The following is a 113,319-nucleotide window of genomic DNA, read 5'->3' as shown; positions in this document are numbered from 1 at the left end:
TGCCGCAGATCGCGGTCTTCTTGACCTTGATTAGCACATCGTTGGGGCCGATCTCCGGCACCGGCACCTCTTCCATCCAGATGCCCGGCTCGGCCTTGGCTTTCACCAGCGCCTTCATCATGTTCGACATCAGACGCTCCTCAAAAGTCTTACCTGTCTTGATGGGATCGGTTTCATCAGTGCGCCGCCTCCAGAATGTTCTTCAGCCGGAGCAAGTCTCGATCGGTCGAACGCCGAACGGCCAGGGCGATAAACGGTGCCACGAGACGGGGAAAGCCTGTCGGGGTGCCGCGGTTCCGGAGCGCCATATGGGTAGCGCCTTCTTGGGTATCGCGCCATGCATAAGTCGTTTCCATGGGAAACGGTCCTTCGGCGGTTCGCATCACCAGCCGCTCGCCCTGCACGAGATCGACAATTTCGTAGGTGTAAACAAGCCGCCGTCCGAGGAACTGCGCTACGAATGCAATTCTCGATCCTACCTGGGCCGGTCGGCGCGTCTTCCATTCGACCGATTTGATATTGACGTACCAGCGGGGCACGTTGTCCGGATCGGCGGAAAAGGCGGCGACGACCCCGCGTGGCCTGGCGATCTCGATCCTGCTCGTGACATCGATCGTCATGGCCGACTTCTGTTTTCCTCGGCGTGGGTCAAGCGATTACACCCAGTTCCTTTCCCACGTCGCCGAAGACCGAGACCGCCCTGTCGACATCGGCGCTGGAATGGGCGGCCGACATCTGCGTGCGGATGCGGGCCTGGCCCTTCGGCACCACCGGAAAGGAGAAGCCGATGACATAAATGCCGCGCTTCAGCATGCGCGCGGCCATCTCCTGCGCCAGCGCCGCGTCGCCCAGCATCACCGGGATGATCGGATGATCGGCGCCAGCCAGCGTGAAGCCGAGCTTGCCCATCTTGGAGCGGAACCGGTCCGCATTGGCATATAGGCGCTCGCGCAGCGCGTCGCCATGACGGATCAGGTCGAATACCTTGATCGAGGCGCCGGCGATCGCCGGCATCAGAGTGTTGGAGAAGAGATAGGGCCGCGAGCGCTGGCGCAGCCAGTCGACCACCTGGCTTTTGCCCGACGTATAGCCGCCCGAGGCACCGCCCAGCGCCTTGCCAAGCGTGCCGGTGATGATGTCCACCCTGCCCTCGACGCCGCAATGCTCGGCCGAGCCGCGGCCGTTCTTGCCGACGAAGCCGACCGCATGGCTGTCGTCGACCATGACCATGGCATCGTATTTCTCGGCGAGATCGCAGACGCCCTTGAGATTGGCGATGATGCCGTCCATCGAGAACACGCCGTCGGTGGCAATCAGCCGGAAGCGGCAGTCCTTCGCCTCCTTCAGACGGGCTTCGAGATCGGCCATGTCGTTGTTGACGTAGCGGAAGCGCTTGGCCTTGGAAAGCCTGACACCGTCGATGATCGAAGCGTGGTTAAGCGCATCGGAGATGATGGCGTCCTCCTCGCCGAGCAGCGTCTCGAACAGGCCGCCATTGGCGTCGAAGCATGAAGAATAGAGGATAGTATCCTCCATGCCGAGGAAGGAGGAGATCGTCGCCTCGAGCTCCTTATGCTCCTCCTGCGTGCCGCAAATGAAGCGCACCGAGGCCATGCCGTAGCCGTAGCGGTCGAGCGCGTGCTTTGCCGCGTCGCGCAGATCCGGGCTGTCGGCAAGACCGAGATAGTTGTTGGCGCAGAAATTCAGCACCCTCTCGCCGCCGACCTCGATCTCGGCGGACTGCATGGAGGAAATGACCCGCTCGGACTTGTAGAGCCCGGCCGATTTCAGGCCCTGGAGCTCGCTGTCGATGTGGGAAAGGAATGCTTTGCTCATGGTCCGGCCCTGTTCGGTTCGAGGCCGGACTGTCGCGCTATGGCTGCAAAAAATCCATCGCAAAAGCGACCGCTTCGGTGGCGTCGCGAAAGCTCGATCGCAATCCTTTGCGATGGTGCGACGGCAATGCGATCAAAAATGGGGTGTGCGGGAAAGGACGTGATAACCATCTTGCGAGCTTTGCCGCGTTGCCGCGATCGCCCTTGCCGGCCTGTTAACCCTTTCAACGTAATCGTTTTCCCGTCACGAAATCCCTGGCAGGATCCGTCGACCGGAGGGTCAGTAAGTTATGTCGCAGCCCGTGCAGAGCGTTTCGCGCAAGCTGATCCTGCTCATCAAGACCGGCTACTGGCTGGCGCTGACGATCATTGCCGCCATGGTGATCGCCTCCTTCATCCTTCTGCAGCAGTTGATGGCGCAGCAACAGCACAATGACGCGCTGCTCGACATCGTCCAGACGCAGAAGGCACTGTCGCAGCGCATCGTCTTCCTGGCCAGCGCCACGGGTGCTGCCGCGCGCGACAAGCAGCCGGCGCTGGTCACTGCGCTCAAGCAGGCGACGGGCGAGTTCGAGACCAATTACGACCGGCTGCTCAAGGAGACCGGCGCCGATCCGCTCTCGCCAGCGCGCAACGACCCGAAGTCGATCGAATATGTGCTGTTCAGCAAGCCTTTTCACCTCGACTACTTCTCGGTCGGCCTCGTCGCCAATGGCGACAGGCTGGTCTCGTCTTTTGCGTCGCAGCTCGGCATGCAAACCGACGGCTATAAGGGCGGCGGGGACCGCGTCGGCCTCGACGCTTCCGTCGCCAACGCGACCATGTCCGGCTATGCCGCGCTCGGCCAGCGCATCAGCGCCTTCGCCGACGAAAAATCCAGCAACATCCTCGACCTGCACCGCACGCTGTTCTTCGCCACGCTCGGCGTCATCGTGCTGGTGGCGCTGTTCATCTTCCGGCCGATGTCCAACGCCATCCTGCGCAAGACGCGCGAGCTGGTCGACGCGCGCAACTCGATGGCTTTCATCGCTGTGCATGACGGCCTGACGGGGCTGCACAACCGCACCTTCCTCACCGACCATTTCGACACGCTGATCAAGGGAGCGCACCGCCGCCGCGAGCGCCTGGCGGTGATCCAGCTCGATCTTGACCGCTTCAAGCAGATCAACGATACGCTTGGCCATGCCGCCGGCGACTATGTGCTGGTGGTGACCGCCCAGCGCATGCGCGATTCCTGCCGGGCCTCGGATCTCTGCGCGCGGCTCGGCGGCGACGAGTTCGTCATGATCCTCAATGGCGCCGGCACGACCGAGGACATCCATGCGCTCGCCAAGCGCATCCTCGACGAGATCAACGACCCGATCACCTTCCAGGGCACGACCATCATGCCCGGCGCCAGCGCCGGCATCGCGGTCTATCCGGTCGACGCCGACAACGCGCAGGACCTGCTCGTCCATGCCGACCTGGCGCTCTATTCGGCCAAGAAGCTCGGCGGCGGCAATTTCTCCTTCTTCTCCGAGGAACTGCGGCGCGAGCTCGACTATCGCAAGCAGCTCGAACAGGACATCCGCACGGCGATCTCCGACAGGAGCTTCGAGGTCTATTTCCAGCCGCAAGTGTCGCTGACCAGCGGTAAGATCAGCGGCATCGAGGCGTTGGTACGCTGGAAGCACGCCACACGCGGCATGATTTCGCCCGGCGAGTTCATTCCCGTCGCCGAGAAATGCGGCTTCATGCCGGATATCGGCCGCATCGTCATCGGCAAGGCGATCAACGAGGCCGCCGAATGGGACCGCGCCGGCATCGATTTCGGCCGCATCGCCGTCAACGTTTCGGGCACGGAGCTGCGCGAGCCCGATTTCGACAGCTTCCTGTTCGGCACGCTGGAGCGCGCGGGGCTGCCGCCGCAGAAGCTCGCGCTGGAGATCGTCGAATCCGTCATCCTCGACGATGAGAAGACCGGGATCGCCGCGAAGCTCCGCCATATCCGCGCCGCGGGCGTGCATCTCGAACTCGACGATTTCGGCACCGGCTATGCATCGCTCAGCCACGTCAACCCGAACGAGATCGACCGGCTGAAGATCGACCGCCGCTTCGTCCAGAACATCAACGAGAACGGCGACAACAGCAAGATCGTGCGCGCCATCACCGAGCTTGCCCGCGGGCTCGGCATCTCGATCGTCGCCGAGGGCGCCGAAACCGAGGCCGAACTCGACTCGCTGATGGCGATCGGCTGCGACCAGGTGCAGGGCTATTCCATCGCCTTCCCGATGCCGCAGGACAAGGCACGCGAATGGCTTTTGGCGCGCAGCCCGAAGAAGGCGAAGCTGAAAGTACTGCAGGGCAACTTGGCTTGAGATGCGCCGATATTCAGGTGAGGCCGGCCTGCAAATGGCGAACAGGCTGATCCTGCTCATGCATGACGAGATGTTCCAGGACGCCTTCGACGGCAAGGCGAAACTGACGGCATCGATCGCGGCGCTCAGGGTGCGCCACTACGCCTTCGGCGCAATCCCGGGTTACGACTGAGGCGGCCCGGCGTTCCGCCTAAGTGCCGCAAGCACCTCGGCGAATTCGGCCAGCCTGTCGTCGGGAATGCCAGCGCGCAGCCGCTTGTCGAAGGCGACGGCCGCGAGACGGAGCTTTTCGAACAGCGCTTCGCCGGCCTCGGTCAGCGCCACCTGATGGACCCTGCGGTTTTCCGGATCGCGACGGCGCGTCAGCAAGCCTTGCGCTTCCATGGCGTTGAGGTGATGGGTCAGCGTCGCGCCCTGGATGCCGATCATGCCGGCAAGCTCGCGCTGGTTCGCGAGTTCCTTCGACTTGACTGACAGCAAGGTCAGCCAGACCGGCAGCGTGCCGCCGGCCTCGGCCATGGCGGCATCGAAAGCCTGCGCCACCACTTTCGAGGTGCGGGCGAGATTCATGCCGACGGGCGGGCGATCAAACGGTGTCATGACCTGACAGTAGAGCAAAGCGATTGGAACATGAAACTTGGCTTCATGATTGACATCTAACCGTTAGATATCTAACTTTGTCTTATTGATGGCGTCGCCATGCTGCGACGCGCGGCGGGCGGCAGAGAGGAATGCGGTCATGCAATTTGTCTATATCGTCACCATCGGCCTGCACGTCATGGCCGGCGTGTTCTGGGCCGGCACGACCATTGCGGTTGCCCGCGATCCGGAGATCAGGGCGGAGCGGTTCATCCGACCGCAGCTTGGCGCCTCCGGCCTGGCGTTCCTGACCGGCATACTGCTCTGGTATTTCTTCCACGAGGGTGCTTTCGGGTCGATGGAGAAGGTGTTGGCGCTGGGCATTTTGACGGCGCTGATCGCCGCCGGCGTGCAGGGCGCGCTTGTCGCCTCCGCCAGCAGGCAGCTGGCCGGCGCCGATCAAGCGGCGCAGACCCAATTGCGGGCGAAGATGACCAGAGGCGAACGCATCGCGGGCGGGCTGCTGGTCATCACCGTATTTTGCATGGCGACAGCCAAGCTGTTTTGACATCGCACGGCCGGCGAAGCCGACCGGGCGCGACGCGCAACGGACCGAAGCGGCAGGTGGCTCTCCTTGCAAAGGCCCGTTGCGCGTCACCGACCCTCAGATCCTGATCCCGAACCGGATGCCGTCATAGATGGCGGCGTGGATGTTGCGCGACGCGACCGCGTCGCCGATGCGAAACAGCACGAAGCCACCTTCGGGATGGCGTGCGGGGAAGATGTCGCCGCCACTCACCAGCCGCTCATAGTCGACCGCGCCGCCATTCTTCGACAAAGGCTTAAGCGCAAGGTAGAGATCGTCGAGCGGCGCGGTGCCGTGCTCGACCACCACCTGGTCGACGCGCCGCTCGCCGCGCCAGCCTTCGGCGAAATCCGATGCCAGCTCGGCGACGAGTTCGTTGCCCTCGCGCCGCACCGAACGCAGCCTTGTGTTGATGGTGACGGTGACGCCCTTTTCGTGGAAGGCGCGCATATAGGGCACGTGGTTCATGCCGCCCATTTCCGGCGCGAAGAAACGCTCCGGCGAGACCAACTCCAGCCTGGAGCCGCTGTTGGCGATGAGTTCGGCGGCGCCCATGCCCTGATGGCCGCCATTGTCGTCGTAGAGCATCACGTTCTCGGCCGGCTTGACGCTGCCGGCCATGATATCCCAGCTCGAGGTGACGAGATTGTCGCCGGCGGTCAGCGGCGGGTTCTGCGGCATGCCGCCGGTGGCCACGATCACCACATCCGGCGCCAGCGCCAGCACGTCGTCCTTCTCGGCCCAGGTGTCGTAACGGATCTCGACGCCGAGCCGGTCGAGCTCGGCCAACCGCCAGTCGATGATGCCGATCAGTTCCTTGCGGCGCGGATTCTGGGTCGCCAAGCGCACCTGTCCTCCGGCCTGGCTGGAGGCTTCGAGCACCGTCACCTGATGGCCACGCTCGGCCGCGACGCGGGCGGCCTCCAGGCCGCCGGCGCCCGCGCCCACCACCACGACTTTCTTCTTCGGTCCCTCGCTCTTGGCGATGACGTGCGGAATGGTCGCCTCGCGGCCGGTCGCGGCGTTGTGGACGCACAGCGCCTCACCGCCTTCATAGATGCGGTCAAGGCAATAGGTGGCGCCGACGCAGGGGCGGATCTCGTGCTCGCGGCCCTCCATCACTTTGCGGATGATATGCGGATCGGCGATATGGGCGCGGGTCATGCCGACCATGTCGAGCTTGCCGGTGGCGATGGCGTGGCGGGCAGTGGCGACATCGGAAATGCGCGCCGCATGGAAGGTCGGGAATTTCGTCGCCGCCCTCACCTCGCCGGCGAAATCGAGATGCGGCGAGGAGCGCATGCCGGTCACCGGGATGACCTTGGTCAGCGACGCATCGGTCTCAATCGTGCCGCGGATGATGTTCAGGAAATCGACCTTGCCGGAATTGGCGAGCCGCCTAGCGATCTCGACGCCCACTTCCTTCGAGATGCCGTTTTCGACATCCTCGTCGGCGACCATGCGGATGCCGACGATGAATTTCTCGCCGACGGCGGCGCGCACCGCATCCAGCACCATGTCGGTGAAGCGCAGCCGGTTGTCGAGCGAGCCGCCATACTCGTCGTCGCGGTGGTTGGTCAAAGGCGACCAGAAGCCATCCATCAGATGGCCGTAGGATTCGAACTCGATGCCGTCGAGGCCGGCTGCCTGGCAGCGCTGCGCGGCCGACGCATAGTCGGCGACGATGCGCTCGATGTCCCATTCCTCGATCGCCTTCGGGAAGGCGCGATGCGCCGGCTCGCGCACCGGCGAGGCCGAAAGCACCGGTAGCCAGTCGGCCTTGTTCCAGCCCGTGCGGCGGCCGAGATGGGTGATCTGGATCATAACCTTGCAGTCATGCTCATGACAGGCGTCCGCCAGTTCGGCGAGCCAAGGCACGATGCGGTCGTCATAGACATGCAGATTGCCGAAGGCGGCCGGGCTGTCGCGCGATACGATTGCCGAGCCCGCCGTCATGGTCAGCGCCATGCCCCCCTTGGCCTTCTCGGCATGGTAGAGCCGGTAGCGCTCCTTCGGCATGCCGTCCTCGGAATAGGCCGGCTCATGGCTGGTCGACATCACCCGGTTCTTCAGCGTCAGGTGCTTGAGCTGATAGGGTTGGAGAAGCGGGTCGTTGCTGGTCATTGTCTTCCTGCCGTTTCAAATTGTGCGGGAGCGGAGCGCTCTCGCTTCCATTTCACGCATCGGATTCATCCGAAAACCGCTGCGCACTTTTCGGTCCGATGCTAATGAGCGGTCAAACGCGCTGCGCCCGTGAGGACTGCAACGCTTCTTTCAACCTTCGTTTCGCGCCCGCCGCATTGAACTGCGCTTCCAACGGCCGGGAGCAAGGAGCCCGCCCATGACCGACGCCAAAAACCTCACCCAGCTCGGCAAGCACGTCGAGACGCCACAGAGCCCCGAACAGGCGGTCTTGGAAACCGTGCCTTTCAATCGCGGCGAGGGCCCGCCGGCGATCGTGCGCTTCACCTGCCCCGAATTCACCTCGCTGTGTCCGGTCACCGGCCAGCCGGATTTCGCCCACATCGTCATCGACTACGCGCCCGACAAGACGCTGGTGGAATCGAAGTCGCTGAAGCTGTTCATGACCTCGTTCCGCAACCACGGCGCCTTCCATGAGGAGTGCACGGTGATGATCGGCCGCCGCATCGTGGAGTCCACGAAACCGCTCTGGCTGCGCGTCGGCGGCTACTGGTTCCCGCGCGGCGGCATCCCGATCGACGTCTTCTGGCAGACCGGCGCGCCGCCCAAGGATGTATGGCTGCCGGATACCGGCGTTGCGCCTTATCGCGGTAGGGGTTGAGATTTGTTGCGAAAGGCCGGCGGGACAGCGCCCCGCTCTGTCCTGCCGGACATCTCCCCCGCAAGGGGGGAGATTGGCAGCTTCGGCGCCCCGCTTATCCTGCGACGTCGGAGATTGGCGAAAGCCGGCGCGGCATCTGATCTCCCCCAAAGCGGGGGAGATGGCCGGCAAGCCAGAGGGGGGCGCGAAGGATCGCCAGCCCTGATCTTCAATCACCACCATCACTCGCACTGGTACTGGCTGAGCGCCCACTCGCCGGTGACCGACAGAAGATCGGAGACCTTCCAAGCGCCACCGACCTTCCTCAGCTTCCATTCGAGGCGGTGCTGGTGGCCCTCGACGACGAAGGCGACGACTACCTTGGCCTCGTCGCCATTGACCGCCTCGATGGTGCGCAGACTCTTGTCGATGGCGAGCTTGTCGTAATCTGCATTGTCGAGCGCCATGTTGGGGTCGAGGCATTCCCCCTGCCCCGAAGCGCGCAACGCGTCGCTCTTGTCGAGCACAGTTTTTGCCGGATCGATGAAGTTCTTCCGCTGGGCGGGATCGAGCTCGAGACCAACATGCTCGTAAAACGGCCTGACCACCGCCGTCGGCGATCCGGGTAGGACGGGCGCGGCAGGCGCCGGTTCGGCCGGCGTGGTTTGCGGCGCCGGGGTTGTGGCAGGCGGCGCCGCACCATCCGCCGGCGCTTTGTCGTCGGGTGAGGCTTTTGGCGGCGGCGAGCCGAAGAGCCCCTGCGCTGAGGCTCCGCCGCTCAGCCCCGCGGCCAGCATCGACAAGCTCGACAGCGCGAGGACGAGAAGGCGAAGCACGGCATCACTCCGTCGAGGCGCCGCATTCCAGCGCACTGAGCTTCCAGTCGCTGGTCTTGGAGCTGATGTCGGTGATCTTCCACTTGCCGTCCACTTTCTTCAGCGACCACACCATTTCGCGTTTGGAGTCATCGCCTTCCGGGAAAAGATTGAAGCTTGCCGTCACCTCGGCGGTATCGCCATTGACGGCCTCGGTGAGCTTCAGCGTCTTCGACAGGGTCTTTTGATCGAAATCCTGGGCGTCGAGCCCGGGATCGAAGTCGATGCAGGACACCTCGTCGGGCTTCTCCTTCTGCGCCTTGTCGTTGGCTTCGAACAGACTGGTGACCGGCTCGGTGAAGCGGTCGCGGTATTTGGCGTCCGCCTCGAACTTCACCTCCGGCACGTAGAAGAACTTCACGGTGTTGGAAGCCGGCCCGGCAAGCGCGGCGCCGGGCAAGGCTATCGAAAGGACAGCGGCAAGCACTATCGGCTTCATGCAGGATCTCCGAGGTTCGGTGCGTGGCGGCAAGCTCGCTGCCACGCATCCTGCATACCGGCTTTTTTGCGGCTCATGAAGTCCAGGCGCGCTCAGGCATTCAGCCAGACGTTCTGGAAGTCCATTTCGTAGGTCTGGTGCATCGAATAGTTCTTCACCTTCTTGTTCATGTGGCAGTAGAGCTTCTGCCAGAAGGGCTGGATGATGACGCCGGAATCCTGCAGGATCGCCTCGACATCCTTCATCACCTCCTTACGCTTGGCGACATCGATCTGCGACAGCGCCTCCTTGAGCTTGGCGTCGAACTCCGGGTTGGAATAGGCCGTCTCGTTCCAGGCCTCGCCGGTGCGGTAGCCGAGCGCCAGCACCTGCACACCGAGCGGGCGCATGTACCAGATGGTCATGGAATAGGGATATTTCGTCCAGTCATTCCAGAAGGTCGAGCCCGGCAGCACCGTGCGCTTCACCTTGATACCGGCGTCGCGCAACTGGCCGGCAATCGCATCGCCGGTGTTCTTCTGCCATTCGTCCTCGACCGTGATCAGCTCATGCTCGAAGTCGGCTTGGCCTGCCTCCGCCATCAGCTTCTTGGCGCCGGCGGCATCGCGCTCCTTCTTGGGCAGCGGGTAGTATTCGGGATGGATCGGGGCGACATGATGATTCTCGCCGACCGTGCCGCGGCCATTATAGCCGAGCTGCATCACCTGGTTGTTGTCGACCGCCATCTGCAGCGCGTTGCGCACCCGCTTGTCGTCATAGGGCTTATGCGTGATGTTGGTGCGTGCAACGAGCGTGGTCGCGGTCGCCACCTCGGATTTCACTAAGTCCATCTTGTCCAGCGGGTCGATGAAGTCGGCCGGCGTTTCGAAGTCGAGGTCGATCTCGCCGGAATCGAAGGCATTCAGCGTGGCGTTGAAGTCGGTGCCGTAGTCGATGAACTCCACCCCGTCGAGCGGCGCTTCGCCGCCCCACCACTTGCCGTTCTCGCGTCGCTTGACGACCGCCTTCTGACCAACCGAATAGGACACCAGCTCGAAAGCTCCGGTGCCGATCGGCTTCTTGATCGGATCGGCGCCATCCTTGTCGAAGTCGCGGTGCACGACCAGGGCCGGATAGTCGGTGAAGCCGGGGATGATGGCGATATCGGCTTGGTTGAGCTTCAGCTTGACCGTGTGGTCGTCGACCTTGGTAATCGCGCCCTCCTTGGCCTTGCCGGTCTTGGCGTCGATCAGCGCGCCGACACGGGCCGCCATGGAGTTGCCGGAAGCCCCCTTCTCGCACCAGCGGTTCAGATTGGCGACCACATCATCGGCGTTGAAGGCATCGCCATTGTTCCAGGTGACGCCCTTGCGCAGATGCAGCGTGTATTCGGTGGCGTCGTCATTGACGTCCCAGCTTTCGAGCAGCACCGGCTCGAAAGTGAACTGGTGCGTGTAGCGCACGAGCGGCTCCAGCCACGTGCGGGTGACGTTCGCCATCTCCGTCCAGTCGTAGGTGCGCGGGTCCTTCTGCGCCTTGACCGACATCGCGACATGCAGCGTTCCGCCCTTCTTGGGCTCCTCGGCGAGCGCCTTGGTCGGCGCGGCAAGGCCGAGCATGCCATAGGCGAAAGCCGTCGATGCGCCGAAGGCGCTTGCCAGGGCCAGGAATTCGCGCCGGTCGACACGCCCCGCGCGCGCCTCCTCGGCCATCGCTTCGATAGCGGCCGGGACCCGGTCACCATTGCTTCTGAACAGTGTCATTCTCGTTCTCCCATTGGTTTGAGCGGGTCTTTTGCCCTTTTGCTTGAACTATCGTCGATCAACTAACGCTGTCCGGCAGCTTTTCCTCACGCCGGGCGATCAAATCCCTGAGACCTTCGGCAATGCCCTCGTCGAGCTTCGGCTCCTGGTAGTCGGCGAGCATAGCGCGCGCCTTTTCGAGGCCGCGCGTATCGTGGTCCTTGGCGCCTTCGGCGCTCCACTGCTCGAAGGAATTGAAGTCCATGATGTTGGGCATGAAGAAGGCGCTCTCGAAATGCTCGAGCGTATGCTGCGTGCCGAGGAAATGCCCTTGCGGGCCGACCTCGCGGATCGCCGCCATCGCTTCCTTGAAATCGTCGAAGGGAACGCCGCCGGCATATTTGTACCAGCCGACCAGTTGCTCGCTGTCGGTGGCGAATTTCGAATAGCCGCAGGTGAGGCCCGCCTCCAGCCAGCCGGCCGAATGCCAGATGTAATTGGCGCCGGAAAGGATCGCGGCATGCATCAGCATGTTCGCCTCATAGCCGGCCTGGGCGTCGTTGAGCTTGGAGCCGACATGGAAGCCGGAGGTGCGCCACGGCAGCTTGTATTTCCTGGCCAGCGCGCCCATCAGATACATCATCTGTGCCGCTTCGGGCGTGCCGCCCATCGGCGCGCCGGTCTTCATGTCGACGGTCACCATGAACTGGCCGTAGAGCTGCGGCGAGCCTGGCCGGATGAGCTGGGTCAAAGCCACGCCGGCGAGCGCCTCGGCGTTGACCTGCGCCACCGCGCCGACGGCGGAGGCCGAGGTCGAGGCGCCGCACAGCGCGAAAGGCGCCAGGATCAGCGGCTGGTTATGGCTCGCATAGACGCGCATGGCGTCGATCATGGTGGCGTCCCACACCAGCGGCGAATTGCAGTTGGTGATCGCCACCAGCACAGGGTTGTCGCGCACGAACTCCTCGCCGAAGACGATGCCGGCCATCGCCATCGTATCCTCGGCACGCTCCTTGGATGTCACGATGCCCATGAACGGCTTGTCGGAATGTTTCAGCGCCGAGTGGATGATATGCAGGTGCCGCTTCGGCACCGCGATCTCCATCGGCTCGCAGATGACCGAGCTCGACGAATGCAGCGCCGGCGCCATGTAGGCCATCTTGTGGAAATTGTTGAGGTCGGCGAGCGTACCGTAGCGCCGCTTGTTGTCGAGGTCGCGGACATAGGGCGCGCCATACATCGGCACGAAGATCGAGTTCTTGCCGCCGACGCGCACGGTGCGCTCCGGATTGCGCGCGTTGAGCGTGAACTCCGCAGGAACTTTCGAGACCAGCTCCATCAACAGCGCGCGGTCGATGCGGACACGCGTTTGCCTGACGTCGGCGCCGGCCGCTTTCCAGAGCTCGATCGCCCCGTCGTCACGGAATTCGCAGCCCACCTCCTCGAGGATCTTGAGCGATTCCTCGTGGATCAACTCCACCGCCTCGTCCGGCACGATCTCGTAAGCGGGGATCTTGCGCACAAGGGTAGGGAAAGACGCGATCGGCGCGCTTCTCAGCGCCTTGCGGCCAAGACGGCCACCGCCGCGGCGGTGGGTCTGTTCGGTCAATTCAACGGCCGGTGCGTTCATGGAGGCTCCTTCTTCCCGCCACTCACGTTAGCGAGGCAAAATATGGCTGTGACGCTGGAAAATCCTGATCTTCTGTATAAGTTCACCTTATGCGAAGCCTGCGCCACCTCCTGCCCTCGGCCGGCAGCCTCATCGTCTTCGAAGCCGCCGGCCGGCTGTCGAGCTTCACCGCCGCCGGGCGCGAGCTCGGCATGACGCAGGCCGCCGTTTCCTATGCCGTGCGCGGCCTGGAGGAGCAGCTCGGCGCCAAGCTCTTCCAGCGGCGCCATCGCCAGGTGCTTCTGACGGAAGCCGGCGAGCGCTTCCATGCCGACGTCTCGCTCGGCCTGTCGCACATCCGCAAATCGGCGGAGGACCTGCGCCTGCAGGCGACCGGCGGGCACGTGACGTTAGCCGCCTCGACGGCTTTCGGCTCGTTCTGGATGATGCCGCGCCTGCAGCAGTTCCGCGACGAACTGCCGGGCGTCGACCTGCGCATCCAGACCGCCGACCGCGACCTCGACATCATCGCCGAGGGGATTCCGCTCGGCGTGCGCGGCGGCGTGCCGCGCGACTGGCCGGACTATCACTCGCTGTCACTCTCCGATGAAGAGATCTTCCCGGTCGCCGGCCCGAGCTATCTCGCCAAATTCGGCAAGCCGAAGACGGTCGAGGAACTAGCCACGCACCGGCTGATCCATCTCGAGGAGCCCTATCGCGAGGCGCCGAACTGGGACGAATGGTTCGCTTCGGCCGGAACCAGCCTGCGCAATGCCGAACGCGGCCTGCGCATCAACGATTACGCCCTGGTCATCCAGGCGGTGATGGAGGGACAAGGCATCTCGCTTGGATGGCGGCACCTGGTCGAGCGTCTGGTGGCATCAGGACTGCTGGTGCCGGTGACCGATCATGTCATGCGGACCGGCATCGGCTTCCACGTCATCTGGCCGAAAAACCGCGACCTCAGCGAGAATGCCCGCAGGGTGAGGGACTGGCTTGTGGCGCAGGCATGAACTGACCCCTCCCCCACAAGGCTCGAATCCGCCTATAATCGCCTGATGCCCATCCGCCAGCTTTCCGAAACGATGATCAACCAGATCGCTGCGGGCGAGGTCATCGAGCGTCCGGCGAGCGTGGTGAAGGAGTTGGTCGAGAACGCGCTTGATGCCGGCGCATCGCGCATCGAGGTCGTTACGGCGGGCGGCGGGCTCAATCTCATCCGCGTCACCGATGACGGCTCGGGCATTCCCGAGCAGGAACTCGCGCTGGCGGTCGCGCGGCACTGCACCTCCAAGCTTTCCGACAGCATCCACGACATCCGCTCGCTGGGTTTCCGCGGCGAGGCGCTTCCCTCGATCGGTTCCGTCGCGCGGCTGTCGATCCGCTCGCGCACGGCAGGCGGCGACAGCGCGGCCGAGATCGGCATCGACGGCGGGCGCGTCTCGGCGGTCAAGCCGGCGGCGGCAAACCGCGGCACCACGGTCGAGGTCCGCGACCTCTTCTTCGCCACGCCGGCCAGGCTGAAATTCATGAAGGGCGAGCGCGCCGAAAGCTCGGCCACCAGCGACGTGGTGAAGCGCATCGCCATCGCCTTTCCCGCTGTCCGCTTCACGCTGGCCGGCTCGGACCGCTCGACTTTGGAACTGCCGGCGACGGACGACACGCCGGAGGGCCGGCTTGCCCGCGTCGCGCAGGTGATGGGCAAGGATTTCCCGGACAACGCCATCGCCATCAATGCCCTGCGCGACGGCGTGCATCTTGCCGGTCACGTCTCGATTCCGTCCTACACGCGCGCCAACGCGCTGCAGCAATACGCCTATGTCAATGGACGGCCGGTGCGCGACAAGCTGATCGCCGGCGCGATCCGCGGCGCCTTCGCCGACGTGCTGCCGCGAGACCGGCATGCGGTGGCGGTGCTCTTCCTGTCGCTCGATCCCTCGACGGTCGACGTCAACGTCCATCCCGCCAAGGCCGATGTGCGATTCCGGGACCCAGGCCTGGTGCGCGGGCTGATCGTCGGCGCCATCCGCGAGGCGCTGGCCGGCGCCGGCATCCGTGCGGCGACGACGGGCGCCGCCGGCATGATGGCGGCATTCCGGCCGGGCGCGGCGCCCCACTCGCATGCCGGCCCGGCCAACGGCCATCGCAGCTACGAGGCCGCTTATCACGTTTCCGTGTCCGGAGGCTTCGACCCGTTGCGCTCGGCGCAGCGGCCGCTCGACATGGGCTATGGCGAAGCGAAGCATCAACGCAACGGCTTTGCGGAGAACGACCAGGCGGCCTTCGACACCGGGCCAATGGCCAGCGCTGATGTCCGCGCCGGCATGGCCGAGCCGACTGAGGCGCTGCTCGGCATGGTGCTGGGCGCGGCGCGCGCGCAGGTGCATGAGAACTATATCGTCGCCCAGACGCGGGATTCGCTCGTCATCGTCGACCAGCATGCCGCGCATGAGCGGCTGGTCTACGAGGCGCTGAAGAATGCGCTGCATTCGCGCGCGGTGCCGTCGCAGATGCTGCTTTTGCCCGAGATCGTCGACCTGCCGGAAGAGGATGCAGAGCGGCTGGCGATGCATTCCGAGACGCTCGCCAAATTCGGCCTCGGCCTCGAACGTTTCGGCCCGGGCGCGGTGGCGGTGCGCGAGACGCCGTCTATGCTGGGCGAGACCAATGTGCCGCAGCTGGTGCGCGACCTTGCCGACGAGATTGCCGACAACGATACGGTCGAGACGTTGAAGGAGCGGCTGGACAAGATCGCCGCGACCATGGCCTGCCACGGTTCGGTGCGGTCAGGGCGGCTGCTCAAGGCCGAGGAGATGAACGCGCTGCTGCGCCAGATGGAGGCGACGCCCGGCTCCGGCACCTGCAATCACGGCCGCCCGACCTATATCGAGCTCAAGCTCGCCGATATCGAAAGGCTGTTCGGGCGGCGGTGAGCGTCCCCTGGCTCGTTGCAACAGCAAGGGTCGGCGCCATACGCTAAATATCATTTCTTGAGGTGGTATTTTCCTGTCTTCGGATTGAGAACATAGTCGTTCGCGCCTGCGAATTTGCCGCCTCCAAATTCCACCGAAATGATGTCCTTGCCTGCCTCCACCCATTTTTGCACGTTCATATAAATGGGCGTCGTCGAAATACCGGCGTTGCAGTCCTCATCGTCGAAGCCGATCTCCTGAACGGCCGTCTTTTTCTTCTTGTTGATCACCAACATTTTCGTCATGCAGATGCCGGCGTCGGACTTCGTGTAAATCCCCGCAAATCTGTCGCGGGTCGTCTCAGCCCAAAAGGGAATTTCGACGGTCCCGTCGATCTTCAGGTCGCCTGTATCGTCAAGACTCGCGACCTTCCTGAGCGTAACGGGAAATTTGTCCACGCCTTTGCTCCAGCTTCCCGCCGCGCCGCTTTCACTGATCTGGATAGAGAAAGGACATCCGGTGGTGTCGACGGGTGTTTTCGACCCCATGACGAGGACGCGTTGAAATTCCTGGTCATCGGCGATCTCGCACAGCGTGAGCTTTGAACCCTCCGCCTTGCCGTAGATCGCGATTGGGCTTTGCTTGGCGTCGTAGAAATAGCTTCCCTTGACACTGATGCCGCTGCCGAAGCTGGCATAGCGCTGCAGGGAGACGTGAACCGGGTTCGGTCCGATGGAGCCTTCGTAGTTTTCCACCTGGTACCAGCCCGCGAAGGCTTTCCCGCTTAGCATCAGCAGGCAGAAAGCCGTGGCAATGAAGCCTCTTCCCATCCCGATCCCCTCCATCAAAGGCGGATCAGGATAGCTTGCCTCACGTCCGCATCACAGGGGGCGCCCGGTTACCGAGTCCAACTTGTTAATTTGAGTCTGGAAACGATCGCAACCCGTTGATTTAGCGCTTCAAATTCACAACGATCACGCCGCCCAGCGCCAGCGCGCCGCCGAGGATGCCGAGCAGCGACGGCACTTCGCCCAGCCAGAAGAAGCCGATCAGAGCGGAGGTCGGTGAGACGAGATAGAGAAAGTTCGAGGCGCGCGCGGCAGGCAGGCGGGACAGTGCGGTCGCCCAGGCGGCATAGGCGATCAACGAGGGCACGATGCCGAGATAGATGACGGCGCCGAGACCGGCGCTGTCGGCGACCGCTGCCTGCGAAAAAGCCTCCGGCAGGAAGGGCGACAGGCAGAGCGCGCCGAGCACCATGTTGGAAGCGGATATCGTCAGCGGATGATGACGGGCAAAGAGCGGCTTTTGCACGATGGTGTTGACGGCGGAACAAAGTGCTGAGCCCAGCACCAGCAGCGCGCCGGCGTTGAAATGCAGGCCGTGCCCGTCGGCAACCGCGATGATGCCGATGCCGGCGAAGGAAATGACCGTGCCCAGCCAGGCAAGCACCGAGAAGCGCTCGCCAAGCAGGGCCATGGCCATGATGGCGGTGAAGATCGGGCTGACATTGATGATGAAGCCAGCCGCACCCGCCGAAACGGTAAGCTCGCCGAAATTGAGCATGGCGGTGTAGAGCGCGACGAAGATGGCGCCACCGAAGGCGAAGCGCCACAGCTCGCCGATCCTGGGCAGCGCCGGGCGCTTCACCGCGAGGAAAATGGCGGCCGGGACCGCCGCGATGGCAAAGCGTAGCGCACCTAACTCCAGCGGCTGGAAGGCGGCAAGACCGGCGCGGATCGCCGGGAAAGCCGAGGCCCAGCCGATGACCGTCAGCGTCACCGCGACCGCAGCGGTCGTGTCCATGCGCTGTGTCTCATTCAACGTGCCGGTGTAAGCGCTCATTGCCGTAGCCTCGTCTTTCTGCGTCATGGATGCAGAAAACGCCATTCCCGGCCAATTGACAAACGACCAATTCGAGGGTCAACTGTGAGCATGGATCACAGCTCTGACCAGATACTGCCGCTCGAAACCCTGCGCGCCTTCGATGCGGCGGCGCGCACGGGGAGCTTTTCCGCGGCGGCCGAAAAACTCAACCTCACCCATGGCGCGGTGAGCCGCCAGATCGCCAAGCTGGAGGACTGGCTTGGCTTGAAAGTGTTCGAGCGCAACGCGCGCGGCGTGACGCTGACGATCGAGGGCAACCGCCTGCATTTGAGGACCGCCGAGGCCTTCGCGCTGATCTCGTTCAACTCCGACCGCTGGGTCGAGCCGCGCGGCACCGCCGTAGTGCGGCTGGCTTCGATCCCGTCGGTGAGCGGGCTATGGCTGATGCCGCGCATGACCGTGCTGGAGAACCATCCGACCAAGCTGCGCATCGTGCTCGACGTCGACAACCGCCAGGCCGATCTCGCCGACGAAGGTATCGACCTTTCGGTGCGCTGCGGGCGCGGCCGCATTCCGGGCCGGGTGTCGGTACAGCTTTTCGAGGAGCATATTTTCCCGATCGCCTCGCCGGAGCTGGCGAAGGAGATCGGACGAGGCAATCCAGCACGGCTGCTGAAGTTCCCGCTGATCAACGATTCCGACGCGTCCGCATGGCGCGCGTGGTTCGCAGCGCAGGACATGGACTACCGTCCCCGGCCGCAGGACAGGCGTTTCGAAGACTATAATCTGGTGCTGGACGCAGCGGCGCACGGGCTGGGCATCGCGCTGGTGCGGCCGCCGCTGACGGCAGACCAGCTCCAATCCGGCCGTATCGTTGGCGTCGATGAGCGGACTGCGCTCAATCCGGTGTCTTACTGGATGGACCGCCCGGTCGGCCGGCTGCGCGCGGCGGCGGCTGACCTTGCCAGGCGCATCGCCGAACAGGCTGGGCTTGCTCCGGAAAAGCTTGAGGCTTTCCTTCAGGACGACGGCTGAGCGGGCTTATCGAAGCAACAGCACCATGATCGTCGCGGTCACGGCCGAGACGATCGCCGTGACGACCGAAATCGTCCAGAGCGACACCGCGACGGAATCGGAGCGCGGCGCGTGACCAGCCGGACGGACCGCGGCACCGCGAGGCTGCGGCGCATTGGCGTTGGCCGCGACCAGCATCGCGGCGGAAGCGACGGCTGGCGAAAATGTGGATAATGCCGGCGCAACCGCGGGCCTGGGCGTATTGTCGGCGACCGCTGCTTGCGGCGAGGCGAAGCCGCGCTGAGCCTGATCGGTATCCATCGCCGCCCTGCCCGTCGAGGGTCTTGCCGGCGCATCGTCGGTGGCGGCATCGGGCTCCATGACGGCGCGGTAGGCATCCTCGACCTCGGAGGACAGGCGTTGCGATGCCTGCGCGGCAGGGCGCTGCGCGCTTTGCAGCGACTGGGCCGCGATTTGCGCCGCCTGCCCGGTCGAGGGCGCCGGCGGCTGGACCTGCGTCCTGATCAAAGCCGCCGTCGCCGGATCGGCCTTGGGCAACGGCACCGCCTGCGGCGTGAGCGCCTGATTGATTAGAGTATTCAAGCGGGTCGTGGTGATGTCCGTGCCGGTTTCCGGAAACCATTTTACCGCTCAGCCATACTGCATGAGCATTGCGTCAAGCTTGACGTTGCTTGCGATTTGTGGCGATTGAAACCCGATGAACGCAAGCGCCCTTTCATGATGAACCGTTTCGAAGGCCCGGGCGGCAGGGAAGCCCGGATCCGCTATCTCGACGGCGACTTCCAGGTCACCAGTCCCGGCTCTTTCGTGCGCTGCGCGGTGACGGGCGAGAACATTCCCCTCGACGAGCTCAAATATTGGAGCGTCGCCCGGCAGGAGCCCTATGTGAACGCGGCGGTCTCGCTTGCCCGCGAGATCGAGATGCATCCGGAATTGCGCAAGCGGGGATAGGCCTGGCGAGCCCATGGCGCCGTGGCGGCCAAGCTCGACCGCTTAGGGTACTGCATTGAAAAACTTCAAGAAATCTCTCAAGACCCTTGTTCGCATGCCGCTTATCATACGCGCAAGATGGCGCGATCGGGCGGTGTCGAGGGCGCCCCGATTCAAGCTGACGGCCTGCGCCATCTTCCGCGAGGAAGCGCCGTTCCTGGCAGAATGGATCAGGTTCCACCAGAATGTGGGATTTGAGCATTTCTATCTCTACAACAACTTCTCGACCGACGACTTCAAAGCGGTGTTGGAGCCGTTCATCCAGGAGGGGCTGGTTACGCTGGTGGACTGGCCGCGGCCGGTGGGGCAGCTGTCGGCTTATAGGGACTGCATCCGCAGGCGCTGGCGTGAAGCGTTGTGGATCGGATTCTTCGACATCGACGAGTTTCTTTTCGCGCCCGACGGACGTGACGTACATTCGGTTCTGAGTGAGTATCGCGATCTGCCAGGCGTTTGCGTCTGGCAAGCCTTCTATGGCTCGTCCGGCCATGTCCAGCGACCGGAACGGCCGGTGGTCGAGGCCTATATGATGCGAGCCGGGCCGGACATCACGACGGTCAAGACAGTCCTCAATCCGCGCATGGTCTACAGGGTGGGCGTCCATCAGTCGAAATTCCTGTCCGGTGAAGGGATGGATACCCGTCGACGGACCATCAGCCCCGGCATGCCTCCGCAGTTCGACATCCTGAGGATCAACCACTATTGGTCGCGATCGCTCGCCGACCTCGACCAGAAAATCCGGCGCGGCGACGCCTCGACTTCCGCGCTGCGCGACAGGGATCGGCATTTCGACTTCGAAAGCAAGCTCAATGTCGAGCGCGACGAGACGATCCTGAAGGCTATGCAACGCGCAGGGTAGCCGCGGCCACCCCTTCGCTTCCCCTCATCATGCTCAGCCCCGCATCTTGCGCTGGCGCCAGGCGTCGAGCGTCTCGTCAACGATGCGTTCGGGCACATGACCGAGCTCGAAGACGGCCTCGATATCGAGCACATCCAGTCGATCGAGGAAACCGGCGGGCGTGTCGCCGTGGCGCAGCCGTGCTGCGTCCTTGGCCGTGGTGACAAGCCGCAGCCCCTGCTGCCGGGCAAGCGTCAGGAGATCGGCTAGCTCGTCCTGGGCGTAGAAATGATGGTCCGGAAAGGCGCGCGACTGAGCCACTTCGCCGCCCGCCCCGCGCACGGTGTCGAAGAATTTCTCCGGATGGCCGATGCCGGCGAAGGCAAGGAAGCGGCCACCCGCGAAGCGCGACGGGTTCGCCGGCTCGACATGCGCCAGGAAGATCGGCCGCCCGGCACGCGCCGCCTGGCGCACGACGCCGTCGGCGGCTGTCCCCTCGCCCATCTTCAGCAAGCCGCTGGTGAACACCAATTGGTCGACGACCTTGGCGCGCAGCGGCCCGCCCGGGATGACGCGGCCGTTGCCGATGCCGAAGCGGGCGTCGACCACCACCAGCGCGTAGTCGATATGGACGCGCGCCGACTGGAAGCCGTCATCCATGATCAGAAAGTCGCAGCCATGTTTTTCGATGAGCAGCTTCGCGCCGGCAGCGCGGTTCGCCGTCACCGCGACCGGGGCATGTTCGGCCAGAAGCAGCGGCTCGTCGCCGACATGCTTGGCGGCATCGTGATGCGCGTCGACGACATGCGGCTTCGCAAACGAGCCGCCATGGCCGCGCGACAGGAAGCCTGGCGTGAGCTGCATGCGCTTGGCCTGCTTGGCCAAAGCGATGGCGACCGGCGTCTTGCCGCTGCCGCCGACGGTAAGGTTGCCGACGCAAAGCACCGGTGCTGCGACCTTCTCGCGCGGAGCATGGCGCATGCGGCGGCCGGCGACCAGCCCATAGATCGCCGATGCGGGCGACAGCGCAAGCACCCGCCAGTCCGGCTTTTCCCACCAGAAGGGTGGCGCTTCGCTGGTCATCGCGCCTGCCCCATGCGTCGCGGCTTCGCGCATGGACTTTTCCAAAAACCGGTCCCGATTTTTGGCATCATGATCTAGCGCCCGTTTGCGCCTTTCAGGCGCGCCTTGACGACCAGCGGCTGGATGTATGGCTCCAGCGATTTCAGCGTGCGTGCGAGCGCGCCGCGCATCTCGTCGACGGTGGCGGCACCCGCCGCCATCATTTCGTGGCGCGCCGCTTCGTTGGTCAAAAGGAAATTGACGGCGCCGGTCAGCATGTCGCGGTCGCGCACCAGCTTTGCGCCGCCGCTGTCGAGCAGGCGCTGATAGGCCTCGCGGAAATTCTGCACGTTACGGCCGGCCAGCACAGCGGTTTCGAGCATCGCCGGCTCGAGCGGGTTCTGGCCGCCTTGCGAAGTCAACGAGCGGCCGACGAAAGCGATCTCGGTCAGCCTCAGGTAAAGACCCATTTCGCCGATCGTGTCGCCGAGAAGGATGTCGGTATCGTGGGAGATGCGGTCGCCCTTGCTGCGCCTTGCCACGGACAGGCCCATGCCGGAAATCTGCGCAGCCAGCGCATCGGCGCGATCGGGGTGACGCGGCACGACGATGGTCAAGAGCCCGTGATGACGCCTGTGCAGGCTAGCATGGACCTCCGCGGCCACGACCTCCTCGCCATCATGGGTCGAGATCGCAGCCCAAGTCGGACGGCCGCCGATCTGGCGCTGCAGGGTGGCTAAGGCCCGCTCGTCGACCGGCGGCGGGTTGGTGTCCACCTTGAGGTTGCCGGAAACAGTGACCGGCCGGGCGCCCAGCGCGCGGAACCGCTCGCCGTCGACATCCGACTGGGCGATGACATGGGCAAGGTTTTCGAACAGCGCCTCGGCAACGCCGGCGCGCTTCTTCCAGGACATGAAGGAGCGGTCCGACAGCCGGCCGTTGACCAGAACCTGGGGCACATTGCGGGCGCCAAGTTCCAGGATGGTCATCGGCCAGATTTCCGATTCGGCGATAATCGCCAGTTCCGGCCGCCAGTGATCAAGAAAACGGCTTACCGCGGGCTTGAGATCGAGCGGCACATATTGGTGGATGATGCGGCTGCCGAGGCGCTCTTCGGCGACCTTGGCCGAGGTCACGGTGCCGGTGGTCAGAACGATGTTGACGCCATAGTCGAGGATGCTCTCGACCAGCGGCACCACCGCGATCGTCTCGCCGACGCTTGCCGCATGGATCCAGATCACCGGCCCTTCAGGCCGCGGACGGCCGGCAACGCCGTAGCGCTCGCGCCGGCGGGCGCGATCCTCCTTGCCGCGCGAGGCGCGCCAAGCGACATAGGGACCGATCAGTGGATAGGCGACCGCCCCCGCATAGCGGTAGGCCGTGAGGGCAGCGCGCGCCCAACGCTCGCTCATTTGCCGCCATCCACGAGGCGATAAGCCTCGGCCGTCGCGGCATTGAGGGAGGCCGTGACCTCGTGTCGCTTGCGCTCCATCTCGGCGTCGTCGGCATCGGCCGGCACGAAGACAGGCGGGCCCACGACGACCGCCGAGCGGCCGAAAGGCAGGTTGATGGTGGTCTTGTCCCAGCTCTTCTCCAACACCTTGCGGCGGCTTGTGGCGATGGCCGAGGGCAGGATCGGCCGGCCGGAAAGCCTTGCCAGAAGGACGATGCCGAGCCCGGCATCGCGCGGCGTGCCGTTCGGAATGTCGGCGATCATGGCGACGTTCTTGCCGGCGACGAGCGACCTCTTGAGCGCGATCAGGGCCTTGGCGCCGCCTTTGTCGAGGTGCCTCGAGCTGTCTCGGCCGCCGGAACCGCGCACCGCCTCGATGCCGAATTTCTCGATCATCAGCGCCTGGAGCTCCGCATCGGCGCTGCGCGAGACCATGGCAACCAGCGGCCGGCCCTTGGGATAATAGGCAGGGGTGAGAAGATGCTGGCCGTGCCAGAGCGCGATGATGCCGGGCTCGAGATGCGCATGAGCCCCGCCCGCAACCTGAGTCGAGCCCTCGACCAGCGGGCTGGTGACGCGAATCAGACGAACGAACCAGGCGAACAGGCTGGCGATGAAGTTCTTGGCGAAACTCGACTGCGCCAACGGATCGCGGATGCGCCTCCACAGCGTGCGCGTTCCGCCGCGCCTGGCGGCGCGCCGCCTAGTCGCCCCTTTCACCGCTTCATGCTCCATCGACGTCAACCGCCGACCTTCGATTCTGGATCGAGCAAACGGTGCAGATGAACAACGAAATAACGCATGTGGGCATTGTCGACACTGGCTTGCGCCTTCGCCTTCCAAGCGGCGTGGGCCGATTGATAGTCGGGGTAGATGCCGACGATGTCGAGCGCGTCCAGGTCGCGAAACTCGGTTCCACCCAGCTTTTTCAGCTCGCCACCGAACACCAGGTGCAAAAGCTGCTTCTTTCCGTCTTCCACGGCCATGCCGATCCTTCGCAGATTCATGAGTTTTGTGAAACGTTTAGCCCAAAGCAGCCGATTTTGGAACTGCGGGGCCGACTCACCCTTGGTCAATCCCCTGCGATGACCCTGGCGAGCACGCCGAGCAGTTCGCCGCTGCCCGCGGCAAGCGCACCATGGTTGATCACCTCGCCGGCATAGCGCGGCGGCTTGCCGCTGCGGTCCAGCAATGCGCCGCCGGCCTCGGTGAGGATGAGATCGGCGGCGGCGATGTCCCAGTCATGCGCGTTAGGCTTGACGAAGGTCGCGTCGAGCTTGCCGGCGGCGATCATCGCCAGCCGATAGGCAAGCGAGGGAATGTAGGCTGTCCGCCGCAGCCTGTCGTGCCAGGCTTGGGGCATCAGATCGACCAGCGGCTTGGGTCCGCCGATATCGACGCTTTCGCCCAGCGGACGCACGTGGATCCGCTTGTCGTTGAGATAGGCGCCCTCGCCCGGCAGCGCCCAATAGGTCTCGCGTTTGGCCGGGCATTCGAGCACGCCGGCGAGCGAGCGTCCGTCCTCCACCACGGCGACGCTGACGCACCAGGAATGCAGGCCATCGAGAAAGCCGCGCGTGCCGTCGATCGGGTCGACGACGAAGGTGCGGCGAGCCGAAAGCCTGGCATGATCGTCGGCGGTCTCCTCCGACAGCCAGCCGTAATCCGGACGCGCCTTGAGCAGGGTCTCGCGCAGATAGGCGTCCGCCGCATGGTCGGCCTCGCTGACCGGCGAGGTGCCGCCCTTCATCCACACCTGCGGGTTGTTCCCGAAATAGCGCATGGCGATGGCGCCGGCCTCGCGGGCGGCCTCGCGCAACAGAGCGAGATCGTCGCGGGCGGCGCTCGATGTCAATTGGTCAAGCGCCGGCAAGGGTCATCCCTTCGATCAGGAGCGTCGGCGCCGCCGTGCCGAAATTACGGTCGAGATCGTTCGCCGGCACCATGTTGAGGAACATGGTTTTCAGGTTCGACGCGATCGTCACCTCGGCTACCGGATAGGCCAGCGCGCCGTTCTCGATCCAGTAGCCGGAGGCGCCCCGGCTGTATTCGCCGGTCACCATGTCGACGCCCTGGCCGAAGACCTCGGTGACATAGAAGCCGCGCTTCAACGAGGAGATCAAATCTTCCGGCGAACGCTCGCCGGGCTCGATGGCAAGGTTGGTCGAGGACGGTGAAACGGACGAGCCGCTGCGCGAGCCGCGCCCATTGGTGACAAGGCCGAGCTCGCGCGCGGCCGAGGTCGAGAGGAACCAGTGGTTCAAGATGCCCTTCTCGACCATCAGCAGTTTCTCGCCCTCCACGCCTTCGCCATCGAAGGGGCGCGAGGCCTGGCCGCGCCGCCGCAAAGGCTCGTCGGTGACGGTTATCTCGGCCGAGGCCACCTGCTTGCCCATCATGTCGCGCAGGAAGCTGGTCTTGCGGGCGACCGCGGCACCGTTGATGGCGCCGGCGAGATGGCCGGCTATGCCGCGCGCCACGCGCGGATCGAACACCACGTCGACCGGGCCGGTCGCCGCCTTGCGGGCGCCGAGGCGGCGCACCGCGCGTTCGCCCGCCTTGCGGCCGATCTCTTCCGGCGCGTCGAGGTCGGCGAAATGCTGGCGCGACGAAAACTCGTAGTCGCGCTCCATCGCGGTTCCCTCACCGGCAATGACGCTGGTCGAGCGCGAGAAGCGCGAGGCGACATACTGGCCGACAAAGCCATGCGAGGTGGCGAGAACCATGCCGCCCAAGCCGGCTCCGGCGTTGCTGCCCGAGGAATTGGTGACACCCTTGACGGCCAATGCGGCCGCTTCCGCGGCAAGCGCTGCTTCCTTCAACTGGTCGGCCGAGACCTCGGTCGGGTCGAAAAGATCGAGATCGCGCAAATTGCGGGCGAGCAGCGCGGGATCGGCAAGACCTTGGAATGGATCCTCGGGCGAGACCTTCGCCATCGCCACGGCGCGTTCGGCGAGCGCCTTCGGATCGGATGCGGCGGTGGCCGAGACGCTCGCCACACGCTGGCCGACGAAGACGCGCAGCGAGACATCCTCGCTCTCCGACGATTCGGTGCCCTCGACCTTGCCCAACCGAACCGAGACGCCGGTCGAGCGGCCGCGAACCGCCACCGCGTCGGCGGCATCAGCGCCGGCGCGCTTGGCCGCCTCGACGAGCGCCGCGACGCGATCTGTCAATTTCGCTGCGTCGAGCTTATCGGTCATAAGCTTGTTCCTGTTTGTTCAAGCAATCCGTCAGGTGGACCCTGCCGGCTAATGGATGCTGACGGACCCCGATAGACGCTGCGCCCCAACATGGACGCTTTCGCACCATCTATTGTTCCACCGACGCTTGTGCAATGGCGGATGCGGCAATCTCAAGGCAATCGCTGTGGTTCACGCGGGATGCTTTCCCGCAGCGTCGCGAAGAGCATCAGTTGGCCACCGGCGCCCAGATCACGTCATCGATCCTCGTTGCCCCCGTCGCCAGCATTACCAGCCGGTCGAAGCCCAGTGCCGAGCCGCTGGCTTGCGGCATGACGGCCAAAGCCGCGAGGAAATCCTCGTCCAGCGGATAGCGCTCGCCATAGACGCGTTCTTTCTCGTCCATCTCGGCGGCGAAGCGGCGGCGCTGCTCGGCCGCGTCGGTGAGCTCGCCAAAGGCGTTGGCAAGCTCGACGCCGCAGCAATAGAGCTCGAAGCGCTCGGCGACGCGCGGATCGTCAGCGCTCGGCCGGGCGAGCGCCGCCTCCGAGATCGGATAGCCGTAGAGGATGGTGGTCCGGCCCTGCCCCAGCGCCGGCTCGATCTTTTCCACCATCACCCGGCTGAACAGATCGGCCCAATTGTCGTCGGGCGCGGTGCGCAGGCCGGCTCCGGCCAGCGCCTCGTAAAGCGCGTCTCGGTCGGTGCTGCCGTCGACTGAGACGGTCGCGAGCAGATCGATGCCGGCATGGCGCGTGAAAGCCTCCGCCACGCTCAGCCGCTCGGGCTCGGCGAACGGATCGGCCTCGCGGCCGCGAAAACGGAAACTTTTGGCGCCGGCCTTTTCCGCGGCGAGCGCCAGGAATTCGGCGCAGTCGTCCATCAGGCGCTCATAGCTCTCGCCGACGCGATACCATTCGAGCATCGTGAATTCAGGATGATGCAGCGGCCCGCGCTCGCGGTTGCGCCAGACCGGGCCAAGGCTGAAGATGCGCTCCTCGCCGGCGGCAAGCAGCTTCTTGCAGGCGAATTCCGGCGAGGTGTGGAGATAGAGGGCTCGGCGCGACGCGTCGGGCCCGATGGCCTCGGTGGCGAAGGCGGCGAGATGCGCCTCGTTGCCGGGCGAAACCTGCAGCGCCGAGGTCGTCACCTCGATGAAATCGCGTTGCGCGAACCAGCCGCGAAGCGCGGCGGCGATGGCGTTGCGCGCCATCAGCCGGGGCCGGCGATCGGCATGGATATCAGGCGTCCACCAGGGCGAAGCGGCTGTCATGGGCAGGAAAATCGCGCCGAAGGCTGGCGGTTCGGCGCAAGATGCGCTAGGGCGCACGCGATGGCCGCCGTCGCCGCTTCGCGGAAATCGACGCCCGCAGGCCGAAAAACTCGAACGGGATCGAATATCGTGGTCAAGGTCATCGCCAGTTCCTTACGCAAAGGCAACGTCGTCGATAAGGACGGCAAGCTCTATGTCATCCTCTTTGCCGAAAACATCCACCCTGGCAAGGGCACGCCGGTGACCCAACTCGACATGCGCCGCATCGGCGACGGGGTGAAAATCTCGGAGCGCTACCGCACGACCGAAATGGTCGAGCGCGCCTATGTCGAGGAACGCGAGCACACCTTCCTCTATTCCGACGGCGAAGGTTTCCATTTCATGAACCCGGAAAGCTACGATCAGGTCGTGGCTTCCGAAGCCGTGGTCGGCGACATGGCGCCCTATCTGCAGGAAGGCATGGCCGTGCAGCTCGCGCAGTTCAACGGCGTGCCGATCTCGCTGACGCTGCCGCAGCGCGCCACCTTCGAGGTTGTGGAGACCGAGCCGGTCACCAAGGGCCAGACCGCATCGTCCTCCTACAAGCCCGCCGTGCTCTCCAACGGCGTGCGCACCGCTGTGCCGCCGCACATCTCCGCCGGCACGCGCGTGGTGGTGATGACTGCCGACGGCTCCTATGTAGAGCGCGCCAAGGACTAGACCAGAGTCCGGGTCTGCGCGGCCATCCAATTACCTGATCCGCCTGTGACCAGCGGCGGCCGTTGAGGTCAGCGCTGCTGCTTACCAAAAGCGGGCGTGCACGGCGGTCGCGTTGGTTCGAGTCCTGACCCGGAGCAGACGTTGCGTTTCCTGCCAGAGCCAGATCGAACTCGAACGCAGGAATCACCGCCTTCGGGCAATAATCTCGATCGGTGCAAGCTGGCCCGCTGAAATACTCTCGATCATATTTCGGACCATCTGGGGTCGCCGCGCTCCCATGAGTGTCTGGACCCCCAGTGCTGCCTGCCCTGTGGCCGCCTGGGCGCGCTGCCGCGCGAAATGGTCAAGCGCAACATCGCGCCGCTCGCGTTCCGACAATATCTCGAACCCTGCCGCGGAAAGCGCGTCGCGGTACTGCTCCGGCGCGGCGAGCGCGTTCGTATCTGCAGTACTCGCCCATGGCAGTGGATAAGACAGCTCGCCGGCTCCAGTGCGCATGACGTCGAAGACACCGAAACGCGCATCCGCGCGCAGGACCCGCGCAATCTCCGAAAATAGTGCGCTCTTGTCGGCAACGTTCATTCCAACGTGCAGCATGTAAGCGGCGGTGAACGATCCATCCGCGAAGGGCAGCGCCAAAGCATCGCCTTGCCGCAAAGAGACGCGCTCCTCGAGATGCAGCCAACTGGAGAGCACATTGCCGGCTTCGACGTAGTCGCGAGTGAGATCGATGCCGTTCACGTGGCAGCCGTAGCGCGCAGCGATCTGCCGCGCCGGTCCGCCGAGGCCGCAGCCGATGTCGAGCACTCGATCCTTGGCAGTGAGCGCAAGTTGCCCTGCCAACTCTCCCGTGGCGGCGCGGCCGCCAATGTGAAACTCGTCCACCGGCGAGAGGTCCTCGGCGGTGACCGTGCTTTCGGTCTTCCCCATGGCGGCAAGACCATCACGAATATCTGCGATCAGGGTGCCTCGCGCGTAGTGGTCAGCAACCTGTGAACGCGGCGCCGCTTCCATGATCATCGCCCCTTTGGTGCAAGCTCGCGGATCATCACCGTCCTACAATCGCTCGACAGCGCCACCGGACATTCCCCGGCTCAGTCGATGCGCCTGTCATAGCATTTGAACCGTGTTCGAGCCACCATGTGGCAGGCGTCCACGTCATAAACTTCATTCGCTTGTGGCAGCTTTTCCGCCGCTTGGCCTGAAAGGCAGCTTGTCAGAAGCCGGCCCACTCAAGGCATTCGCCATTGTAATCAAGCGTCACGATTGACTCTCAGTGGGCTTCGGATCGCGCGCATTCCGATCAATCAGCCGCAATATCGGCCACCGCTTCCACCGGCAAACCTGCGGCCTGCCACTCTGGCATGCCGTCCTCCAGCCGGCGCGCGGCATGCCCGAGCGAGCGCAGCGCCGCCACCGCCTCGAAGGACATCACGCACCACGGTCCACGGCAATAGGCGACGATTTCGCGGCCGACAGTGGCGTCGGCTGACCAGGCCTTGACCTCCCCCAGCGGGACGTTGATGGCGCCCGGCACATGGCCGAGCGCGAACTCGTCCGCCGGGCGAACGTCGATCAGCGTCACCAGCCCATCGCGCATCAGCGTCTGGAGCTCCTCGCGCGTGACCGGTCGCATGTCGTCGAGCGCGTCGAAATAGCCGCGCACGATGCGGTCGACCTCGGCAAGCTGCCGCTCGGCGACGCCGCGCACGGCGGCGAAGGCGGAAAGCACGCTTGCATCGGCGAGCGAATAGTGCACGAATTTTCCATCCCGGTCGGCCGAGACGATGCCGGCGCGGCGCAGCGCCTGCAGATGTTGGGAGATGTTGGCGACCGGCTGCTCAAGCTTCGCGGCGAGCGCCTCGACGCTGCGCGCACCTTGCGCGATGTGCTCGATCAACTCCAAGCGCAGCGGATGGCCGAGCGCCTTGGCGACGATCGCGAACTGTTCGTAGAGCGCCTGTTTCGGATTGCGGATTGACATTGGCCTTTCTGCCGTCATTCAATGGAATAATTGAATGACGGTTTCGACCATTGCTGTCAAGCGGAGCGACTTCCCCGCGGCGCAGCTGCTCGTTCGGAGGGGAAGCGATGATTCTCAGGCAGTTCCTGCACACCGACCCGGTGGCCGCCTCCTATCTATTTGGCTGCGGCGGCAAGGCGTCCGCGGCAGTCGTCGATCCGCTCGGCGACACCGCGCCCTATGTCGAGGCGGCGAATGCCGCGGGCATGCGCATCCTCTATGTTGTCGACACGCACATCCATGCCGACCATATCTCGGCGGGACGCGCGCTGGCCGAAGCGACCGGCGCCGAATACGTGCTGTTCGAAGGTGCTGCAGCCGACTTCCCGTTCCGGCGTGTCAAGGATGGCGAGGTGCTGGAGCTCGGCAATGTGACGGCGACGGTGATGCACACGCCCGGCCACACGCTGGAGCATCTGAGCCTTTTGGTCACCGACCGGACGCGGTCGGCCGAACCCTGGTTCGTGCTCACCGGGCACACGCTGATGGTCGGCGATCTCGGCCGCACCGAGCTTGCTTCAAGCGCCGAGGACGGAGCGCGCTCGCTCTATGCCAGCGTGCGCCGGCTAAAAGAATTGCCGGACCATATCGAGGTGCTGCCGGGCGCCTATTCAGGCTCGGTGTGCGGCCGTTCGCTGAGCGGCAAGCCGACATCGACAATCGGCTTCGAGCGGCGCTTCAACAAGGCGTTCCGCATCGGGGACGAGGGTGAGTTCGTAGCCGCCATGACCGCCGACATCCCTCCCCCGCCGCCGGAGGCCGCCCGGACCCGGGCCGTCAATGCCGGAGCGAAACCTTGAGCACAGCGGCGTCCGCCGTCGCGCTCGGCCTCAAGGCCAACTGGAAGCAGTTTTCGCTCCTGGTGCTGATCAACGCCTTTGTCGGCGGCATGGTCGGCATCGAACGGACCGTCGTGCCGCTGATCGGCGCGGAGGAATTCGGCGTCGCTTCCACCACGCTGGTCGTCTCCTTCATCGTCAGCTTCGGTGTGGTCAAGGCCTGCGCCAACCTCGTCTCCGGCCAGCTTGCCGACAAATGGGGCCGCAAGCGCGTGCTGATCCTCGGCTGGCTATTCGGCCTGCCGGTGCCGTTCATCATCATCTGGGCGCCGAGCTGGGGCTGGATCGTCGCCGCCAACGCGCTGCTCGGCATCAACCAGGGCTTCGCCTGGTCGATGACAGTGATCATGAAGGTCGATCTGGTCGGGCCCAAATCGCGTGGGCTCGCCGTCGGCCTCAACGAGTTCGCCGGCTACCTCGCCGTCGGCGTCACGGCCTTCCTCACCGGCTATCTGGCCAGCCGCTACGGGCTGCGTCCGGTGCCGATCTATCTCGGCGTCGGCTATGCGGTTCTGGGTGCGGCGCTGTCGATCCTGCTCGTGCGCGACACCCGCGAGCATGTGCGGCTGGAGCTGGCCAACCATCCAAAAGCAGCTTCACCACTCGGTTTCCGCGAGATCTTCATGCTGACCTCGTTCAGCGACCGCAATTTGTTCGCCGCCTCGCAGGCCGGCCTGGTCAACAACCTGAATGACGGCATGAGTTGGGGGCTCTTCCCGCTCTTCTTCGTCGCCAATGGGCTGGGCATCGAGCGCATCGGTATCCTCAAGGCGATCTATCCGGCGGTGTGGGGCATCCTTCAGGTTGCGACCGGACCGCTGAGCGACCGCTGGGGCCGCAAGGGGCTGATCGTCGCCGGCATGTGGGTGCAGGCGGCAGGGCTCCTCACCACCGCACTGACGCGCGATTTCGGCTGGTGGCTGCTTGCCAGCCTTCTGCTCGGCCTCGGCACAGCAATGGTCTATCCGAGCCTGATCGCGGCCGTGTCGGACGCATCGCATCCCTCCTGGCGGGCACGCTCGCTCAGCGTCTATCGCTTCTGGCGCGACCTCGGCTACGCGATCGGGGCGCTGTCCGCCGGCCTGATCGCCGATTTCTTCGGCTTCGTCGCAGCGATCGCGGCCATTGCCGCATTGACCTTCCTGTCGGGCGCGATCGTCGCGGTGACGATGCGTGAGCCGCGTTCCGCCACCGCGGTTCCGACATCGCGCGATAGTTGAGATCGCCTGCGAAACGAGGGCCGCGTTTACGTTAATGGAAGCTTGATGCTGCGCGGGACGTACCTGTCCGCTACAATCTGGACAGGTAAATTTCCTCGAGATCGTTCATGAGCAATCCGAACCGCATGCCGTGGGTGGACACGGCAAAGGGCCTGTCCATCATCCTGGTGGTGATGATGTATTCGGCCTACAACACCGGCGAATATACCGGCGGCGTCGGTTTCCTGCATTATGTCATCGGCTTCGCGACGCCGTTCCGAATGCCGGAATTCTTCCTGATCTCTGGCCTGTTCCTGTCGCAGGTGATCGACCGGCCATGGCGGCGCTATGTCGACCGCCGCGTCGTCCACTACCTCTATTTCTACGTGCTTTGGGCGGTCATCTCGATCGGGCTGAAGATCGGCATCTTCAGCGGCGATCCCGCCGGCATGCTGCACGACCTCGCAATGGCGGTCGTCCAGCCCTATGGCGTGTTGTGGTTCATCTACATGCTTGCGGTATTCGGGATCGCCATCCGCGTGCTGCGCGAGCTTCGCGTGCCGCACTGGATCGTCATCTCGCTCGCCGCCGCGCTGCAAATGTGGGCGCCGAAGCCGGACAGCTACGCGCTCGAGCAGTTCGCGGCGTATTTCGTGTTCTTCTATCTCGGCTTCGTGCTGGCGCCGCTGATCTTCCGGTTGGTGGAATGGACGCAGGCGCGGCCGGCGATCGCCGTTGCGGGCCTGCTCGCCTGGGCCCTCGTCAACGGCCTGCTCGTCTATTCGCCGGGCTATGCGATGCAGCCGGTCGGCATGCAGATGGGCCTGGCGGCATGGCCGCCGCTGCATCTGTCCCTTGCCGTCGCCGGCGCCGTGGCGCTCTGCGTTGCCGGCGGTTTCCTGTCGAAATTCGCTTCCATGGAATGGCTGCGCTGGCTCGGCGAGCATTCGCTGGTCGTCTATGTCGCCTTCACCATCCCGATGTCGATCTTCCGGGGCGTTATGCTGGCGAGCGGCCTCCTCACCGATACCGGCATGCTCAGCCTGGCGGTGCTGCTCGTCTCGGTCATAAGCCCGGTGGTGCTCTACTTCATCGTCCAGCGCGTCGGCTTCGGCACCTTCCTGTTCGAGCGGCCGGCCTGGGCGCATTTCGACAGGCCGACAGCCGCCAAGGCGTCCAGCGAGCCCATGACGCGGCAGGCGCGCGAAGCGGCCTGATCAGGCCGCCCGTTTCGGCTATCCGTTATTTGCCAGCGTCGTGTCCCGGCCGACGTACGGCCCTGATCTTGCCGCTGCTGCCGCCGCCGCAGAAGAAGCAGCCCTCACCATCGGATTCCAGTCCCGACACACCGGAGGGCATCGCTACCTCCTGCAGCACATCGCCCGTCTCGGGATCGATGCGCAGCAGATCGCCCTCCTCACCTTCCCAAGTGGCATGCCAGAGTTCGCCGTCGATCCAGGTGACGCCGGTGACAACGCGTTTCGACTCGATGCTGCGGATCACCTTGCCCGTTTCGGGATCGATCTGGTGGATCTTATGGGCCTGGTATTCGCCGACCCAAAGCGAACCTTCGGCCCAGGCCATGCCTGAATCGCCGCCATTGCCCGGCGCGGGAATGGTGGCGACGACCTCGCCGGTCTTCGGGTCGACCTTGTGAATGCGGTCCTCGGCGATCTGGTAGAGGTGCTCGCCGTCGAAAGCGGTTCCGGCATGCGAGGCGACGTCGATCGATTGCACGATGGTGCCGCTCTCCGGGTCGAGGGCCTTCAACTTGTCGCCGGTGGCAAACCAGACATTCTTGCCATCATAGGTGACGCCATTGACGCGCTCGGCGTCCGGAAAGGGTCCATATTCACGCAGGATCTCGGCAGCGGCTCGTTTCATCTTCCAATCCTCATCGGTCTCTTGTGTCAGCTTCGACTTTAGCCGCTCTGCTGCAAACCTGGGAGCAACAACGCAGTCGGGAATTTATGAACCGCCTCAGAGCTCGACGCAGATCTTGCCGAAATGCTTCTGGCTCTCATACGCCCGGAAAGCCGAGGCAATATCGCGCAGCGGAAAGCTACGGCCGATAACAGGCCTCAGGCCGTTGGCCGTTATCGCCCGGATCATATCTTCCTGATCAGCTCTGCTGCCGATGGAAACTCCATTGATGCGTATCTGATTGGAAAACAGCGCTGGGATCGACACTTCTGCGGCAAAGCCGGTCAACACCCCGATCAGCGCGATGTGGCCGCCCATCCTGCAGGCCGTTATCGACTGCGTCAGCGTGCCGGGGCCGCCGACCTCGACCACGTGATCGACACCGCGCCCATCGGTCAGGTCCCTGGCCTTCCGCCCCCAGTCGGGCACGGCCTTGTAGTTGATAAGATGATCGGCACCGAGTCGCCTGAGCTTTTCGAGCTTGTCATCGGAGGAAGACGTCGCGATGACACGGGCGCCCGCCATCTTGGCGAACTGCAGCGCGAACAACGACACGCTGCCCGCGCCGAGGACCAGCACCGTATCGCCGGGCCTCACCTGACCGCACACCACCAGGCCCCTCCAGGCGGTTACCCCGGCGCAACTGAGTGTAGCCGCCTCCATATGGGTGTAACCCGCCGGCGCTTTCGTGAAAGCATGCCACGGCATCGAGGCATATTCCCTTGCATAGCCATCGACATCATCGCCCAGTTCGCCCCGCTTGGTAGCGGGCGTAGCCTCGCCACCCAGCCAATTGGGCCAATAGCAGCTGACAACGGCATCGCCGGTCTCGAATGCGTCGACGCCCTCCCCGACGGCAATCACCTCGCCAGCACCATCGGACAGCGGAATGCGGCCGTCGGCGCAGGGCTTCTTGCCCGTTGCAACCATGCTGTCGTGGAAATTCAGCGAGCATGCCCGGATTCGGACCAGTAACTCGCCCGGTCCGGGCTCGGGCCGATCCTCCTCGACGAGCGAAAGTTTTTCCAGGCCGCCGGGCGCTCTTAGTCTGATCAGTTTCATGACGTCTGTCCCTCGATACCGAGTACCGGCAAACTAGTCGCTCGGCAGCGGACCGGGGAGTAACAAGACAGTCGGGAATCCGGTCACCGGCGGCATCATCCAACGGCGCGCCCGGCCGCGACCGACCGCCTGCACCTTGTGCTCGGCCGACAACTGCTCCAGCGCCCGCTGCACGGTGCGCGCGCTGGCGCCAAGCGCGATCGCCAGCGCCGAGCTCGACCAAGCCTCGCCATCGGTCAGGAACGCCAGCACAGCGCCATGTTCGTCCTCGACCGGCGGCGCCAGCACGACGACTTCGGCGGCGTTGAGCGGCGTCAACGCAAAGCCGCCGGCGGTCGCATTGATCTCGACAAGCTCAGCGAGCTCGGCTCGCAGGCGACCCATCTCGACCCTCAGCCGTGCACGATGCGATTCATCGGCGTGCTTCGCCCGAAAGGCGCGCTTAAGCAGCATCTCGCGCGATGCGTCAGCCGGCCACGCCTCGGCAAGTGTGCGCGCCAGCGCAAACAGCACCGGCCGGGTCGCCAGCGAGACCACCGAGCCGCCTTCGCGCACGACGTGGCGACAAGCATCGATGACCAGCGCGCCCGAACTTAGCGCCTCGACCTCATCGAGCAGCAGTTCCTTCTCGGTGCCCCGCGCGATCAGCCGGCCGACCGGCGTGTTCAGCACCAGGGACGCCGCTTCGACCTCGGCCTTCAATGCCGGGATGTTGGCTTGATAGGCGGCAAGCGATGCCCGGCCGAATGCCGAGCGCGCCGCCTTTGTCCTGAGGCGCCGGACGGCGATGCCAGCCGCGGCCAGTTCATGCGCGACGCGCGCCACCGGCGGCAGCGGCGTCGGATCGAAGTCCGCGAGCAGCCGCTCGGCCTCGTCAAGGCGGCCGATCAGGATGAGGCGGCGCGCCTCGAGGCTGCCCGCATAAGCGGCATTCAAGCGATCACCATGCGATTGAAGCGTCGCCCTTGCGGCACGCAGCGCCCTCTCCGGCCAACCGAGGTCGCGCGAGACCAGCGCGATTTCCGCCTCGGCGACGATGCAGCGCGCACGCGCCACCGCTTCCCTCGGGCTGAAGGCGCGGGCGGCGTCCTTCAGCAGCGCCTTGGCCTTGGCGAAATCACCGAGCTGCGCCATCGCGATGCCGCGCAGCGCCAGCGCCGGCGCGTCGTCGCGCAGCGCGACGCGCTTCAAGGCGCCGAGCGGATCGCCTGCCGCAAGCGCGCGGCCGGCAGCGTTGATCAGCGAATCCATGCCATCGCCTCAAGGCCCGCCGCAGCAAATCGCGCCACACTTGTAACTCTCACCATCGCCGGATGCGGCCCTATGTCTGTCCTCGTCACCCCCAACCAAACCCAAGAACGGGACAAGAGCAATGACCCAACACATGAAGACACCGCCGGTCGTTTCGCAGGAAGCCTGGGAAGGCGCCTATGAAGAGATGCTGGTTAAGGAAAAGGCGCTCACCCGCGCCCGCGACGCTTTGGCCGCCGAACGCCGCCGCATGCCGTGGATGGAAGTCAAGAAGGACTATGTGTTCGAAGGCCCGAACGGCAAGATGAACCTGCTCGACCTCTTCGAAGGCCGCCGCCAGCTCGTCATCTACCGCGCCTTCTTCGAGCCGGGCGTCTATGGCTGGCCCGAACATGCCTGCCGCGGCTGCTCGCTCGGCGCCGACCAGGTCGGCAACCTCGCCCATCTCAACGCCCGCGACACCACGCTTGCCTATGCCTCGCGTGCGCCGCAGGCCGACATCCAGCGGCTGAAGCAGCGGATGGACTGGAAGATGCCCTGGTACACCATCACCGACAGCTGGGATAAGGATTTCGGCGTCGACGAATGGCACGGCCACAACGTCTTCATCCATGACGGCAAGCGCATCTTCCGCACCTATTTCGTCAACAACCGCGGCGACGAAGCCTTTGGCACCGTCTGGAGCTATCTCGACGTCACGCCGCTCGGCCGCCAGGAGGTGTGGGAGGATTCGCCCGAGGGCTATCCCCAGACCCAGACTTACAAATGGTGGAACTGGCACGACAATTACGAGGAAGGCGCCGCGCCCGACCAGAGATGGGTCGAGGTATCGGATGTCGGCGAAGCGGCGTTCCGCAACAAGAATGCCTGAGCGTGAAGCGACTCCGGTGGCGCGACCCGCGCCGCCGGAGCCGATCTCGCCAAGCCCTTCCCTCTCTCCGGCGATTGCAACCCTGACCGCTTCAGAAGGTGGACACCATGAGCATCGACAATCCCGCCCCTCGCCTGAGCGGCTTCGGCCTCGCCGACTGGCTTTGCCTCGCCGCGGCGCCGACCTTCGCAGCGATGGCCCTGCTGACAATTGCCTATGACGGCCACGACATGATGTGCATGCCGGGCGCCTCGGTGCTCAGCGGCATGGCGCTGATGTATCTCCTGATGGCGGCTTTCCATCTTGCGCCATGGCTGCGGCTATTGGCGAGGCGGGGGTGAAATCGACGACATCGCCGGTCTCCATCTCAGCTCCGGCCAAACGTCTGTTTCGCCAGCAGGATAGAGTTGACCAGCTCCTGGTCTTTGTAGGGTTTCGCGAGCAAAGGAACATCCGCCGGCAGATCGCCGATTGCCTTGGTGTCGGCGTATCCGGTGATGATGACCGCAGGCCAATCCGCCTTGAGGTTGCGCGCAAATCGGATCACGTCCAGACCTGAAACGAGCGGCATGGCAAAATCGGTGACGATCACGTCGAAATCCTGCGGCGCCTTCTCGATCCTGGCCAGCGCCTCGGCGCCGCCGGCTGCGCATGTCACATCGAAGCCGCTTTGCCTCAACGACGCCGCCGTCAACTCGCGCAAGGCATCGCTGTCGTCGACCAACAGGATCGACGGCTGGGCGCCGTTGCCGTTCATGCGAGGTTGGCTGACCTGGCGCTGCTCGACCGACCGGGCCGGTTGCTTCAATGATCGCGGCAGCCACAGGTGCATCGCCGTGCCTCGCCCGACAACGCTCTCGATCCGAAGCGTGCCGCCCGACTGCTTCGCAAACCCGTAGACCGTACTCAGGCCCAGGCCGGTGCCCTTGCCGACGGCTTTCGTCGTGAAGAAGGGCTCAATGACTTTCGCCACGAGATCGGCCGGAATGCCCGAGCCGGTATCGATGACCGAGATGACGACATAGTCGCCCGCCCCCAGTTCGTCGGAGCGACCGTCGGTCGTGCGATTTTCAGCGCATATCGTGATCGAACCGCCTGTGGGCATTGCGTCGCGCGCGTTGAAAACCAGGTTCATGAGGGCGAGTTCGAGCTGGCCTGCGTCCACCAGCACCGGCCAAACCGAATTGTCGATTTGCCATTCGAAACGAACCAGGCCTCCGAGCACCGGCCCGACGAGCCCGTAGAGCGGCTCCACCAGCGTCGCCAGTTGCAAAGGTTCGGGCTTCAGATGCTGACGCCGGGAGAAGGCGAGCATGCGATTAACCAGGTCGGCGCCTTGTTTGGCCGAGCGCCTTGTAAGGTCGAGCACTTTTTTTCCCTGCTCGTCGAGCGCGGTGCTGCGCTCGAGCAGCCCGAGCCCGCTGAGGATTGCCGCAAGCAGGTTGTTGAAATCATGGGCAAGTCCGCCGGTAAGCTTGCCGATGGCGTCAAGACGCTGCGCCTTGAGCAGCCTGTCTTCCAGCTCGCGCCGCTCGGTGATGTCGAGCAGCGTGCCAACAATTTCGTCCGTATTTTCCAGGGGATTATGCAGGATGATGCCCTGGTCCAGGAAACTTCGGTATTTGCCATCCGCGCACTGCCATCGGAATTCGCAGCTATAGGAGCCGGCCGCTTTGGCGCCACGCAGCGCGGCCTCGACATCGGGCAAGTCGTCCGGATGCACACGACTAAGGCCAAAGCCGGGTTCCGATGTTAGCCGCTCGGGAGAAAATCCCGTCAATCGCTCGATCCCGCTGGTGACGAAGCTGGCGTCAAAAGGCGGTTCGAGGGATCGCGCATGAAAACATACCGGCACCGATTGCAGGATGGCCTCCTGGCGCTGCTCGGCGGCACGCAAGGCTCGTTCCGCCTCGAGCCTCGACTTTTGCGACTCCAGGGCCCGCTCCAGCAGTTTCTGCTCCACAATCGCCTTGCGCTGGATTTCCAGGGTTTTCTCGTGCAACTCGACGAACACGGCCACCTTCGAGCGCAGCATGACCGAATCGAAGGGCTTGAAGACGAAGTCGACCGCGCCGGCACCATAACCGCGCAGCATGTGCGCTTCTTCCTTGTTGATCGCGGTCAGGAAGATGATGGGGGTGCGTCTCGACTGCTCGCGTTGGCGGATCAATGAGGCGGTCTCGTATCCGTCCAGCCCCGGCATCAGCACATCCAGCAGGATGACGGCGAAGTCTTCTTTCAGAAGGAACCGCAGCGCCTCCTCGCCAGTGTGCGCACAAACGACTTCGCCCACTCCGGCCAAGACTTCGCTGATCGCCATGAGATTGCGATCGTCATCGTCAACGGCGAGGATCCGGGCGCCTTCTGTGACCTCCGGCAAGGCTGGCTGATGCTCGGGCTTGGTCTTCAGCATTCTTTGCATCGACGAACCGTCACATGACCGCCAGGAGCTTTTCCGATGGCTGCGCGTGTTGTCTCGACCGCCCGATCCAGACCCGGAGCAGCGCGAGCAGAAGGTCGAGATCCACGGGCTTGGCTATGTAATCTGAAGCACCCGCATCAAGGCACTTTTGCCGGTCGCCTTTCATGGCCTTGGCGGTCACCGAGATCAGAGGGACGTGCGCGATTGGCGGCATGCCCCGTATCTGCCGCATGGTCTCATAACCGTCCATCTCAGGCATCATGATGTCGATGAGCGCGACGTCCATGTCTGGATTTTGCTCGAGCAGCGCGATGCCGTCGCGACCCCGCTCGGCATGCAAAACCTGGATGCCATATGTTTCGAGCACGCTGGTCAGCGAATAGATGTTGCGAATGTCGTCGTCGACGATGAGAACTTTGGCGCCGGCAAGATCGGACCTATCCGATCGTGGGGAGGCTGCAGCCCCGTTGGTACGACTATCCCGCGGCAGGGTTGCCGACATCAGCAGCGCCAACTGGCTAAAATTCTCGGCACGGGCAACATCCGCCAACTCCGGTCTCAGCCCGATCAGTTGCTCGAGGGCTTCCGGATACGGTGCGAAGAACACAAGCTTGGATGACAGGCTCTCGAGCGAGGCCGCGATTCCCTCGATCATCTTGGCGTTGTCCTTGCCCGACCTCCCGAAGCCCAGCACGATCGCGTCATAGGTGTCGAAGTCTATTCCCCGGCCATTTGCGGCGATCCGGCCGACAGGCGTGACGGACGTGACGCCATCGCGGATCGCTTCGACCAAGGCAAGCCGCCGCTCGGGATCGGCATCCACGATCAGGACATTGCGCTGCAGGCGCAATTTGCTCGAATGAATGTCCTCGAACACCTTCATGAGGTCGTCCGATGATGCCGGCTTTGTCGAGACGCTGGCGGCGCCATTGCGCAACAGGCCCGCCGTATCTTCCGCACCCGAGATGACGTGTATCGGGATGCCTGCGGTCTTGGGGTCGTGCCGCAGAAGATCGAACAGCACCCAGCCATCTATATCCGAAAGGCCGAGGTCCAGAGTGATTGCATCCGGCACCAGCTTCCTCGCCAGCGCCACCGTCCCGGAGCCCGCGGTGGACAAGACGCCCTTGAGGCCTGCCGAGCGCGCCATGCCCAGTAACAGTCCCGCAAAGGTGGGATCGTCCTCGACGATCAGCACGACCCGGTCTTCAGGAGAAAGCGCATCCCGGTCGTCGATCAGTTCGGGAACCGAAACACTGCCCGTGGGAACCATCACGTCCTGTTCGACGATCACGGGTTGCGGAACCGCCCGCGGACCTTCGATGGGGATGACGAGCGTGAATGTCGAACCCTTGCCGGGGGTGCTCTCAACCCTCAGTTCGCCTCCCAGCAGCCGCGCGATCTCACGGCTGATAGACAGGCCAAGCCCGGTGCCGCCATATTTTCGGCTGGTGGTGCCGTCGGCTTGCTGGAAAGCCTCGAAAATCAGCTTCTGCTTGTCCTCGGGAATGCCGATGCCGGTATCCGTGACCGCGATGGCCACCGCCTTGGGCGCCTGAACACCGTTGCGCCGCCCGGTCTTCTCGGGCCTGAAGGTGAGGCTGACCTCACCGGTCGATGTGAATTTGAATGCATTCGACAACAGGTTGAGCACAATTTGCTGCAGCCGCTTCTCGTCGGTGCGCACCGTCTCCGGAAGGCCCGGATCAAGTTCTATGGTGAAGCCCAGTCCCTTGTCGGCGGCCAACTGACGGAATGTACGTTCCATGTGCTGACGAAGATGCGCCAGCGGCATATCATTGATCTCGACGGAAACAGTACCGGACTCGATCTTCGACAGATCGAGAATGTCGTTGATGAGGCTAAGCAGGTCAGTTCCGGCCGAATTGATGGTCCGGGCAAACTCGACTTGCTTGTCGTTAAGATTGCCCTGCTGATTGCTGGCCAGCAGATTCGAGAGGATGAGCAGCGAGTTCAGCGGTGTGCGCAGCTCGTGGCTCATATTGGCCAGAAATTCGGATTTGTACTTGGAGGTCAGCGCGAGCTGTTCGGCTTTCTCCTCGAGCGCCCGCCGAGCCATTTCGATTTCCAGATTCTTGTTCTCCACCTGCTTCTTTTCGTTTTCGAGCAGCTGGGCCTTTTCCTGGAGTTCTTCGTTGGTGGCGTGCAGTTCCTCCTGCTTCTTCGTCAGTTCCGTCTGGCGCGCCTGCAATTCAGAGGTCAGAAGCTGCGACTGTTTGAGCAGACCTTCGGTGCGCATCGTCGCCGCGATCGTGTTGAGCACGATGCCGACCGATTCCATCAGCTGATTGAGGAACGACTGGTGCGTATCGCGAAATTCGCTGAAGGAGGCGAGCTCGATCACCGCCTTGACCTCGTCTTCGAAGAGCGCGGGCAGGATGATGACATTGGCCGGCGCGGCGTTGCCGAGGCCGGTTGTGATGCGCAGGAAGTCGGGCGGCACATTGTCGAGGACGATCGCACGCTTGTCGGCAGCGCTTTGGCCGATGAGGCCCTCGCGCAGGTCAAGCCGCTGCTTCATCGAGGCCTTGCTCTCGGCGCCGTAGGACGCCGCAAGCTCGAGATAGGACTCGTCCTCTTCCCGGTTGGTCACGTAAAACACGCCGTATTGCGCGTTCACCAGTGGCGCCAGCTCAGACATGATCAGGCGCGACACCGTCGCCAGATCGCGCTCGCCCTGCAGCATGCGCGAGAACCGCGCCAGATTGGTCTTCAGCCAGTCCTGTTCGGCATTCTTGAGCGTCTGATCCTTGAGGTTGCGGATCATCTCGTTGATGTTGTCCTTGAGCGCCGCCACCTCGCCTGACGCCTGGACGCTGATCGAGCGCGTCAGATCACCCTTGGTCACCGCGGTCGACACTTCAGCGATGGCACGCACCTGGGTCGTGAGATTGGCTGCGAGCTGATTGACATTGTCCGTCAGGTCGCGCCAGAGCCCGGCCGCGCCCGGCACGCGAGCCTGGCCGCCAAGCTTGCCTTCGATGCCGACCTCACGCGCGACGTTGGTGACCTGGTCGGCAAAGGTAGCGAGCGTCTCGATCATGCCGTTTATGGTATCGGCCAGTGAGGCGATCTCGCCCTTGGCATCGACAGTGAGCTTGCGGCGCAGATTTCCCTGCGCCACCGCGGTCACGACATCGGCGATGCCGCGCACCTGGTTCGTGAGGTTGGTGGCCATCAGATTGACGTTGTCGGTAAGGTCCTTCCAGGTGCCGGCAACGCCCTCGACGCGAGCCTGGCCGCCGAGCTTGCCCTCGGTGCCGACCTCGCGCGCCACGCGCGTCACCTCCCCGGCAAAAGAGTTCAGCTGATCGACCATGGTGTTGATCGTCGATTTCAGCTCCAAAATCTCGCCCTTGACGTCCACGGTGATCTTTTTCGACAGATCGCCGCGTGCGACGGCGGTGGTCACTTCGGCGATGTTACGCACCTGGCCGGTGAGGTTTTCGGCCATGGAATTCACGTTATCGGTGAGATCCTTCCAGGTGCCGGCGACGCCGCGGACCTGGGCCTGGCCGCCCAATTTGCCCTCGGTGCCGACCTCTCGGGCGACTCGGGTCACCTCTCCGGCGAATGAGTTCAACTGGTCGACCATGGTGTTGATCGTCGACTTCAGCTCCAGAATCTCACCCTTGACGTCGACGGTGATCTTCTTCGACAGATCGCCGAGTGCCACGGCGGTGGTCACTTCGGCGATGTTGCGCACCTGACCGGTCAAGTTCGCGGCCATGGCATTCACATTGTCGGTCAGATCCTTCCACGTGCCGGCCACGCCGCGAACCTGCGCTTGCCCGCCCAGCTTGCCATCCGAGCCGACCTCGCGCGCAACACGCGTCACTTCCGATGCAAACGAGTTGAGCTGGTCGACCATCGTGTTGATGACGTCCTTGATCTGCAGGATCTCGCCCAGCGCATCGACCGTGATCTTCTGGGTCAGGTCGCCGGTGGCAATCGCGGTCGCGACCTTGGAGACGTCACGCAGCTGGACCGTAAGATTGCCCGCCATTGCGTTCACATTGTCGGTCAAATCCTTCCAGGTGCCGCCGACGCCTTCGACGTGGGCCTGTCCGCCAAGCTTGCCTTCCGAGCCGACTTCGCGCGCCACGCGCGTCACTTCCGAGGCGAAGGAGTTGAGCTGATCCACCATCGTGTTGACGGTGTCTTTCAATTCCAGGATTTCGCCCTTGACGTCGACAGTGATCTTCTTCGACAGGTCGCCGCGCGCGACGGCCGTGGTGACTTCGGCGATATTGCGCACCTGGCCTGTAAGATTGGCAGCCATCAGGTTGACGCTGTCGGTCAGGTCCTTCCAGGTGCCGCCGACGCCTTTCACGTCGGCTTGGCCGCCAAGCTTGCCTTCGGTGCCAACTTCGCGGGCAACGCGCGTCACCTCCGATGCGAAAGAATTGAGCTGATCCACCATGGTGTTGATGGTGTCCTTGAGCTCCAGGATCTCGCCCTGGACCGCCACCGTGATCTTCTTCGACAAATCGCCAGACGCGACCGCCGTCGTCACTTCGGCGATGTTGCGAACCTGCCCGGTCAGGTTTTCGGCCATCGAGTTCACATTGTCAGTCAGATCCTTCCACGTGCCGGCGACACCACGTACCTGGGCCTGGCCGCCCAGCTTGCCCTCGGAACCGACCTCGCGCGCCACGCGCGTCACTTCCGAAGCAAACGAGTTGAGCTGGTCCACCATCGTGTTGATGGTGTTCTTCAGTTCGAGAATTTCACCCTTCACGTCGACGGTGATCTTCTTCGACAGGTCGCCGAGCGCGACGGCCGTTGTCACTTCGGCGATGTTGCGAACCTGCCCGGTCAGATTTTCGGCCATCGAATTGACGTTGTCGGTAAGGTCCTTCCAGGTGCCACCGACACCCTCCACGCGGGCCTGACCGCCGAGCTTGCCTTCGGTGCCGACCTCGCGCGCCACGCGCGTCACTTCCGAGGCGAATGAATTGAGCTGGTCCACCATCGTGTTGATGGTGTTCTTGAGCTCCAGGATCTCGCCCTTCACGTCGACGGTGATTTTCTTCGACAAATCGCCCGAGGCGACGGCCGTGGTGACCTCGGCGATATTGCGGACCTGCCCTGTGAGATTGGTCGCCATGGCATTGACGTTGTCCGTCAGGTCTTTCCAGGTGCCGGCCACGCCCTTCACCCGCGCCTGGCCACCCAGCTTGCCTTCGGTGCCCACCTCGCGGGCAACGCGCGTAACCTCCGAAGCGAAGGACCCCAACTGCCCGACCATCGTGTTGACGACCTTGCCGATACGGAGAAACTCGCCTCGCAGAGGCCGACCGTCGATCTCCACCATCATGGTTTGTGACAGATCGCCCTTGGCAACCGCACCAATGACGCGAGCCACCTCCGTGGTCGGTTGGACCATGTCCTCGATCAGATCGTTGACGGAGCGGACGCTTTTTTCCCAGCTGCCTGTGGCATTGCGCACATGGCCGCGCTCACCGATCCGCCCATCCTTGCCGACCATCCTGCTCAGCCGCTCGAACTCGCGCGTGACCTGATCGTTGATCTCCACGATCTGGTTGAAGGTCTCTGCGATATCGGAATCGAGCCCTTCATAGACATTGTCGATGCGCACAGAGAAGTCGCCCCGCCGGAAGGCTTTGAGGGCGTTCAAAATCTGGCGGCGGTCCAACTGCGGTTTGGATCTCAGCGTACTCACAGCGCCCCCTCACAGCCCTGGCGGATAACGATCAAGACTTGTCGTGAATGAAAAATTCCCCTCGCGGACACACTCCCGCGAGGGCCACAACGCCCGAACCGTATTTCGGTTCCATTTTATGAGCGGCGACATCTTCGTTGAGCGCCGCGTGGCGAATAGACGGACGCCGATCCTGCCAAAATCGAAAATCGGGCCGCTGCTCCCTCCAGGTCTTGACGAAAATAGGCGCGCCTGTTGAGACATTGGAGCAAATGGAGACATTGGCTCCATCGGAGATGAGCAGGCGGGTGGGCAGGCTTTGAATGGCGTTTTTCGATTGCTTGCCGCGGCGATCCTGGCCTCCGCCGTGACCGGATGCACGAGCATTTCCTATTATGCGCAGTCGTTGGAGGGCCATGTTGAGATCATGGCGGCGCGCAAGAATGTTGCGAAGCTAATCCGTGACCCCTCGACGCCGGAACCATTGCGCGCCAAGTTGACGTCGGCCAGCGCCATACGCCGCTTTGCCACGGAAGAACTGGCGCTGCCCGATAACAATAGCTACCGCAGTTATGTCGACGTCGGTCGGAACGATGTGACGTTGGCGGTCTTCGCCGCGCCGCAATTCTCGCTTGCGCCGGTAACATGGTGCTTTCCGGTATTCGGCTGCGTTCCCTACAAGGGTTATTTTTCGCGGAAAGACGCGCTCGAAAATGCTGCTGAGCTGCAGCGACAGGGGCTGGACGTCTATGTGACAGGTATCACGGCGTACTCCACGCTGGGCTGGTTCAGTGATCCGCTGCTGAGCACCATGCTGCGTCAGAACGACACCTACCTGGCAAGTCTTATCTTCCACGAGCTGGCGCATCAGAAAATCTATGTGAACGGCGACTCCGCGTTCAACGAGGCTTTCGCGGTTTCCGTCGAAACCACCGGTACGAGGAAATGGCTCCGTGCCACCGGCAATCGCGCCGGATTGCGCAGCTACGAAGCCGATCGCAAGCGCAAGGCAGATTTTCTCGAACTGATATCGAAAACGCGGGACGAGCTGAGGCAGGTTTACGGGAGCCCGCGTAGTAAGGAGCAGATGGCCGCGGCCAAGGCAGCCACGATCGACAGGCTGCGGGCGCGCTACCGGCAGATGCGCGACAAGCGCTGGGCCGGATACCGTGGATACGACGCCTGGTTCGATAGCCCCATCAACAACGCAAAGCTCGCGGCGACGGCCGTCTACGGCGAAGAGGTTCCGGCGTTTCTCCGCTTGTTCGACTTGTGCTCGGGCGATTATCCAAGATTCTATGCTTCCGTTCGGCGGATTGGGAATTTGCCTGCACCTTCCCGAGCCGAAGCGCTTAGGACCGTGGCTGCGTGTCATTGATCATGTAAGGGATCGGCATTCGGAGGCCGCGCGGGCAATGTTGGACAATTATGAGGTGGACAGGTTCGGCGTGATCCACCAGATCGATTTCACACCGATCAAATACGACAAGAAATACATCTCCTATTACGAGGACCTGAGCGACCGCACCATCAAGCTCGGCTATCAGCGGCTTGGCTGGGTGCTCGGCATCACCGGCGAGATTCCTCGCTCGGTGCTGGAAATCGGATATGGCACGGGCACGTTCATCGAAGCCGCGAAGATAACCGGAGTCGCCGACTGCGCCGGCTGCGATATCGCCGAGTTTCCCCTGCCCAAGGGTGTCCGCTTTGTCAATTGGCATGAGGCGCTCGCCGGCACCTGGGACCTCGTCGCCATGTTCGACGTGCTGGAACATATCCCGGATCTCGGTTTCCTTTCCCGCCTTCAGACCCGCCACCTAGCTGTCGCCGTCCCTTATTGCCGCTGGCGCGAGCTCGGCGCCGACGGCGACGCGTGGTTCCGGACGTGGCGCATGCGCCTGCCCAACGAGCATCTGCACCATTTCGACCGTGACTCGCTGGTAGCGCTCCTAGCGCATAGCGGCTTCGAATGCGTGACGCTGAACTGTTTCGAGGACGGGATTAGGCTGCGGCTGGGAGAAGCGGGTCCGAACATTTTGTCGGGCTTCTTCAGGAAGCCGTAGGCCGGCGGCCCTGCCGACATATCTTCTGATGAACCCGGTAGCGGAACTGGCCGAGCGGATGAGAGCGGTTCTTGCCACTCGGTTTCAGCCATCCGAATGAGCGCAGGAATGATCCGTCCGCATTGCCTTCCGCGCCGGCTCGCACAATAGTCGGGCCGATGTTCGAGGCGATTGCGAGTCACTGGTCGACGCTTATCCTGATCCTGTCGCTGGCGATGGCGGCGGTGGGCAGCGTGCATGCCATCATGACGAAGGAGGACGTGCGCGCGGCCACCGGCTGGGTGGGCGTGATGCTTTTGTCGCCCTTCCTCGGCGCGATCATCTACGCCATTGCCGGCATCAACCGCATCCGCCGCGCGACGATCAGCGCCATGCGCCCAGTCTCGCCGGAGGCCGCCGCCGCGAGGCATGACCGGGACGTTGCGCTGGAAGCCTTGATCAACGCCGAATTCGGCCAGCGTTTCACCGGGCTGAAGACGCTGGGCGACAGGGTCGCGCGGCGCCCGCTCACCTCGGGAAACACCATTGCGGTGCTCAAGACCGGCGACGAGGCCTATACGGCGATGTGCCGTGCGATCGACGCGGCGCAACGGAGCGTGCTTCTGGAAACCTATATCTTCGACAATGACGCGGTCGGGGCGCTTTTCGTCCAGTCGCTCGGCAACGCCGTCAAGCGCGGCGTCACTGTGCGCGTGCTGATCGACGCCGTCGGCGTGCGCTACTCGGTGCCCAGCATCCTAAAGCAGCTCAGGGAGGCCGATGTCACCGTCGACCTCTTCAACGGCAACATCGTCATGGGCCTGAGACTTCCCTATGCCAATCTCAGGACCCACAGGAAAATCCTGGTCGTCGACGGCAGGGTGGCGTTCACGGGAGGCATGAACATCCGCAAGGGATTCTCGGCCGAATTGGCCGGTTCCGACAGTTCGCGCGACACCCATTTCGAGGTCACCGGGCCGGTGGTGGCCGATCTGTTCTCGGTTGCCGCCGAGGACTGGCGCTTCGCCGGCAACGAGGCGTTGAAAGACGGACCCTGGCAGGTCGAGCGCGCCGTGCCGCCACCGGGGCAGCCGATGCTGGTGCGCGCGGTGGCGACCGGGCCAGACGCGTCCAACGAAACCAACCTGAAGCTGCTGATGGGCGCGTTCTCGGTCGCCCGCAAGTCGATCCGCATCATGTCGCCCTATTTCCTGCCGGACCGGGAGTTCATCAGCGCATTGACCACCGCCGGCCGGCGCGGCGTCGAAATCGATATCGTCGTGCCGGCGGTGAACAATCTTTTCCTCGTCGACCATGCGATGACGGCGCAGTTCGACCAGGTTTTGAAGCACTATTGCCGCGTCTGGCGCCATGAAGGCTCGTTCGACCATTCGAAGCTGATGGCAATCGACGGCGTGTGGGCCTATGTCGGCTCTTCCAATCTGGACGCCCGCTCGCTGAGGCTGAATTTCGAGATCGACATGGAAGTGCTGGATAAAAATTTCGCCGCCCAGATCGACGCCCGCATCGCGGCCGCCATCTCGACCGCTCAGCCGGTGACGCTGCAGACGCTGAAGGCAAGGCCGTTCGCAATCCGCGTCTTCGACCGTTTGCTGTGGCTGGGATCGCCCTATCTTTAGAGCAGGAAATCGAGCAGCAGGATCATGGAGATAGACGACATCAAAGGACGCAGCCTCCCCGAGACCGTGCTGCTCTCGATCCGCAGCAGAAGCGCGCGCAAGGCGAAGGCGACGCCGCGCAAGCGCGTCAACGACACGGAAATCGTCGTTGCCTCCTACAACGTCCACAAATGCGTCGGCACCGACCGCAAATTCGACCCTGAAAGAACGGCGCGCGTCATCCGCGAAATCAGCCCCGACGTGATTGCGCTACAGGAGGCCGACAATCGCTTCGGCGACCGGGCCGGGCTGCTCGACCTGGCCCGCCTGGAGCTGGAAACGGGGCTGGTGCCGGTGCCGGTCAGCGGCAACGGCAAGGGGCATGGCTGGCGCGGCAATGTGCTGTTGTTCAAGCGCGGCACCGTGCGCGACGTCCACCAGATCAAGCTGCCGGGGCTGGAGCCGCGCGGCGCGCTGGTCGCCGAGATCGATCTTGACGAGAAACGGGCGCTGCGCGTCATCGCCGCCCATCTCGGCTTGCTGCGCCGCTCGCGTTCGGAACAGGCCCGGGTCGTGCTCGACATCATGAGCAGCGCCGACGAGAGGCCGACGCTGCTTCTGGGCGACCTCAACGAGTGGCGGCTCGGCAACCGCTCGGCGCTGAACACGCTGCACACGACCTTCGGCCCGACGCCGGCGGTCCCTACTTTCCCGTCGGGCCTGCCGCTACTGGCGCTCGACCGCATCATGGGCAACCGGCACGACCTGGTTTCAGGCGTCGAGGCGCATGACACGCCGCTGTCGCGGGTCGCCTCCGACCACCTGCCGCTGACGGCCTTCGTGCATCTTTGAGATGGGCCGCCTTCACCCTTCCCGCAGCCAGACCAGCATCTCGCCGGGGTCGCGATTGTCCCAGGCGAAGTAGGGAACGGCCTTGAGTTTCGTTTCCCGCGTCGCCGGCGGTTCGGGGCGGTAGAGATCGGCGCCCCAGTTTTCCGCCTCGGCCCTGTTGCCGATGGCCGAAAGGGTGACGATGCCGCCGAGCAGGTTCGGCTCCTTATGGGCCTCGAGCCTTGCCTCTCGCGGCAAGGCGATGCGATGCAGCCCGCCGCCATTGTCGGTTTCCTCGACGCAGTAGATCAGCGGGCCGCGCGCGAGCGCCACGCGGCCGATGTCCTGGTGCACCTGCGGATTGGCGAAGAGGCGCGCCATCGACATTTCGAGGTCGAGCTCGACCTTGTCGCCCTGGCGCCATTCGCGGCGGATCGCGGCATAGCCGTCGACTGTCGCCGCTTCGAGATCGGCCAGCTTGCCGTTCACTTTCAACACAGCGTTGCGACACCATGCTGGTATGCGCAAGTGAAGCGTGAACTCTACGGGCGCCTCCGGCCCGATCTCGATCGCAATCGCGCCGTCCCAGGGATAGCTGCTGGTCTGGACGAGCGTCACCTGCCGGCCGGCGATCTCGAAGCGCGCAGTCGAATCGCCATAGAGGTGCACCGCCAGCGCATCGTCGGCGAGGCCGTAGAAGTAGCTGCCGATGGAGGCCACCATGCGGCCGATGTTGGGCGGGCAGCACGGGCAGCGGTGCCATTTCCAGCGATGATGGCCGCCGCGGCTCTCCAGCGGGTTCTCGTAGAAGAACAGCGAGCCGTCGAGCGACAGCCCTGAGATCGAGCCGTTGTATAAGGCCCGCTCCATCATGTCGGCGTAGCGGGCGTTCGGGCCCATGCCCAGCATGCGGCTTGCCCAGAACACCAGGCCGACCGAAGCGCAGGTCTCGGCATAGGCGGTCTCGTTGGGGAGGTCGTAGTCGTTGGTGAAGCCCTCATTGTCGGCCGACGGGCCGAGGCCGCCGGTGACGTAGAGGCTCTTCGTCGTGAGATCGTCCCAGAGTCTCTCGAGCGCGACCTTCAGCGTATCGTCACCATACTCGGTCGCGATATCGGCCATGCCGGAATAGAGATACATCGCCCTCACCGCATGGCCGACGACCTTGTCCTGCTCGCGCACCGGCCTGTGCGACTGGTTGTATTCATAGGTCTTGAAGTGGAAATCCTTGGGATCGGCGCCGCGCGCCAGCGCCTCCTCGTCGAAATAATGCGGCTGCTGGCCGCGCTGGTCGATGAAATACTTAGCCAGCTTCATATATTTGCCGTTGCCGGTGGCGCGCGCAAGCCGGACCAGCGCCAGCTCGATCTCCTCATGGCCGCAATAGCCCTTCCGCTTGCCAGGCTCCGGGCCAAAAGTGTCGGCGATGTGGTCGGCATAGCGGCTCATGATGTCGAGCAGCTTGCGTTTGCCGGTCGCTTGGTAGTAGGCGACCGCGCCCTCGATCAGATGGCCGGCGCAATAAAGCTCGTGGCAGTCGCGCAGATTGGTCCAGCGCAGGCCGGGCTGGATGCGCTGGTACCAGCTGGAGAGATAGCCGTCCTCCTGCTGCAGCTTGCCGTACATGTCGATGACGGCGTCGATTTTCTTCTCGAGATCGGGATTGCGGCGGCGGTAGAGCGAATAGGCGGCGGTTTCGATCGTCTTGCCCCAATCTGAATCCCAAAACATCTGCGTCGTCACGGTCCGCGCGGTGAAACCGTCGCTGACATGGAAAGGAATAACGACGCCCGGAGACGGCACGTCCGGATCGATCTGTTCCAGCATGCGCGCCTCGACGCAGCGGTCGTAGAGGATCTCGGTGGTGCGCGTCGCGACCGCTTCGACACGGTCGCCCCAGAAGCCGCGGACATCGACCTGCGGCACTGGCAACGGCCGGAAGGCGAGCTTCGGCCTGGCGGAGGTGCCGGTCTGCGCGGCGGGCTGCGATGCGGTCATGATTTCACTCCATTCGAATTACTTGACGGCCCCGGCCATGAGGCCGCGGATGTAGAAGCGCTGCAGCGCCAGGAACAGGATCAGGCAGGGCACCATCATCACCGTGACGCCGGCCTGCACCGCGCCCCAGTCGATGGCGCCGAAGCGGCCGGACTGAAGCGCGGTCATCATCACCGGCAGAGTGAATTTGGACTGGTCGGTCATCAGCACCAGCGCCGCCAGGAACTCGTTCCAGGCGCCGAGGAAGGCAAACAGCGCGATGGTGACGACGCCGGGCCAGACCAGCGGCAGCATAACCTTGACCAGCATGGTGACGTTGTTGGCGCCGTCCATACGCGCCGCCTCCTCGATCTCGCGCGGCACGGCGTCGAAGGCGTTGCGCATCATGAAGATCGAGAAAGGCAGTTGCAGCGTGACATAGACGCAGACCAGCCCGGTCAGCGTGTTGTGCAAGCCGAGCTTCGTCAGCACCAGGAAGATTGGCGTCAGGATCGACTGGAACGGGATCATGATCGTCGACAGGATCAGGATGAAGAAGAAATCCCGGAAGGGAAAGCGGAAGCGCGAGAAGCCGTAGCCGGCGAGCACGCTGACCAGCACCGAGAGCAGCACCGTCATAACCGAGACATAGATGCTGTTCTGCGCCGAGACCCAGAGCCCGTCGCCGAAGGAGTTCAGCGTCTCATAGTTCTCGATCGAGAAGCCGGTGGTCGGCCAGGGCGGCAGCGGCGGCTGGCGCGCTTCCTGCGCCGGCTTGAAGGTCGACAGCACCGTCCAGACGATCGGCGCCAGGAACAACACCGAGGCGATGACGCCGGTGGAGTGCCTGGCCAGGCTGAAGCCGACTTTCCGCCTTTGCGACATCGCGCCGGCCATCAGTCGAGCCCCTCGGGCTTGCGCAGCAGCCAGAGCTGGATGAGGCTGAGCGCCACCAGGATGACCAGCAGCACCATGGAGAGCGCGGCGCCGTAGCCGAGCTTGAACGAGACGAAGGACTGGTTGAAGATCCAGTAGACCGCCGTCAGCGTCTGGTTGCGCGGGCCGCCGCGCAGGATGATGTAGAATTGGTCGAAGGCGAGGATCGAGCCCGCCACCGACAGGATCAGCGCCAGCGCCAGCGTGCGGCGCATCAAGGGTAGCGTGATCGCCCTGAACCTGGCGAACGGCCCTGCCCCGTCGATGACGGCCGCCTCCTGCAGATCCTGCGGGATCGATTGCAGGCCGGTCATCAGGATGATCATGGTGAAGCCGGCGACCTTCCACACCACCATGGCGATGATCGACCAGAAGGCCGGCTGGAAGGTGGCGAGAAGATTGACCTTCTTCGCGGTCAGACCGAGGTGGTAAGCGGCCGGGCTGAACAGGCCGGAATCGACATTGAGCAGCCAGGACCAGAGCAGGCTCGCCGAGGCGAAGCCGACCACCGCCGGCATGAAGAAGGCGGTGCGGTAGAGATTGGTGAGCGGGCGCGGCTTTTCGATGAAGATCGCCAGCGGAAAGGCGACGGCGAAGATCGCGATGGTGACGATCACCGTGTAGTACAAGGTGAATTTCAGCGCATTCCAGAAGCGCGTGTCGCGCAGGATCGCGAAATAATTATCGAGGCCGATGAAGGCATGCTCGCCCATCAGCGGCCAATTGTGCAGCGACATCCACGCCGTCATGCCGAGCGGGATGACGAAGAAGACGGTGACCAGAGCGACGGCCGGCAGGACATAGAGCAGGCCGATCCACTGCCGGCGGCCTACTCTTGTGCGTGTCCGGGCCGGCATGGAGGTTGCGGCGATGGAAGTCATGGCTGCGCCTCCCCTTCCCCCCTTGTGGGGGAAGGTGGCCGCGAAGCGGCCGGATGGGGGGTGTTCCAGCGGAGTGAGACGCCGGCGTTTCCTGGAACACCCCTCATCCGTCTCGGCGCTGCGCGCCGATCCACCTTCTCCCACAAGGGGAGAAGGGAAGGCGAACCTCGCGGCGCCTCAAATTGGTGAGTGAGCTTTCTCAACGCGTCAGTTCCAGTCTATTCAGCGATACGGTCCCCGGCCGCCCGGCCAGGGAGACGGGGCGGGCGGCCGGTCAGAGCCTTGGCTTCGAGGCGTTGCGCGATCCTCGCCGCCGGCTGGCCCTGGTGTCTACTTGTTCGGCGCCTGGTCGATGATCGACTGCATCGTCTCCTGCGCGTTCTTGATGGCGCCGTCGACGTCGTCGCCGAAGAACACCTCGTTGATCATCTGCGTCCAGGGACCGTTGGCCGAGTTGATCAAGTCATTGAACACCACCGAATAAGGCGTCTTGCCCTTGGCCATCGCCTCGGCCGCCACCTGGTAGCGCGGGTCGAGATCCTTCAGCGCGTCCTTGGCGATGTCGTTGCGTACCGGCAGGCTGCCATATTTGGCGAGGATGGTCTGGCCCTCCAGCGAATAGGCGAAGTCCAAAAACTCCTTCACCACGGCAATCTTCTTGGTGCCCTTAGTGACGACGAAATTGTCGCCGCCAGCGAAGGACGACCAGCCGCCATCCTTGCCCGGCAGGAAGGTGATGCCGTAGTCGACCTCCGGATACTGCGTGTTGAGCGCGCCGATGGCGAAGGCGCCGGACGGCGAGATGCCGATCTTGCCGCCGGCGAAGGCGGCAAAGAAGTTGGCGCCGGTATCGGTCTGCGCGCCCTCGGGCACCAGCCCCTTCTTGACCATCGAACGGTAGAGGTCGATCGCGCCGCGCAGCTGCGGGCTGTCGAGCGTCGCCTTCGAGCCGTCCTCGGACAGGATATCCCCGCCCGAGGCCCAGATCAGCGGCGTGAAGGTGAAGATGTTGCAGCCGCCGCAATTGCCGGAAAAGTAGAAGCCCTTGATGTCGCCGCCGAGCGCGTTGACCTTTTCGGCATCGGCCTCGATCTCGGCCCAGTTGGTCGGCCCCTTCTCGGGGTCGAGCCCCGCCTGCTTGAACAGCTTCTTGTTCCAGATCAGCACCGAAGCGTCGGCCGAGAACGGCAGGCCGTAGATGCGGTCCTTATAGGTACCGGTCTTCACATGCGCCGGCGAGAGGCTGGCGAAATAGGGCAAGGATTTCGCCCAGTCGGTGATGTCCTCCAACTGGCCGGCGGCGGCGAAGGACGGCGTGTAGATCAGGTCGAGCGAGAGCGCGTCGGGCGCGGTGCCGCCGGCGGCGGCCGCGCCATATTTCGGGATGATCTCGGCATTGGGAATGATGTCGAGCTTGATCTGGTCCTTGTGCGCCTTGTTGAAGGCGTCGACGATGCGCGGCATGAAGTTCGAGCCGTCGGCGCGCACCCAGATGTTGGCGGTCTCGGCGGACGCCGCCTGCAGGCCGCCGCCTATGACGGCCGCGGCCAAAGCCAGCTTGGCAAACATGGTCTTCATTTTACTCCTCCTCATGGTTCTCCTCCCTGTTTGGCCACGCCGCCCAATGGATCCGGGCGCGTAGCCTTGTTGCTTCATCCCGGTGGACTGCCGCATGACTGACGCACCACCAGCCGGCACGGCAGTTTCCTGACGCCCGGCGCGGCCGGCCGGCCGTCGACGAGCGAAAGCAGGGCGAGCCCGGCGTCGCGGCCGAGGCTTGCCAGGTTCATGTCGATCGAGGTCAGCGGCGGGCGCGTCGCCTCGGCCACGATCTCCCAATTGTCGAAGCCGATGACGCCGACATCGTCGGGCACGCTAATGCCGCGTTCGCGCAGCGCGTCAATGACGCCGCGGGCGATCTGGTCGTTGCCGCAGAAGACGGCGTCCGGCCATCCTTCCCTGCCCGCCTTGTCGAACAGTTTTGCCACCGCATCGTGGCCCCAGGCTTCGGACCAGGCGCCGAGCAGCGGCTCGGCTGCGACCAAGCCATTCTCCCTCAGGACGTCGCGGTAGGCCCCTGCCCGCGCATGCACCACGGCGAAGCTCGCCGGGCCGCTGACATGGGCGATGCGCCGGCGCCCGAGCCGCAAAAAATGCTCGACCGCCAGCCGCGCGCCGCCGGCGTCGTCGGAGACCAGGCCGACCGCGCCGGGATCCGGCTGGGTGAAGGCGTAGACGACCGGGATGCGCAGGTTGGAGAGATCGACCGGCAGATGGCGATCGATGCGTTTTCCGGTTGCAACGATGCCGTCGACGCGTTTGTCGAGCATGGCCTCGACATGCAGTTGGCCGAGCCGCTGGTCGTCCTCGACATTGCACAGGAACACCGAGACGCCCTTGTCGACCAGCGCATCCGAAACGCCCGCCATCAGCGGCAGCGAGAAGCGGCCATATGTATCGTTGGTGAGCAGCCCGACGGTGAAGGAGCGTTTTCGCAAGAGACTCTGCGCCAGGCTGTTCGGCCGGAAGCCAAGCAGCCGCGCCGTCTCGCGGATGCGCTCGCGCGTCTCCGCCGTCATGCGCCCCTGCCCGTTCAGCGCCTTGGACGCCGTGGCCACGCTGACGCCGGCCGCGGCGGCGACCTCGCGCAGGGTGACCGGCGGCTTGGCGGAAACTGGCGCTGGCTCGGCGTCTGAAGGCATGGGCGCGGCGAATTCCCCTAGCTGGGAAAAGGTTTTCTCTTGCCGCCCTGCGCGTTGATAACGGGTGAGGTCAGCGGGCGCGGAGCGGGTTGGGAAAAGGTTTTCTCAGAGGGAGATTAGGGGAAGGTGGCCGGGTTGGCAAGGGGGATAGGCGCGCCGATCGTTTCAACAGCGCGAACGAGAACTGTTTTGTGCCCCGACATTAAAGCCGTGAGTGGCAGCTCGGATTAGCGGCACAAAACGTGCTTCAAATTGCTCCCAAAGCTGATTGTAGAGACTATTGAGCAAACGAACGAGTCGCTGTGTTGCGCGATTGAAATCACGTTGAACTTCAACAAGAGCCTCTCTAAAGAACCGAGCGACGTTGATCCGCCGGCCAAACTGGTCCTGGCCTTTGATACCACCGTATCTATGCTCGAAAAGCGCAGCCATCCGAAACGTCGCATCGTCTTGGGTGAAACCGCGCTCGAGCCCCTGATGCATACGAGAGTTCCGCTCAGCCCTTAGCTGCCCCTGATCAGCTAACAGATCATCCAAGATCGCGACTACGGCCGGGCTTGCACCTTTCTTGCGTAAAGCCTCAACCGTGCAATTTCTTTCCCTGATACCACACTGAAGAACCTGGTTGGTCAGGAGAAGCGCGCAGTCGACAACTGAATGTACCGCATAAGAAACACATCGAGAGCTACTGTGAGCCACTCATAGCGGGATACGATAAATTCGCGAAAATTAGTTGGAACGGCTTTGGCCACAACAGGCTGCCAGCTAGGTTGAGTGACTCAACGCGAGACACCAGAGTGTGTAACACTTCATTCGCTTCGAGCGCGTACTTGCAGTCGGGATGCTTGTTAACCTCGTCCCAGTTGTCGAAATTCATTCCGACAGTGCTGAGATCGTAAACACGACCTATGAATGGGTGGTCGTCCGACTTCAAAATATGTCGAACGAGCGCAGTTGAGCGTACCCGCTTCGGCTTGATTGAGTCGGAATCAATCGCGTTGAAATCTGCCATGTTTATTGTTTTCCTATTTTGTCGCGGCACTATAGCTTCCGTTAAGAGACCTTGGCTTGGGCGACGAATCTGAGTGTATTTTGTGGCGGTCTCGGCGGAGGGGTAAATGGCTATTCGAAAGATAGCGCTCAGTGCGCTACTCGTGAATCGTGCGAACGATCGGCATGGTGAGCTCGAAAACGAAACTGCCGCTATCGCGCAGCTTTTCGCGTCGCAAGAGCAACATATGCGCAACTTGGCAAAAGACCTCGTCGCCAAGGGCGAGGTCTTCGAGCCGCCGCTCGTCTTTCCTGATGGTGATAAATTCGTTGTGGCCGACGGAAATCGACGCACCACCTGCCTAAAATTGTTGTCTACGCCGCGTCGCGCGCCAACGGTGGAATTGCAGCAGTTCTTTGCGGATTTGCGCAAGCAATGGAAAGGTAAATTTCCTGACAAGATTGAATGCAGAGTCGAAACTGATCGCGACCGCGTTGATGACATCCTTTTTCGTCGCCACACGGGCGTTCAAGGCGGTATCGGGCAAAGCAACTGGAACGATCGGATGAAAAACAACTTCGTCATCCGAACGGGCAAAGGCAATGGACTCCATGTAGCCGAGAGATTGAGGCAAGGCTGAAGTCAGCGAAAATGCTGCCTAGCAAGAAGATACCCCGATCCAATATGAACCGCCTCCTTTCGGCTGAGGCTTTGCGAAATCGGCTGGGAATTTCGGTTCGCAAAGGAAAATTGGAGTTCATTCGTGAGGAGCAAGCGACGCTCCGAGCCTTAGAACGTGTCGCCAATGATTTGGCGACACGCAAGGTTACCCTCGAAGACATTTGGGACACAGAGGCTAAACTTGCGTACGTTGACAACCTTGAGCGCGAAGGGGTTCTCCCGACAGTTGCATCAAATCCAAAGTCGATTCCGCCTTCATCATCGACGCCAACCTACCCCACATCGCAGAAACCAGGCCTGCCCAAAGCCGTGGCTTGGCCCCATCTGATTCCCAACGTTAATTACGCAATCACATGGGCTGCACACCTTCAACGACATCGGGAGATCTGGGAAGAATTGCAGTTTAAGCTAAATTTTTCGGAGCACCCGAACGCTATTTCGGTGCTGCTGCGTGTCCTGCTTGAGCTGTCTGTCGACAACTACATCAAGGAAGCGCCGCTCTCGACAGTGAACGAAAGTGATAATCTCGCCCGAAAGGCTGCGAAGGTTGCCGACGATATGTACGTAAAGAAAATGATCGATAAAAAGTATCTCGGCGCCATCAACAAATTGCGGCAAGGCGAAAATCTTATCTCGATGGACACGCTGAACCGCTACGTCCATTCGTCGAATTTCAATGTATCACCGGAACACCTAAAGATGTTGTGGGGCACCCTTTCGTCTTTCGTAGTCCTCTGCCTGACCACTTAAACGCCTCCGGCGTAGACGCAGCCTCACTGCTTAAAACAATGCTCCCGGTGCCATTGCAAGAACCGAGGATGCGGGCGTTCAGACGGTCGGCGCGGATGAAGCGCGCGGCGCGTCTTGTTTATGAAGCCGTGCACACTATCGACGTCATTGACCTGACGCGAGATCAGGATTTCCAGGTCATCGGACAGGCTGATCAACCCGCGATCGAACATCCAATGCGCCGTGCCGGACAGCGCGATACCATTGTTGACTACATCTGGGCCATTCTTTTCGACCGGCCGTATATGGGCAGCGGAAACCTCGGCTCGGCCGCCGCCATTGATCAACTTCAGCCCTGTGATCGCGCAGCGCTCGTCGTAGGCGCGCAAGACGATGCGGCGGAAAATTCGGTCCCGCACGAGTCCGCGATCCGATGTAGTTCACCCGGTCGCGGCTTTGCTCGAACTGAAATGGCGCCTGCTCCTCCTGAAAGCCAACGCCGGTTTCATCGACGCGCGGCAGCACAACCTCACTCGCGTCGAAAGCCAGATCGATGATGCGGTTGAAGTCGGCAGGACTAAGCGGGCGAACGGCGGATTGGGCGCGGCCGGAAATTCTGCCCTCGTCATTGAGCAGACCTCGTTCGGCCAAGCCGTCGGCCCCGTTGAATGGAACAGGATCGACGAAATCGAGATAAGTCCCGGGCTCAATCAGTGCGAGATACATGCCTGGCGCTGCGGGGTCGGGAATGACACGTTGGACTTTGGCAATAGCGAAATAGCCACGGGTATCGTTCACCTTGCTGGGCTCGTAGTAGATGATCCAATCGCCGACGCAAGCTTCGACGCGACGCAGATACTGGCGAGGGAATTGGTACTGCTCAGCGGGGCTGTCGTCGTAGATTGAGTCCGTACGGTGGATGAAAACCCCGAATGCCATGATCTTCTGCAATGTGTTGCTTGGAAGTACGTCCGAGCTGATACAGCCTGATATCGAGTGCTTAGTCTAGCCGGAGAACCTTTGTCCGCCGACCGGCTCGCGGAGCTGAGGGCCATCGGCATGAGGACGTGTGGCTTTCTCGCATCTCCTGAAAAAAATGCTCCCTCCTTCGAATTGGCAAGATTGACAACAGGCCGAGTTCGGCGGCAAGGTTACTCGCGCTTAGGTGGTAAGTAGGCCCTTGTGGGGGGCATCATCCGACCTAGCATGGAAACAGACCGAGAGGTTTGTTGGGGCGTGTCGCAGGGAATCCGGCGGTCAAGCCCTTCCAGTTTTGACAATGAAAGGGCCTTCCCGTGAAACAGCTTCTTCTTGCAACCGCTCTCGTCCTAGCTACCGGCACCGCCTATGCGGCTGATGTATTGCAGGAGGCACCGGTTGCTGCTTCCTATGACTGGACCGGCGCATATATCGGCGTGAACGCCGGCGGCGGATTTGGCACGTTCAGTCTTGATCCTTCCGACGGCGGCCCTGGTGGTTTCGACCTCAGCGCGAGTGGTTTCCTGGGAGGCATTCAGGCCGGTTACAACTGGCAGGTTGGCCAATTCGTCTACGGCGTAGAGACCGACTTCCAGGGTTCCGACGTTAAGGGCGAGCTATCGGTCGGCGGCCCCTCTCTGGAAACAAAGGTTGATTGGTTCGGCACGGTGCGTGCTCGCATTGGCTATACGCCCGTCGATCGCTTCCTGGTCTATGGCACTGGCGGCTTGGCCTACGGTCACGAAAAGATCTCTTTCCCAGGGATCGACTCTTCCAAGACCAGGGTCGGCTGGACCGTTGGTGCGGGCGCTGAATACGCCATCAACACGAATTGGTCGCTCAAGTCTGAGTATCTTTACACAGACCTGGGTAAAGCGACGTTCGATCTCCCAGGGCCAGGGCCAGATGCGGACGTCAAAGTGCCCTTCCATACCGTTCGCGTCGGTCTGAACTACAAGTTCTGATCAGCTAGCGGACAGGACACAAAGCCGCGACATGGTGAACTGACTCCCCGAAAGCGGTCAGTTCACTGTGGTGGCTTTTTTGTTCGGCAATGGCTTGGGGTGTGAGCGCGGCTTGCACGATGAGACTGGCCAACAACGGAGATTGGCTACGGCGGCGCGAATCGGACGGAGCTGGCTCGCTCAGACCACCTTCTCGCCCCGCCTGCCGTCATGCGCTTCCACGGCCTTCTCGACGGCGCGCTTCAGTTCGTCCTTGATCTCCGCCGTCTCGGCCATCAGCGCCTCGATCTTGAGGAATTCGAGCACGCGGTATTTCGAGACATTCGGCCGGATCAGAATATCCGGCGGGTGCTGCCTGAGCTTGTTGGCGATGATCGACTGCATCATCAATTGCGTGGCGCCATACATCAGGTCGACGGTGGTCGGATGCCTGCGCTCGGCCTCGCTCGGCGCGCCGACGACATCGACGGCGATGATGATGTCGGCGTCGTCCTCGATGAGGTCGAAAGGCACGGGGTTGTAGATGCCGCCATCAATCAGCACGCGGCCCTCGCGCGTCACCGGACGGAAGACCGCCGGGATGGCCGCCGATGCGGCAAGCGCCGAATGCAGGTCGCCTTCGGTAAACACCGCAAGGCTGTGGCCGAAATAGTCGGTCGCCGTCACCTTGAGCGGGATATTCAGCGCCTCGAATGTCTGCGGGATCGCCTCGGGCAGGAAAGCCTTCAGGATGCGCTCGATGTTGAACTGGCTGACGCGGATGCCGCCCTGCATGGCCTCGGCGATCGTGCCCGGCCGCGAGCGCCACATGCGCGCCGCCACTTCGGCCCGGCTACCTAGGATCGACCGGGCGTAATCGTGAATCTCGGCACCCTTCATGCCCGACGCCATGCCGGCACCCATGATGGCGCCGATCGACGAGCCGGCAATCGCCGCCGGTGTGATGCCAAGCTCGTCGAGAGCCTCGATGATATGGATATGCGCAAGACCGCGCGCGCCACCGCCGCCGAAGGCCACCCCGAAGGTCGGGCTCATCCCTTGCGGCCTCCCGCCACCTGAACCAGCGGCGGCCCGATGACCATCACCGCGGGGTCGGACGACAGGAGCTTCTTCGCCGCCGCCTTGACGTCGGCCAGCGTCACCGCGTTGATGAGAGCCGCGCGCCGCTTGATGTAGTCGATGCCGAGATGATCGATCTGCAGCTCCACCAGCGTCGTGGCGATGGAACTGGAGGAATCCAGATTGTTGATGGCGTAGGCGCCGACCGTGTATTTCTTGGTCGCCGCGAGCTCCTCCTCGGTCGGGCCGTTCTCGGCCATGTCCTTCACCACCTGGCGCACGATGGCAAGCGTTTCGGCCGCGCGGTCCGAACGCGTCGCCGTCGTCACCAGCAGCGCATTAGAATGCTCGTGATCGACGAGATCGGAGCTGACGCTATAGGCAAGGCCGCGCTTCTCGCGCACCTGCTCGTAAAGCCGCGAGGTGAATGTCGAGCCGCCGAGAATCTCGTTCATCAGCACGGCGGCATAGAAATCGGGATCGCTGCGCTTCACGCCCGGCCAGGCAAGCTGCAGGGAAGTCTGCGGCAAGTCGTAATTCACTTCGAGCTGCTGGCCGAGCTTGGGCTTGACGTCGGCAACCGGCGCCAGCGTCTGCCTGGCCGGCAGGTCGCCGAACACCTCGTCCAGCCTGCCGCTCAACGTGGCGGCGTCGATATCGCCCACCACCGCCACATGCAGGCCGCCACGGGCGAAATTCGCTTTGTGGAAGGCCCTGAGGTCGTCGGCAGTGATGGTGGCGAGGCTGTCCTTGTCGCCCTCGTCCGGCCGCGCATAGGGATGCTGGCCATAAATCGCCCGCAGCCAGCGCTGCTGGCCGATCGTGTTGGGATCCCGCTCATTGGCGAGGATGCCGGACAGTATCTGGGCGCGGATGCGGTCGATCGGGGCCTGATCGAAGCGCGGGCTGTTCACCGCGAGCTTCAGCAGGCCAAAAGCCTCGTCCTTCTGCTCGGACAGCATGCGCATCGAGCCATAGGTGCCATCGCGGGCGGCCTGAAAACTCATCTCGGCGCCGGCATCGTCGAGCTTCACCTGGAAGGCCTCGCTGTCGAGGCCGCCGGCGCCCTCGTCGAACAGCCCGGTCATCAGGTTGACCAGGCCTTCCTTGCCGGCAGGGTCCTGCGCCGTGCCGCCGTCGAAGACGAAACGGATCGCAATCAGCGGGATCGAATGGTCTTCCACCAGCCAGGCGGTGACGCCCTTCTTCGACTTCACCTCCTGGATGTTCATCTCGGCGCGCACGGCAAGCACCGGCAAAAGCAGGAAGAACAGGGCAAAGCAAAGGGTGGCGACGGCGCGGTAGAGCTTGCCTTCTTCTCTCCTTGGGGAAGCGATCGTACGGTCAAGAACCATGCTCATCATCAATTCCCCGCCTGCTGCTGCGGCAAGAGATAGCCGCTGGTGGAGCGATCGAGCACCAGATAGCGGGCGGCGACCGCCTTGACCTCAGCGGCGGTTACCTTGCGGATGCGGTCGGGCCATTCCTGGACGTCCTTGACATTGCCGCCCGTGGCAAGCGTCGAGCCGTACATGTTGGCCATGTCCTCCTGCTTGTCGCGCGCAAAGATCATGGAGCGCACATAGCGGGTCTTGGCCCGCTCCAGCTCATCGTCGCTCACGCCGTCCTTGACGATGCGGGCGATCTCGGCATCGACCGCCGCCTCGATATCGACAAGCTTGGCGTCGCCGCGCGGGGCGCCATAGACGGTGAAGTTGGTGGCGTCGAGCATTGTGCCCTGGAAGTAGGCGCCCGCCTCGGAAGCGATACCCTGCTTGACGACGAGCTGCTGGTACAACCTGCTGCGGTTGTCGCCGCCGAGGATTTCGGCAAGCAGGTCGAGCGCCTCGGCTTCGCCGGGCTTGGCCGTATGATAGGATGGCACCACCCATTGCGTCGAAAAGCTCGGCACCGAGACGCGCGCGTCGGTGAGCGTCACCGTGCGCTTCGTGTTCTGCTCGGGCTCGACGGGACGGATGCGCGGCCGCAGGTCCTGGCCGCGGGCGACCTTGCCATAGGTCCTTTCGGCCATCGCCTTCACCGCGTCGGGATCGACGTCGCCCACCACCACCAGCACGGCGTTGTTCGGCCGATAGTAGGCGTCGTAGAAGGCTTTCGCGTCCGGGCGGTTCAACTGCTCCATCTCCTGCATCCAGCCAATGACCGGAATGCGGTATGGCTGGTTCTGCCAGAGCGCCGCATCGACCTCCTCGTCGAGCACCGCCTGCGGATTGCCGTCGATACGCGAGCGGCGCTCCTCGAGGATGACGTCGCGTTCGGTCTTGATGACATCGTCGGTCAGGATGAGGTTGCGCATGCGATCGGCCTCGAAGCCCATCATCTCTTCGAGCGCGGAAGGCGGCACCGTCTCGTGGAAGGCGGTGTAATCATAGGAGGTGAAGGCATTGTTTGAGCCGCCGATCTCGGCGACGGCACGGTCGAACTCACCGGCGGCGTGATTGGTCGTGGCCTTGAACATCAAGTGCTCGAAGAAATGCGCGATGCCGGATTTGCCGGGCGGCTCGTCGGCGCTGCCGATCTTGTACCAGACCATGTGCGTGACGATCGGGGCGCGGTGGTCCGAAATGACGACCACTTCCATGCCGTTGTCGAGCAGGAAATCCTTGACCGCGCCGTCATCGGCCGCGCGGGCCGGAACCGAGGCGAGCGCAACCGTGCCGACAAGAAGCGCGGCGCGCAACCCAATCCCCGTTGGTGTCATCAAGGTCTCCGGTTCCGGTTGCGCGACGATAGGCAAGGTTCGCCGGCGAGGCAAAGCGAATTGTTCGGCATTTTCGAGGCGCTTGCGCCTTTTCCTTCTTCCCCTGCGGGAGAAGAGGAAGCATCAGGCTCAGCCAACGACGATAAACCGAATAACCGTTTCGCCGTAATTGCGCTCATCCATCACCGAAAAACCGGCGCCCGGTTCGAATGGCGCCGAGGCCGCCTCCTCGATGACGCAGAGCGCGCCAGGCAGAAGCCAGCCGCCGGCCTTGGCCGAGCGCAGCGCGCGCTCGCCGAGCCCCTTGCCATAGGGCGGATCGGCAAAAACCAGCCCGAAGGGCGAGATCGTGCCGGCTTCGCCGAGATGCGTGGCGTCGCGGCGGAAGATCTTGGTGCGACCGGTGAGCCCATAGGCCTCGACGTTTTCGCGGATCAGGCCTCGCCCTTCCGTCGATTCCTCGATGAAGACGCAGTAGGAGGCGCCGCGCGACAGCGCCTCAAGCCCGAGCGCGCCGGTGCCGGCGAAGAGATCGAGCACGCGGCCGCCTTCGAGCCTTTCCGCGTAGCGATGCGCCAGGACGTTGAACACCGCCTCGCGGGTGCGGTCGGTGGTCGGGCGGATGGCATTGCTTTTCGGTGTCGCCAGCGGACGCCCGCGGAACTCACCGCCGACGATCCGCATCGCCGCCCCTCTTCGGACCGCGCGGCCTGTCGCCGCCATCGCCTTCAGGCCGCTCGCCGCGGGGCTTGCCGAACGGCTTTGCGCCCGGCTTGCCCTTGCCGCCCGGTTTGAACGACGCCTTGCGCGCCTTGGCCTCGGCGGCTTTAGCGGCATCGGCTTCCGCCCTGCCCTTGCCGATCGGCCTGGCGCCCGGCGCCATCCAGACATTGGCCTTGCGCTGGCCCGGCGGTTCGATCGGCCGCTGCTCGCGCTCGGATTTCTTGCCGCCGAAGCGGGGCTTGTCGCCGAACCCACCGCGAGGCCTGTCGCCGAAACCGCCGCGGTCAGACTGCGCGCCGCGCTCGCCAAACGCCCGGTCCGGTTTCGTCGAGAGCTTGCTCAGCGCCTCGTCGCGGCTGCCTTCGCGGCGCTTACGCGCCTTGATCAGCCCGCCCTCGCCGATCGGCCGGTGGTCGCCGTCGCGTGTGAATTTCGGCCGGTCGGGCTCTTCACGGCGAGGCCCGCCGCCGCGCACCGGCTTGTTGGAGAACGGCTTTTGGATCTCGGCATCGAAATTGGCGCCGGATTCCTCGATCAGCCGCTCGCCGAGCTGTTCACGCAGCACGCGGCCCTTGATCTCGAGCACATGGCCCTCCGGCAGATCCTCGAGCTGGAACGGCCCGTAGGAGATGCGGATCAGCCGTGTCACATCGAGGCCGAGCGCGCCGAGGATGTTCTTCACCTCGCGGTTCTTGCCTTCGCGGAGCCCGATGGTCAGCCAGGCATTGGTGCCCTGCTCGCGGTCGAGCGAGGCTTCGATGGAACCGTAGAAGACGCCGTCGACGGCGATGCCTTCGCGCAGGCCGGCGAGCGCGCTCTCCTCGACCTTGCCATGGACGCGCGCACGATAGCGCCGCAGCCAGCCGGTGGCCGGCAATTCGAGCACGCGCGACAGCCCGCCGTCATTGGTGAGCAGCAAAAGGCCCTCGGTGTTGATGTCGAGCCGGCCGATCGTCATAAGCCGCGGCAGGTCGGACGGCAGCACGTCGAAGACGGTCTTGCGGCCCTCCGGATCGCGGTTGGTGGTGACGACGCCCGCTGGCTTGTGGAACAGGAAGAGACGCGTGCGCTCGATCGGCGGGATCTCGGTGCCGTCGAGATGGATGACGTCGTTGGCGCCGACATTGAAAGCCGGCGAGTCCAGCACCTTGCCGTTCACCTTGACGCGGCCGGCGGCGATCAGCTCTTCGGCGTCGCGGCGCGAGGCGATGCCGGCGCGCGCCAGCCGCTTGGCGATGCGCTCGCCATTTTCCGGCGCGGCTTCCGAGGGACGCGACCGCGGCTTGAAGCCGCCTTCCGGTCTTCTTGCGGTGCCGTCGCGTGCCGAGTGATCACTGAAGTCGCGCTTCGGCCGGTCGGCGAAATCGCGTGCCGGGCGATCGCCGAATTCGCGCTTGGGACGGTCGAAACGTCTTTCTCCCCGCTCGCCGTCGGCGGCCATCGGCCGCTCGCCACGCGGAGTGTAAGGCTTGCGGTCCTTCTCGAAGGGTTTGCCGTCGCGCGGCGGACCTTTGCGGAACGGCCTGTCGCCACGCTCCCCGCCTTCACCCATTTCACGCGGCTTGTGGCTGCGCTTGAAATCGCGGGCCGTGCGCTCGCCTTCGGCAGCCGCCGGCCGGTCGCCGCGCGGTGCGTAGGGCTTGCGGCCCTCGCGCTTCTCGAACGGCTTGCCTTCCGGGCGCGGGCCTTTGCGGAAAGGCCTTTCGCCGCGTTCGGCGCCCTCGCCCGCTTCGCGCGGCTTGTGGCTGTGCTTGAAGTCGCGGCGTCCGTCGTCGACATCGCGGCGTTGGCCATCGGCATCGCGGCGCTCGCCTTCGGCGGCCATAGGGCGCTCGCGCTTCACGAACGGTTTCTTGGGACCGAAGCCCGGCTTGCCGCCGCGGCCTCGCTGGCCCGCCGGTTTCGAGCCGCCTTTGCGCGGCCCGCGTGGAGATTTCTTGTCGTCGTTCATTACTTTGCTCGTCTTCGCCTGCTACGACGCCGCGCGCCCTTGCGGACGCCCAACGCAGGCAGTGTCATTCTTGATTTTGCGCATCCAGCCGCGCGGCAAAAACCGATTCCGGTTTTCAGGGTCTCGCGCTAGATAACAGGATCACTCTCGGGTGGCGAGAAGTAATCGGAATGGAGACCGCGTGAAACGACCGGATTTCATGGCCCTGGCGCTTGAAGAGGCTGTGGCGGCCGCCGGCCGCGGCGAAGTCCCGGTCGGCGCCGTGATCGCCAATGGCAGCACGGTGATCGCGAAAGCCGGCAACCGCACGCGCGAACTCTCGGACCCGACCGCGCATGCCGAGATGCTGGCGATCCGTGAGGCCTGCCGGAAGCTTGCCAGCGAACGCCTCACCGGCCACGACCTCTATGTGACGCTGGAGCCTTGCGCGATGTGCGCCGGCGCGATCTCCTTCGCCCGCCTGCGGCGGCTCTATTTCGGCGCCGCCGACGAGAAAGGGGGCGCGGTGATCAACGGCGTGCGCTTCTTCGCTTCGCCCACCTGCCACCACACGCCGGACATCTATCCGGGAATGGGCGAGAGCGACGCCGCCCTCATCCTCAAGGATTTCTTCCGCGAGAAACGGAATGACGGGTGAACTGAGTAGTGGTTAGTGAGTAGTGAAGCAGGTGACTACCGACTACCGACTACTGAATATTTCACAGGCCGAGCCAGTCGAACCAGCCGCCCTTCTTGCCTTCGGCCTGCGCCTTGAGACGGCGCTCCTTCTTGTACTCGTCTTCGCCGAGCTCGTTTTGCGGCGCGGTGGCGGCCGCCTGGCGATAAGCAAGCGGCGGCTCGCTCAGATATTTGCGAGTGGTCGGATCGCCCTGCTTCTGTTCGGCGAGCCGGCGCTGAACCTCGGCGCGGCGCGTGGCGCTGGAATCGTCCGGCGACCAGCGCGGCGGATGGCTGGAACCCGACTCCGCCATCGCCTTCTTCACCGCTTCGGGATCAGTCTGCACGTCCTCGGCCGCTTCAGGCTGGTAATTCGGATCGTTCTGATGCGCGGTTGCGTCGGCGCGGATGCGGGCGCGGCGCGCCTCCGGCGATTCGGGCCAGTCGGCGCTCGCCGTCTGGATGCTCTGCTGCGGCGCCGGCAGGCTTTCCTTCTGCCCAGGAGCTGGCTTCACCAGTTCAGGACGCGGCTTGTAGTCGATCGGATCGCGACGCTTCGGCGTGATCGCGGCAGCGCCGGAAACATCGTCGAACAGCTGCGCGGCCGCGGTCTTGCCGGTCCCGTAGGTGGGCGAGCTCACGCAGCCGGACATTGCGATGGCCGATACCACAAGCGGCGCCATCAGCGCGGCGCGCGCAAACGTTCTGTCGGTCATGCCAAAAAGTCCCACTCTAACAGCCTTTCGGTCGCCACCGGCCAACGGCACGGTCCCCTTGTTCCCCGCACTTGCGACGGAATTCCGGCGACAATTTGTCTGCCGGATTGTCGCGTGTTTACCTCAACCACTTATTAAGGGCAACGCGCGGGCGGCGATTGGCCGCCCGGCGTGGTACTTTTGCACTGGATCCCAAAACCGCTGCGCACGCTCGGGACAAGCCCGAGCGCATGCTTTGGGCGACATGCGCTAAACCCGCCCAAGCCCCTTCAGCTCGTGCAGCACGGCCGCATCGCGGGCCGAAACGTCCGGGAATTCCGGGTCCTGGCCGACATCGGCGGTGTAGCGCCAGGAGCGCGCGCATTTGACCAGACCGCGATCCTCGGCTTTCTCCACCACCACCGCCACGCCCTTGACGTCGTCGAGCGTGAAGGCGCCTCCCGGCGCCTTGCCGCGACTGATGACGAGTTCGCTGGTGATCGCCATCTCGGCCATGTCGACATCGGCGATCGCCGCCTCCAGCGCGGCGTCGTCGATGGTGACCACCGGCACGGCCTCGAGCGAAGAACCGATCAGCTTCTCAGCGCGCGCGATCTCCAGCGCGCCGGTGACGACGCGGCGCACCTGTCTCACCTTGCGCCATTTCTCGGCCAGCGCCTCGTCGCGCCAGTTCTGCGGGATCGCCGGGAACTGATCGAGATGCACCGAGGCGGCTTCCGGATGGCGGTCGAGCCAGGCTTCCTCGGTGGTGAAGGGCAGCATCGGCGCCAGCCATTTCACCAGGCATTCGAAGAGATGGCGCACCACCTGCACGGCCGCCCTGCGGCGCAGGCTCGACGGGCCGTCGCAGTAAAGCGCGTCCTTGCGGATGTCGAAATAGAATGCCGAAAGCTCCACCACCATGAAGTCGAGCAGCGTGCGGGTGATGCGCTTGAACTCGAACGCGTCGTAACCCTGGCGCACCACCTCGTCCAGCTCCGACAGCCGGTGCAGCATCAGCCGCTCCAGTTCCGGCATGGCCTCGACCGGCACATCCTGGCCGTCGTCATGGGCAAGCGTGCCCAGCATCCAGCGGATCGTGTTCCTGAGCTTGCGGTAGGCGTCGATATTGGTCTGCAGCACGTTCTTGCCGAGGCGCTGGTCCTCCCAATAGTCGGTCGTCACCACCCAGAGCCGCAGAATATCGGCGCCGGACTGCTTGATGACATCCTGCGGCACGACGGTGTTGCCGAGCGACTTCGACATCTTGCGGCCTTCCTCGTCCATGGTGAAGCCATGGGTGATGACCGTGTCGTAAGGCGCCCTGCCCCTGGTGCCGCAGCTTTCGAGCAGCGAGGAATGGAACCAGCCGCGATGCTGGTCCGAGCCTTCGAGATAGACGTCGGCCGGCCATTTGAGGTCCGGACGGTCTTCCAGCGTGAAGACATGCGTCGAGCCAGAATCGAACCAGACGTCGAGGATGTCCATCACCTGGTGCCATTTCGAGGCATCGTGATTGCCGAGGAAGCGCGCCTTGGCGCCCTCGGCGAACCAGGCGTCGGCGCCTTCCTTCTCGAAAGCGTCCATGATGCGCCGGTTGACGGCCTCGTCCTTGAGCACATTGCCGTCCTCGTCGGCGAAGACCGCGATCGGCACGCCCCAGGCGCGCTGGCGCGACAGCACCCAGTCTGGGCGCTCCTCGATCATGGCGCGGATGCGGTTCTGGCCCGCCGCCGGCACGAAGCGCGTGTCGTCGATTGCCTTCAGCGCGCGGCTGCGCAGCGTCGTGCCGTCGCCCAGGTCCTTGTCCATATAGACGAACCATTGCGGCGTGTTGCGGAAGATGACCGGCTTCTTGGAGCGCCAGGAGTGCGGATAGCTGTGCTTCAGCCGGCCGCGCGCGAAGAGCGCGTTGCGCTTGATCAACTCGTCGATGACCGCCTGGTTGGCGTTGCCCTTCTTGCCGTTGTCGTCGATGACGCGCGCCGCACCGCCCTCGCGCCCAGGGCCGAAGCCCGGCGCGTCCTTAGTGAAGAAGCCGGCATCGTCCACCGTGAAGGGGATGGCGGTGTCGAGGCCGCGCGCCCGAAGGTCAGCGGCCGCCTCCATCCAGGCATCGAAGTCCTCGCGGCCATGGCCGGGCGCGGTGTGCACGAAGCCGGTGCCGGCATCGTCGGTGACATGCTCGCCCGCAACCATCGGCACCGGGAATTCATAACCGCCGCCGAGCCCCTTGAAAGGATGCGAAAGCGTAAGCTTCCCAAGCTGTTCGGCCGAGACGCTGTGAAGCCGGTTCAGTGCGACCTTGGCCTTGGCGGCGCATTCCTCGGCCAAGGCGTCGGCAAAGATCAGCTTCTCGCCGGGCTGCGGGCCGAAGGCGTTCTCGGCCGCCGTCACCTCATAAACGCCATAGGCGATGCGCGGCGAATAGCTCACGGCGCGGTTGCCGGGGATGGTCCAGGGCGTGGTCGTCCAGATGACGACATGCGCCTCGACCAGATCGAGCGCGGTTCCATCCAGCGCCGGCGCGGCGCCGGCGACCGGCTGGGCGAGGCTCGCGACCGGAAACTTCACCCAGACCGTGTCGCTCTCATAGTCCTGATATTCGACCTCGGCCTCGGCGAGCGCGGTGCGCTCGACCACGCTCCACATCACCGGCTTCGAACCGCGGTAGAGCTGGCCGGACATGGCGAATTTCAACAGCTCGCCGGCGATGCGCGACTCGGCATGGTAAGCCATGGTCGTATAGGGATTGTCGAAATCGCCGATGACGCCGAGGCGCTGGAACTCGCCGCCCTGGACCTTGATCCAATGAGCCGCGAAGTCGCGGCATTCCTTGCGGAACTCGTTGACCGGCACCTCGTCCTTGTTCTTGCCCTTGGCGCGGTACTGCTCCTCGATCTTCCATTCGATCGGCAGGCCGTGGCAGTCCCAGCCCGGCACGTAGTTGGCGTCGTAGCCGCGCATCTGGAAGGAGCGGTTGATGACATCCTTGAGGATCTTGTTCAGCGCATGGCCGATATGGATGTTGCCGTTGGCGTAGGGCGGACCGTCATGCAGCACGAATTTCTGTCGGCCGGCGGCCTCCTTGCGCAGCTTTTTGTAAAGATCCATGTCCTGCCAGCGCTTGACCAGGCCTGGTTCCTTCTCGGGCAGCCCGGCGCGCATGGGGAAATCCGTCTGCGGCAAATAGAGCGTTTTGGAATAGTCGATCGTTTCAACGGTGTCGGTCATTGATCTGCCATCTCAGGGTACCCGACGACAAAAGCCGGGCGTCAAGTCTTGCTTTGACGCATATCGTTTTCCCGAAACGGAAGCCACCTTCGGGCGATATGCGTTGATGTTCATGAAAAAACGCGAGGGGCGCGCGCGAAAACTCCCGGCGGCTCCAGCGGCGCTCAGGCCGCCCGGAACACCGGGCCCGTAATTCGTATCGCGATCGCGAAAAGGCGCGAAAAGCTCGTCATGGCGTGGCTTTTAGCGGATGGCGCGGCAGGAATAAAGCGCGGATTTGAAGGCATGAGGCCGCTTTCGCGACCTACATCGTGAAATTGAAGCGGTAAGAGGTCGAGACACCGAAGGTCCACTGGTTGCGGTCGCCCCGTTCCTTGACCAGGCTGGAATCGGCAGCCGGCCCCATCAGGCGCGAATATTCGGTGAAGACGCTCGCCGTCATCGGCTCGGTCACCTTCCAGGTGATCGCGCCGCCGAGGCCTGTCGACTTCACGCCGCCGCCCGGATGATACTCGCTCAAGCCCGAAGCTGCCGCTTCCTTGGCGTTGACGCCGTAATAAGCATCGAAATAGTCGGACGAGGCGAAGGAGACGCGCGGGCCGCCGGAAATGCGGATGGTCGGCGTGACGTCGTAGAAGGCGTCGGCCGCGATGTCCGCGACGAAACCGTTATGGGCTCGAATGCCGTGCCGCAGCTCCGCCCGTGCCCTCACCCAATCCAGCGGATAGAATTCGAAGAAGCCACCCGCCTCGCCGCCCCAGCGCACCGGATCGAGGCCTTTCAGTTCGTCGTCGCTCTCGCGCGCGAATAGGAACTTACCGGTCAGGCCGGCGCGAACGGAACCGTCATCGATCAGCGCCAGCGAGATGTTGTCGTTGCGCGAGGCAAAGCGCGCCTCGGGGCCGACCTTTCCGAGCGAGATGATCGGCTGGGCGCTGAGCATGTATTTCTTGCCGCCCTCGAAGTTCGGCGCGACGAGCCCCGTGGCGCCGAGTGTGAGATACCAGTCGCCGGATATCCAGCCGCCTTCGCCCGCCTGAGCGACAGTCGCGGCGAGCAGGCTCATGGCGACGGCCAGAGGAATCTTCCCGACAATACGCATCGTCACCCCTTACGCGGAACGCGCCGGCAGCACCACTCGCCAGCGCTCAAGCCATGCCGTGCATTCGGTAAAATTTGACTTAAAATCCGCAACGTGGACGGCAGCTGCGAGATATGAGAACGGCTACCGGATCAGGTGCTGCGCGGCGCGACCGGAAGGTCCAGCAGCCCCGCCACGGCCTTGGTGCCTTTTCCGCCAATACGCACATTGCCGTCGTCGCCCACCTCCACCGTGGCACCGTTGGCGAAGCTCAGTGACCAGCCGTCGTTCCTGACGTTGCGCCGGCGGTCGGTGAGTTCGATGCCGCCGGCGGTGACCAGCGCGACAATCCTGTCAGCGTCCATCCTCGACCTCCGGATGCGGGCCATCAATTCAGCTCGAGCCCGCCGGTAAGGTCGCCGAGCGTTGGCTCGCCATGCGCCGCAACGGCTCGGTCGCGAACCACTATGCCGTGCAGCACGGGCAATTCGAAGCGCTCGGTAATGAAGCGAAGGATCGAGGTCGTGTCATAGGGCGTATGATCGACATAGCCGTGTTTGGCGAAGGGCGAAACGATGATTGCCGGGATGCGCGTGCCCGGGCCCCAGCGATCGCCCTTGGGCGGCGCGACATGGTCCCAGATGCCGCCATTCTCGTCATACGTGATGACGACCAGCATATGCGGCCATTGCGGGCTCTTCTCCAGATGCGCGATGACATCGGCGATATGGCGGTCGCCGGCCTGGATGTCGGCATAGCCGGAATGCTCGTTGAGATTGCCCTGGGGCTTGTAGAAAGAAACCTGCGGCAGGACGCCATCGTCGATCGCCTGGATGAAGCTCACGCCGCCCAGTCCGGCATCGCGCAGATGTTCACGCCTGGCTTCAGTGCCCGGCGCGAAGTTGGCGTAATAGTTGAACGGCTGGTGGTGGTACTGAAAATTCGGGATCGGCGTGTGGTTGCCGTGTTCAAGCGTGTATTGCCAGGCACCCGAATACCAGGCCCAGCTGACGTGCTTGAGGCTCAGCATGTCGCCGATGGTCGGCTCGGTCTGCGGTGGCAGGGTCGTCGGCTTGGCCGGATCCGCCAGGCGCGGATCGCCGCCCGGCGCCGGATCGTTGCCGCTGGGCTGGTAAGGCGGCTGCATCGTGTTCACCGCGTAGAAATCCGGCGTCAGATTGCCATCGGAAACGAATTTCGGGATGCCGTCGCGCGCCGATTTCGGTGAATTGTCGGCGAGCTTCAGCGCCGTGCCGCTATCGTCCGTCACCGCGATCGATGGCTTGGCCGTGCTTTTGTCGGCATTTGCGTAGTAAGGCGCGCAGGCGCAGATCAGCCACTGATGGTTGAAAAAAGAGCCGCCGAAGCCACCCATGAAGAAATGATCGGCCAGAACGTACTTCTGCGCAACGGCCCACATATCCCCCTTGGAGATGTCCCAATTGCTCATCGGCATGGCGCCTGAATCGCCCCAGGCGACGAACATGTCATTCTTGCCGCCGTTGATCTGCATCTGGTTCTGGTAATAGCGGTGCCAGAGATCGTGCGTTGTGGCGTTGAGCGGGACGTTGAAACCTTTCGCGTCGTTCACGGTGAACGGCGCGTTCGGAAGGTGCTCCGTCATCGCCTGCGTCACCGGCGGCGTGACGCCCTTGGCAGTCAGCCCGTCCCATACCGGCGGAAGCTCGGAGAGCACCGAACCGTCACGGTCACGCTGCTCAAGACTTTCCTTGCTAGCCTTGTCGATGCCCTCGGCACCGGGAAAATGGCCGTAAAGATTGTCGAAGGCGCGGTTCTCCGCGAAGATGACAACCACCGTTTCTATTTTTGGCATGCCGTCCGGGGGATCGCCGGGCTGGGCTGCGGAAGCGGACGCTGAAGCGGCAGCGCACAGAACGAAAGTTGAGGAAAACAGGGCAATCCCAGAGGAGCGCGTCATCACCGTACCTCACAGTCGTGCAAAACAGGATGACACCAGCTTCGGCGTATCTTTGCAATAGCAGCGAAGGATCGCGGTGCCATTTGGGGATACCTTCGCAACGACAGGATGCGCCGGCCACATGTGGAGAGAAGTCCGACACGGCGGGGCCATGACGGGCCCGATCGGCCGGCGGCGATCGTCCTTACGTGATGATGCTCTTCAGCGGCAGGGCCTTTGGCAAACGGTAACCGCTTGCCTAGATTTCATGCTACGGCGCGCCGGTTGTGGCGCGACGTCTCTATCAGGTCACAGGCCGTTTCCAATCCGCCGGTAAGCGAGTTTGACGCGCCGTAGGCAATGGCCGCCTCGCGCCATTGCGCACGGACCGCCGGATCGCCGGCTTTCCGGATCGCCTGCTGCCAGATTTCGGGATCGTCGCGATTGGCCACGACCAGTCCAGCCCCGCTGGCCTCGACATATTTTGCATATCCGCAAGCGTCCGAGGCGATGACCGGCAGGCCATTCGCGAGCGCCTCGAGGATCACCGTGCCGGTATTTTCCAGGCGAGCCGCATGGAGCATGAAATCGCTCACAACCACGATCGCCGGAATATCTTCCTGGATACCCAAGAGCGTAACCCGTTCCGACATGCCGGATTTGGCAATCAGGCCGCGAAGCCGCGTCTCTTCCTCGCTGTTCTTTCGAAGGCCGGCAATCAGCCAATGGATGCCCGGAAACGGCTGAAGAGCCTTTACCGCCCGGTCGAGACCCTTCACCTTCAATCGATTGGCGATGGTCAAGGCGATGACCGCCTCGCGGGGAAGCCCGAAACGATCGCGGATCTCATTGCGGTCGACAGTCAGCAGGTCCGGCCTGCGGCGTTTCGGATCGAGCGTCGGCCCGACGACGTGAACGCGCGATTCCTCGGTTCGCCAAAAGCCGCGGTAAAGCGCTGCCTGCTGTTCGCTGAGCGCTATGATCTGCGCGGCGTTGCCGGGGGCAAAGATCATCGATTCGAGGTTCTGCTGGCGCATGAAGCGGGGGGAAAACGGCCGCCACCATCCGAGCTTCGACGCAAAATAAGGCGGGTCGCCGGCATAGTAGATATCCAGGCCGGCCATTTTGTTGAAACCGACCACGCAGTCGAAGTCGCGCCTGGCCGCCAACACGGTCCTTCCCAGCGCATATTCGGTACCAGGGTTGGAGAGAACCCGTACCGCATGGACTTTTATGGTCGCCGAACTCTCGACATGACCGACCTGGCGTGTCGTCAGGATCGTCACGCTATGGCCGCGCTCCACCAGTCGGTCACTGATATTCAGACAATCTCTCTGCAGACCCCCGTTCATAAAGAGGGCAGAGATTGCACAACAGATTCTCATCACATTTTCCGGAGCGCCGCCTTACCCCCAAGATCGACCGAGAGAGACTCCGGGTGCGCCCCAGACTTCCCCATTCAAACAAACACGGCCGGCGCTCAAATGTTGGTCGTGTTGAAATCACGAATATGCTGTATATAGCCGGTTATCAAGAGACTTGGATGCTTTCGGGTTCAAGCTTTTTCCCAAAAGAACCCTGCTGGAGCGCGCCCATGAAAATTCCACAGGGCGATCGCGGCTGCCAAGCCGGCCCCGGCGGAAAGCCGCGATAGCCGTGCCGAAGGCCCTACGCGAATATGACTGGCGGCAGTGGCTGAGGCTGCAGCCGCTGCTGCATGCCATCAAAACTGCCCGTTACCGGAGAATCGACCGGAGCTTTGTGCGTCAGCCGGCCACGGGTGGCGATATCCGTGATATCCGTGCCGCCGTCCGAGGCCGCCATGTCCTGCTGACGGTCGCCTTTGGCGATGCCCAATGCCTGGAGCTGCAATTGCGGCTGACGGGAGAACTTGTTCGCCACGATCTCCACATCGTCGCCGACAACAGCATCAGCGAGGCTTCCGCAGACGACAACAGGCGGGTTTGCGCGGACCATGGCGCCGTCTATATCAGGCTGCCAGCCAATCCGTGGACTGTGAAAAACCCGAGCCGGTCGCACAGCGCGGCGCTCAACTGGATGTGGCACAATGTCCTGAAGCCTGCTGCACCGGCCGCGTTCGGATTCCTGGACCAGGATCTTTTCCCGACGCAGGCATGCGACCCCTTCGAACCTCTTGAGGCCACGGCTTTTTACGGCGATCTGCGCTGGGCAGGCGCGCGATGGTATTTGTGGGCCGGCTATTGTTTCTTTCGATTTGACGCCGTCGGCCGCGAGCCTCTGGACTTCGCGCTCGACTGGTTCGCCGGCCTCGACACCGGCGGAGCCAATTGGGAGGTGCTCTATCGGGATGCGGACCCGAACACGGTGCCGCAACGGCCAATAACTGCATTCGCCGCCTTGCCGGGGATTGAGCTCAGACGGGCCTATTGCGAATGGCGGGGTAGCTGGCTTCATGAAGTCGGCCTCGACGGCGACCCGTCGTTGAAGGCGAAAAAGCGTGAAGCGGTCCTGCGGCTGCTCGCCCCCGCCCTTGAGGTCTCGCTCGGATCAGCCAGACAAAGAAATTGACAGTCGACAGATCGATGGAACTTTGGAATGGAATTTTGAGATCAGGCTGCCGACACCCGGCAATTTAACGGCCATCCTATCCCGGCCGGCTATCGCAAGGACCATTCTATTGCCGACAGTAAGCGTAATCATTCCGGTGCGAGACGGCGCACAATATGTCGGCGAGGCCCTGCAAAGCATCCTGGACCAGGATCTGGCGGATCTTGAGGTCATCGTCGTCGACGATGGATCTTGCGATGACAGCGCCGCGATCGCAACGTCGATCAGCGACCGTGATGGCCGCGTCAAGGTTGTCGCCAACCGCGGCAAAGGGATCGTCGATGCGCTGAACATGGGGATTTCGCTCGCACGGGCCCCTCTTGTGGCGCGCATGGATTGCGACGACGTCTCGCTGCCCGACAGGTTGCGCCTGCAGGTGGCGTGTTTCGAGGCGGATCCCGATTTGCAGTTGCTCGGTACGGCGGGACTGCAGATCGACCGGGACGGAAAGCTGCTGAGGCCGATCGACGTCCCCACCGGCAAGGGCCCGTTGCGGGACGCGCTTGCCAGGTATAATCCCATGCTTCATCCGACGGTGATGTTCCGGACCGAGGCGGTCCGGCGCGCGGGAGGCTACCGTCACGCCTTCACCTATGCCGAAGACTACGATCTATGGCTGCGGCTTTCCGAGACGGGAAAACTGGCCAATATGGAAGTGCCGCTGGTGAAGCTGAGATCGCATCCGGGACAAGTATCGCGCATGAAGCAGGACCAGCAAAAGGCGGCCGCGGCACTGGCCAGGCAGTCGGCGCTGTTGCGTCGCCATCGTTCCGAGCCGTTCGACGCGAACGGCCAGCCCGCGCAGGCCATTGCAGGTTTTCTGGCATGGCGGGCCGCCACGGGGGTCGGCGTCTCCAGCCTGGAAAGACGCGACATCGAGTTGCTGTTGCGAACCGCGGGCATACCCATGGCCGTCACGTGCAAGCTGCTGTTCCTCGCGGCTGTCGGCGCCCCCTCTTTCAGGACGCTCGCACTCGGACCTCGACTGGCCTGGCGCAGGATGATCGCGCGCCCTGCAAAGATGCGGCCGAACTGATGCGGCCCGGCTGATGCGGCTTGTCGTCGATCTCACGAGCATGGCGCGCTGGCTCGGCCCTCCGGTCGGCCTGGTCCGCGTGCAGCGGCACTACACCGCGGCCGCGTTCAAGGCCGCCGAGGTGGCGTTCACCGTGTTCGACCCGATCGAGCGGGTCCTCAGGCAGGTTTCGCCGCAGATGGCGGCAGAAATCATCGCCGGCGACATCTCGTGCGACATGAGTTTCTATCCCGACCCGGCGCGCATCAAGATGCGGTTTTACGATCGCTGGCCGAACCGGGCGCGGCGATTGCTGATGGCGATCATAAAACCGCGCCGTGTCCTGATAACGGAAATCGGCGCGTTCGGCCGGCGCAATCCCGGCAGCCCTTTTCTTGGTTTCCTTAAGCGGATCGAAAACCGGCTGATGAAGGAAAACGAGCGGCGGCAAGTCGCTCGCGAGGACGGTTCGCGCACCCGGATCGTCCCACTCCGGACGGTGGCCGGCGACAAATACAATCTTTCGCCCGGCGACCATCTGCTCCTGATGAACAGCGACTGGGTGCATACCGATGTCGCAGTCATATCGCGCGAGGCGCGCTCCGCCGGGGCAAAGCTCATCGTGCTCTTGAACGACATCATTCCGATCCAGTTTCCCGAATGGTACAAGCCGCACGACGTCAAGAGATTCACGGACTATGTGAAGCTGGCGATCAGGCTGGCAGACCGCTTCATCCTGACTTCGAGGCGCGTCACCACCGATGTCGAGGAATATGCCGCCAAGCTCGGCATCCACCTGCCGGAACTGAGACTTGTCCCTCTCGGCTGCGACAGCGCCCGCAAGTCGAAGGCGGACGGCCGCCTGCCGGACGGGCTCGAGACGGATCGCTATATCCTCTTTGTTTCCACCATCGAACCGCGCAAGAACCATTCGCTGCTCATGGATGTCTGGCGGCGCCTCGTCCTTGACGGAACGGTCGCGCGCAGCGGCACGAAGCTGATTTTCGTCGGCCGCAGCGGCTGGATGGTCGATGAAGTCCTGGCGAAGCTTCACAGCCATCCCGACTATGGCAGTAGCCTTGTCCATCTCGACAATGTCGATGACGCAACATTGTCCCTTCTTTACCGCAACAGCGCGTTCTGCGTGTACCCCTCGTTCTATGAAGGATATGGGCTGCCGCCCGTCGAGGCACTGGCCTACGGAAAGGCGCTGATCGCCTCTACGGGCGGAGCCATCGCCGAAGTCGTCGGCTCGTCGGGTCTCTGTCTTGAACCGCTCGACGTCGAAGGATGGGAAAACGCCATGCGGGGGTGGATCATCTCGCCCGCGGCCCGTGCTCCGTACGAGGCGAAGGCCGCAGAATTCGTGGCGCGAAGCTGGGAGCAGGCCGGACGGGAGACGCTGGAGGCGACGCTTGCGCCATTCGCGGACAAAACCCGGCCGCCGCGAGGATGACCGCCTTGCGGTCGGAGACGGCCGGCCGCAAGGCGGACCGGCGCCTGTTGCTGGACGGACAATACCATTGGGTTTAGCTTCCTCTCGCCGCACAACCGGTGGTGAATTTCGAGGGAGATGAAGCCATGACTCTGCCAAGCGATGCACTCAGAGACGCAATCGGCCAGACGCGGGACAAATGGGGATGGTTCGTGGCGCTCGGCGTGTTGCTGCTCATCTTCGGCGGCATCGCCTTCGGCAATCTTTTCATCGCTACCGTCGCCTCGGTCTACGTCGTCGGCTGGCTGATGCTGATGGCCGGCGTCATCGAGATCATCCATGCCTTCGGGGTCAAGACCTGGGGACGTTTCTTCTACTGGCTGCTGAGCGGGCTGCTCTACGCCGTCGCCGGCTTTTTCGCCTTCGACAACCCGTTGCTCGCCTCGGCGGTGCTGACGCTGCTGCTGGCCATCGCGCTCGTCGCTTCGGGGCTTCTGCGGTCCTGGGTGGCCTTCAGTCACCGGCCGCAGCAAGGCTGGGGATGGCTGCTCGCGGCCGGCATCATCACCATTCTGCTCGGCCTGATGATCGCCCTGGGCTGGCCGGTGAACAGCCTCTGGGTGCTGGGCCTATTCCTGGCGATCGACCTGGTGTTCCAGGGCTGGAGCTTCATCGCCATCGGCCTCGCCTTGAAGCGCTAGAAGCAACAGGGCGATCTAGAAAGCGATTTCGGCGTCGAGTTGCGAGAGCGGGCGCACGCCCTTGAGCAGCGCCCTCGCCTCCGCCTCGTCGTTTTTCATCTGCGCCACCAGCGCGTCGAGACCATCGAATTTGAGCTCCGGCCGCAGGAAGCCGAAGAACGAGACCTGGCAGGTCTGGCCATAGAGATCGCCGGAAAAATCGAAGACGTATGTTTCGAGCAGCGGTGCGCCATTGTCATCGACGGTGGGCCGCCGGCCGAAGCTGGCGACACCGTCATGAAGCGTTCCATCGGCGCGGCGGAAGCGGACGGCATAAATCCCTTCCTTCAAGGCCGCTTCCGGCGAAAGCCGCATATTGGCGGTCGGGAAGCCGAGGGTTCGACCAAGCCGCTGGCCGCCGATCACCTCCCCCTCGACGGTGAAACGGTAGCCGAGCAGGCCGGCGGCCTCCTCCACCTTGGCCTCGGCGAGCAGTTCGCGGATGCGGCTCGACGAAACCACCTCCGCGCCTTCGTCGCGGAAGGCGTCGACCAGCGTCACGCCGAAGCCGTGCCGTTCTCCGGCCGCCATCAGAAAGGCCGGACCGCCCTGGCGGTCCTTGCCGAAATGAAAGTCGAAACCGGTGACGGCGTGGCGGATGCCGAGGTTCTTCTCCAGCACATCGGTCACGAAAGCCTCGGGCGAGAGCGAGGCAAAATCGCGTGTGAACGGCTGCTCGACCAAAGCGGCAAAGCCAACTCCGGCGAGCAGCCGCGCCTTCATCGGCGGCGGCGTCAACACGAAGAGCGGCACCTGTGGCCGGAACACCTTGCGCGGATGCGGCTCGAAGGTGAGCACCAGGGCGGGCGCGCCGTTGCGGCGGGCTTCGCTCAGCGCACGCTCCAGGACGGACTGGTGGCCGCGATGGACACCGTCGAAATTACCGATCGCCACGACGCCGCCGCGCAGATGCGCGGGCAATGGCGAGACCGCCGAAAGATGTTCGAAGGCTTGCTTCATGTCGAGGCGTCCGTCATGGCCAGACCACCAACCTATTGCAGACGCGCAATGACGGCGACCGGCCGGTATCCGTGCTTTTCAAGGAAGCCAGCCAGCCTTTCCGGATCGGGCCGCAGCGGATCGCCATAGTCGCGAGCGTGGATGCCGCCGGAGACATAGAGCACGTCGAAGCCGTTGTCGGCCGCGCCCTTGACGTCGGTCATCATGCCGTCGCCGATGGCGAGAACCTCGCTCCGCTCGACGGCGCGGCCAAGAAGGCCGGCGACTTCCTTCATGGCGACATCGTAGATCGGCGCAAATGGCTTGCCGGCAATCAACGTGCGGCCGCCCAGTTGCGCATAGTCTCGCGCGAGCGCGCCGGCGCACCAGATGGTGCGCTCGCCGCGCTCCACCAATATATCCGGATTGGCGCAAATGAACGGCAGATTGCGGGCACGCAGCCGCTGCAGCAGCTCGGCATAGTCGGCGGGCTTCTCGACCTCGTCGTCATAGAGCCCGGTACAGACGATGCCAGAGGCCTCGAATTCCTCGACGATGTCGATATCAAGTCCGTCATAGAGCGTGAAATCCCGCTCGGGACCGATATGGAAGATCTTCCTGGGTCCTTCGACGATCAGGTCGCGGGTCACGTCGCCGGACGTTACGACCCGGTCGCAGGCATCGGCGGGAACCCCGATGATCTTCATCTGGGCGACGACGTCGGCGCTGCGACGCGGCGAATTGGTGATGAGCACGACAGGCATCTTGGCCGCGCGCGCCCTTGCAAGCGCCGCGGCGGCGGCTGGAAAATGCCATTCGCCATTGTGCACGACGCCCCAAACGTCGCACAAGATGGCGGCGTAGCGCCCCGCAAGATCGTCGAGCGAAGCGATGATGTCAGGCGAATCCGCCATGCCGTGTCCCTGATTTTTGATCCGTGGCAAGGCCGCGACAGCCGAGCCGCCGCGGCCGGTCCCGCATAACGGAAGCGCTTCATCCTGTCACGAGCTTTCCCCGTCGCCACCCCTAGGCGATGCCCAAAGCCCGCGAGCACAGGGTTAACGGCCGTCAAAAAGGTGATGCGTGGTTGATTGTTTCGCGCAAGCTGAAATTTAACGATTTATGACCATGGTATCATAGCAACTGCGACCATGGTCGTATTCCAACATGGGTCCTTGGCGGGGGTAGCACAATGATCCGCGATTTTTTTCGCGACAGGCGGGGAAACTACGCCTTAATGACGGTCATCACCATGATACCGCTGATGGGCGGCGTGGCGCTGGCGGTCGACTATACCGAACTGGTGCGGGAGCGCCAGGAGACGTTGAACGCGCTGGATGCCGCCGGCATCGCGACGGCACAGCAGATCGTCGCCGGCGCCAGCGACACCGAAGCCAAGGCGTACGCAAAAACCTTCTTCGAGGCCAATCTCAGACACGTCCTTCCGGCAAACACGACGCTGACGGTAACCCTGCCGAACAACAATGCGGGCGGCGGCACGCTGGTGCTTGAAGCGGCCTTGAAGTACCAGCCCTACTTCCTGCCGGCGGCAGTCATGCTGCTTGGCGGCACCCCGGGCCAGACGAACATCAACTTCTCGGCCAAGTCTGAAATCCGCCTCAAGAACACGCTGGAAGTGGCGCTGGTGCTCGACAATTCCGGCTCGATGACCGAGCTCGGCCACGGCTCGAACCAAGTACGGTTCGATCTTCTGAAGAGTGCCGCCAAGCAGCTGGTCGACCAGCTTGCTGGCCAGGCGCAGCTGATGAAGCAGGTTTCCAAGCCGGTTCAATTCAGCCTGGTTCCGTTCGCCGCCTCGGTCAACATCGGCCTGGCAAACAAAGATGCGGCCTGGATGGATCAAGATGGCATCTCGCCCATCCAGCACGAGAATTTCGACTGGACGACGATGACCCAGGGGAATTCGCCCTGGCCGCAGAGATATGTCGAGAAGGTCGGCAGCATCTGGTATGCGCGCGGCACGGACTGGGACGCCACCCAAAAAGACAAGCCGCTGACGCGTTTCTCACTCTACAAATGGATGCAGCGAATTTCGGCTTGCACCAAAGATTCGAACAATGTTTGCACGTCCAACATAACCTACGCGCCGATCGCTAGCTGGAGCGGCTGCGTCGAGTCGCGTCCCTATCCGTACAATATCCAGGATACGGCCGCCTCGACCTCGACGCCGGCGACGCTCTTCGTGCCGATGTTCGCGCCTGACGAGACCGACTATACGGACGGCAACGGCCGGCCGGCAAACAACAATTGGCACCTCGACGTGACGCCCAGCACCGACAGCCCGACCCGCCAGAAATTCATGCCGAAATATTTCAATTACGGGACCAAGGTGACACCCGCCTACGGCTCGAATGCCGGTCCCAACACCAGCTGCAGCACGACGGCGATCACGCCTCTGACCGATGTCTCCACCTCTGCCGGCGCCACCACGGTCAAGAACGCGATCGACGCTATGGTCGATGTCGGCGCCACCAACGTGCCGGAAGGCATGGCCTGGGGCTGGCGGACGCTTTCGAGCGCGGCCCCGTTCACCGACGGTCGGCCGGAGACCGAAAAGGGCAACGACAAGGTGCTGATCGTGCTCACTGACGGCGCCAATACCTATTACACGCCGGATTCGGTGAGTGCCCAGACGTACTCGGGCACCTACTACAGGAGCGGCGGCAACGATCTTTCCGGCAACAAAGCCATCTATTCGGCCCTCGGATATCTTGCCTATGGCAGCCAGACCAAGCCGTTCGGAAGCTCCTACACCTACGGCCGGCCATTCCTCGGCACCAGCATGAACGTCAGCAAGAGCGATTATTCGAACGCCAACTACACCAAGGCCATGAGCGAGCATCTGGCAACGCTCTGCGACAACGCCAAGGCGGCCAACATCATCGTTATGACCATCGCGCTCGACCTCGATTCAAGCAACACGGCCGAGGCGGCGCAGATGGCAGCGCTGAAGACCTGCTCGTCGTATTCGCGCTACGCTAAGGATCCAGCCGACCCGACAGGCAAGACGCCGAAGAAACTGTTCTGGAACTCGACCGGCGCCACGCTGTCGGACGACTTCAAGGCAATCGGCAACGAGCTATCGAACCTGCGCATCGTCAGCTGAACGGCACGACAGACGATCGACCACGCCCGGCCGCGAGGCGCGCGTTTTCCATCGCGCAGCATGTGTCTGGCAATGATTTGGCTAGCGGTTGGTGGAGTCGCCGTTAAGCAATCAACCCGCTAGCCAAACCGCGCCTTCAGCGCTTTGTGGAAGTGTGGCCTGACAGAAATCCGCCGGCGGAGGGGGCAAGTACAATGCGCAAATTCTGGCATCAATTCTGCCGTGACCGCCGCGGCAATTATGCGCTCATGACAGCGATCGCCATGGTGCCACTGATGGGGGCGGTGGCGATGGCCATCGATTTCAGCGAGCTCAATCGCCAGAAGCAGATGGTGCTGAACGCGCTCGACGCCGCCAATTTCGCCGCCGCGCGGCGGCTTGCCGAAGGCGCCACGGACGACCAGATCAGAGCCTACGCAGTCGACTTCTTCAACGCCAACCTCAACAACATCGACCCTGCCAACATCTCGCTCAACATCACGCTGCCGACCAACCAGGCCGGCGGCGGCTTGCTTAAAATGAGCGCGACGCTGAACTACCATCCTTACTTCTATCCATCCTCCTCGCTGCTCGTCGGCGCATCCACGATCGATGCGAACAAGCCGATCAACCTCGCCATGAACTCCCAGGTGCGGCTGAAGAACACGCTGGAAGTGGCGATGGTGCTCGACAATTCGGGTTCCATGACAACGCCCGGCACAGGCACGGGACAGAAGCGCATCGACCTGCTCAAGCAGGCCGCCAAGCAACTTGTCGATACGCTGGCGCAGCAGGCAGCGCAGATCAAGCAGATCGACAAACCGGTCCAGTTCAGCCTGGTGCCGTTCGCGGCTTCGGTCAATGTCGGGCCGAACAACGACAACGCCTCCTGGATGGACACCTACGGGCTGTCACCGATCGCCAACGAGAATTTCGACTGGTTGACGCTGAATGCTCCCACCAAATACGCTCAGAAAATCAATGGTATCTGGTATAAAAAGGGAACCGGTTGGGGCGCGGAGGAAGGGCAGATACTGACCCGTTTCGAGCTCTATCGGGATATGAGGGTCGTCACCAGCCACGAACGCATCGCCGGCAGCAAGCGCTTCGTCTGCGACGAATATCGCGACAACCACACTTGCAAGCGCAGCCACGACGAATACGACTATATCGACACCTACGGCCCATTCGCCAGTTGGCAAGGCTGTGTCGAGGTCCGGCCTTATCCGTACAATGTCGACGACACGCCGGCCTCCGGCGGGCCCAACAACACGGGCATCGGCGTCGGCGATCCGGCGACCATGTTCGTGCCCATGTTCGCGCCGGACGAACCGGGCAACCACTGGAAGGTGACGCAGGATCCGGACGAGCCGAACCCGGTCACCTATGGCGCTGCCAACAGCTGGTGGAACGACGATCCGTCGAGCACCACCGGCAAGACGCGACAATCCAACATGCCCAAGTATTTCATGCCCCGGCCGATCAATGCCCCCGTGCTGTCGAAGGGCGCCGGGCCGAATTACAGCTGCACCATCACCCCGATCACGCCGCTCACCGACGTCACGCAAACGGATGGGCTCGCGGCCATCAAAGCGGCGATCGACCTGATGCAGCCCAACGGCAACACCAATGTGCCCGAAGGCATGGCCTGGGGCTGGCGCACAGTTTCGAGCAGCCCGCCCTTCACCGAGGGGCGGCCGGAAACGGAACGCGGCAACGACAAGGTCGTCATCGTTCTCACCGACGGCGAGAACACCTATTCGACGGTCAGTTCCGACCCGGCCGGCAACAAGTCGACCTATGCCGCCTATGGCTATACCGGCGTCGGCTATAACAGCACCTCGGTCACCCGCCTGTTCGGCGGCACGTCGAGCGCCATCGGCCAGTTCAACTATTCCTCGAGCAACTACACCGCGGCGATGAACGAGCAGATGGCGAAGCTGTGCGACAACGCCAAGGCGGCCAACATCATGGTGATGACGGTAGCGCTCGACATGTCGTCTACCAGTTCAAGCGACCAGAAGGCGATGGCCGCGCTGAAGGCCTGCTCTTCCGATTCCCGCTTCCGCAAGGATCCGACCGACCCCAGCAAACCGGCCAAGCTGTTCTGGAACGCCACCGGCGCAACGCTCTCCGACAACTTCAAGGAGATTGCCAACGAGTTGTCGAATTTGCGCGTGGTTGGGTAAGGCGCACTTAGCGTTGGTTGAATAGCGCCGGCGCGAACGCTGCTAATCTTCCCCCTTGCGGGGGAGATGGCCGGCAGGCCAGAGGGGGGTGTGAAGGAACGCCAGCCCTTGTCAAATAGGCCACTGCCTAGACCGTATGAAATTATCGACGCCGGCGGGACAGCACCCCCCTCTGCCTTGCCAGGCATCTCCCCCGCAAGGGGGGAGATTGGCCGCTTCGCCGATTTCGCCAATTGTCTTCGCTGGCGCAAGCACCTCCCGCAGCAAGCTCTTGCGAATGGCGACACGTCTGGTGAATGTGCAGCTACTGCTGGGAGACTCCTATGCCCGACGCCGCCAATCATCTCACTTTCGCGCTGATCTGCCTCGGCATGGTGCTCACGCCTGGGCCGAACATGATCTACCTGATCTCGCGCTCGCTGTCGCAAGGGCCGAAAGCCGGGCTGATCTCGCTCGGCGGCGTGGCGCTGGGCTTCCTGTTCTATGTGGTCTCGGCGGCCTTCGGCATCACCGCGCTTATCTTCGCCGTGCCTTACGCTTACGACGCGCTTCGCTTCGCCGGCGCGCTCTATCTGTTGTGGCTTGCCTGGCAGGCGCTCAAGCCCGGCGGACGCTCGCCCTTCCAGGTCCGTGAGTTGCCGAGGGACAGACCGCGCAAGCTCTTCGTCATGGGGCTGATGACCAACCTGCTCAACCCGAAGGTGGCGGTGCTCTATCTGTCACTCTTGCCGCAGTTCATCAATCCGGCCAAGGGCCATGTTCTGTCGCAGCTTTTGGTGCTCGGCGTGACGCAGATCTCGATCAGCCTCACCGTCAACGCCATCATCGCGGTAACCGCCGGCTCGATCGCCGCGTTCCTCGCCGGACGGCCGTTCTGGCTGGTCGTGCAGCGCTGGATGATGGGCACGGTGCTGACGGCGCTGGCCTCGAAGATGGCGACAGAGGCGCAGCGCTGACGCCTACATCGGCCGACGTACAGGCCGGATCTGCTCCGGCTCGACCACCTTGCGGTAGAGATGCCAGGTCGCGTGGCCAAGGATCGGCATGACGACGGCAAGGCCGGCAAACAGCGGGATTGATCCGATCACCAGCAACACGGCGACCGTCAAACCCCAGAGCGCCATCGTCAGCGGATTTGCAATCACCGCGCGGGCCGAGGTTTCGATCGCCGAGACGGCGCCGACGTCGCGGTCAAGCAGCAGCGGGAACGCAATGACCGTGGTGGCCAAAACGACGGCCGCGAAAACGAAGCCGACGGCGTTGCCGACGAGGATCAGCGTCCAGCCCTTGCCGGTCGTCAGCACGTCACGCAAAAAACCGCCGACGGAAGCGGGTGGCTCGGCGCCGAACAGGCTGGTGTAGAGCGACTGCGCGGCGAACAACCACAAAAGGAACAGCGCGAAGAGCAGGATGCCGATGACCGCAATCGACGGCAGCGCCGGCGAATGGCGCACGTCGAGCGCATGATGCCAGCGGCTGCTCATGCCGAGCTCGCGCCGGCGGCTGATCTCATAGAGGCCGATGGCCGCGAAGGGTCCGATCAGCGCGAAGCCCGACATCAGCGGATAGACGAGCTGGATGGCGTTGGAGCCGGAGCTCCACCGCGTCAGGATCAGGCCGACGATCGGATAGATCAGGCACAGGAACACATAATGCGACGGCTTGGCCCAGAAATCCTCAGCGCCGAGCCTCAACGCATCCCAGAGATCCGACGTGGTGATGTGGCGCAACGCGGGCTGCACATGCATCCCGTGCGCGTCCGTCATGACATGAAAACCGGCCATAACCGTCCTCCGTTTGTCAACGTATGAGCCCGAGAACCGGAAGGTTCTCGTCAAGCAATCATGCGCCAGATCAACGCGGGTCGGTCACCGCCTGCGGTGGCCGCCCGTGGCTGCCACTTCAAGAACGGCCGCATCATAACCGATATTCCGGGGAAAGTCGCCGCTTCACGCGATTTTCATCCCTAGCCTTTCATCCCTGCCCGGCAAAAGCCATGATCGGCGGTATCAGAGGCCGGATGAGCATCTCGATCACAGCCCTCCCCGATCTCAACCGCCGCACGCTGCTCAAGGCCGCCGGCCTTACAGCGCTTGCCGGCATCGCCGCCTGCAGCACCGTCTCCGTGCCGACCGGCGAAGGCGCCGGCGTCTCCTCCTCCGCCACGGCGACCCTGGCCGGTATCCGCAGCTCCGCCGGTCTGCCCACGCTGACGCCGGACGCGCAGCTCGAACAGGCGGCGCTGCAGCAGGCCGGCTACATGGCCTCGCGCGAGCGCATGAGCCACACCACCGGCTGGGGCAAGGATTTTGCCTCGCGTATGAAGGACAATGACGTGCGGGGTGCGGCGGCCGAAAACATCGCCGAGGGCCGCTTCGACCTCGAGAAACTGTTCGACATCTGGATGCATTCGGACGGACACCGCCGCAACATGCTCGATCCGGATTTCAGCCGCTTTGGCCTGGCCTATGTGCGCGACGGCCGCGATCCCGCCCTGCGTTACTGGGCGCTGGTGTTGGGCCGTTGAAAGGCGGTCGGCTGAGATCAGCGACTTTATCAATCCATGTGGGCCGCGGGCGCCCCGCCCGCGGGCGCCGCCTTGGGCTTGCGCAGCAGAATGACGAACGGGATCGCGGCCAACGTCATCACCATCAGGATCTTGAAGTCGTTGATATAGGAAATCATCATCGCCTGGGCATTCACCGCACGGTCGACCTGGGAAAGTGCTGCGGGATTGCCGGCGGCGGCCGCCGGAGAAGCGGCCCACAGGTTCGGGTTGTACGGGTTGATGAAGGCCGACAGCTCGGTGTGGTTGATCTGGGTGTTGCGCACCATCAGCGCCGCGACCACCGATACGCCGATGGACGAACCCAGATTGCGCACCAGGCTGAACAGCGAGGTGGCGTCGGTGCGGTAGCGCGCGTCCAGCGTGGCGAAGGCGACCGTCGACAGCGGCACGAACACCATGCCCATGCCGAGGCCCTGGATGACGCCCGAGGAGATGATCAGCCAATTGTCCATCTGCGGCGTGAAGCTCGCCATCGTATAGAGCGACTGCGCGGTGAGCAGGAAGCCGATGGCGACGAGGATCCTGGCATCGATCCTGTGCATGATGCGGCCGACGACGAGCATGGAAATCATCGTGCCGATGCCGCGCGGCCCCAGCACTACGCCGATCGTCACGGTCGGATAGCCGAAGATGTTGGCAAGCATAGGCGGCAGCAGCGACATCGAGGCCAGGATCAGCACGCCCATGACGAAGATGAACCCCAGCCCGGTCACGAAATTGCGGTCGAGGAATATCTTCGGATCGATGAAGGGGTGCTCGGCCGTCACCGTGTGGATGATGAACACCCAGAAGCCGGTGAGCGACAGGGCGAGTTCGATCCAGATCTCGGCCGAGTTGAACCAGTCGACCTCGCCGCCGCGATCGAGCAGAAGCTGCAGCGCGCCGACGCCGAGCGAGAGCATGGCGAAGCCGAAGAAGTCGAAGCCGCGCACGCGCTTGGCGATGACGGGGAGATAGGCGGCCATGCCGAGGAAGGCGAGGATGCCGACCGGCAGGTTGATGAAAAACACCCAGCGCCAGTTGAAGTTTTCCGTCAGCCAGCCGCCGAGCGTCGGCCCCAGGATCGGCCCGAGCATGATGCCGGCGCCCCAGATGGCCATCGCCTGGCCATGGCGCTCCTTCGGATTGATGTCGAGCAGGAAGGTCTGCGACAGCGGCACGATGGCCGCGCCGAACACGCCCTGCAGCAGGCGGAAGAGCACTATGGTCTCGAGGCTCCAGGCGAGACCGCAGAGCATCGAAAAGATGGTGAAGCCGACGACGGCGGTGAGGAACAGCTCCTTACGGCCGAGCCTGTCTGCGAGCCAGCCGGTAACCGGCGTCATGATCGCCGCGGCCACGATATAGGAGGTCAGCACCCAGTTGATGTTGTCGGGCGACGCGCCGAGGTCGCCGGTCATGGTCGGCAGCGCGACATTGGCGATCGTGGTATCGAGCGCCTGCATGATCGTCGCCAGCATCAGCGCGACTGTGATCAGTCCGCGGTGCGGTACTTCCTTGAAAGCTTCGGGCGTGCTCATGATGCTGAACTTCCAGCAGGTAACAAAAACATGTACGTTAGAGCATGATGCCAAAAAAGTATGAAGCGGCTTTCGGGCGCCATCATTCTCTATCTCTCTGATTTAGAGGCGGACTTAGATTCCGGTCGAACAGGCCTGAAATCATCCGGCTCTAGGTTTCCGGGCGGCAAAGCATCCCGTTGAGAGACTTTCATCGCGGTGGGACGCGACGATCGATGTGGGGGTTACATCGACCGAAAGTCTCTGTTGGAGCGGATGCCTGCCGCCCGGAAACCTGAGGACCGACGGGTCCGTGGCCGGGCCTCAGCTTTCGAGCGAGCCGCCATGGGCTTGCCCTGCTGGTCCTTGCCACGTCTCCACCGGACCAATCCCTCAATGCCCGCCGGATCGCCACGGGCTTCGCTGTCTTTACTGCGCCTGCTCCCCTGCCGTGGCGTGACCGAAGATCGACGGCAGGCCGCGCGCCACGCCGGTATCGACCGTGACGGTGGCGCTCATGCCGGTGCGCAGCGCCATCTTGGCGTCGGGATCGGTCAACTCCAGGCGCACGGGAATGCGCTGCGTGACCTTGACCCAGTTGCCGGTAGCGTTTTGCGCGGGCAGCAACGAGAACTCCGCGCCCGTTCCGGCGCCAATCGCCTTGACGGTCGCCTCGAAGGTGCGGCCGGGATAGGTGTCGACGACGATCTCGGCCTTCTGGCCCGGCTTCATATTGGCCAGCTGGGTCTCCTTGAAATTCGCGTCGATCCAGGTGTCGCCGGTCTCGACGAGCGCGAACAGCGGTGTCCCGACCGAAACATACTGGCCGACTTTGAACGAGGCGGCCTGGTAGACGACCCCGTCCGCCGGCGCCTTGACCGTCGTCTGCGCCAGATCGTAGGCGGCCTTGTCGCGCGCGGCGAGCGCCGCCATCACGGTCGGATGCTTGTCGGTCTCGATGTCCGGATTGCCGCCGAGTGCTGCCTTGGCGCTGACGATGCCCTGCTGGGCGACGGCCAACTGCTGCTTGGCCTTGTCCAGATCGTTGCGGGCCTCGTCGAGCGAGGACTTGGCGTTGATGCCTTTTTGCGCAAGATCGGCGGCGCGGTCATATTGCGACTGCGCATAATCGACCTCGCTGCTCGCCGATCTCTCCTGCGCCATCGCCTGGCTGTAGGCGGCGCGCAGCTGCTCGACATTGAGGCGCGCGGCGGCGACCGCCGCGTTGGCCTGGGCGAGCGCGATCTTGTAAGGCTCGGGATCGATGACGAAGAGAAGGTCGCCCTGCTTGACCAGCTGGTTGTCGGCGATGCCGACCTGGACGATACGGCCGGCCGTGTCGGAGGCGACCGAAATCCTGGCCTGCTGCAGGTTGGCGTTCTCGGTTTCCTGGTAGCGGCCACCCGTCACCCAGACATAGGAGCCGCCGGCAAGCAGGGCCAGCGGCAGGGCAACCATCAGCAGGAAGCGGCCGAGGCGGCGCTTCTTCTTCGGCGCCGGTGCCGGCTGCGGCTCGGGAACCGCCGCGACCGGAGCGGCCGCCGGCTGCGCCGGGGCTTCTGCAACCGGCTGCGCCGGCGCAAGCTTGGTGACGTTGTCGTCTTCTATCTTGGCTGCCGCATTCATGCTGCTGCCCCTTCCGTATTCTTGATCTTTTCCAGGGACGACGTCTCGCCATCCGTCAGATTCTGCACGATGGTATCCAGCACGCGGATCAGGACGCGGCGCTCTTCCGCCGACACGCCGGTCAGCGATTCCTCATAGACCTCGCCGGCCAGGCTCTTGACGTCGGCATAGGCCGCGTTTGCCTTCTCGGTCGGGAAGATCATGCGCACGCGCCGGTCAGTCGCGTCCTGGCGACGCTCGATCCAGCCGCCCTCCTCCATGCGGTCGACAAGCCGGGAGACGCTGATCGGCTCGATTTCGAGGAGCTCGGCAAGCCGCGCCTGCGCGACGCCCGCCTCCTTGGCAACGCGCACGAGCAGGCGCCACTGCGCCGAGGAAAGACCCAACCCACTGGCGCGCGCCTCGAAACGCTTGCGCATCAGGCGCTGCACGTCGTGGATCAAGAATCCCAGTCTGTCGATACCATCTGAAACCATGAGCGATACATATAATAAGCGTGCTCACTATTCAAGAGGCAGCTTTGTTCCAGAAGCTGGCAAATCGACATGGCAGCAGACAAAGCCGGTTACGGTTAGCGATCGATGAAAGTGCGGTGCGAGGTGCCATGCGGCCAAGAGATCATGGCCGTTGGCGAACCAGCATGGTGACGACGAAGAAGGCGCCAAGCGAGGTCGTGATGATGCCGATCGGCAGTTCCTGCGGCGGCAAAAGCGTGCGGGCAACTCGTTTCGACTTCGCTCGAAGCGCAATTTCGATCAAACTGGCCGGCGGCACAGGGGCTGGTGTCCCCCGCCAAACTGCGAGGAGCCATGAACCCGGGTTCTGCGCACGCTAGCGCCTTTCGGCTCGCTCATGGTAAAGGTTGCGCCGTGGATCGGGGGATCACGCAATGCCGACGCTCTATGCGCTTAAGCCGGCCTTCCAGGACAGGCTGCGGCCGCTTGTCGACCGGCTGGCGGCAATGGGCGTGACCGCCAATTCGATCACCATGCTGGCAGCCGCCCTGTCGATCGCGACCGGCGTGGCGATCGCGATGGCGCCCGGCTCGCGCCTTCTTCTGCTGCTCGTCCCCCTGGTGCTGTTCATGCGCATGGCGCTCAACGCCATGGACGGCATGCTGGCGCGTGAGCATGGCCAGGCCTCGACCCTTGGCATGTATCTCAACGAAATCTGCGATGTCGTGTCCGACCTCGCGCTGATCCTGCCGTTTGCGGCTTTCCCGCAGTTTGGCGCCTGGGCCGTCGTTGCCTTTGCCGTTGCAGCGATGCTCGCCGAATTCGCCGGCGTGCTCGGCGTCGCTGCCGGGACAGGGCGCAACTATGCCGGGCCGTTCGGCAAGAGCGACAGGGCGCTGGGGCTCGGCGTGGTCGCAGCTTTGTGCGCCATAGGTTTCTGGCCGGCCTCGATCGCGCCTTTTGTGTTTCCGGCCATGGCTACGCTTTCGCTGCTGACCGCCATCAATCGGATACGCACCGGCCTTACTGGCAACACCGGCTAAGCATCAAGGGCTCGCCATGCCATCCGGGGGAAACGCCATGCTTCACGAAGAGATTGCAGCCGCGCCCGCGGAAGAACTTGCGCGGCAGGCGCAGGAACGCAGCTTCCGCAGCCATGACGGCACGGAGATCTTTTACCGTTACTGGCCGGCGGTATCGACCGAGGCAAAGGGCGCGGTCGTGCTCTTCCATCGTGGCCATGAGCATGGCGGCCGCATGGCGCATCTGGTCGACGAATTGCGCATGCCGGACCACGCCTTCTATGCCTGGGATGCGCGCGGCAACGGGCGCTCTGCCGGCGAGCGCGGCTATGCGCCGTCTTTCGCGGCGCTTGTGCGCGATATCGACTGTTTCATGCGCGAGATAGCCGCCAAAGACAGTTTTGGCACACAGGACATCGCGCTCATCGCGCAGTCGTTCGGCGCTGTGCTCGCCGCCGCCTGGGTGCACGACTATGCGCCGAAACTGCGCGCCATGGTGCTCGCGTCGCCCGCCTTCTCGGTCAAACTCTACGTGCCCTTCGCCAAGGAAGGCATCGCACTCTGGCAAAAGATCAAGGGACGCTTCTTCGTCAATTCCTACGTCAAGGCGAGCCTGCTCACCCATGACCCGGCGCGCATCGCCTCCTTCGAGAACGATCCGCTGATCACCAGGCCGATCGCCTCCAACATCCTGGTCGAGCTCTACCAGCATGCGGCGCGCATCGTCGTCGACGCCCGGGCCATCACCGTACCGACGCAGCTTCTTTTGTCGGGCAGCGACTGGGTGGTGCGGCACGGTCCTCAGCACGAATTCTTCGTCAATCTCGGCAGCCGCGTCAAAGAGCGGCATGTGCTGCCGGGCTTCTTCCACGACACGCTGGGCGAGCGCGACCGCGCCAAGGCGCTCGACCTGATCCGGCCTTTCCTCAAAGGGCAGTTCGCTTCGCCGGCCGAAGCTGTCGACCTGAAGCAGGCGGATCTCGCCGGTTATACGCGCGACGAGGCCGACTGGCTTGCCTCGCCGCTCGATCTCCTCTCGCCCAAGGGCCTCTACTGGGGCTTGAGCCGCGCCTTCATTCGTATCGGCAGCTGGTTTTCGCGCGGCATGAAGATCGGCGTCAGCACGGGCTTCGATTCCGGCTCGACGCTGGACTATGTCTACGAGAATGAAGCGCGCGGCATCGGGCCGATCGGCCGCATGGTCGACAGGACTTTCCTCGATGCCATCGGCTGGCGCGGCATCCGCCAGCGCAAGCTCCACCTCGAAGAGCTGATCGGCCAGGCGCTGGCAACGCTGAAGGCGTCCGGACGGCCAGGCCACATCCTCGACATCGCCGCCGGTCACGGCCGCTATGTGCTCGATGCGATCAGCAAGAGCTCGGAGCAGCCGGCCAGCGTGCGCCTGCAGGACTATTCCGACATCAATGTCGAGCTCGGCCGCAAACTGATCACCGAACGGCATATGCCGGCAGATGTCTCGTTCCGGCGTGCCGACGCGTTCGACGGCGACGGGCTGGCAGCGCTCGATCCGGCGCCGGATCTTGCGATCGTCTCCGGCCTCTACGAGCTCTTCTCGGACAATGCTCTGGTTACCCGCTCGCTGGGAGGCCTCGCCCGCGCCATGCGACCCGGCAGTCTGCTCATCTACACCAACCAGCCGTGGCATCCGCAGCTTGAAATGATCGCGCGCAGCCTGACCTCGCATCGCGGCGGCCAGGCCTGGGTGATGCGGCGGCGCACACAAGGCGAGATGGACCAGTTGGTGGAAGCAGCCGGCTTCGAGAAGCTCGACCGGCGCATCGACCAGTGGGGCATCTTCACCGTCTCGCTGGCAAGGCGGCTCTAGGAACCGTCCACGCATGCCCGCCAGCGCCGTGCCCCCGCCACTTTCAGCCATCGCCGAGCCCTATGGACCTGTCGTCCTGCGGGCAGCGCTTTGGCTCGCGTTTCTCGCGCCATTCTTCTATTCGACCTACGGCTTCGCCAACTGGCTGGCCTCGAAGCGCTTATATGTTGGCAGCATCGTTTTCCCCTGGGAGCACTACGTTCCGTTCATTGCCTGGACGATCGTGCCCTACTGGTCGATCAACCTGTTCTACGGTCTGTCGCTTCTGCTCAATGACACCCGGCAGGGCGTCGATCGGCTGGCCGGCCGCTACCTCACCGCCCAGGTCGTCGCCGTCTCCTGCTTCATCCTGTTTCCGCTGACCGCCACTTTCGTGCGGCCGGCAACGACCGGCCTGCCCGGCTTCCTGTTTGCCGTGCTCGGCGGATTCGACAAGCCGTTCAACCAGGCTCCTTCCCTGCATATCGCGCTTCTGGTGATCATCTGGGATCACTGGCGCCAACGCCTTTCCGGTCCCGTGCTCGCGCTCTGGCATTTTTGGTCCTTCCTGATCGGCGCCTCGGTGCTGACGACCTGGCAACACCATTTCATCGACATCCCGACCGGTGCGTTGCTCGGCTTCTTTGCGCTGTGGCTCTTTCCGGCTGAAGGAGAATTGCCCTTCACCGGTTTCCGCCTGACCGCCGACGTCAAGGCGCGGAGGCTTGCGCTCTCCTACGCGCTGGGCGCCGCTCTGGCGCTTGCCGGTGGAGCTGCCGGCGCCTTCTTCTCGGCTATAGCGCTTGTGCTTTTGTGGCCTTCGCTGGCACTGGCCATCGTCGCCTTTGGCTATGCCGGGGCCGGGCCAAAAGTGTTCCAAAAGACGGCTAACGGCCGTGTCTCGCTGGCAAGCCGCGTCCTGCTCTGGCCGTATCGGTTGGGCGCCAGGGCCAATGTCTGGGCCTGGACCCGCAAGCTGCCGCCGGTCGTTGCCGTCGCCGACGGCGTCTTCCTGGGGCGTTTTCCCGATGCTGCCGAAGCCGACGGCTTCGGCACGGTGATCGACCTTGCAGCCGAGCTGGAGCGGCCGCGCGATGCTATGGGACGATGGACGAGCTTTCCCATGCTCGATCTCCTTTCGCCCCCCGCCGATACACTCGACGAAGCGGTAGCGGCGATCGAGCCGGCGCGCAGGCAGGGCACGGTTCTGGTCTGCTGCGCGCTCGGCTTCCAGCGCAGCGCCACCGTGGTCGCCCAATGGCTGGTCACCAGCGGCCGCTCGCACACTCCAGCGCAGGCGCGCAAGCGGCTCGCCGCATCCGGCCGGCCGGTGCATCTTCCGGTCGGCCTGGACGAGCCAGCATGAGCGACGACGCCTATCAGCGCGATACTGCCGCCTTTGCCGCGATGCTGGTGAAGCAGGCCGCATGGCCGGCCGCGCTCGTGATCGCCGTCGACAGCATCGCGCCGCTCGTCGCTTCGGCTCGCGGCGCGCTCCACGCGCCCCTCGCGGTGCTGGCGCTGGTGGTCGCGGCGGCCAGCGCCGTCGTGGTGCTTGGACTTTCCACGCTCCTCCTTTTCGACGCACTGCTGTTTCGTTTGATGGCGAGCCATGGCGACGAAGTGTCGGGCGGCAGCGCAGTCGACGACATGCTGGCGCGCATGCGGCTGAAGCCCGCTTCGCTAACGCCGCGTCCGCTGGAAGAGCGGGTCGCGGGAACGCGAAAACTGCTCGCTCGCCAGCGCATCGCCTTCGCAATCTTCGTCGTCGCGTTCCTCACCGCCGGTTTCTGGATGCCCCGATGAGCAAGCTTGCGCTGCGCACCTACACCTTGCTGCAGACGGCGACATCGGTCGGCCTGTCGGCGCTGGCCTGGGCGGTCACCGGCGTGCGGCCGATCTGGAACGGCAGCCAGCCGTCTGACCGTCAGCGCATTTATTTCGCCAACCATACCAGCCATGGCGATTTCATCCTTCTGGCCGCCTGCCTGAGCGAAACGGAGCGCGCCAAGACGCACGCCATCGCCGCTGCCGAATATTGGGGCAAGTCGCGGCTGCGCCGTTTCATCGCCGAGGACATGCTCTCCTCCGTGCTGATCAGCCGGCAGTGGACAAGCGAGGCGGAGCACCCGATCTCGATCATGCTCTCCGTGCTCGATCAGGGCCATTCGCTGATCATCTTCCCGGAAGGCACCCGGAACACCAGCGACGAGCTGCTGCCCTTCCGCTCGGGGCTCTACAATCTGTCGATGGCGCGACCGGACGTCGAGCTGATCCCCTGCTGGATCGAGAACATGTCGCGCGTGTTGCCCAAAGGCCAGTTCCTGCCGGTGCCGCTGCTTTGCCGCGTTGTCTTCGGCGCCCCTGTGACGGTGGCGCCCGGCGAGGAACGCCGCGCTTTTCTGCAGCGCGCCCGCGCCGAGCTTATGGCGCTCAACCCGCGCCCCGACCGAGACGATTAATGCGCCACGAAATCAGCATTTTGATCATCGGCCTTTTCGTGGTGCTGAGCACCGCCAGCGTCACCGCCGGCATCCTTTCGATGCGCGCACCGAAGCCGCTGAGCGCGACGCTGGTCAACCTTACCCAGCGCATCAACGCCTGGTGGGTGATGGTGGCGCTGATGACGGTCGCCTTCTTCTTCGGCCGCTACGGCATGACCATCCTGTTCGCGTTGATCTCGTTCGCGGCGCTGCGCGAATTCGTGACGCTGACGCATAGCCGGCGCAGCGACCACTGGGTGCTGCTCGGCATGTTCGGCATCGTTATCCCGTTCCAATACTGGCTGGTGTGGACTGCCTGGTACGGTCTCTTCGTGATCTTCATCCCGGTTTACTGCTTCCTGCTGATGCCGGCGATCACGGCGCTGCACGGCGACACAGAACGTTTTCTCGAGCGCGTCTCGGCCCAGCAATGGGCGATCATGATCTCGGTCTATTGCGTCAGTCACGTGCCCGCTTTGCTGACGCTCGACGTGCCGGGTTTCGAAGACCGCAACCTGCTTCTCATCGCCTTCCTGATCATCGTCGTGCAAGGCAGCGATGTGCTGCAGTATATTTTCGGCAAGCTGTTCGGAAAGCACCGCTTCTCGCCGACCGTCTCGCCGTCGAAGACCTGGGAAGGCCTGATTGGCGGGCTGGTGGCGTCGAGCCTGCTTGGCGCGCTCTTGTCCTTCATCACGCCGTTCTCGCCGCTGCAGGCCTCGGCCGTCGCCTTCGTCGCCTGCACGATGGGATTCCTCGGAGGACTCGTCGCCTCGGCGATCAAGCGCGACCAGGGCGTCAAGGATTGGGGGCACCTGATCGAGGGCCATGGCGGCATGCTCGACCGCACCGACAGCCTGGTCTTCGCCGCGCCGATCTTCTTTCACATCGTGCGCTATTTCTGGACCGTGTGATCGCCTGCCGGCAATGCACCGATCGGCAGTTCCTGCGCGGCAGCGTGCGGCAGACTTTGCGCTCGAAGCGCAATTTCGATCAAACTGGCTGGCGGCGCAGGGGCTAGTGTCGTCCCGCCAAAAAATGCGAGGAGCCATGAACCCGACCGAGAAAGCGCTGTGGTTCGTCGAAAGCCATCTGCCCGACGCCATCAGCCTCGACGAGATAGCGGCAAGCAGCGGCGTGTCGCGCTTCCACGTGACGCGCGCCTTCGGCGCGGCCACGGGACGGTCCGTGATGGGTTATATGCGAGCGCGTCGCTTGAGCGAAGCGGCGCGCAAGCTGGCCGGCGGCGCGCGCGACATTCTTTCGGTCGCGCTCGATGCCGGCTATAGCTCGCATGAGGCGTTCACGCGGGCTTTTCGCGAGCAATTCGGCACCACGCCGGAGCTGGTGCGCGCGCAAGGCTCGACCGAAAACCTGGACCTTGTGGAGCCCATTCTGATGGACAGTTCGCTTCTCACCACACTCGAGCCGCCGCGCTTCGAGACCAGCCGCCCTTTCCTCGTCGCCGGCCTCGGCGAGCGCTACAGCTGCGAGACCAGCGCCGGCATTCCGATGCAGTGGCAGCGCTTCGCCCCCTATATCGGCAACATTCCGGGCGAAGTGCCCGGCGTCTTCTACGGCGTGTGCACGAATGGCGACGATGCCGGCAGTTTCGACTATGTCGTCGGCGTCGAGGTGACGGATTTCTCCGACCTGCCGAAGGATTTCTACCGCGTGCGGGTGCCGGCGCAGAAATATGCGGTGTTCTCGCATCGCGAGCACATCTCGACCATCCGCCGGACCGTCAACACGATCTGGAACAGCTGGCTGCCGTCCTCCGGCCACGAGATCGCCGATGCGCCCGAGTTCGAGCTCTACGGGCCCGAATTCGACGCGCGCACCGGCAATGGCGGGCTGGAGATCTGGGTGCCGGTCAAGGGGTGAGTGCGGGTTCCCTCGTGGGAGAAGGAGGACTATAGCTCCAGGTTCCACGTTTGCCCGACAAGATCCTTGCCGAAGGAATGGTGGCGTTCCTCGTCGACCAGCTTGAAGCCCGCGGCCTGATAGATGCGGCGGGCCGAGCCAAGGATGTCGTTGGTCCACAGCGTCAGCGTCTTGTAGCCCTTGGCGCGCGCGAAGGTGATGCATTCGTCGACCAGCCGCCGGCCAATGCCAAGGCCGCGCGCCGACGGTTCGACATAGAGCAGCCTGAGCTTGGCGACCTTGGGCGATTTGCGCATGACGAAGACCGAGCCGACCACCTCGCCTTCGCGCTCGGCGATCCAGCTGCGCTCCCATTGCGGGACGAAATTCTTGACGAACTCACCGAGGGTCTCAGCGACCAGCGCCTCGTAGGTTTCGTCCCAGCCATAGTCCTGCGCGTAGATGAGGCCCTGGCGGTGTGTGATCCAGCCGATGTCGCCAACCTGCAGCGGCCGCAGGATATAAGGCACCTTGGGTTCGGGCCTGTCGCCGAGCAGGTCCTGCACGGTGCGCATGGCCTTGACCAGCCGGTCCTGTTCGGCCGGGGCCAGCCGATCGAGCAGCGCGCGCACCTGGTCGTGCGAATCCTGGTTGAGCGGCGCGAAGGCCTCTCTGCCGGCCTGCGTCAGCGCGATCGAGGCGCGGCGCGCGTCGGTCTCACTGGCTTCGCGTCCGACCAGGCCGCGCTCCTCGAATTTCTTCAAGAGCCGGCTGACATAGCCGGGGTCGAGGCCCAGGTCGCGCACCAGGTCGCTTGCGACTAGCCCATCGCGATGGGCGAGCTCGTAAATCACGCGCGCCTCGGTCAGGGAGAACGAACTTTTCAGCAGACCCTCGTCGAGCAGGCCGAGCTGGCGGGTATAGAAGCGGTTGAAGGCGCGCACCGCATCGATACGGTCCTTGCCGGGGTGATTGTGGATGGTCATGGGAAATCCTCCTGTCATGGACAGGATCAACCATTTAGTTGACTGAGTCAATAAATATGGGGAGCGGGACACTACACAACTTCGTCATTCCAGGGCGGAGCAAGGAGCGAAGCGACGCCCAGTTGCGGAGGCTAATGCCAATCGCGACCGCAGCGGCCTCACCCCATTGGCAGCACTGGCCAGAACTCCACGATGCGGCCACCGGAAAACACAGCGATCGAGCCGAAATGTTGCAGCACCGCCTCGCTCTGCATCGGCCGCAGGAAGGCATAGTCGCCGGGCTTCACATCGGCGCCTGCCGGCAGGCCCATGAATTGCTGGTTGGACGATAGGCCGATCAGTCCGTTCGGCTTCATGCCTTCAGGAAACACCGGCTCGGCCATCCATTTGCCGCCATAGAGGTAGCAGCCCTTGCGCGGGAAGAGGCCAAGCGCCTGCAGCGTGCGTGAAACCGCCGGCGGGCCGGGCAGCATCGGATCGAGCGCCTTGAGGATCGGGGTGGCGATGAAGGCCGCTGGCTGGAAGCCTGCCAGCCCGGGCGTGTCGAAATCCTTGGGCAGCACGAAGGCCGAGCCGATCGACACTTCGTTGGTGACGCCGCCGCCATGCAGCAGCGCCGTCTTGGAGCCGCCGATGTTGAGGATGCGGCGCTGGTCCGGATCGAGGGCACCGACGAACTCCGCGGCCTTGGCAGATGCCTGCTTCAGCGCCTTGGCCGCGCCGCCGAACAAACCGGGTATTTCCGGCGCATGCGCCTCATAGGCCATGATGCCTTCGCAGTGCAGACCCTTTGGAATCGGGAGCGCGTTAATCTCGGCGGGATCGCGAAAGCCGCCGCGATGCAGGCCGACATCGACCTCGAAAACGAAGGGCAGGTCGGTGTCGAGCGCAGCGGCCAAGGCGCCGTAGTCGGCCAGCCGCTCCGGCGTGTCGATCAGCCAGCAGACGCGCGACCACCAGCCGGCGCCGCCTCTGGTCAGCGCGGCCCTGGCGGCGCCGACCGGCATCGGCTTGCCGTAGAGCAGGTCGGCCCCGGGAAAGGCGTCGAGCACGGCCTGCGTCAACGGCGGATGGAAGGTCATGAAGCGGTTGGTTTCGAGTGCTCGCGCGATATGCGAGAGCAGCGGCATGCAAGGCAGCGATTTGTCGACCAGCCGCACCGCAAGGCCCCGCGCCAGCCTCTCCTTCACCAGCGCGATGTTGCCGTCCAGCCGGTCGCGGTCGAGGACAAGGCAGGGCCGGAAAACCTCGGCGGCCCTCAATGCATCGGACAGGGCGGCGAAATAGGTGCTCATTGTCGGATGCCGAACAGGTCGGCCATGTAGGGCGAGACGAAGCGGTTTTGCGGATCGATGTCGCGCCGCACCGCCATCGCGTCGTCCCAACGCGGATAAAGCTTCTTGAATTCCGCCGCCTTCAGGTTGTGCATCTTTCCCCAGTGCGGCCTGCCGCCATACTTGCGGAAAATGGGTTCGGCGGCGCGCATGAAAGGCAGCGGATCATTCGCCGCATCATGGTGGACGGCGATCGAGCAGGTCAGCCTTTTGTAGAAAGGCGAAAGCCAGAACTCGTCGGGGGCCACCGAACGCACCTCCATCGGGAAATAGACTTCCGGAAAGTGCTTTTCCGTCAGCGCGATGATTTCGGCCAACGCCTTGGGACCTTCCTCGTAAGGCAGGTGGTACTCCATCTCGTTGAATTTGGTGCGGCGGTCGCTGGCGTAGACGTTGAGCCAGTCCTGCACATAGTCTTCCGCTGGCACTTTCCTCACCGCACCATTGATCAACGCGCGGCGCAGCGACGGCAGCCAGCGCAACGCGGTGCGCAGCTTGCGCAAAGTCGCCAGCCCTTCCTCGTCGTCTTCGGTCGGCCGCGTCGTTGGCGCCGCGTCGCTGAGATCGCTGGCGATGAACTGGGCGTAGCCGGAGAACGGGATGTAGTAGAACTCGGCCGAGCGATGCGCGGCCATCATCGTCTCGAAGTTTTTGAGCATGTCGCCGATCGGCAGCACCCATTTGCGGCGGCGCAGCCGATAGGTCGCGATGTTGTTCATCGTCACTTCGGTCAGCACGCCGAAGCTGCCCAGCGCGACGCCGGTGGCGTGGATCATGTCCAGGCCACCCGCCCGGCTGAACTCGCGCAGCTCGCCTTGTCCATCGATGAGCTGCACCGCCTCCAACCGCGTGTGATAGGCGCCGAGCGTCGGGCCGGAGCCATGCGTTGCCGTGCCTAACGCGCCGCCGATCGCCTGCTTGTCGATGTCGCCCATATTGGGCAGGCCCTGGCCGATATCCTGCAGGATGCGCATCAGCGCTCCGAGCTTGGTTCCCGCCCTCACCCGCGCCCGGTTGTTCGCGGCATCGTGCGAGACCAGGCCCTCGATCTTCTCCAGCGAGACGATGGTGCCCTCGGACTGCACCAGCGGCGTGAAGGAATGGCCGGCACCGGCGACGCGCAGCGGACCAGGCGCCGAGCGCACCAGTTCGGCCAGCTCGCCGGCATCGGCTGGCGTCGCGATCAATTTCGGGGAAGCCGTGACGAAGCCGGACCAGTTGCTCCAGGCGGTTGCCATCTTGATCCCTCCGGCTCAGGCCCGGCCGCGCCGCCGCGCGATCAGCACGAAGATGCCGAGCAAAAGCACGCTGGCCAAAGCGGTGGCGGCGGCGAATTCCGGCACGGGCCGGAAGTTCGTGCCGTCAATCAGTAGCGAGGCGGCGATCGGACCGATGGCGAGGCCGAAGAGCTGGGCGGCCGGCACCAGCAATACGGCGTTGCGCGTCTCGTCAGCGGTGATCGCGAGCCGGATCTGGTAAGGCACGATGAAGAGCAGGATGAAGCCCATTACCAGCGCCACCGCCCAGAACACCGAAAGACCCGGACCGGACGCAAGCAGCAGCGAGCTGATCGCCGCGACGATCCCGATGACGGTGATGGCGAAACGATAGTCGATGCGCGCCTCGAAGATTGTCGCGGTCATCGCGCCGATCACTTGCGCGGCAAGGCTCGCCGAAACCATCAGGCCGACGGTGCGGCCATCAATGCCGAACTGCGCGCCGATGGGCTCGAGAAAGGCCCAGACGGCGCCGAAGAACATGAAATAGCAGAAGATAGACAGCAGCGCGGTGATCGCCGGCACAGTCGCCACATTGGTGAACTGCTCTTCCTTGGGCAGTTCAGCATAGTCGTCCGGCACGGTCCAGGCGACGGCGAGCGAAAGCAGGCAGACGATGCCGAGCGCGATGAAGCCGCCGGCCGAGCCCGCTCGCGGCACGGCAAAGAGCGCGAGGATCAGCGCCAGCGCGCATTGCGCCAGGGTCTGCAGCGTAACGAAATAGCCGCCGATGCGCTCGGCTCGGCGCGAGCGGGCGATCAGCTCCGTCGCGACGGCGACCAGCCCGCCCTCCGCGAGGCCGGCCAGCGTGCGCGCGCCGATCAGCGCATTGGGGCTGCCGGCATAAGCGGTCCAGGCATTGGCGAATGCCAGCAGCATGAGCAGCGCCGCGCTCTTCCAGCGCATGTTGCGCGCCGGCAAGAGCATCGCCACGACGCCCGATCCGATGGCGATGGCAATCATCTCGGCGGTGGCGACCAGCGCCAGCTCGTCGCCGGTGACGTGACCTTCGCTGTAGAGCGCGCCGAGCAGCACCGGCTGCAAGCCGAGGATGAGCAGGCCGACCGAGCCGATCCAAAGCGCCGAGGCCAGTTGCAGGCCGGTCGGATTGCCGACAAGCCAATCGCCATTTTCCGCCTGCACGGCTTGCGATGCGGTCACGAGGCGCCCTCCGTTGCAGCTCGATCGGAAAACTGACAAGTTGTCAGCATTTAGCGAAACTGATACTTGATCATGTTTCTTGTCAACCGCGAATTTGCACTCTCGTGAGAGATTTGGCGCATGACGCAGATAAAGCGAAAAGCGACCGAACCGCGGCGCAGGCCCAAACAGGAGCGCAGCCGCGAGCGCATCGACGCGATCCTGGCCACGACCATGCGGCTGATCGGCGAAAAGGGCATCGACGCGGTGACGATGAAGGAAGTAGGCGCGCTGGCCGGCGGGCCGATCGCCACCGTCTATCACTACTTCCCGAGTAAATCGGCGATCCTGGCGACGCTCTACGAGCGTTTTTCAGAGGAAAGCCGAACGCGCTTCGGCGCGATCATCGCCGGGATCCGACGGCTGGACGACGTGACCGCCGCGGCCGACCGCCTGCTCGACGACTATTACAGCCGCGTGGCGGCGGACCCCGCCATCCAGGATCTGCAGAATGCCATCCAGGCCGACAAGGCGCTGCAGCACCTCGACATCGCCGAGACGCGGCACCAGGCGAAGATGTTCTGTGATCATGTCGCGCCGATGCTGAAGTCCGAGCAGCGCGAGGCGTTCGGACGCGTCGTGTTCCTGATCTTCCAGCTCGCCGGCGGCGTCGTGCGGCTGGCGCTGACACAGGACAAGGAAGAAGGCCGGCGCACGATCGACGATTACCGCTCGATCATCCACGCGCAGTTGCGATTGTTTCTCTGAGCGCGATCAGGGATCCAGCTTCGGTCCCAGAATCTCCACCAGCCAATCGACGAACACCCTTACCCTTGGCGAAAGCTGGCGGCTCGGCGGATAGAGCACCGAGATCGGTGTCGGCGTCGGAGGATTGCCGGGCAGCACCTCGACCAGCCGGCCGGCATCAAAGTCGGCGGCGAAGCGGCGGCGCGGCGCCTGATAGAGGCCAAAACCCTGGCGCACCAGCGTGGCGGCGGTGTCGGAATTGGAGACCGTAACGCGCGACGGCAGGACGACCTCGCGGATCTTGCCATCGACGGTGAACTCCAGCGGCATCACCTGGCCGGTGCGGGACGAGACGAAGCCGATCATGATGTGCCCGGCAAGTTCGTCCAGTGAGCGCGGCAGGCCGTGGCGCTCGACATAGGCGGCGCTGGCGACCGTCGCCTCGCGCGCCATGCCGATGCGACGCGCGATCATGTCGCTGTCGGGGAGCGTGCCGGCGCGGACCACGCAGTCGACGCCCTCGCGCACTAGGTCGACGAAGCGGTCGCCCTCGCCGATATGCACGCTCAGCCCGGGATAGCAGGCGAGCAACGCCGGCAGTTCCGGGATGACCAAGGTTCGGGCCATGTTGCCGTTGATGTCGATGCTCAGCCGCCCGCGCACCTCATGCGCGCCGAAGCCGCCTTCGGCATCCTCGATGTCGGCGAGGATGCCGATGCAGCGCTCGTAGTAGGCTTCGCCGTCGAGCGTCGTGGTGACATGGCGCGTGGTGCGGCGAAGCAACTGCACGCCGAGCCGCTCTTCGAGCTGCTTGATCGCGGCGGTGGCGCTGGAGCGCGGCAGGCTAAGATCGGCGGCGGCCGCAGTGAAGCTGCGCCGTTCCACGACGCGGGTGAAGAGCCGCATGCTGTCGAACCGGTCCATCGCTGATTGTTTGCACATACCGAATAGTGTTGGCAATCCATGGCCGATTATATTGGCCGATCGGGCGAGTATATGCATCTCCATCCATACAGAAGGAGATTTCGTCGTGACTACTCGTCCTATCGCTCTCATCACCGGCGGCAGCCGCGGCCTCGGCCGCAACACCGCCATCCACCTCGCCCGCCGGGGCGTCGACGTCATCGTCACCTATCGCTCGCGCGCCGACGAGGCGCAGGCGGCAATCGCCGAGATCGAAGCTGCCGGCGGCCGCGCGGCCGCGCTTGAGCTCGACGCCGGCGCCGTTGCCAGCTTCCCGGCTTTCATTGAAGCGTTGAAGAAGACGCTTCACGAGACTTGGCAGCGCGACCGCTTCGCCTATCTCGTCAACAATGCCGGCACCGGCCTGCGCAAGCCGATCGCCGAGACAACGGAAGAGGAATTCGACACGCTGATGAACATACACCTCAAGGGCGTGTTCTTCCTCACCCAGGCGCTGCTGCCGCTGATCAATGATGGCGGCCGCATCATCAACATCTCGAGCGGGCTCGCCCGCTTCGCGGCTCCCGGCTCATCCGCCTATGCGATGATGAAGGGCGGCATCGAGGTGTTCACGCGCTACCTTGCCAAGGAGCTCGGCCAGCGCGGCATCACCGCCAACACCGTGGCGCCCGGCGCGATCGCCACGGACTTCAATGGCGGCCATGTGCGCGACAATGCCGAGATCAACCGCATAGTGGCCGGCGTCACCGCGCTCGGCCGCGTCGGCGTCGCCGACGATATCGGGCCGATGATCGCCTCGTTGCTCTCCGACGACAATCGCTGGGTCAACGCCCAGCGTATCGAAGTGTCGGGCGGCATGAATATCTGAGCCCCGCGTGGATAATCGAGGAAGCACGCAGCGCTTCCTGTCGGTCCCGCGAAAACCGGCAGTCAGGGCGGTTCAACGAGAGCTGGACCGCCCTAACGCATGTATCATCAGGTCCTCGAAGCCGTCGGGCCGCCCCGAAGTTGACGGGCCTCGCCGATCCAACCCCAACCGGCGCACTCCCAACCGGGAGATCATGCGAGAAAAATTTCGCGCCGCCGCCCCATCGCGCGCGCCTTGACTCTCGCAATTCGCCAGCCTATTTCAGCGCGACGTTAGCACTCGCCTCTAGCGAGTGCTAACTGATGTCCGGCGGCCTCGCCGGATGGAGGAACAGTTCTCACCGTTCTCATTCGAGGAAGACAACATGGCAAAGTCCAAGTTCCGCCCGCTTCATGACCGCGTGGTCGTTCGCAGGGTCGAATCCGAATCCAAGACCGCCGGCGGGATCATCATCCCGGATACGGCGAAGGAGAAGCCGCAGGAAGGCGAGATCATCGCCGTCGGCTCCGGCGCCCGCGACGAAAGCGGCAAGCTCGTCCCGCTGGACGTCAAGGCCGGCGACCGCATCCTGTTCGGCAAGTGGTCGGGCACTGAAGTCAAGCTCAATGGCGAAGACCTTCTGATCATGAAGGAATCCGACATCATGGGCATCATCGGCTGATCATCGGCCTCACCTGAATCTTCATCTTCGGGCTCTTCCCGAGCCCCTGCCAGGAGCTAAAAAATGGCTGCCAAAGACGTAAAATTCTCCCGCGATGCCCGTGAGCGCATGCTGCGCGGTGTCAACATCCTCGCCGACGCGGTGAAGGTCACCCTCGGCCCGAAGGGCCGCAATGTCGTCATCGACAAGTCGTTCGGCGCCCCGCGCATCACCAAGGACGGCGTAACCGTCGCCAAGGAAATCGAGCTTGAGGACAAGTTCGAGAACATGGGCGCGCAGATGGTCCGCGAAGTCGCTTCGAAGACCAACGACATCGCCGGCGACGGCACCACGACCGCAACGGTTCTGGCGCAGTCGATCGTCCAGGAAGGCCATAAGGCGGTTGCCGCCGGCATGAACCCGATGGACCTGAAGCGCGGCATCGACCTCGCCGTCACCGAAGTCGTCACGGCACTCGGCAAGGCCGCCAAGAAGATCAAGACTTCCGAGGAAGTCGCCCAGGTCGGCACGATCTCGGCCAATGGCGACGAGTCGGTCGGCAAGATGATCGCGGAAGCGATGCAGAAGGTCGGCAACGAAGGCGTCATCACCGTCGAGGAAGCCAAGACTGCCGAAACCGAGCTGGAAGTCGTTGAAGGCATGCAGTTCGACCGCGGCTACCTGTCGCCTTACTTCGTCACCAACGCCGACAAGATGGTCGCCGATCTCGAGGATGCCTACATCCTGCTGCACGAGAAGAAGCTCTCCAACCTGCAAGCCATGCTGCCGGTCCTGGAAGCCGTCGTCCAGACCTCGAAGCCGCTGCTCATCATCTCGGAAGACGTCGAAGGCGAGGCCCTGGCCACGCTGGTCGTCAACAAGCTGCGCGGTGGCCTGAAGATCGCCGCCGTCAAGGCGCCGGGCTTCGGTGACCGCCGCAAGGCCATGCTGGAAGACATCGCCATCCTCACCGGTGGCCAGGTCATCTCGGAAGACCTCGGCATCAAGCTCGAGAATGTCGGTCTCAACATGCTCGGCCGCGCCAAGAAGGTGTCGATCTCCAAGGAGAACACCACCATCGTCGACGGCGCCGGCAAGAAGGCCGAGATCCAGGGCCGCGTCGCCCAGATCAAGCAGCAGATCGAGGAGACCACCTCGGACTACGACAAGGAGAAGCTGCAGGAACGCCTGGCGAAGCTCGCCGGCGGCGTTGCCGTGATCCGCGTCGGCGGTGCGACCGAAGTGGAAGTCAAGGAAAAGAAGGACCGCGTCGATGACGCCCTGAACGCGACCCGCGCGGCCGTGGAAGAAGGCATCGTCGCCGGCGGCGGCGTTGCGCTCCTGCGCGCTTCGGGCAACCTCAAGGCCACCGGCGCCAACTCCGATCAGGCCGCCGGCATCAACATCGTGCGTCGCGCGCTGCAGGCTCCGGCCCGCCAGATCGCGGCCAACGCCGGTGCGGAAGCCTCGATCGTCGCTGGCAAGATCCTCGACAACAAGGGCGCGACCTTCGGCTACAATGCCCAGACCGGCGAGTATGGCGACATGATCGCCATGGGCATCGTCGATCCGGTCAAAGTCGTGCGCACGGCTCTCCAGGACGCGGCCTCGGTCGCCGGCCTGCTCGTCACCACCGAAGCCATGATCGCCGAAGCTCCGAAGAAGGAGTCGGCTGGCGGCGGCATGCCTGGCGGCATGGGCGGCGGCGGCATGGGCGGCATGGGCGGCATGGATTTCTAAATCCAGGCTACCAAGCCAATGCATACGAAAGGGCGCCGAAAGGCGCCCTTTTTGTTTGCATTTGGAGATCCGAGTCCTCAGGCGGCACTTTCCGCCTGCCGTGCCACCTTGCCAGCCAGCACCGCTTGCTCGACCAGAGCCGCCACCTCGTCGGCCACCGCCTGGACCGGGCTACGGTCGCGGGTGGCGCGGGCGATCACCATCAGGCCTTCGAGCGAGGATTCGACCAGCAGCGCCAACGCCTGCGCGCGCCGCTCCGGCACCCCTGCCCGCATGAAAGCCTGGCGCAGCAGCCCGATCCACTGCTCGAAGGCTGAGCGGCAGATTTCAACCAGGTCCGGAACGTCGTTCGGTGCGTCGAGCACCACCGGCGCGACCGGGCAGCCGAGGGAGAACTCGTTCTCCTCCAGCATGCGGGCGACCGACTGGTAAATATGGTGGACGGCAACGGCGGGATCGCTTTCCTCCAACAGCGCCGCGCCCAGCCGCTCCGTCACATCGGCGACGCTGGCGCGCGTCACCTCGATGACAAGCTGGTCCTTGCCGCCGGGAAAATGAAAGTAGAGCGAACCGCGGGGTGCCGCGCTGGCGCTCAGAATGTCGTTCAGCGACGTGCCGTGATAGCCGCGCTGCCGGATGAGCAGCGCCGTCGCCTCGATCATGCGGGTACGTGTGTCCGTCGCCACGTCGACCTCTCAAATGTCAGCCTCTGTCAGGAGCTCGCATTATAGGGGTTGCTTCGAATATGACAATCGGTCTACATAATATGTAAATCGGTCTACATATCTTGGAGGCGGCAATGCGAACCTATCGGCTCGAGCAATTCGGCGAAATCGAGAAGCTGGCACTGCGCGAGTTGCCCACGCCCGAGCCAGGGGCAAACCAGATCCTGGTGCGTGTGCGGGCAACATCGCTCAACCGCCGCGACACGATGATCCTCAACGGCATCTATCCGCTCACGCCAAGCGCCGGCATCGTGCCACTGAGCGACGGGGCCGGCGAAGTCGTCGCGATCGGCAACGGCGTGACCCGCTTTGCCGTCGGCGACCGCGTCACCGGCAGCTACTTCGCGCGCTGGATCGACGGCCGCATGCATCCGGGCGTCATCGATCAGCTCGGCTGCACGCTGGACGGCATGCTCTCAGAATATGCGCTGCTCGACGAGCAATGGGCAGTACGGCTGCCCGACCATCTCTCATGGCAGGAAGCGGCGACCTTCGCCTGCGCCGGGCTGACCGCCTGGAGCGCGCTGACGGGCGCCGAGATTCCGAAGCCCGGACAATGGGTCCTGGTGATCGGCTCAGGCGGTGTTGCGCTGTTTGCCTTGCAGTTCGCCAAGCTCATGGGCTGCCGCGTGGCCGCTGTCACCTCGCGCGCCGAGAAGGCCGACAGGCTGCGGGCTCTCGGTGCCGACCTCGTCATCGCGGCGGCCGAAACGCCGGAATGGGGCATGAAGCTGCGCGAGGCGACCGGCGGCATCGATCTGGTCGTCGAGACCGGCGGCCCGGCCACCTTCGCGCAGTCGCTGATCGCCAGTTCGCTCTACGGCCGCATCGTGCTGCTGACCGTTCAGGACCAGAAGGGCAAGCCGGTCGAGATCCCGGGCGCCGTCTATCAGCGCAGCCTCGTCACCATCGGCCGACTGTTCGTCGGCAGCCGCAACGGACTGGAGGCAATGCTCGCCGCTGTCGCCACGCACCGGCTGAAGCCCATCATCGACAAGGTCTTCCCATTCGCCGAGGCGCGCGAGGCCTACCGCCATTTCCAGCAGGGCGACGTCTTCGGCAAGGTCGTCATCGACGGCGCGTGACCACCACGCTTTCCCGCAAACAGAGAGGAGATCAGTCATGACAATTCGAGAAGCCTCGGCCCAATGGCAGGGCACGCTCAAGGAAGGATCCGGCCGGCTGCGGCTGGGCAGCGGCGTGTTCGAAGGCGCCTATTCCTTCCCGTCGCGCTTCGAGAGCGGTCCGGGCACCAATCCGGAAGAACTGATCGCGGCCGCCCATGCCGGCTGCTACTCGATGGCGCTCACCGCCATACTCGGCGCCGAAGGCCATACGGCCGAGAACATCCATACGATCGCCAAGGTGCATCTCGGCGCCACTACGGCCGGGCCGACGCTCACCCGCATCGAGCTTGAAACTCAGGCCCGCGTTGCCGGCATCTCGGCGGAGGATTTCGAGCGGCTGGCGCAAAAGGCCAAGGCGGCCTGCCTCGTCTCACGGGCGCTCGCCGGCGTCGCAACCATCACGCTCAAGACGAGCCTCGTAGCTCAATGAAACGACAGGGAGAATATCCAATGACCCAGGAATTGATCATCGACATCGCCACGGCCAAGCGCTCCGCCGAGACGGCGGAAATCATGCGGCGCTACAACGACGTCTTCCAGCGTCACGATCCGGCGGCACTGGACGAATTGGTGGCGCAGGACTGAGTGATCGAGAACACCACGCCGGCGCCCGACGGTGCCCGCCGCACCGGCAAGACGGCTTGCGTCGAATTGTGGTCGGCGATCGCCACCGGACCCGGAACGCGCTTCGATATCGAAGAAACATTCGTCGCCGGCGACCGCGCCACGATCCGCTGGCGCTTCTGGATGGCCGATGGCAGATCGCTGCGCGGCGTCAACCTGATGCGTGTCGCGGATGGCAAAATCGTCGAGGCGATGGGCTATGTCAAAGGATAGGTGGCTCGCTTATCTGTCCGCCAATGCCAGCTTCGCCCCGAGCATGACGAAGGCGCCGGCGAAGGTGCGGCGCATCCAGGTCAGCACCTTCGGCCGCGACACGATGTGGCTGCGCACCGAGGCCGCGAACACGCCGTAGATGGCGAAGACGATGAAGGTCATCAGCATGAAGACGCCGGAGAGCTCCAGCATCTTGGGCAGCGCGTGCGGCTCGGTGGTGCTGACGAATTGCGGCAGGAAGGCGAAGAAGAAGATCGACAGTTTGGGGTTCAGGATGTTGACCAGGACGCCGGATGTGATGGTCCTTGCGGTCGAGCGCGGCACGGCATCCTCATCGATACTCAAGCCGCCCTTTTCCTTCAACGTGTTCCAGGCCATGTAGAGCAGATAGGCGACGCCGAGATATTTCAGCGTCTCGAAAGCGAGGGCGCTTGTGTGCAGCACAGCGGCGAGGCCGGTGATGGCGGCGGCCATATGCGGGATGATGCCCAGCGTGCAGGCGAAGGCGGCGATGATCGAAGCGCGCGCGCCGCGCGAGAGGCCGGCGCTCAGCGTATAGAGGACGCCGGTGCCTGGCGAAGCCACGATGATCAGCGACGTCAACAGGAATTCGATGCTCATGGATTTCCTCCGCAGCCCTGCCCGGCGCGAAGGTACCGACAGACGTGCGACCCGGCAAGCGGGTGGAGAGCGTGATTTTCCGTCTTGAGGGGGAGATGTCGCCGGAGGCGGCAGAGGGGGGCGCAGCGCACGGGGCGTCAACCTCTTGCGCGACAAGACGATGTTGGCGCTCCATGCGAGACGACCCCCTCTGACCGCTTCGCGGCCATCTCCCCCTCAAGGGCATAGGCGCTAAGATAGGTATTGCGGCGCGGAATCGGTTGTGATTCTACGCTGGAGATGACACACGAATCGCT

At 63.7% G+C, this 113,319-nt stretch carries 102 protein-coding genes and 3 pseudogenes (1 of these 105 only partly in view); 45 read left to right on the top strand and 60 right to left on the bottom strand.

Features of this window, described 5'->3' with window-relative positions:
* The 3 genes in view from tdh to LB553_RS22910 are tightly spaced (at most 46 nt apart) and all read right to left on the bottom strand, a layout consistent with a single transcriptional unit that may run on beyond the window.
* A protein-coding gene (tdh, locus tag LB553_RS22920; RefSeq protein ID WP_224516572.1) for an L-threonine 3-dehydrogenase crosses the window boundary here: on the bottom strand, positions 1 to 130 show its start. 905 nt of this gene lie to the left of the window's left edge; only the first 130 of its 1,035 coding nucleotides appear in the window; its start codon is at positions 128 to 130; its stop codon lies beyond the left edge, outside the window.
* Between the two features lie 46 nt (positions 131 to 176).
* Complete coding sequence (locus LB553_RS22915; RefSeq protein WP_224516571.1) at positions 177 to 620, bottom strand: SRPBCC family protein; 444 nt, start codon at positions 618 to 620, stop codon at positions 177 to 179.
* Between the two features lie 28 nt (positions 621 to 648).
* On the bottom strand, positions 649 to 1,836 hold the full coding sequence (locus LB553_RS22910) for a glycine C-acetyltransferase (RefSeq protein WP_224516570.1): 1,188 nt from the start codon (positions 1,834 to 1,836) through the stop codon (positions 649 to 651).
* 289 nt (positions 1,837 to 2,125) lie between these two features.
* On the opposite strand from LB553_RS22910, the gene LB553_RS22905 reads away from it, so the two are divergent.
* Complete coding sequence (locus LB553_RS22905; RefSeq protein WP_224516569.1) at positions 2,126 to 4,192, top strand: putative bifunctional diguanylate cyclase/phosphodiesterase; 2,067 nt, start codon at positions 2,126 to 2,128, stop codon at positions 4,190 to 4,192.
* A gap of 34 nt (positions 4,193 to 4,226) precedes the next feature.
* The gene (locus LB553_RS22900; RefSeq protein ID WP_224516568.1) at positions 4,227 to 4,364 is read left to right on the top strand and encodes a hypothetical protein; all 138 of its coding nucleotides are present in this window, start codon (positions 4,227 to 4,229) and stop codon (positions 4,362 to 4,364) included.
* Here the strand turns inward: LB553_RS22900 and LB553_RS22895 are convergent.
* Complete coding sequence (locus LB553_RS22895; RefSeq protein WP_224516567.1) at positions 4,355 to 4,792, bottom strand: MarR family winged helix-turn-helix transcriptional regulator; 438 nt, start codon at positions 4,790 to 4,792, stop codon at positions 4,355 to 4,357. The two genes, LB553_RS22900 and LB553_RS22895, sit on opposite strands and share 10 nt — an antisense overlap.
* A 139-nt stretch (positions 4,793 to 4,931) precedes the next feature.
* On the opposite strand from LB553_RS22895, the gene LB553_RS22890 reads away from it, so the two are divergent.
* The gene (locus LB553_RS22890) at positions 4,932 to 5,339 is read left to right on the top strand and encodes a hypothetical protein (RefSeq protein ID WP_224516566.1); all 408 of its coding nucleotides are present in this window, start codon (positions 4,932 to 4,934) and stop codon (positions 5,337 to 5,339) included.
* Between the two features lie 96 nt (positions 5,340 to 5,435).
* Here the strand turns inward: LB553_RS22890 and LB553_RS22885 are convergent, their stop codons facing one another.
* On the bottom strand, positions 5,436 to 7,481 hold the full coding sequence (locus LB553_RS22885; RefSeq protein ID WP_224516565.1) for an FAD-dependent oxidoreductase: 2,046 nt from the start codon (positions 7,479 to 7,481) through the stop codon (positions 5,436 to 5,438).
* A gap of 217 nt (positions 7,482 to 7,698) precedes the next feature.
* Here LB553_RS22885 and queF point away from each other — a divergent pair, with 217 nt between their 5' ends.
* Positions 7,699 to 8,160, top strand: a complete 462-nt coding sequence (gene queF / locus LB553_RS22880; RefSeq protein WP_224516564.1) for a preQ(1) synthase — start codon at positions 7,699 to 7,701, stop codon at positions 8,158 to 8,160.
* Between the two features lie 221 nt (positions 8,161 to 8,381).
* Here queF and LB553_RS22875 read toward each other — a convergent pair whose 3' ends face one another.
* From LB553_RS22875 to LB553_RS22860, 4 genes are all read right to left on the bottom strand, one after another.
* Positions 8,382 to 8,975 (bottom strand): hypothetical protein, encoded by a 594-nt coding sequence (locus LB553_RS22875; protein ID WP_224516563.1) that lies wholly within the window; start codon positions 8,973 to 8,975, stop codon positions 8,382 to 8,384.
* Between the two features lie 4 nt (positions 8,976 to 8,979).
* Positions 8,980 to 9,453: a DUF3828 domain-containing protein gene (locus LB553_RS22870; protein WP_224516562.1), complete on the bottom strand. Its 474-nt coding sequence runs from the start codon at positions 9,451 to 9,453 to the stop codon at positions 8,980 to 8,982.
* 92 nt (positions 9,454 to 9,545) lie between these two features.
* Positions 9,546 to 11,195, bottom strand: coding sequence for an ABC transporter substrate-binding protein (locus LB553_RS22865; RefSeq protein WP_224516561.1), 1,650 nt, complete (start codon positions 11,193 to 11,195; stop codon positions 9,546 to 9,548).
* Positions 11,196 to 11,253: 58 nt separating this feature from the next.
* Positions 11,254 to 12,804, bottom strand: a complete 1,551-nt coding sequence (locus LB553_RS22860) for a trimethylamine methyltransferase family protein (RefSeq protein WP_224516560.1) — start codon at positions 12,802 to 12,804, stop codon at positions 11,254 to 11,256.
* A gap of 89 nt (positions 12,805 to 12,893) precedes the next feature.
* On the opposite strand from LB553_RS22860, the gene LB553_RS22855 reads away from it, so the two are divergent.
* Both LB553_RS22855 and mutL read left to right on the top strand, forming a co-directional pair.
* On the top strand, positions 12,894 to 13,796 hold the full coding sequence (locus LB553_RS22855; RefSeq protein ID WP_224516559.1) for a LysR substrate-binding domain-containing protein: 903 nt from the start codon (positions 12,894 to 12,896) through the stop codon (positions 13,794 to 13,796).
* A gap of 45 nt (positions 13,797 to 13,841) precedes the next feature.
* Positions 13,842 to 15,716 carry a DNA mismatch repair endonuclease MutL gene (mutL, locus tag LB553_RS22850; protein WP_224516558.1) on the top strand — a complete coding sequence of 625 codons (1,875 nt, stop codon included), beginning with the start codon at positions 13,842 to 13,844 and terminating at the stop codon, positions 15,714 to 15,716.
* 50 nt (positions 15,717 to 15,766) lie between these two features.
* Here mutL and LB553_RS22845 read toward each other — a convergent pair whose 3' ends face one another.
* Both LB553_RS22845 and LB553_RS22840 read right to left on the bottom strand, forming a co-directional pair.
* Positions 15,767 to 16,525, bottom strand: coding sequence for a hypothetical protein (locus LB553_RS22845; RefSeq protein WP_224516557.1), 759 nt, complete (start codon positions 16,523 to 16,525; stop codon positions 15,767 to 15,769).
* Between the two features lie 121 nt (positions 16,526 to 16,646).
* A complete protein-coding gene (locus LB553_RS22840) occupies positions 16,647 to 17,540 on the bottom strand; it encodes a DMT family transporter (RefSeq protein ID WP_224516556.1) in 894 nt (297 codons plus the stop codon).
* Positions 17,541 to 17,630: 90 nt separating this feature from the next.
* On the opposite strand from LB553_RS22840, the gene LB553_RS22835 reads away from it, so the two are divergent.
* Positions 17,631 to 18,557, top strand: coding sequence for a LysR family transcriptional regulator (locus tag LB553_RS22835; RefSeq protein WP_224516555.1), 927 nt, complete (start codon positions 17,631 to 17,633; stop codon positions 18,555 to 18,557).
* A 6-nt stretch (positions 18,558 to 18,563) separates the two neighbouring features.
* Here LB553_RS22835 and LB553_RS22830 read toward each other — a convergent pair whose 3' ends face one another.
* Complete coding sequence (locus LB553_RS22830) at positions 18,564 to 19,139, bottom strand: hypothetical protein (RefSeq protein ID WP_224516554.1); 576 nt, start codon at positions 19,137 to 19,139, stop codon at positions 18,564 to 18,566.
* 135 nt (positions 19,140 to 19,274) lie between these two features.
* On the opposite strand from LB553_RS22830, the gene LB553_RS22825 reads away from it, so the two are divergent.
* Together LB553_RS22825 and LB553_RS22820 are read left to right on the top strand one after the other, a co-directional pair.
* A complete protein-coding gene (locus tag LB553_RS22825) occupies positions 19,275 to 19,508 on the top strand; it encodes a DUF2093 domain-containing protein (RefSeq protein ID WP_040986608.1) in 234 nt (77 codons plus the stop codon).
* A 94-nt stretch (positions 19,509 to 19,602) separates the two neighbouring features.
* Positions 19,603 to 20,406: a glycosyltransferase family 92 protein gene (locus tag LB553_RS22820; RefSeq protein WP_224516553.1), complete on the top strand. Its 804-nt coding sequence runs from the start codon at positions 19,603 to 19,605 to the stop codon at positions 20,404 to 20,406.
* A gap of 33 nt (positions 20,407 to 20,439) precedes the next feature.
* Here the strand turns inward: LB553_RS22820 and lpxK are convergent, their stop codons facing one another.
* The 7 genes from lpxK to epmA form a co-directional block, all read right to left on the bottom strand.
* Positions 20,440 to 21,468, bottom strand: a complete 1,029-nt coding sequence (gene lpxK, locus LB553_RS22815) for a tetraacyldisaccharide 4'-kinase (protein ID WP_224516574.1) — start codon at positions 21,466 to 21,468, stop codon at positions 20,440 to 20,442.
* A 74-nt stretch (positions 21,469 to 21,542) separates the two neighbouring features.
* The gene (waaA, locus tag LB553_RS22810) at positions 21,543 to 22,859 is read right to left on the bottom strand and encodes a lipid IV(A) 3-deoxy-D-manno-octulosonic acid transferase (protein WP_224516552.1); all 1,317 of its coding nucleotides are present in this window, start codon (positions 22,857 to 22,859) and stop codon (positions 21,543 to 21,545) included.
* Complete coding sequence (locus LB553_RS22805) at positions 22,856 to 23,635, bottom strand: lysophospholipid acyltransferase family protein (protein WP_224516551.1); 780 nt, start codon at positions 23,633 to 23,635, stop codon at positions 22,856 to 22,858. Before LB553_RS22805 ends, waaA begins: the two co-directional genes overlap by 4 nt.
* A 5-nt stretch (positions 23,636 to 23,640) precedes the next feature.
* The gene (locus tag LB553_RS22800) at positions 23,641 to 23,886 is read right to left on the bottom strand and encodes a DUF4170 domain-containing protein (protein WP_041002569.1); all 246 of its coding nucleotides are present in this window, start codon (positions 23,884 to 23,886) and stop codon (positions 23,641 to 23,643) included.
* Positions 23,887 to 23,972: 86 nt separating this feature from the next.
* Positions 23,973 to 24,773, bottom strand: a complete 801-nt coding sequence (locus tag LB553_RS22795) for a 3'(2'),5'-bisphosphate nucleotidase CysQ (RefSeq protein ID WP_224516550.1) — start codon at positions 24,771 to 24,773, stop codon at positions 23,973 to 23,975.
* Positions 24,760 to 26,103: a TldD/PmbA family protein gene (locus tag LB553_RS22790; RefSeq protein WP_224516549.1), complete on the bottom strand. Its 1,344-nt coding sequence runs from the start codon at positions 26,101 to 26,103 to the stop codon at positions 24,760 to 24,762. Before LB553_RS22790 ends, LB553_RS22795 begins: the two co-directional genes overlap by 14 nt.
* Before the next feature lie 208 nt (positions 26,104 to 26,311).
* Positions 26,312 to 27,355 carry an EF-P lysine aminoacylase EpmA gene (gene epmA, locus LB553_RS22785; protein WP_224516548.1) on the bottom strand — a complete coding sequence of 348 codons (1,044 nt, stop codon included), beginning with the start codon at positions 27,353 to 27,355 and terminating at the stop codon, positions 26,312 to 26,314.
* Between the two features lie 129 nt (positions 27,356 to 27,484).
* On the opposite strand from epmA, the gene efp reads away from it, so the two are divergent.
* A complete protein-coding gene (gene efp, locus LB553_RS22780; RefSeq protein ID WP_224516547.1) occupies positions 27,485 to 28,054 on the top strand; it encodes an elongation factor P in 570 nt (189 codons plus the stop codon).
* Positions 28,055 to 28,237: 183 nt separating this feature from the next.
* Here the strand turns inward: efp and LB553_RS22775 are convergent, their stop codons facing one another.
* Complete coding sequence (locus LB553_RS22775) at positions 28,238 to 29,068, bottom strand: class I SAM-dependent methyltransferase (RefSeq protein ID WP_224516546.1); 831 nt, start codon at positions 29,066 to 29,068, stop codon at positions 28,238 to 28,240.
* 289 nt (positions 29,069 to 29,357) lie between these two features.
* The gene (locus LB553_RS22770) at positions 29,358 to 30,038 is read right to left on the bottom strand and encodes an ArsR/SmtB family transcription factor (protein ID WP_224516545.1); all 681 of its coding nucleotides are present in this window, start codon (positions 30,036 to 30,038) and stop codon (positions 29,358 to 29,360) included.
* Positions 30,039 to 30,145: 107 nt separating this feature from the next.
* Between LB553_RS22770 and LB553_RS22765 the strand changes: the two genes are divergently transcribed.
* The 3 genes from LB553_RS22765 (at position 30,146) to LB553_RS22755 (ending at position 33,332) form a co-directional block, all read left to right on the top strand.
* Positions 30,146 to 30,877, top strand: coding sequence for an MBL fold metallo-hydrolase (locus LB553_RS22765; RefSeq protein ID WP_224516544.1), 732 nt, complete (start codon positions 30,146 to 30,148; stop codon positions 30,875 to 30,877).
* On the top strand, positions 30,874 to 32,136 hold the full coding sequence (locus LB553_RS22760) for an MFS transporter (RefSeq protein WP_224516543.1): 1,263 nt from the start codon (positions 30,874 to 30,876) through the stop codon (positions 32,134 to 32,136). Before LB553_RS22765 ends, LB553_RS22760 begins: the two co-directional genes overlap by 4 nt.
* 107 nt (positions 32,137 to 32,243) lie before the next feature.
* Positions 32,244 to 33,332, top strand: a complete 1,089-nt coding sequence (locus LB553_RS22755; RefSeq protein WP_224516542.1) for an acyltransferase family protein — start codon at positions 32,244 to 32,246, stop codon at positions 33,330 to 33,332.
* 25 nt (positions 33,333 to 33,357) lie between these two features.
* Here LB553_RS22755 and LB553_RS22750 read toward each other — a convergent pair whose 3' ends face one another.
* The 3 genes from LB553_RS22750 to LB553_RS22740 form a co-directional block, all read right to left on the bottom strand.
* Complete coding sequence (locus LB553_RS22750) at positions 33,358 to 33,999, bottom strand: DUF5074 domain-containing protein (RefSeq protein WP_224516541.1); 642 nt, start codon at positions 33,997 to 33,999, stop codon at positions 33,358 to 33,360.
* A gap of 96 nt (positions 34,000 to 34,095) precedes the next feature.
* Positions 34,096 to 35,100, bottom strand: a complete 1,005-nt coding sequence (locus LB553_RS22745; protein WP_224516540.1) for a zinc-dependent alcohol dehydrogenase family protein — start codon at positions 35,098 to 35,100, stop codon at positions 34,096 to 34,098.
* A gap of 33 nt (positions 35,101 to 35,133) precedes the next feature.
* Positions 35,134 to 36,351 carry a helix-turn-helix domain-containing protein gene (locus LB553_RS22740; RefSeq protein WP_224516539.1) on the bottom strand — a complete coding sequence of 406 codons (1,218 nt, stop codon included), beginning with the start codon at positions 36,349 to 36,351 and terminating at the stop codon, positions 35,134 to 35,136.
* A 121-nt stretch (positions 36,352 to 36,472) separates the two neighbouring features.
* Between LB553_RS22740 and LB553_RS22735 the strand changes: the two genes are divergently transcribed.
* Positions 36,473 to 37,222 (top strand): DUF899 domain-containing protein, encoded by a 750-nt coding sequence (locus tag LB553_RS22735; protein ID WP_224516538.1) that lies wholly within the window; start codon positions 36,473 to 36,475, stop codon positions 37,220 to 37,222.
* A 107-nt stretch (positions 37,223 to 37,329) separates the two neighbouring features.
* A complete protein-coding gene (locus tag LB553_RS22730; protein ID WP_224516537.1) occupies positions 37,330 to 37,563 on the top strand; it encodes a hypothetical protein in 234 nt (77 codons plus the stop codon).
* 26 nt (positions 37,564 to 37,589) lie between these two features.
* On the opposite strand, the gene LB553_RS22725 is transcribed toward LB553_RS22730, so the two are convergent.
* The 3 genes from LB553_RS22725 to LB553_RS22715 all read right to left on the bottom strand — a co-directional run bounded on the left by LB553_RS22725 (position 37,590) and on the right by LB553_RS22715 (position 45,748).
* The gene (locus LB553_RS22725; protein ID WP_224516536.1) at positions 37,590 to 39,635 is read right to left on the bottom strand and encodes a response regulator; all 2,046 of its coding nucleotides are present in this window, start codon (positions 39,633 to 39,635) and stop codon (positions 37,590 to 37,592) included.
* Positions 39,636 to 39,654: 19 nt separating this feature from the next.
* Entirely contained in the window at positions 39,655 to 45,306 is a 5,652-nt protein-coding gene (locus LB553_RS22720; protein ID WP_318011518.1) for a HAMP domain-containing protein, read from the bottom strand.
* A gap of 76 nt (positions 45,307 to 45,382) precedes the next feature.
* Positions 45,383 to 45,748 carry a hypothetical protein gene (locus LB553_RS22715; protein ID WP_224516575.1) on the bottom strand — a complete coding sequence of 122 codons (366 nt, stop codon included), beginning with the start codon at positions 45,746 to 45,748 and terminating at the stop codon, positions 45,383 to 45,385.
* Between LB553_RS22715 and LB553_RS22710 the strand changes: the two genes are divergently transcribed.
* The 4 genes from LB553_RS22710 (at position 45,650) to LB553_RS22695 (ending at position 49,843) form a co-directional block, all read left to right on the top strand.
* Positions 45,650 to 46,708, top strand: a complete 1,059-nt coding sequence (locus LB553_RS22710) for an aminopeptidase (RefSeq protein ID WP_224516534.1) — start codon at positions 45,650 to 45,652, stop codon at positions 46,706 to 46,708. The two genes, LB553_RS22715 and LB553_RS22710, sit on opposite strands and share 99 nt — an antisense overlap.
* Before the next feature lie 37 nt (positions 46,709 to 46,745).
* Positions 46,746 to 47,393, top strand: coding sequence for a class I SAM-dependent methyltransferase (locus tag LB553_RS22705; protein WP_224516533.1), 648 nt, complete (start codon positions 46,746 to 46,748; stop codon positions 47,391 to 47,393).
* A gap of 158 nt (positions 47,394 to 47,551) precedes the next feature.
* Positions 47,552 to 49,012: a phospholipase D-like domain-containing protein gene (locus LB553_RS22700; RefSeq protein ID WP_224516532.1), complete on the top strand. Its 1,461-nt coding sequence runs from the start codon at positions 47,552 to 47,554 to the stop codon at positions 49,010 to 49,012.
* A 24-nt stretch (positions 49,013 to 49,036) separates the two neighbouring features.
* Positions 49,037 to 49,843, top strand: a complete 807-nt coding sequence (locus tag LB553_RS22695) for an endonuclease/exonuclease/phosphatase family protein (RefSeq protein ID WP_224516531.1) — start codon at positions 49,037 to 49,039, stop codon at positions 49,841 to 49,843.
* A 12-nt stretch (positions 49,844 to 49,855) separates the two neighbouring features.
* Here LB553_RS22695 and LB553_RS22690 read toward each other — a convergent pair whose 3' ends face one another.
* The 7 genes from LB553_RS22690 to LB553_RS22660 form a co-directional block, all read right to left on the bottom strand.
* Positions 49,856 to 51,820, bottom strand: a complete 1,965-nt coding sequence (locus tag LB553_RS22690; protein WP_224516530.1) for a glycoside hydrolase family 127 protein — start codon at positions 51,818 to 51,820, stop codon at positions 49,856 to 49,858.
* 18 nt (positions 51,821 to 51,838) lie between these two features.
* Entirely contained in the window at positions 51,839 to 52,696 is an 858-nt protein-coding gene (locus LB553_RS22685; RefSeq protein WP_224516529.1) for a carbohydrate ABC transporter permease, read from the bottom strand.
* Positions 52,696 to 53,616, bottom strand: coding sequence for a carbohydrate ABC transporter permease (locus LB553_RS22680; RefSeq protein ID WP_224516528.1), 921 nt, complete (start codon positions 53,614 to 53,616; stop codon positions 52,696 to 52,698). Before LB553_RS22680 ends, LB553_RS22685 begins: the two co-directional genes overlap by 1 nt.
* A 330-nt stretch (positions 53,617 to 53,946) precedes the next feature.
* The gene (locus LB553_RS22675; protein ID WP_224516527.1) at positions 53,947 to 55,194 is read right to left on the bottom strand and encodes an ABC transporter substrate-binding protein; all 1,248 of its coding nucleotides are present in this window, start codon (positions 55,192 to 55,194) and stop codon (positions 53,947 to 53,949) included.
* A gap of 74 nt (positions 55,195 to 55,268) precedes the next feature.
* A complete protein-coding gene (locus tag LB553_RS22670) occupies positions 55,269 to 56,318 on the bottom strand; it encodes a LacI family DNA-binding transcriptional regulator (protein ID WP_224516526.1) in 1,050 nt (349 codons plus the stop codon).
* Positions 56,319 to 56,483: 165 nt separating this feature from the next.
* Entirely contained in the window at positions 56,484 to 56,801 is a 318-nt protein-coding gene (locus LB553_RS22665; protein WP_224516525.1) for a hypothetical protein, read from the bottom strand.
* A 202-nt stretch (positions 56,802 to 57,003) separates the two neighbouring features.
* A complete protein-coding gene (locus LB553_RS22660; protein WP_224516524.1) occupies positions 57,004 to 57,330 on the bottom strand; it encodes a hypothetical protein in 327 nt (108 codons plus the stop codon).
* Positions 57,331 to 57,436: 106 nt separating this feature from the next.
* Between LB553_RS22660 and LB553_RS22655 the strand changes: the two genes are divergently transcribed.
* Both LB553_RS22655 and LB553_RS22650 read left to right on the top strand, forming a co-directional pair.
* A complete protein-coding gene (locus tag LB553_RS22655; protein ID WP_224516523.1) occupies positions 57,437 to 57,949 on the top strand; it encodes a hypothetical protein in 513 nt (170 codons plus the stop codon).
* Positions 57,950 to 57,993: 44 nt separating this feature from the next.
* Positions 57,994 to 58,740, top strand: coding sequence for a hypothetical protein (locus LB553_RS22650; RefSeq protein ID WP_224516522.1), 747 nt, complete (start codon positions 57,994 to 57,996; stop codon positions 58,738 to 58,740).
* Positions 58,741 to 58,763: 23 nt separating this feature from the next.
* On the opposite strand, the pseudogene LB553_RS22645 reads toward LB553_RS22650, so the two are convergent.
* Positions 58,764 to 59,658 (bottom strand): annotated as a pseudogene (locus LB553_RS22645) (HNH endonuclease).
* A 356-nt stretch (positions 59,659 to 60,014) separates the two neighbouring features.
* Between LB553_RS22645 and LB553_RS22640 the strand changes: the two are divergent.
* Complete coding sequence (locus LB553_RS22640; RefSeq protein WP_224516521.1) at positions 60,015 to 60,662, top strand: outer membrane protein; 648 nt, start codon at positions 60,015 to 60,017, stop codon at positions 60,660 to 60,662.
* Between the two features lie 180 nt (positions 60,663 to 60,842).
* On the opposite strand, the gene LB553_RS22635 is transcribed toward LB553_RS22640, so the two are convergent.
* The 5 genes from LB553_RS22635 to LB553_RS22615 all read right to left on the bottom strand — a co-directional run bounded on the left by LB553_RS22635 (position 60,843) and on the right by LB553_RS22615 (position 67,117).
* Positions 60,843 to 61,697 carry a patatin-like phospholipase family protein gene (locus LB553_RS22635; protein WP_224516520.1) on the bottom strand — a complete coding sequence of 285 codons (855 nt, stop codon included), beginning with the start codon at positions 61,695 to 61,697 and terminating at the stop codon, positions 60,843 to 60,845.
* Positions 61,694 to 63,076, bottom strand: a complete 1,383-nt coding sequence (locus LB553_RS22630; protein WP_224516573.1) for a M16 family metallopeptidase — start codon at positions 63,074 to 63,076, stop codon at positions 61,694 to 61,696. Before LB553_RS22630 ends, LB553_RS22635 begins: the two co-directional genes overlap by 4 nt.
* Positions 63,077 to 63,084: 8 nt before the next feature.
* On the bottom strand, positions 63,085 to 64,443 hold the full coding sequence (locus LB553_RS22625) for a M16 family metallopeptidase (RefSeq protein ID WP_224516519.1): 1,359 nt from the start codon (positions 64,441 to 64,443) through the stop codon (positions 63,085 to 63,087).
* Between the two features lie 129 nt (positions 64,444 to 64,572).
* Positions 64,573 to 65,127, bottom strand: coding sequence for a 16S rRNA (guanine(966)-N(2))-methyltransferase RsmD (gene rsmD / locus LB553_RS22620; protein ID WP_224516518.1), 555 nt, complete (start codon positions 65,125 to 65,127; stop codon positions 64,573 to 64,575).
* Positions 65,108 to 67,117 (bottom strand): pseudouridine synthase, encoded by a 2,010-nt coding sequence (locus tag LB553_RS22615; protein WP_224516517.1) that lies wholly within the window; start codon positions 67,115 to 67,117, stop codon positions 65,108 to 65,110. The genes rsmD and LB553_RS22615 overlap by 20 nt, the downstream gene beginning before the upstream one ends.
* Before the next feature lie 181 nt (positions 67,118 to 67,298).
* Here LB553_RS22615 and LB553_RS22610 point away from each other — a divergent pair, with 181 nt between their 5' ends.
* Entirely contained in the window at positions 67,299 to 67,754 is a 456-nt protein-coding gene (locus tag LB553_RS22610; protein WP_224516516.1) for a nucleoside deaminase, read from the top strand.
* A 61-nt stretch (positions 67,755 to 67,815) separates the two neighbouring features.
* Here LB553_RS22610 and LB553_RS22605 read toward each other — a convergent pair whose 3' ends face one another.
* The 6 genes from LB553_RS22605 to LB553_RS22580 form a co-directional block, all read right to left on the bottom strand.
* On the bottom strand, positions 67,816 to 68,457 hold the full coding sequence (locus tag LB553_RS22605; RefSeq protein WP_411962115.1) for a hypothetical protein: 642 nt from the start codon (positions 68,455 to 68,457) through the stop codon (positions 67,816 to 67,818).
* A 282-nt stretch (positions 68,458 to 68,739) separates the two neighbouring features.
* Complete coding sequence (ileS, locus tag LB553_RS22600; protein WP_224516514.1) at positions 68,740 to 71,703, bottom strand: isoleucine--tRNA ligase; 2,964 nt, start codon at positions 71,701 to 71,703, stop codon at positions 68,740 to 68,742.
* A 304-nt stretch (positions 71,704 to 72,007) separates the two neighbouring features.
* Positions 72,008 to 72,805 (bottom strand): MipA/OmpV family protein, encoded by a 798-nt coding sequence (locus LB553_RS22595; protein ID WP_224516513.1) that lies wholly within the window; start codon positions 72,803 to 72,805, stop codon positions 72,008 to 72,010.
* Positions 72,806 to 72,936: 131 nt separating this feature from the next.
* Complete coding sequence (locus tag LB553_RS22590; RefSeq protein ID WP_224516512.1) at positions 72,937 to 73,149, bottom strand: hypothetical protein; 213 nt, start codon at positions 73,147 to 73,149, stop codon at positions 72,937 to 72,939.
* A 23-nt stretch (positions 73,150 to 73,172) separates the two neighbouring features.
* Positions 73,173 to 74,723 (bottom strand): acid phosphatase, encoded by a 1,551-nt coding sequence (locus LB553_RS22585; RefSeq protein WP_412033371.1) that lies wholly within the window; start codon positions 74,721 to 74,723, stop codon positions 73,173 to 73,175.
* 245 nt (positions 74,724 to 74,968) lie between these two features.
* The gene (locus LB553_RS22580; protein WP_224516510.1) at positions 74,969 to 76,054 is read right to left on the bottom strand and encodes a glycosyltransferase family 4 protein; all 1,086 of its coding nucleotides are present in this window, start codon (positions 76,052 to 76,054) and stop codon (positions 74,969 to 74,971) included.
* 187 nt (positions 76,055 to 76,241) lie between these two features.
* Here LB553_RS22580 and LB553_RS22575 point away from each other — a divergent pair, with 187 nt between their 5' ends.
* The 4 genes from LB553_RS22575 (at position 76,242) to LB553_RS22560 (ending at position 80,442) form a co-directional block, all read left to right on the top strand.
* A complete protein-coding gene (locus LB553_RS22575) occupies positions 76,242 to 77,252 on the top strand; it encodes a hypothetical protein (RefSeq protein ID WP_224516509.1) in 1,011 nt (336 codons plus the stop codon).
* 22 nt (positions 77,253 to 77,274) lie between these two features.
* Positions 77,275 to 78,327 (top strand): glycosyltransferase, encoded by a 1,053-nt coding sequence (locus LB553_RS22570; RefSeq protein ID WP_224516508.1) that lies wholly within the window; start codon positions 77,275 to 77,277, stop codon positions 78,325 to 78,327.
* Between the two features lie 13 nt (positions 78,328 to 78,340).
* Positions 78,341 to 79,762, top strand: coding sequence for a glycosyltransferase family 4 protein (locus LB553_RS22565; protein WP_224516507.1), 1,422 nt, complete (start codon positions 78,341 to 78,343; stop codon positions 79,760 to 79,762).
* Between the two features lie 125 nt (positions 79,763 to 79,887).
* The gene (locus LB553_RS22560) at positions 79,888 to 80,442 is read left to right on the top strand and encodes an HdeD family acid-resistance protein (protein WP_224516506.1); all 555 of its coding nucleotides are present in this window, start codon (positions 79,888 to 79,890) and stop codon (positions 80,440 to 80,442) included.
* A 15-nt stretch (positions 80,443 to 80,457) separates the two neighbouring features.
* Here the strand turns inward: LB553_RS22560 and LB553_RS22555 are convergent, their stop codons facing one another.
* Both LB553_RS22555 and LB553_RS22550 read right to left on the bottom strand, forming a co-directional pair.
* Entirely contained in the window at positions 80,458 to 81,441 is a 984-nt protein-coding gene (locus LB553_RS22555) for a bifunctional riboflavin kinase/FAD synthetase (RefSeq protein WP_224516505.1), read from the bottom strand.
* A gap of 32 nt (positions 81,442 to 81,473) precedes the next feature.
* Positions 81,474 to 82,334 (bottom strand): TIGR01459 family HAD-type hydrolase, encoded by an 861-nt coding sequence (locus LB553_RS22550; RefSeq protein WP_224516504.1) that lies wholly within the window; start codon positions 82,332 to 82,334, stop codon positions 81,474 to 81,476.
* A 278-nt stretch (positions 82,335 to 82,612) separates the two neighbouring features.
* Here LB553_RS22550 and LB553_RS22545 point away from each other — a divergent pair, with 278 nt between their 5' ends.
* From LB553_RS22545 to LB553_RS22535, 3 genes are all read left to right on the top strand, one after another.
* Positions 82,613 to 84,547 (top strand): pilus assembly protein TadG-related protein, encoded by a 1,935-nt coding sequence (locus LB553_RS22545; RefSeq protein WP_224516503.1) that lies wholly within the window; start codon positions 82,613 to 82,615, stop codon positions 84,545 to 84,547.
* 194 nt (positions 84,548 to 84,741) lie between these two features.
* On the top strand, positions 84,742 to 86,715 hold the full coding sequence (locus LB553_RS22540; protein ID WP_224516502.1) for a TadE/TadG family type IV pilus assembly protein: 1,974 nt from the start codon (positions 84,742 to 84,744) through the stop codon (positions 86,713 to 86,715).
* Positions 86,716 to 87,038: 323 nt separating this feature from the next.
* Positions 87,039 to 87,671 (top strand): LysE family translocator, encoded by a 633-nt coding sequence (locus tag LB553_RS22535; protein WP_224516501.1) that lies wholly within the window; start codon positions 87,039 to 87,041, stop codon positions 87,669 to 87,671.
* A gap of 3 nt (positions 87,672 to 87,674) precedes the next feature.
* On the opposite strand, the gene LB553_RS22530 is transcribed toward LB553_RS22535, so the two are convergent.
* On the bottom strand, positions 87,675 to 88,499 hold the full coding sequence (locus LB553_RS22530; protein ID WP_224516500.1) for a DUF2189 domain-containing protein: 825 nt from the start codon (positions 88,497 to 88,499) through the stop codon (positions 87,675 to 87,677).
* Between the two features lie 236 nt (positions 88,500 to 88,735).
* Between LB553_RS22530 and LB553_RS22525 the strand changes: the two genes are divergently transcribed.
* Entirely contained in the window at positions 88,736 to 89,242 is a 507-nt protein-coding gene (locus LB553_RS22525; protein WP_224516499.1) for a CAP domain-containing protein, read from the top strand.
* A gap of 29 nt (positions 89,243 to 89,271) precedes the next feature.
* On the opposite strand, the gene LB553_RS22520 is transcribed toward LB553_RS22525, so the two are convergent.
* From LB553_RS22520 to LB553_RS22505, 4 genes and pseudogenes are all read right to left on the bottom strand, one after another.
* Positions 89,272 to 90,804, bottom strand: a complete 1,533-nt coding sequence (locus LB553_RS22520) for a DHA2 family efflux MFS transporter permease subunit (RefSeq protein WP_224516498.1) — start codon at positions 90,802 to 90,804, stop codon at positions 89,272 to 89,274.
* Between the two features lie 408 nt (positions 90,805 to 91,212).
* A complete protein-coding gene (locus LB553_RS22515) occupies positions 91,213 to 92,409 on the bottom strand; it encodes an HlyD family secretion protein (RefSeq protein ID WP_224516497.1) in 1,197 nt (398 codons plus the stop codon).
* Positions 92,406 to 92,885, bottom strand: coding sequence for a MarR family winged helix-turn-helix transcriptional regulator (locus tag LB553_RS22510; RefSeq protein WP_059186480.1), 480 nt, complete (start codon positions 92,883 to 92,885; stop codon positions 92,406 to 92,408). Before LB553_RS22510 ends, LB553_RS22515 begins: the two co-directional genes overlap by 4 nt.
* 142 nt (positions 92,886 to 93,027) lie before the next feature.
* A pseudogene (locus LB553_RS22505) lies at positions 93,028 to 93,135 on the bottom strand (iron ABC transporter permease); the annotation flags it as partial.
* A 163-nt stretch (positions 93,136 to 93,298) separates the two neighbouring features.
* Here LB553_RS22505 and LB553_RS22500 point away from each other — a divergent pair.
* The 7 genes from LB553_RS22500 to LB553_RS22470 all read left to right on the top strand — a co-directional run bounded on the left by LB553_RS22500 (position 93,299) and on the right by LB553_RS22470 (position 100,078).
* Entirely contained in the window at positions 93,299 to 93,907 is a 609-nt protein-coding gene (locus tag LB553_RS22500) for a CDP-alcohol phosphatidyltransferase family protein (RefSeq protein WP_224516496.1), read from the top strand.
* 37 nt (positions 93,908 to 93,944) lie between these two features.
* Positions 93,945 to 95,732 (top strand): bifunctional alpha/beta hydrolase/class I SAM-dependent methyltransferase, encoded by a 1,788-nt coding sequence (locus LB553_RS22495; RefSeq protein WP_224516495.1) that lies wholly within the window; start codon positions 93,945 to 93,947, stop codon positions 95,730 to 95,732.
* A gap of 13 nt (positions 95,733 to 95,745) precedes the next feature.
* Complete coding sequence (locus LB553_RS22490) at positions 95,746 to 97,077, top strand: phosphatase PAP2/dual specificity phosphatase family protein (protein WP_224516494.1); 1,332 nt, start codon at positions 95,746 to 95,748, stop codon at positions 97,075 to 97,077.
* Positions 97,074 to 97,517, top strand: coding sequence for a hypothetical protein (locus LB553_RS22485; RefSeq protein WP_224516493.1), 444 nt, complete (start codon positions 97,074 to 97,076; stop codon positions 97,515 to 97,517). The genes LB553_RS22490 and LB553_RS22485 overlap by 4 nt, the downstream gene beginning before the upstream one ends.
* Complete coding sequence (locus LB553_RS22480) at positions 97,514 to 98,173, top strand: lysophospholipid acyltransferase family protein (RefSeq protein ID WP_224516492.1); 660 nt, start codon at positions 97,514 to 97,516, stop codon at positions 98,171 to 98,173. The genes LB553_RS22485 and LB553_RS22480 overlap by 4 nt, the downstream gene beginning before the upstream one ends.
* On the top strand, positions 98,173 to 99,108 hold the full coding sequence (locus LB553_RS22475; RefSeq protein ID WP_224516491.1) for a phosphatidate cytidylyltransferase: 936 nt from the start codon (positions 98,173 to 98,175) through the stop codon (positions 99,106 to 99,108). The genes LB553_RS22480 and LB553_RS22475 overlap by 1 nt, the downstream gene beginning before the upstream one ends.
* Positions 99,109 to 99,244: 136 nt before the next feature.
* On the top strand, positions 99,245 to 100,078 hold the full coding sequence (locus tag LB553_RS22470; RefSeq protein ID WP_224516490.1) for an AraC family transcriptional regulator: 834 nt from the start codon (positions 99,245 to 99,247) through the stop codon (positions 100,076 to 100,078).
* Positions 100,079 to 100,107: 29 nt separating this feature from the next.
* Here the strand turns inward: LB553_RS22470 and LB553_RS22465 are convergent, their stop codons facing one another.
* From LB553_RS22465 to LB553_RS22450, 4 genes are all read right to left on the bottom strand, one after another.
* Positions 100,108 to 101,043, bottom strand: a complete 936-nt coding sequence (locus tag LB553_RS22465) for a helix-turn-helix domain-containing GNAT family N-acetyltransferase (protein ID WP_224516489.1) — start codon at positions 101,041 to 101,043, stop codon at positions 100,108 to 100,110.
* Positions 101,044 to 101,201: 158 nt separating this feature from the next.
* Positions 101,202 to 102,338 (bottom strand): alanine racemase, encoded by a 1,137-nt coding sequence (locus LB553_RS22460; RefSeq protein WP_224516488.1) that lies wholly within the window; start codon positions 102,336 to 102,338, stop codon positions 101,202 to 101,204.
* Positions 102,335 to 103,615, bottom strand: coding sequence for a D-arabinono-1,4-lactone oxidase (locus tag LB553_RS22455; protein WP_224516487.1), 1,281 nt, complete (start codon positions 103,613 to 103,615; stop codon positions 102,335 to 102,337). Before LB553_RS22455 ends, LB553_RS22460 begins: the two co-directional genes overlap by 4 nt.
* Before the next feature lie 15 nt (positions 103,616 to 103,630).
* Positions 103,631 to 104,815, bottom strand: coding sequence for an MFS transporter (locus LB553_RS22450; RefSeq protein WP_224516486.1), 1,185 nt, complete (start codon positions 104,813 to 104,815; stop codon positions 103,631 to 103,633).
* A gap of 120 nt (positions 104,816 to 104,935) precedes the next feature.
* Between LB553_RS22450 and LB553_RS22445 the strand changes: the two genes are divergently transcribed.
* The gene (locus LB553_RS22445; RefSeq protein WP_224516485.1) at positions 104,936 to 105,562 is read left to right on the top strand and encodes a TetR/AcrR family transcriptional regulator; all 627 of its coding nucleotides are present in this window, start codon (positions 104,936 to 104,938) and stop codon (positions 105,560 to 105,562) included.
* A gap of 6 nt (positions 105,563 to 105,568) precedes the next feature.
* On the opposite strand, the gene LB553_RS22440 is transcribed toward LB553_RS22445, so the two are convergent.
* Positions 105,569 to 106,465 (bottom strand): LysR family transcriptional regulator, encoded by an 897-nt coding sequence (locus tag LB553_RS22440; RefSeq protein WP_224516484.1) that lies wholly within the window; start codon positions 106,463 to 106,465, stop codon positions 105,569 to 105,571.
* Between the two features lie 106 nt (positions 106,466 to 106,571).
* Between LB553_RS22440 and LB553_RS22435 the strand changes: the two genes are divergently transcribed.
* The 3 genes from LB553_RS22435 (at position 106,572) to groL (ending at position 109,713) form a co-directional block, all read left to right on the top strand.
* On the top strand, positions 106,572 to 107,333 hold the full coding sequence (locus LB553_RS22435) for an SDR family NAD(P)-dependent oxidoreductase (protein WP_224516483.1): 762 nt from the start codon (positions 106,572 to 106,574) through the stop codon (positions 107,331 to 107,333).
* A gap of 364 nt (positions 107,334 to 107,697) precedes the next feature.
* Complete coding sequence (groES, locus tag LB553_RS22430) at positions 107,698 to 107,994, top strand: co-chaperone GroES (RefSeq protein WP_010915433.1); 297 nt, start codon at positions 107,698 to 107,700, stop codon at positions 107,992 to 107,994.
* A 63-nt stretch (positions 107,995 to 108,057) separates the two neighbouring features.
* A complete protein-coding gene (gene groL / locus LB553_RS22425) occupies positions 108,058 to 109,713 on the top strand; it encodes a chaperonin GroEL (RefSeq protein ID WP_095768453.1) in 1,656 nt (551 codons plus the stop codon).
* A gap of 77 nt (positions 109,714 to 109,790) precedes the next feature.
* Here groL and LB553_RS22420 read toward each other — a convergent pair whose 3' ends face one another.
* Entirely contained in the window at positions 109,791 to 110,399 is a 609-nt protein-coding gene (locus LB553_RS22420) for a TetR/AcrR family transcriptional regulator (RefSeq protein WP_224516482.1), read from the bottom strand.
* Between the two features lie 113 nt (positions 110,400 to 110,512).
* Between LB553_RS22420 and LB553_RS22415 the strand changes: the two genes are divergently transcribed.
* The 3 genes and pseudogenes from LB553_RS22415 to LB553_RS22405 all read left to right on the top strand — a co-directional run bounded on the left by LB553_RS22415 (position 110,513) and on the right by LB553_RS22405 (position 112,402).
* Positions 110,513 to 111,523 carry a zinc-dependent alcohol dehydrogenase family protein gene (locus LB553_RS22415; RefSeq protein ID WP_224516481.1) on the top strand — a complete coding sequence of 337 codons (1,011 nt, stop codon included), beginning with the start codon at positions 110,513 to 110,515 and terminating at the stop codon, positions 111,521 to 111,523.
* A 37-nt stretch (positions 111,524 to 111,560) separates the two neighbouring features.
* Positions 111,561 to 111,995 (top strand): OsmC family protein, encoded by a 435-nt coding sequence (locus LB553_RS22410; RefSeq protein ID WP_224516480.1) that lies wholly within the window; start codon positions 111,561 to 111,563, stop codon positions 111,993 to 111,995.
* Positions 111,996 to 112,015: 20 nt separating this feature from the next.
* Positions 112,016 to 112,402: pseudogene (locus LB553_RS22405) on the top strand (nuclear transport factor 2 family protein).
* Positions 112,403 to 112,411: 9 nt separating this feature from the next.
* Here the strand turns inward: LB553_RS22405 and LB553_RS22400 are convergent.
* Entirely contained in the window at positions 112,412 to 113,023 is a 612-nt protein-coding gene (locus tag LB553_RS22400) for a LysE family translocator (protein WP_224516479.1), read from the bottom strand.
* Positions 113,024 to 113,319 lie beyond the last annotated feature (296 nt).

This window comes from Mesorhizobium sp. CA8, assembly GCF_020164955.1.
GTDB lineage: Bacteria > Pseudomonadota > Alphaproteobacteria > Rhizobiales > Rhizobiaceae > Mesorhizobium.
Note: the sequence above shows the minus strand (reverse complement) of the source record. Positions and strands in the feature narration are given on the sequence as shown.

What these genes read in the sequence shown, in the direction of transcription:
- LB553_RS22915 (WP_224516571.1), bottom strand. Translation starts at nt 620, where the DNA reads ATGACGATCGATGTCACGAGCAGGATCGAGATCGCCAGGCCACGCGGG.
- LB553_RS22910 (WP_224516570.1), bottom strand. Translation starts at nt 1,836, where the DNA reads ATGAGCAAAGCATTCCTTTCCCACATCGACAGCGAGCTCCAGGGCCTG.
- LB553_RS22905 (WP_224516569.1), top strand. Translation starts at nt 2,126, where the DNA reads ATGTCGCAGCCCGTGCAGAGCGTTTCGCGCAAGCTGATCCTGCTCATC.
- LB553_RS22900 (WP_224516568.1), top strand. Translation starts at nt 4,227, where the DNA reads ATGGCGAACAGGCTGATCCTGCTCATGCATGACGAGATGTTCCAGGAC.
- LB553_RS22895 (WP_224516567.1), bottom strand. Translation starts at nt 4,792, where the DNA reads ATGACACCGTTTGATCGCCCGCCCGTCGGCATGAATCTCGCCCGCACC.
- LB553_RS22890 (WP_224516566.1), top strand. Translation starts at nt 4,932, where the DNA reads ATGCAATTTGTCTATATCGTCACCATCGGCCTGCACGTCATGGCCGGC.
- LB553_RS22885 (WP_224516565.1), bottom strand. Translation starts at nt 7,481, where the DNA reads ATGACCAGCAACGACCCGCTTCTCCAACCCTATCAGCTCAAGCACCTG.
- queF (WP_224516564.1), top strand. Translation starts at nt 7,699, where the DNA reads ATGACCGACGCCAAAAACCTCACCCAGCTCGGCAAGCACGTCGAGACG.
- LB553_RS22870 (WP_224516562.1), bottom strand. Translation starts at nt 9,453, where the DNA reads ATGAAGCCGATAGTGCTTGCCGCTGTCCTTTCGATAGCCTTGCCCGGC.
- LB553_RS22865 (WP_224516561.1), bottom strand. Translation starts at nt 11,195, where the DNA reads ATGACACTGTTCAGAAGCAATGGTGACCGGGTCCCGGCCGCTATCGAA.
- LB553_RS22860 (WP_224516560.1), bottom strand. Translation starts at nt 12,804, where the DNA reads ATGAACGCACCGGCCGTTGAATTGACCGAACAGACCCACCGCCGCGGC.
- LB553_RS22855 (WP_224516559.1), top strand. Translation starts at nt 12,894, where the DNA reads ATGCGAAGCCTGCGCCACCTCCTGCCCTCGGCCGGCAGCCTCATCGTC.
- mutL (WP_224516558.1), top strand. Translation starts at nt 13,842, where the DNA reads ATGCCCATCCGCCAGCTTTCCGAAACGATGATCAACCAGATCGCTGCG.
- LB553_RS22845 (WP_224516557.1), bottom strand. Translation starts at nt 16,525, where the DNA reads ATGGGAAGAGGCTTCATTGCCACGGCTTTCTGCCTGCTGATGCTAAGC.
- LB553_RS22840 (WP_224516556.1), bottom strand. Translation starts at nt 17,540, where the DNA reads ATGAGCGCTTACACCGGCACGTTGAATGAGACACAGCGCATGGACACG.
- LB553_RS22835 (WP_224516555.1), top strand. Translation starts at nt 17,631, where the DNA reads ATGGATCACAGCTCTGACCAGATACTGCCGCTCGAAACCCTGCGCGCC.
- LB553_RS22825 (WP_040986608.1), top strand. Translation starts at nt 19,275, where the DNA reads ATGATGAACCGTTTCGAAGGCCCGGGCGGCAGGGAAGCCCGGATCCGC.
- LB553_RS22820 (WP_224516553.1), top strand. Translation starts at nt 19,603, where the DNA reads ATGCCGCTTATCATACGCGCAAGATGGCGCGATCGGGCGGTGTCGAGG.
- lpxK (WP_224516574.1), bottom strand. Translation starts at nt 21,468, where the DNA reads ATGACCAGCGAAGCGCCACCCTTCTGGTGGGAAAAGCCGGACTGGCGG.
- waaA (WP_224516552.1), bottom strand. Translation starts at nt 22,859, where the DNA reads ATGAGCGAGCGTTGGGCGCGCGCTGCCCTCACGGCCTACCGCTATGCG.
- LB553_RS22805 (WP_224516551.1), bottom strand. Translation starts at nt 23,635, where the DNA reads ATGGAGCATGAAGCGGTGAAAGGGGCGACTAGGCGGCGCGCCGCCAGG.
- LB553_RS22800 (WP_041002569.1), bottom strand. Translation starts at nt 23,886, where the DNA reads ATGGCCGTGGAAGACGGAAAGAAGCAGCTTTTGCACCTGGTGTTCGGT.
- LB553_RS22790 (WP_224516549.1), bottom strand. Translation starts at nt 26,103, where the DNA reads ATGACCGATAAGCTCGACGCAGCGAAATTGACAGATCGCGTCGCGGCG.
- epmA (WP_224516548.1), bottom strand. Translation starts at nt 27,355, where the DNA reads ATGACAGCCGCTTCGCCCTGGTGGACGCCTGATATCCATGCCGATCGC.
- LB553_RS22775 (WP_224516546.1), bottom strand. Translation starts at nt 29,068, where the DNA reads ATGGAAGCGGCGCCGCGTTCACAGGTTGCTGACCACTACGCGCGAGGC.
- LB553_RS22770 (WP_224516545.1), bottom strand. Translation starts at nt 30,038, where the DNA reads ATGTCAATCCGCAATCCGAAACAGGCGCTCTACGAACAGTTCGCGATC.
- LB553_RS22765 (WP_224516544.1), top strand. Translation starts at nt 30,146, where the DNA reads ATGATTCTCAGGCAGTTCCTGCACACCGACCCGGTGGCCGCCTCCTAT.
- LB553_RS22755 (WP_224516542.1), top strand. Translation starts at nt 32,244, where the DNA reads ATGAGCAATCCGAACCGCATGCCGTGGGTGGACACGGCAAAGGGCCTG.
- LB553_RS22750 (WP_224516541.1), bottom strand. Translation starts at nt 33,999, where the DNA reads ATGAAACGAGCCGCTGCCGAGATCCTGCGTGAATATGGACCCTTTCCG.
- LB553_RS22745 (WP_224516540.1), bottom strand. Translation starts at nt 35,100, where the DNA reads ATGAAACTGATCAGACTAAGAGCGCCCGGCGGCCTGGAAAAACTTTCG.
- LB553_RS22740 (WP_224516539.1), bottom strand. Translation starts at nt 36,351, where the DNA reads ATGGATTCGCTGATCAACGCTGCCGGCCGCGCGCTTGCGGCAGGCGAT.
- LB553_RS22735 (WP_224516538.1), top strand. Translation starts at nt 36,473, where the DNA reads ATGACCCAACACATGAAGACACCGCCGGTCGTTTCGCAGGAAGCCTGG.
- LB553_RS22730 (WP_224516537.1), top strand. Translation starts at nt 37,330, where the DNA reads ATGAGCATCGACAATCCCGCCCCTCGCCTGAGCGGCTTCGGCCTCGCC.
- LB553_RS22725 (WP_224516536.1), bottom strand. Translation starts at nt 39,635, where the DNA reads ATGCTGAAGACCAAGCCCGAGCATCAGCCAGCCTTGCCGGAGGTCACA.
- LB553_RS22715 (WP_224516575.1), bottom strand. Translation starts at nt 45,748, where the DNA reads ATGGCCCTCCAACGACTGCGCATAATAGGAAATGCTCGTGCATCCGGT.
- LB553_RS22705 (WP_224516533.1), top strand. Translation starts at nt 46,746, where the DNA reads ATGTTGGACAATTATGAGGTGGACAGGTTCGGCGTGATCCACCAGATC.
- LB553_RS22700 (WP_224516532.1), top strand. Translation starts at nt 47,552, where the DNA reads ATGTTCGAGGCGATTGCGAGTCACTGGTCGACGCTTATCCTGATCCTG.
- LB553_RS22695 (WP_224516531.1), top strand. Translation starts at nt 49,037, where the DNA reads ATGGAGATAGACGACATCAAAGGACGCAGCCTCCCCGAGACCGTGCTG.
- LB553_RS22690 (WP_224516530.1), bottom strand. Translation starts at nt 51,820, where the DNA reads ATGACCGCATCGCAGCCCGCCGCGCAGACCGGCACCTCCGCCAGGCCG.
- LB553_RS22685 (WP_224516529.1), bottom strand. Translation starts at nt 52,696, where the DNA reads ATGGCCGGCGCGATGTCGCAAAGGCGGAAAGTCGGCTTCAGCCTGGCC.
- LB553_RS22680 (WP_224516528.1), bottom strand. Translation starts at nt 53,616, where the DNA reads ATGACTTCCATCGCCGCAACCTCCATGCCGGCCCGGACACGCACAAGA.
- LB553_RS22675 (WP_224516527.1), bottom strand. Translation starts at nt 55,194, where the DNA reads ATGAAGACCATGTTTGCCAAGCTGGCTTTGGCCGCGGCCGTCATAGGC.
- LB553_RS22670 (WP_224516526.1), bottom strand. Translation starts at nt 56,318, where the DNA reads ATGCCTTCAGACGCCGAGCCAGCGCCAGTTTCCGCCAAGCCGCCGGTC.
- LB553_RS22665 (WP_224516525.1), bottom strand. Translation starts at nt 56,801, where the DNA reads ATGCATCAGGGGCTCGAGCGCGGTTTCACCCAAGACGATGCGACGTTT.
- LB553_RS22660 (WP_224516524.1), bottom strand. Translation starts at nt 57,330, where the DNA reads ATGGCAGATTTCAACGCGATTGATTCCGACTCAATCAAGCCGAAGCGG.
- LB553_RS22655 (WP_224516523.1), top strand. Translation starts at nt 57,437, where the DNA reads ATGGCTATTCGAAAGATAGCGCTCAGTGCGCTACTCGTGAATCGTGCG.
- LB553_RS22650 (WP_224516522.1), top strand. Translation starts at nt 57,994, where the DNA reads ATGAACCGCCTCCTTTCGGCTGAGGCTTTGCGAAATCGGCTGGGAATT.
- LB553_RS22635 (WP_224516520.1), bottom strand. Translation starts at nt 61,697, where the DNA reads ATGAGCCCGACCTTCGGGGTGGCCTTCGGCGGCGGTGGCGCGCGCGGT.
- LB553_RS22630 (WP_224516573.1), bottom strand. Translation starts at nt 63,076, where the DNA reads ATGGTTCTTGACCGTACGATCGCTTCCCCAAGGAGAGAAGAAGGCAAG.
- LB553_RS22625 (WP_224516519.1), bottom strand. Translation starts at nt 64,443, where the DNA reads ATGACACCAACGGGGATTGGGTTGCGCGCCGCGCTTCTTGTCGGCACG.
- rsmD (WP_224516518.1), bottom strand. Translation starts at nt 65,127, where the DNA reads ATGCGGATCGTCGGCGGTGAGTTCCGCGGGCGTCCGCTGGCGACACCG.
- LB553_RS22615 (WP_224516517.1), bottom strand. Translation starts at nt 67,117, where the DNA reads ATGAACGACGACAAGAAATCTCCACGCGGGCCGCGCAAAGGCGGCTCG.
- LB553_RS22605 (WP_411962115.1), bottom strand. Translation starts at nt 68,457, where the DNA reads ATGGCGCCGCTTGTGGTATCGGCCATCGCAATGTCCGGCTGCGTGAGC.
- ileS (WP_224516514.1), bottom strand. Translation starts at nt 71,703, where the DNA reads ATGACCGACACCGTTGAAACGATCGACTATTCCAAAACGCTCTATTTG.
- LB553_RS22595 (WP_224516513.1), bottom strand. Translation starts at nt 72,805, where the DNA reads ATGCGTATTGTCGGGAAGATTCCTCTGGCCGTCGCCATGAGCCTGCTC.
- LB553_RS22590 (WP_224516512.1), bottom strand. Translation starts at nt 73,149, where the DNA reads ATGGACGCTGACAGGATTGTCGCGCTGGTCACCGCCGGCGGCATCGAA.
- LB553_RS22585 (WP_412033371.1), bottom strand. Translation starts at nt 74,723, where the DNA reads ATGACGCGCTCCTCTGGGATTGCCCTGTTTTCCTCAACTTTCGTTCTG.
- LB553_RS22580 (WP_224516510.1), bottom strand. Translation starts at nt 76,054, where the DNA reads ATGAACGGGGGTCTGCAGAGAGATTGTCTGAATATCAGTGACCGACTG.
- LB553_RS22565 (WP_224516507.1), top strand. Translation starts at nt 78,341, where the DNA reads ATGCGGCTTGTCGTCGATCTCACGAGCATGGCGCGCTGGCTCGGCCCT.
- LB553_RS22560 (WP_224516506.1), top strand. Translation starts at nt 79,888, where the DNA reads ATGACTCTGCCAAGCGATGCACTCAGAGACGCAATCGGCCAGACGCGG.
- LB553_RS22555 (WP_224516505.1), bottom strand. Translation starts at nt 81,441, where the DNA reads ATGAAGCAAGCCTTCGAACATCTTTCGGCGGTCTCGCCATTGCCCGCG.
- LB553_RS22550 (WP_224516504.1), bottom strand. Translation starts at nt 82,334, where the DNA reads ATGGCGGATTCGCCTGACATCATCGCTTCGCTCGACGATCTTGCGGGG.
- LB553_RS22545 (WP_224516503.1), top strand. Translation starts at nt 82,613, where the DNA reads ATGATCCGCGATTTTTTTCGCGACAGGCGGGGAAACTACGCCTTAATG.
- LB553_RS22540 (WP_224516502.1), top strand. Translation starts at nt 84,742, where the DNA reads ATGCGCAAATTCTGGCATCAATTCTGCCGTGACCGCCGCGGCAATTAT.
- LB553_RS22535 (WP_224516501.1), top strand. Translation starts at nt 87,039, where the DNA reads ATGCCCGACGCCGCCAATCATCTCACTTTCGCGCTGATCTGCCTCGGC.
- LB553_RS22530 (WP_224516500.1), bottom strand. Translation starts at nt 88,499, where the DNA reads ATGGCCGGTTTTCATGTCATGACGGACGCGCACGGGATGCATGTGCAG.
- LB553_RS22525 (WP_224516499.1), top strand. Translation starts at nt 88,736, where the DNA reads ATGAGCATCTCGATCACAGCCCTCCCCGATCTCAACCGCCGCACGCTG.
- LB553_RS22520 (WP_224516498.1), bottom strand. Translation starts at nt 90,804, where the DNA reads ATGAGCACGCCCGAAGCTTTCAAGGAAGTACCGCACCGCGGACTGATC.
- LB553_RS22515 (WP_224516497.1), bottom strand. Translation starts at nt 92,409, where the DNA reads ATGAATGCGGCAGCCAAGATAGAAGACGACAACGTCACCAAGCTTGCG.
- LB553_RS22510 (WP_059186480.1), bottom strand. Translation starts at nt 92,885, where the DNA reads ATGGTTTCAGATGGTATCGACAGACTGGGATTCTTGATCCACGACGTG.
- LB553_RS22500 (WP_224516496.1), top strand. Translation starts at nt 93,299, where the DNA reads ATGCCGACGCTCTATGCGCTTAAGCCGGCCTTCCAGGACAGGCTGCGG.
- LB553_RS22495 (WP_224516495.1), top strand. Translation starts at nt 93,945, where the DNA reads ATGCTTCACGAAGAGATTGCAGCCGCGCCCGCGGAAGAACTTGCGCGG.
- LB553_RS22490 (WP_224516494.1), top strand. Translation starts at nt 95,746, where the DNA reads ATGCCCGCCAGCGCCGTGCCCCCGCCACTTTCAGCCATCGCCGAGCCC.
- LB553_RS22485 (WP_224516493.1), top strand. Translation starts at nt 97,074, where the DNA reads ATGAGCGACGACGCCTATCAGCGCGATACTGCCGCCTTTGCCGCGATG.
- LB553_RS22480 (WP_224516492.1), top strand. Translation starts at nt 97,514, where the DNA reads ATGAGCAAGCTTGCGCTGCGCACCTACACCTTGCTGCAGACGGCGACA.
- LB553_RS22475 (WP_224516491.1), top strand. Translation starts at nt 98,173, where the DNA reads ATGCGCCACGAAATCAGCATTTTGATCATCGGCCTTTTCGTGGTGCTG.
- LB553_RS22470 (WP_224516490.1), top strand. Translation starts at nt 99,245, where the DNA reads ATGAACCCGACCGAGAAAGCGCTGTGGTTCGTCGAAAGCCATCTGCCC.
- LB553_RS22465 (WP_224516489.1), bottom strand. Translation starts at nt 101,043, where the DNA reads ATGACCATCCACAATCACCCCGGCAAGGACCGTATCGATGCGGTGCGC.
- LB553_RS22460 (WP_224516488.1), bottom strand. Translation starts at nt 102,338, where the DNA reads ATGAGCACCTATTTCGCCGCCCTGTCCGATGCATTGAGGGCCGCCGAG.
- LB553_RS22455 (WP_224516487.1), bottom strand. Translation starts at nt 103,615, where the DNA reads ATGGCAACCGCCTGGAGCAACTGGTCCGGCTTCGTCACGGCTTCCCCG.
- LB553_RS22445 (WP_224516485.1), top strand. Translation starts at nt 104,936, where the DNA reads ATGACGCAGATAAAGCGAAAAGCGACCGAACCGCGGCGCAGGCCCAAA.
- LB553_RS22440 (WP_224516484.1), bottom strand. Translation starts at nt 106,465, where the DNA reads ATGGACCGGTTCGACAGCATGCGGCTCTTCACCCGCGTCGTGGAACGG.
- groES (WP_010915433.1), top strand. Translation starts at nt 107,698, where the DNA reads ATGGCAAAGTCCAAGTTCCGCCCGCTTCATGACCGCGTGGTCGTTCGC.
- groL (WP_095768453.1), top strand. Translation starts at nt 108,058, where the DNA reads ATGGCTGCCAAAGACGTAAAATTCTCCCGCGATGCCCGTGAGCGCATG.
- LB553_RS22415 (WP_224516481.1), top strand. Translation starts at nt 110,513, where the DNA reads ATGCGAACCTATCGGCTCGAGCAATTCGGCGAAATCGAGAAGCTGGCA.
- LB553_RS22410 (WP_224516480.1), top strand. Translation starts at nt 111,561, where the DNA reads ATGACAATTCGAGAAGCCTCGGCCCAATGGCAGGGCACGCTCAAGGAA.
- LB553_RS22400 (WP_224516479.1), bottom strand. Translation starts at nt 113,023, where the DNA reads ATGAGCATCGAATTCCTGTTGACGTCGCTGATCATCGTGGCTTCGCCA.